Origin of the sequence: Algoriphagus sp. (genome assembly GCF_046296635.1) — a bacterium.
Lineage (GTDB): Bacteria > Bacteroidota > Bacteroidia > Cytophagales > Cyclobacteriaceae > Algoriphagus.
This window is the reverse complement of record NZ_JBKBKZ010000001.1, coordinates 115,343-230,685: the sequence shown is the minus strand read 5'-3', so window position 1 is coordinate 230,685 and position 115,343 is coordinate 115,343. Positions and strand designations below refer to the sequence as shown.

Genomic DNA, 115,343 nt, shown 5'->3' with positions numbered 1-115,343 from the left:
GAACATATCATCGAAGAAGACCTTTCAAATGGATTTCCTCAAGAAAAACTTCGCTTTCGATTTCCTCCAGAACCAAACGGCTACCTACATATCGGACATGCGGCATCGATTTGTCTGAACTTTGGCCTTGGCGAAAAGTACAATGCACCTGTTAATCTGCGATTTGACGATACCAACCCTTCCAAAGAGGAACAGGAATATGTAGATGCAATTAAGCGTGATATCTCATGGTTGGGTTTCAGATGGGCTAACGAATGCTATGCTTCTGATTATTTTCAGCAGCTCCACGATTGGGCAGTTCAGTTGATTAAAGAAAACAAAGCCTATGTCGATCAGCAAACTTCAGAACAAATAGCTGCGCAAAAAGGTACTCCAACCACTGTTGGAACTGCAAGTCCTTATCGGAATCGTCCAATTTCAGAGAGCTTGGATCTTTTTGAGCGAATGAAAAATGGAGAATTTACTGCCGGAAGTTATGTTCTTCGTGCCAAAATCGACATGTCATCTCCTAACATGCACATGCGTGATCCGATTTTGTATCGAATCATTAATGCGCATCACCACCGTACCGGAAATAAGTGGTGCATCTATCCGATGTATGATTGGGCCCACGGCGAATCAGACTATATCGAACAGGTTTCTCATTCACTTTGCACCCTGGAATTTAAAGCGCACCGCGAACTGTACGACTGGTACATTGATCAAATTTATGATCCTAAACTCTTGCGACCGAAGCAGCGGGAATTTGCACGTCGAAATCTCAGCTATACGGTGATGAGTAAGCGAAAACTGCTCGAATTGGTACAGAATAAAGTTGTAGCAGGCTGGGATGATCCTCGAATGCCGACTATTTCAGGATTGCGACGACGCGGCTATACGCCGGATTCAATTCGGAATTTCAGTGATATCGCTGGAATCGCAAAGCGGGACAACGTGACCGATGTTTCTTTACTGGAGTTCTGCGTCCGTGAGGATTTGAATAAAATCGCCACTCGAGTGATGGCAGTTCTTGATCCGGTCAAGCTTATTATAACTAACTATCCTGAAGGCAAAGTAGAAATGCTTTCCGCCGAAAACAACCCTGAGAATCCCGATTCAGGTAGTCATGAGGTGCCTTTTTCGAGGGAACTGTATATCGAGCGGGAAGATTTTAAGGAAGATGGTGGTAAAAATTTCTTTAGGCTATCTCTTGGAGGGGAAGTTCGATTGAAAAGTGCCTACATTATCAAAGCTGAGTCTGTGGTTAAAGATGAAACTGGAAATATCCTTGAAATTCACTGCTCCTATGACCCTGAATCCAGATCAGGAAGTGGTTCTGAAGCAAGTATTCGTAAGGTAAAAGGAACACTTCACTGGGTATCAATAGCTCATGCTATTCAAGGAGAAGTACGGGAATATGATCGACTGTTTGTGGATGAAGCGCCGGATTCTCATGAAGAAAAAAGCTTTATGGATTTTCTTAATCCTGACTCCCTAAGGATCATTAAAAATGCTTATTTGGAGCCGTTTTTAGCAAATGCCACATTTCAAGACAAATACCAATTCCAGAGATTAGGATATTTCAACTTGGATCTTGATTCCAAAGAAGGAAGTCTGGTATTTAATAAAACTGTAGGATTGAAAGACTCTTGGGCAAAGCAAAATCCCGCAACTCCTCCTCAAAATCAACCAAAGCCACAATCTCCTGCCCAACCTCAAGGACAGCGATCGGCTTTGAACGAGATTCAACAAATAAGTAAAAAGCTCACCAACCTCTCCGGAGAAAAGCTGGAAACAGCTATGAACTCGATTAGAGAATTTGCTAAGGAAGTAAGCTATGAGGAAATCGAACCGCTATTCAATACCGCTTCGAAAAAAGTAGGAACTCGAATCGGTGTATTATTGGCTTTGGGTGTTTTGCTGAAAAATGGTCAAGTTAAAAACCAAGAGATTTCAGACTTTATCGAGTCATGCAGAACTGATGAAAATGAGATTTTGAAATCGGAGGCTGAAAAGCTAATCTAATTTTGAGACCTGCCAGGTTTTGAAAACCTAGCAGGTCTTTTTTTTACCATTAAGAGAGTTTAGAAAATTAAGTGATTCACATTTAAGCTTTTCCGATTTTTTACAATGGGAATACCTCAAAAACGATTGAAATCCCAAAACTAAATGCCCTTAATTTCCTTAATGGTTAAAAATAAAAAATGCTGCTTCCGGAGAAGCAGCATAACCACAAACAAATACAAGACCTAACAGATTGTAAAAACCTAACAGGTTATTTTTTTTACCATTAAGAGAGTTTAGAAAATTAAGTGATTCACATTTAAGCTTTTCCGATTTTTTACAATGGGAATACCTCAAAAACGATTGAAATCCCAAAACTAAATGCCCTTAATTTCCTTAATGGTTAAAAATAAAAAATGCTGCTTCCGGAGAAGCAGCATAACCACAAACAAATACAAGACCTAACAGATTGTAAAAACCTAACAGGTTATTTTTTTTACCATTAAGAGAGTTTAGAAAATTAAGTGATTCACATTTAAGCTTTTTCGATTTTTTACAATGGGAATACCTCAAAAACGATTGAAATCCCAAAACTAAATGCCCTTAATTTCCTTAATGGTTAAAAATAAAAAATGCTGCTTCCGGAGAAGCAGCATAACCACAAACAAATACAAGACCTAACAGATTGTAAAAACCTAGCAGGTCTTTTTTTTACCATTAAGAGAGTTTAGAAAATTAAGTGATTCACATTTAAGCTTTTCCGATTTTTTAAAATGGGAATACCTCAAAAACGATTGAAATCCCAAAACTAAATGCCCTTAATTTCCTTAATGGTTAAAAATAAAAAATGCTGCTTCCGGAGAAGCAGCATAACCTTGAATTGAATTCAACTATCAAATATCAAATTTTTAAGCTCTTCGAATCTCCATTTTAATATCAGAGAATTCTTTTTGCTCAATAAATGGTTGACTTCGAAGTCTTCTGCCCGTTGCAGAGAAAATAGCATTCGCAATCGCTCCTCCTGTAGGGGGCAAAGCTGGTTCTCCTAATCCTGTCGGGTCAAATCCCGTGTCTAAGAAATGAGTGTCGATTTCTGGAACTTCCTTCATCCGGATCAAGCGATACGAATCGAAGTTTTTCTGCTTTGGAACTCCATTTTCGAAGGTCAGATTACCATACATCGCATGTCCCATTCCATCCACAATTCCACCGCGAACTTGATGGTTAGCACCAATAGGATTCACTACCATTCCACAATCTGTTACTGCAGTTACTTTCTTAAGTACTGGAGTTCCTCCTTCCATTGCAATATCTGCAACCTGAGCTACATAAGATCTGTGAGAATAGTAAACGCTAAAGCCTTGCTTCACATTTGGATCTTTACCCCAATTGGATTTTTCTGCTGCGGCTTTTATTACTCCAATCATTCGATCAGCATCATATCCCAAATCTCCACCAACTGGTGAAGTTTTGGCTTGGTCTAACAAATCCAAGCGAAACTGAACCGGATCTTTTCCAGCTGCAAGCGCTACTTCATCCAAAAAACTTTGCTCGGCATAAGCTAAGAAATTCGTGATCGGAGCCCTCCAAGCGTTGGTTGTAACACTTGACTTGTGTTCAATACTTTCGATCAATACATTGGCGACAGCTCCGGACGGGAAGTTATTTTCTCTGGTACAGTTACCTGCATTCATTCCAACGCCTCGAAGTTTGTATGCTATCATATTGCCTGATTCATCCAAACCAGCTTCAAATCGATATCGGACCGCCGGTCGATAGGCGCCACCGGTCAATTCATCCTCACGGCTCCAAGTAACTTTTACCGGGGCATTCATAGCTCGGGAAACTTCCACCGCCTCTTCCACAAAGTCTGCGCGAAGTCTCCTTCCAAATCCTCCCCCTAGTCTAGTTAGCTCAACAGTAATATTCTCAAGAGGAATGCCTAAAAGTTGGGCAGTAGCTTGTCTTGCTCTATCAGGTGTCTGTGTTGGACCTATCAGCTCTACTTTATCTCCCTGTACGTGAGCGAAGAAATTTTCAGGCTCCATCGGCGAGTGTGCAATAAAAGGGCACTGATATTCAGCAGTTATCACTTGAGCAGCACCTTTTATTGCAGAAACAAAATCTCCATCTTTTCGCTTGACATCACCTTTGGCATTTGCCATCAAGTCGGCAAAAATACGATCATGATCTGAAGTGCTTTCAACTGGTCCGTCTGGTTCATAGTCGATTCGTAGCAGCTTTTTAGCCTTCAGCAATGGCCATGTAGACTCTCCTACTACTGCCACACTTGTTCCAAATGTCACCACATCTTTAACTCCAGAAACTCCCCTAGCTGCAGAATCATCAACAGATTTGATTTTCATCCCAAAAGGTGCCCGCTGTATCATCGCATGAAGCATACCTTCTCGATAAAAATCCAAACCATACATTGGCTTGCCTGTGTACATTTCTTTGGCGTCCACATTTTTTACTTCGGTTCCAATGATTTTGAAGTCTTTTTTATCTTTCAGGGTCACTTCTTCAGGTGCCGTCATTGCGGCAGCTTCAGTTACAAATTCTCCGAAATGACCACTTTTTCCAGATCCTTTGTGAGAAATGATTCCTTTTTCAACTGTGATTTCTGAGGCATCAACATTCCAAGCTTTTGCGGCAGCTGCTACCAAAACAAACTTGGCGGTCGCTCCTGCTTTTCTCAAGCGCTCCCAGCTATGCGGCATTGCACCGGACCCACCGGTTAACTGACGATCATATTTGGCCGGATCCAGATTGGCTTGCACGACTCGCACTTTTTCCCAATCAGCCTCTAATTCCTCTGCGACCACCATCGGGAAGGAGGTCTTTATGTTTTGTCCCAACTCTGGATTTGGAGAATAAATCACTACATCTCCAGTTGGAGAAATTGACAAATAGCTATTGAATGACTTGGCTTGGGAAAGAATTTCATCTGTACTGAGCACCTCCATTTTTGGAGAATCACAGCTATACCAGCTAAAACCGATAACTAATCCCCCTACTGAGGTTCCTGCAATTTTGAGGAAGTCTCTTCTGCTTGCTTTCGTTAGTGTTGCCATGATTATTTGGTTTTAGCGGCTAGAGCGACAGCCTCGCGAATTTTATGATAGGTACCACATCGACAGATATTTCGGTTCATCGCATTATCAATATCGTCCATGCTAGGACTTGGATTGCTTTTCAATAGTGCAACAGCGGTCATGATTTGACCTGATTGGCAAAAACCGCACTGGGCGACATCTACTTCTGCCCATGCTTTTTGGACAGGATGATCACCTTTCTCAGAAAGCCCCTCAATTGTTAATACCTCAGAGTTGCCGATACTGGAGACAGGTGTCAAACAGGAAAAAGTTGCGTTCCCATTAATATGAACAGTGCAAGCACCGCACTGAGCGATCCCGCAGCTAAATTTAGTACCGACCAATCCCAAGTGATCCCGAAGAACCCACAAAAGTGGAGTATCGTCATCTACATCGACGGAGTGGGACTTTCCATTGATTTTCAGATTAAAGTTTGCCATGAGTTTTGAGTTTATTCAGAGTTTTAAGATATAGAATATTTTCGGCTTATCGAATTGTAATTCAGGTCAGTTGCCTGGTTTTTGGATGAGTTGCAGTACTTAGGGATGAATGAATCAAAAAATCTGATTTTGAGCTCATTTCTAATACTTATTTCGCTTTTTTGAAAAAAACCTATCAAAACTAGGATTTCCACAACCAATCAAACTAAGTACTAGGCTCATCAAAAAGTAATTGAAGGGTAACTCTGCCTCTGAATAGATTTTTCCTGAATGAGCAAAAATCACAGCTATTCCAAGTGTGAAAGCCATGACCCAAGCACCAATTCGGATTCCAATCAAAATCAAGATCGCTGCTAGAAACTCTGTGATTTGGGAGGCATAAGCCATAAATAAAGGATATGGCCAATTTAAAGAATCAAGAAAAACAGCCAGTTCTGGTACTTTTCCTTGAAAAAGATAAGTTCCGCTATGTTTGAGCATGACCGTTCCAAGCCAAAATCGGATTAGGAGTATGGTTATATTTATGTATTCAAATCGGGATGATTTATTCAAGTTTTTCATCTCAAAGCGTATAAAATGTGGCCAAAAAAAGCGTGAGTCGGTAAATCGTAATAACTACGATCAGCGCTGAGACCAGCAAAATTCCTCCAAGAATACTTCTCCACCAAGTGAATTCCATCACTCGACGAATAGAAGGAACGAAAAAGGAAATGGGCTGCATATAGGGTACAGTTATTCCATCTGAGATATCAGCTGTTATTTTTCCTGGATTTAGAGTAAGTGTTTTTAAACTATTGAAAAATTTCCCATCTATAAACGTATAGGCATTAAGAAGATTAAGTAGATAATTTTTAAGTGTTTGATCCTCTTTTTCCAGCACTTTTTCACCGCAGATGTTGCAGAATTTGCCTTGAAAAGACGCCTCGCAGTGCTTACATTTTCTGGTAATTTGAAAATCAAATGCTTGAGTTCTTTTCCTCCAAAAATTCATCTTTTAGTCTTGGTTGAGCTAAAAGTTCAATATTTTTCTGCTTAATTGTTTGATTTCACGGCCTGATTCTTGAAAATTATTTATTTATCTTCGATCCTTCTGTTTTTTAACAAAACCCTAAACCTATGTCCCAAACTATCAAAGCTGCCATTGTAGGCACCGGATTTATCGGTCCTGCTCATCTTGAGGCACTTAGAAGATTACCCTATGTCGAAGTAGTAGCACTTTGCGAAGTTACTCAAGAACTCGCCAATGAAAAGGCAAAACTCCTTGGCATTCCTAGAGCTTATACTTTTGACGAAATGCTAAAGCAGGACGATATTGATGTCGTCCACATCTGCACGCCGAATTTCCTTCACTTTGCGCAAGCAAAAGCTGTCCTAGAATCTGAAAAGCATGTCATCTGTGAAAAACCACTGGCAGTCAAAATAGAAGAAGCAGAAGAATTGGTGAAAATTGCTTCTGCTACAGGCTTAGTCAATGCTGTCCACTTCAATCTGCGCTACTATCCGATGGTTCGGCAGATGAAAACCATGCGCGAAAAAGGCGATTTGGGTGAGGTTTATTCTGTGATGGGCTCATACCTTCAGGATTGGCTTTTCTTTCAAACTGACTACAACTGGAGACTGGAACCGGACAAATCCGGAGATTCAAGAGCGATTGCAGATATCGGTTCTCACTTGCTTGACATCACAGAATATGTGACTGGCTTGAAAATCACCGAAGTGATGGCCGATTTCTCCACAGTTCATAAGACTCGATTGAAGCCTTTGAAAGCTGTTGAAACTTATTCAGACAAAAAACTTCAAGCATCCGATTACGCAGAAGTTCCAATCAATACAGAAGATCATGCAACGGTTTTGCTTCGTTTTGATAACGGTTCCAAAGGCTCGATCACTGTCTCTCAAGTCAGTGCCGGCCGCAAAAACCGTCTGAATATCGAGATCGCGGGTTCCAAGTCTAATATTGAATTCAATTCAGAACGACCAAATGAACTTTGGATTGGAAAGCGGGAAAAAGCAAACGAGCAGCTGATGAAAGATCCTGGTTTGGCTTATCCTGAAGCATCAGCCTTGATTAGTTTTCCGGGAGGTCACAATGAAGGATTCCCGGATACTTCTAAGCAGATGTTTAAAGAGGTCTATGCAGCGATTCTAACGGGCAAGCAGCCCGATAATCCTTCCTACCCGACTTTTGCAAGCGGTTTGAGAGAGTTGATTATTGGAGAGCGGATTGTAGAAAGTCACAAAAAACAGGCTTGGGTAAAAATCTAAAAACCTTTTGTCTATTTTGTCAGTAGGAAGACAAGAACAATTTATCAAAAAACCATTCTTTAAAAATAATTAAACTACATCAAAACCATGAATTTGAAAAAAAGTCTGTTTGCATTTGCGCTAATGGCATTTGTAGCTTTTTCAGCTACTGCACAAGAAAAAGCAAGCCCAGCCAGAACGTCTGAAGGTACTGCTGGAGGATCAAAGATTACTATCAACTATTCTTCTCCAGCTGTCAAGGGTCGTACAATTTGGGGTGATTTGGTCCCTCTAGGTCAAGTTTGGAGAGCCGGTGCTGATGATGCCACTACATTCACCACCGAAAAGGACATTATGGTAGAAGGCAAAAAACTTCCAGCTGGTACGTATAGCTTCTTCATTATTCCTGGAGAGTATGAGTCCACTTTGATCTTCAATAAAGTGGCAAAACAGTGGGGAGCCTATACGTATGATGCAAAAGAAGATGCATTGCGAGTTAGCGTCCCTTCGGCCCAGACTTCTACTATGGAAGAAAGATTGGTTTACGAAGTGAAGTCTGATGGCTTTGAAGTAAGATGGGAATACGGTAAAGCAGCTGCTAAAATCGGTTCTTAATTCTTTAAAAAATCCATTTAGAGACCACCGGGCGAAAGCTTGGTGGTTTTTTGCTTTTGGAAAGCCGAGTTTCTATTCTCCGGTTGAACTTTTCAGTTGCAAATGTTCAAGAGTGATTCCCAAAAGATTTTTCTCCCCAACTGACTCAAATCCCAATTTTTGGTAAAGTCTTTTAGCTCCGGGATTAGTCTTATCAACAAGAAGACCTAGTGTCCGGCCTTTTTTGAAAATTTGTTCACTAATGACATATTGAATTAGTCTAGCGCCAATACCCTTTCCCTGCTGATTTGGCAATACCCCTATTGAATCAATATAAAACTCACCCGCTTGAGTTTCATCTTCCACCAGTAAATGAGGGTCGAAATGCTGATGAATGTAATCCAAAACAGGCTTTCGTAATTCGTGCAATTTTGCTCCATCATATGCTAGTAAAGCTCCTAGAATTTCCCCTTCATCCTCGATCACATAACAGTTCTGGTAGGAGTACTGAGTGTTTTGGCATTTTACAAATTGAAGCAAAAAGCCTTTCGCTTTTTGGGCATTTCGCTCAGCGATAAATCTGTAAATGACCTCTCCTGTAGCTAGCATTAACAATGATGCGATTGTTTCTGAATCTTGAAACAGAGCTTTTCTGATGATCATCTTTTAAAATTATTGCAAAAAGGAAAGGGGTAAAATTCATTTCTCTGATAAATCCGAAACTGTAAAATTAAGACTAAAAACATTCTCTTCTGCCCATTTACCAGATACTTTCCAGACTAGGATTCCCTGCCAACATAAGAATACCTATTTTTGCAGCACATGCTTAAAAATTTTGACGCCAATTCCTTCGACCTTCCGGTAGCAGAGATTATCCCTCAGGTCATAACCCACCTTTCCCAAGAAAATTTCCTAATCATTCAAGCACCTCCTGGGGCAGGAAAGAGTACACTTTTACCCCTTACACTTTTAGACGAAACTTGGCTTGAGGGCAAGAAAATCATCATGCTGGAGCCAAGGAGATTGGCCACCAAAAGCATTGCTCAACGAATGTCAAGTATGCTCGGAGAAGATCTCGGGGATACCATTGGCTATCGAATTCGATTTGAATCAGCTATTTCCGCCAAAACAAAAATCGAGGTAATCACCGAAGGAATCCTCACCCGAATGATGCATTCAGACAATGCGTTGGAAAATGTCGGACTGGTGATCTTTGATGAATTCCATGAGCGAAATCTTCATTCTGAAGTTGCATTGGCACTTTGTCGGGAGATTCAACAAGTGTTACGACCTGATCTTCGGATTTTGCTGATGTCGGCCACAATCGATGCAGAGCAACTTTCGGGTCTTTTGGGTGCCCAAGTCATCCAAAGTAAAGGCAGACAATATCCTGTCGAAGTTAATTACTTGAACGAAGTCGACGAATATGCAATTGGTGAAGATGCAGCAAGACAAATCATCCCTCTTACCAAAATTCACGATGGGGATTTTTTGGTCTTTTTACCTGGTCAGGGAGAAATAAAGAAAGCAGAGGAAATCCTCCGAAGAGCCTTACAGGATACCGTCGTTCTACCACTTTTCGGCCAACTTTCACCTTCCGAGCAGAATCGAGCCATCCTTCCTCACCCTTCAGGAAAGCGAAAAATCGTCCTTTCTACCGACATCGCCGAAACCTCACTGACTATCGAAGGAATCAAAGTAGTGGTCGATTCGGGCTTTGCAAAATCTAATCGATTTGATGCAAGATCAGGGCTTTCACGGTTGGTTCTGCACAGGATCAGCAAGGACTCTGCAGATCAACGTAGTGGAAGAGCGGGCCGGTTAACCGCCGGTCATTCCTATCGCCTTTGGACTAAATCAACCCAAGGGCAACTCGCAGAATATCGAGTTCCTGAACTGATGGAAGCGGATTTGACAGCACTGGTTTTGGATATGAAAGCTTGGGGAAAACAGGAAATCCGATCGATGACTTGGTTGACTCCACCTCCAGCAGGAACCTTAGCTTTGGCAGAAAAAACGCTGGAATCCATCGATGCAATAGTCAATGGCAACCTGACAGAGCACGGAAAAGAAATCCATCAAGTTCCCTGTCATCCCCGCATTGCGCATATGTTGATTTTTGCGAAGCGAATGGATCAACTTGGTTTGGCAACAGACATTGCTGCTGTTTTGGAAGAACGAGATCCACTTCCGCAGGATTCAGGGGTGGATTTGAACTTAAGAATTGAAGCTTTGAGAAGATTCCGAAGCCGAGGGGTTAATATGGCTAGAATCAAGAAAATCGAAAAGGTAGCTTCCCAATATCGGAGAATGTTCGGGATTCAAGCTGAAAATGACCCAATAGATCCATGGCAGACGGGTTTACTTTTAGCTTACGCTTATCCTGAGCGAATCGCAGCAGCCCGACCTGGAAACAATGCGCAATTTCAGCTAGCAAATGGAAAAATAGCTCAAATTGGACACAAGGATGATTTGGCTCATGAATCATGGTTAGCGGTAGCTCATGTAGATGCCAGAGAAGGTTTAGGGAAAATCTGGATGGCGGCACCGCTGAACCCTAAGGATTTGGCTCCGATGCTTAAAACCAAAGAGGTTTTGGAATGGGATCGCAAAAAGGGAGGATTGATTGCACTTTCAGAAATCCGAATCGGTGCGATTATCTTAGGAACGAGACCTCTTCTGAAATTTGATAAAGGATCGGCTAGGGCCGCCATTTTGGAAGCAATTGCAGAGGATGGAGAAATGTTGTTGGATTTCAATGAAAAAGTGGAACAATTGATTTTTCGGGTTCAATCCCTGAAAAGCTGGAATTCCGATCAAAATTGGCCTTTTTGGACTTCTGAATCTTTGTGTTTGAATGCAAAAGATTGGCTTGAGCCTTATCTGGAGAATGTTTCAAAAAATGAGGATTTGAAAAAGTTGGATCTCTTTTCAATTCTTCTTCACAGTCTAACTTTTGATCAGCAGCAATTACTTAACGAATTGGCACAGACGCATTTGAATGTGCCTTCAGGAAGTCAAATCTTAATTGAATACAAGTCAGAAGGTGAAACTCCCCTCCTTTCCGTTCGGCTTCAGGAGCTTTTTGGACTTTTGGAAACACCAAAAGTCAATGCCGGAAAAGTCTCAGTGTTAATCGAATTACTTTCTCCAGGATACAAGCCTGTCCAACTGACTCAAGACTTGAAGAGCTTTTGGGCAAATGGCTATTTCGAAGTGAAGAAAGAGCTGAAAAGACGCTATCCCAAACATGAGTGGCCGGAGGATCCAATAAGTGCCGAGGCAGTTAGAGGAGTTAAGCGAAAGTTTTGATCAAACTTCCAGATGGTCTAAATAGTCTAAAAGCTGAAGAAATGATGCGATAGTAAATGGAGTCATTTCACGTTGCTTGATATTTTCCAAGTATATCTGTCTTAAAATCGGATAATCTGCGGGATTATATAGTTTAGCTAAAGTCACCCCTCTAAATGAGTTATAGACAAAGTTTTGGGTTTTGAAGGCTTTATCTTTTCGTTCAGCAAAAGCACGCTCCAAATTTTCCGGTTGAATCATTTCATCCAGCCAGTAAAATCCATGCATCACAAAAAACTTTTCAGCGGCCATGATTGCTTCGGCCAATTGACTGTCATTTTCGATTACAAATCGTTTAGGGATTATTTTACCGATTTTATCGGGAGTCTGAACTAGAGTGATTGATCGTTCAGAATAATCACTGAGTGATGGCAGGAATCGATTAATGATTTCCTCAACGGCGTGAATTCGAATCCCTAAATTATACTCCAAATAACTTGCATCTGGATATTCAGTGTAGTGTACAAAAATTACTTGCTGACCTTGAGTGAATTTTTTATTGTACAGCAAATTGGATGAGTGAAATTCAAACTCAAAATCGTTAAAAAACTGATGATGTAACTCAATTACTTCCAGCTTCCTCATGCTTTATTAAACTGAGGAAATATGAAAATGTTGTATGGCTTCAGGAAAATAATTCCCTCATTTCCTGCAACATAGGTTCCACTTCTGATTTTTTCACATCCACACTGCCCTCATCTTCAGGGTTGTGAAGATAATGATTCCAGTGCTTTTCAGCTTTTCGAATTGTACGTGGAGTAACGTCAAATTCTACCTCATCCAAGTAAACTTTAGCGAGAGTGGAAGCCTTGTAGTTACCGAAAAGATAAACTTTAAAAACATCAACAAATCGATCGCTCAAATCAAATGCATCCAAGATTTGGACGAAAGCACCTTGTACTGATTTGTTCTTTTTATCGAAAATGGTTTCAAAAATCACATCCAAGGCTTCCTCTTGAAATTTGGTTTTGGATAGTGATCGGCAAGCCAAATATGCAAGCTCCCAATTGTCACCTTTTACCAGCTCAATCAACTTTGATTTTGCCTCTTCATCTGCAACACCACCAAGTTTATCCGCAAAATAGTAAGCATCGGATTCTTTGGGGTCACACATCCGATCAAAAAGCTTTTGAATTTCTTCCTGCATTATTTTTCAATTTCTTTGTGTAAAGATAGCCAATAGTTTTTTCCCTAAAATGAATATTCCACAAGCTCAGATTGTCAGTCAAGAATTTGCTCAACACCTGATTGCTGAATCACTATCTCAAAAATTCAACTTACTTTTTGAAAAAAAGAAACATCAACTCTCAATCGAATCCGGGCATGATTGGCTTGTGAAAATTTATCTTCCTTGGACCCTTGATTGGAAGGAAAGTAACGGTCTAATTCACAATCCAGATTCCCATTTTTCATTGGTATTGATACGCGCTGGTCAGGCTTCTACTGGATATTTTCATCAGGGAACATTGATTGATCATAAAGTCTTTCGGGCTTACATGGTAAGGCAAAAACAAGGAAAGTCTCAAATTAAACACCTCAAAACCAAGGGAAAGTCTCGTGCAGGTTCACGTATCAGATTAGCAGAAACTCTTCAATTTTTCGAAGAAATAAATGAGCGATTAACCACTTATGCAAATCAATTCCCTATTAATTTGTGGGGTATCAGCTGTGCAAAGACGATGTGGCCATTTTATTTTTCATCTGCAATCGCACCACCATTTTCTTCGAAAGCAGAAAACCTGATCGAACTCCCCTATCATATTGCTCAAGGCTCTTTTGAAGAGTTGAAAGCAGCTGGTGAGTTAGTCCAGAAATTTCACCTTATTTTTTCTGAAAAGGGAAAAAAGCTATTGAAAGAATTTCAAAAGGAAGGCCTTGAAACCTCAACAAATGATGATTGGTAAAACATTTTGCATTCGCAAAAAAAAGCCCCGATTTCTCGGAGCTTTGATTGTGTTAAGATTTATAATCAACTGAATGTGCTTCCGCTACCCATATTTGGGAAGTGATTGGAAATCATTGCAAGTGTTTCATGTGCCATTTTCACATTGTATTCATAGGCTAAGCTTTTGTAATTCACTAAATCCACAATGGTACCAATGAAACACAAACCTAGTGTAAGGATATACAATATTCCTAGTCCAATCTGTCCTAAGATAAATCTGTGCAAGCCGGCAAATCCAAAGAACCCAAGCAAGGTCAGAATCAATATCATCTGAGAGTCTTTTCTCCTCGCACGATACACTTGCGCAAAGAGTGACGCTTGGTCATCATCCATGTTTTTCATTAGACCCTGGATGTAGCCCAGTTCCATTCCTTCCAATTCAGGAAGGTGTCTCAATACATTTGCCATAATTGTGTGTTGTTTTTAGGTTTTTTATAAGATTCCAGATTCTGTGAAAGATCACTACATACGCCAACATTCCCAGCGGATGCAAAGACCAAGAAGCTCTAAACTCTCCATGCGCCAGGAGATTCATTGACCTGCCCAATCCGCAACCCGGACACCATTCGAAACCAAGCTGACTGAGTGGACACAAGCTCAGGTGACTTGCTGAGTGAGGCTCAAGCATCAGGATGGCGATTAAGCTTCCGATCCAAAAGACCAACTCCAGCGGGAACCGATTAAGATATGCGGTGAATTGCTTCATGGCACTCAAAGTACGAAAAAGGTGCCATCTGACAAATGTGGCTTAAAAACGCTGATTTCCGCACTCATGTAAATTGACTGCGTGATAAGCGAACAAAAAACTGTTCGATTACGAACGGGAAAGCTCAGGAAGTTGAATAGACATCACTTTTCCGAATTGTTGCAGTTGTTGTTGCTCAAGAGATCTTTTTAAGCTTGAGTAACTTTTCTTGGCTCCAAAATTTCTCCTCCCACTGAGTTTGAAAATCAATCCTAGTAAGTCTCCCTGTATTGCTTTGTTGGACCGAAGATTTAGAGCCTTCGAAGCTTCTTTTCCAAGGAAAAATGAAACGATGCCTTCCACTTGATCCGATAGAATGGGATCAGGAATAGTTTTTCGGTAAAAATTCAATAGTGCATTCGTCAATTTTTGACCTGCTTCAGAGGCTCGCATGTGTCTTCTTCGAATATGCTTATCCAGCTCAAATGCTTCTTTTGATGTCTCGGGCCAAAAACTCACTTCGATTCCCATCAATTCACCAATCCACTTCCAGTAGCCCAAAACAGTATGATGTTCTGCTTCACTTACGGTGATACCTAATTTCAATAATCCTCGCAAAACGATCTGACTAAAAGCGAGATTTGTCCCCAGTATGTCCTCCTGATTGACAGGTTTCCCGAAAGTTGGATTCCAGTCTTTTGCATATTTCAAAATGAAATATCGGCTGAAAGCATGAATTAGTCTCACTTTAGCGCAAACTAGAAAAGCACTTTTTTCAGTAATAAATGCACCAGGTTTGAAGATTTCCATCACGAAGCTCCCTGTCTCGCCAAGTCGCTCTCCAATAGAATCAATAATCCGTTTGGATCTGACCAAAACCTCTGCTCCGTCTGCAAAGGCGTAGCAATACGGAAGCGAGTAGAACCCAAGCATTGCCGTGTACATATCCCCATTTTTTTCAAAAAAAGACTGACCGTGTTTCAGAGTGATAGTATCAATTGAAGTCTCTTTTTGCCTGTAGAAATCAAAATAGTGCTGGAGTTCCAAGGAAAAATCTTCTGGAAGATTAGCAGGAATTTCAGTCCAGGAGTTTATGTTTTTGACCCAATTTGGAAACTGAATCAAAGTTATTATCGCATTGTCAGCAAGTTGGTCCTGTCTTTGTCTAAGCTCGTCAAATAAAGAATCAGTATATAGATGTAATTTCCCCACGCCTTTCTAACATCGATTTTGTAATTTGGTTGGCTTAGAATCTGTTTTGATGAAAAAATTCCTGTTTTCGCTTTCTATTTTCATTGGTTTCACACTTCAAACCACTCTTGCTCAGGGAGGTTTTGATATTTGGGTGATAGACACCAAAGGCAAAGGGAAAAAGTTTAAGGTCCTAACTGAAACGGCCAAAGCCCTCACAAATCGTCCCGAATATGATAATCAACCAAATTTTATTAACGATTATCAATTGGTTTTTTCAGCGGCGGATGAAACTGGCAATCATGACATCATAGTCTATAACTTCACTACTAATAAATTTACTAACCTAAGCAAAACTGAAGACCGTAGTGAGTTTTCTCCTACCCTGACAGATTGCGGACAGTATGTTGCAGCGGTGGTGGTGGAGCCTGATGGAAGACAAAGGCTTTGGTTATATCCCACAAATTATGGTGAGCCGGAATTACTTTATGATGACATAGCACCTGTAGGATACTACGATTGGTATGATAACAAGGCCGCCATGTTTGTACTCGGGGAACCCAATAAACTGGTTTATGCCCGAGGTAAAGGAGACCTTGTAGAGATCGATGACCATATAGGAAGAGCTGTAAAGCGGAGACCAAAAACATCCCAAATCAGTTATTTATCAATGAAATCTCCAAAAGAGACGGGAGATGGCTTAGAATTGCTGATCAGAACCCACGACATTAAAAGTGAAAAAACTGGAGTGCTAGGTTTTGGATTAGCCGGTTCCTTAGACTTCATTTGGCAGGATAATCACTACCTGCTAATGGCTCAAGGAAACAATGTTTTTCAAAAAAAATCCAACCATTCCAAATGGGAATTTCTTGGGGAAATAAAGTCAGACACACATCAAAACATATCCAGAATGGCCTACAGCCCTGATTTGAACAAGCTCGTAGTAGTCATGCAACGTAAATAATCCCGTAACCTATGCTAATTAATTTAAAAAGTACGCTTATCCTATCCGCTTTATTATTAAGCTCACTTTCACTCTTTGCTCAAATCGAAGACAAACGTGGAATTGTAGTTAAAAATGCCGAGTTGGTGAAAGTTCAGGATGGATTTAGCTTTACCGAAGGGCCAGCAGTAAATCGTATGGGCGATGTCTTTTTTACCGATCAACCCAATGATAAAATTTACAAGTGGTACGCAGGAAGTAATAAAGTTGAGCTTTTCAAAGAAGGTGCAGGCCGATCAAACGGGCTTTATTTCCAACTTGATGGGACTTTGATTACCGCGGCAGATTTGAAAAATGAACTTTGGGCAATTGATCAAAATACGGGAAAAGAGACAGTCATCGTGCCTTCTTTCAGAGGAAAAAAACTCAATGGACCTAATGATATCTGGGTAAGACCAAGTGGCGGTTTGTTTTTCACAGATCCACTTTATCCAAGACCCTATTGGGAAGGAATCCGAGGAAAGGAAATGGAGCAGGATGGACAGCATGTGTACTTTCTTTCGGCCGACCGATCCGAACTTTTCAGAGTTGCAGAAGACTTAACTCAACCAAATGGTATTGTTGGAACTCCGGATGGAAAAACGCTTTATATAGCCGATATCGGTGCGAAAAAGACTTGGAAATATGATGTTTTACCTGATGGATATTTGACCAACAAAACCTTATTCTGTGAAATGGGATCCGATGGTATGACCATTGACGATAAAGGGAATGTCTACCTTACCGGAAAAGGTGTCACAGTTTTTGATCGTAATGGAAATCAAGTAGCTCATATTCCGGTACCCGCCAATTGGACTGCAAATGTTGCTTTTGGTGCCTTGGATCGAAGAACCCTTTTCATCACAGCAATGGATGCTGTTTACACCCTACAAATGAAAGCCAGGGGTGTTTGGTAATAAATATTAAGCTCACAGATGACTCGGATGAACACAGATAATTAAACAATCTGTGAAAATCTGAGAAATCTGTGAGCTATATTTTTAAATGCAATTCCCATCAAGGTCACAACTCTCCCCTTCCGCATTACCTGCCATATCTAGAACAGAATTATTCTTAGCGAATTCTGTCCAAGCTTTTTGTAGTGTCTGAACAAAAACTTCATCAGGCTGAGCTCCTGAGATTCCAAACTTTCTATCCAAAACAAAAAATGGAACTCCCTTCACTCCTATTTGTCTTGACTCATAAATATCCTGATCAACAACTTCATCAAACTGATCGGATTCTAGCATCGCTTTAATTTTTTCTTCTTCCAGCCCAATTTCTTTTCCTAAAGAAATCAAAGTAGGAAAGTCATCCACATTTTTTCCTTCGGAGAAATAAGCCTTGAGCAAACGCTCTTTCATTGCATCCCCTTTTCCGGATTCTTTGGCTAGGTGAATCAGGCGATGTGCATTTCTTGTATTGGCGACTACAGCTTTTTCGAAGTCGAACTCTAATCCTTGCGCAGCAGCCATATTCACCACATTTGAAGTGATTTCACGGGTCTGCTCCATGGACCAACCTTTGGATTGGGACAAATGCTCAAGCGTACTGATAGTTGGATCGGTTTTTTGATTAGGATTGAGCTGAAAGCTTTTCCACTCGATCTCTATTTTGTCTTTGAAAGGGAATTTTTCAATTGCCTTCTCTAACTTTCTTTTTCCGATATAACAAAAAGGACAAACTACATCTGACCAAATCTCGATTTTCATAGCTTTTTTTATTTACTTAAATCACAAATCAGATTTTACCCCAAAGAGTTCAAGCCAAAGCTGTGAAAACCAAAGAATGCCCTTCCTGCGCAATGGAAATTGACGACAAAGCGATCATTTGTCCGATCTGCAAATTTGAATTTCCAAAACGATCACCTTGGATTACATGGATGGCCATCTTTTTGGTGATCATCTGGTTACTTTTCTACATCTTCTAAAAAATCATCCCACCTATGAACAAGCGATCCTTTATCAAATCTCTGGCAGCACTTGGAATTGGCAGCTCTTCGTTTTTCCAGGCCAAAGCAAATTCAGTTTCATTGGAAAATCTCGATTTTTCGGCTGATGATGTCTGGGAAAAAATCCGAGCAGGCTATCGACTCAAGCCTGATTACATCAATTTAGAAAATGGCTATTACTGCTTTTTGCCAGAAGAAACGCTGGAGAAATACATCGAACATATCCGTGAAGTAAATTATCAAGGATCTCACTACATGCGAACAGTCAAGGTCGCTGATAAAGCAAAATCCGCTGCCAAAGTAGCAGAATTGGTCGGCGCTGATCCGGAGGAAGTTGTTTTGACAAGAAATACTACTGAATCACTGGATTTGGTGATTTCAGGGTATCCTTGGAAAGCAGGAGATGAAGCAATCTTCAGCAATCAAGACTATGGAAGTATGCAGACCATGTTTGATTTGGCTTCCAAACGCTGGGGAATTAAGACTGTCAAAATCGATATTCCGTTGCATCCGGAAAGTGATGAGGAAATCGTAGAAATCTATCGAAAAGCGATCACAGCCAAGACTCGATTAATGCTAGTACCTCATATTGTGAACATTACAGGCCACATTCTTCCTGTACGGAAAATTGCCGATATGGCACATGAACATGGAGTGGAGATTATGCTAGATGGAGCCCATGCAGTGGGACACTTTACCTTCGATTTACACGAATTGGATTGTGATTACTATGGATCAAGTCTTCATAAATGGTTAAGTGTGCCCCTAGGCTGCGGGATGCTCTATGTGAAAAAAGATAAAATCGGAAAATTGGAACCGCTTTTAGCACCATTTGACTTGAATTTAAAAACGATGGAGTATCTCAATAATACAGGAACTCATCCTGTCGCTACGGATTTGGCTGTATTGAACGCTTTAGAATTTCATGAGAAAATCGGAGCGAAAAGGAAAGAAGATCGACTCCGATTTGTTCAGCGGTATTGGTCCGATGAAGTTCGAGATGTCCCTGGAATCATTGTAAATACCCCAAAGGAACCTACTCGTTCTTGCGGGATCGCAAATGTGGGAGTGTCAAAAATCACACCCGCTGAAATGTCCAAAGTTCTGATGGAAAAATATCAGATTTTCACCGTGGCTATCGATGGAGCAGGAGTAAAAGGCTGTAGAATTACGCCAAACATTTACACATCTACCAACGAGTTAGATAAGTTTGTGTCGGCTTTGAAAGAGATGGCAGGATAGATTTATTTCCCTAATTTAATTTGGTAAAGTGAGGTTTCTGAAAAATTTATTTAGTTGAAAATTTGGAAACGAGGATATTTTTGGACTTTGCCCAAATTTTTGGGCAATTTTCTTGTAATCCATTTTTTGAGGTATAACATTTGCAACCTCAAAAGCATGACAAAGAATAATATCATAGCACCAATTTTACCAATTGCCTCAATGGAGGTACTTGTTTCTATTGCTATGCCATTTTTTGCTCCTACAAGGAGAAATAGGTTTACATATAGGGTTTGACCCTGTAATATTTTCTGTTTTCCTACGTGGAAAACATGCTCCGCATCTTCCTTGAATTTCTAGTTTAATCATCATCCTCCATTTCAACATGGAGAATCTCATGCAGTCCATTATGGAAGACATTTCTTTCAAAATTATTGTAGCCGATCCAAGCCATAAATCCTACTCCAACATCATTGCAGATGAGATGGAGAATTCCGCTAAAGCTCGTGGAACGGGTATTGCTAAGCGAAGCCCTGCTTACCTCGAAACAAAAATGGATGAAGGAAAAGCTGTCATCGCCTTGACTTCTGATGGGACATGGGCAGGATTCTGCTATATCGAAGCTTGGGGTCACGGCAAATTTGTTGCTAACTCAGGCCTGATCGTTTCTCCGGAATTCAGAAAATACGGTTTGGCTCGAAAAATCAAGGCTGAAATATTCAAGCTCAGCCGCAAAAAGTACCCAGAATCAAAGATTTTTGGTTTGACCACCGGTGCTGCAGTGATGAAAATCAACTCAGAACTTGGGTACATTCCCGTATCTTATTCCGATCTTACTGATGATGAAGAATTCTGGAAAGGATGCAGAAGCTGCGTGAATTATGAGATTTTGATGGCAAAAAATCGTCAAAATTGCCTATGCACTGCCATGCTTTATGACCCCAATGCCAAACGCAATCACACAGAAGAATTGGCGCTTCGTGATGATTTCAAAAAAGAAATCAAATTGTTTGACCGCTGGGTCAGACTCAAAAAATATGTTATGCTCAAATTGAATAAGTCAAAAGATTCAATCACGAGCATGCTCTTTTAATTCATTTCCCTAGAGAACAAACCTATTAGAATAAAATGAAAAAAGTTGTTTTAGCCTACAGTGGAGGCTTGGATACCACATTTTGCGCACTTCACCTGACCAAAGATCTTGGCTATGAAGTTCATGCGGTGATTGTAAATACCGGTGGTTTTTCGAAAGAAGAATTAACCGCTGTTGAAGCTAGAGCAAATACGTTGGGCGTTGCTTCATTTCATATTCTGGAAGTGCTTGACACCTATTACGAAGAAGTTATCAAGTATTTGGTTTTTGGGAATGTGTTGAAAAATTCCACTTATCCCCTATCCGTCTCAGCCGAGCGAATCCTGCAGGCTAAATCTCTTGCTGAATATGCTAAATCCATTGGTGCAAAAGCCGTTGCTCATGGTTCAACCGGTGCTGGAAATGATCAGGTTCGTTTTGACATGATTTTCCAGACAATAGTTCCTGATATCGAAATCATCACTCCTATTCGTGATCTGAAACTTTCCCGTCAGGAAGAAATCGAATACCTAAAAAAACATGGAGTTTCAATGAACTTCGAAAAGGCCGCTTATTCCATCAACAAAGGAATCTGGGGAACTTCAGTTGGTGGAAAAGAGACCTTGACTTCTTCAGATTTTTTACCGGAAGAAGCTTGGCCAACTCAGGTCACTGAAACAGAGGCTAAAGAAATCAAATTGACCTTTGTTCAAGGTGAATTGAAAGGCGTGGATGGAGAGACATTTGAAAATCCGGTTAATGCCATTCAGGAAGTTCAAGCCTTAGCAGGACCATACGGAATCGGTCGAGACATTCATGTGGGTGACACAATCATCGGCATAAAAGGACGTGTAGGTTTTGAGGCAGCTGCCCCACTTATCATTATTAAAGGACATCAACTTCTGGAAAAGCATACCTTGACCAAATGGCAGATGTTCTGGAAAAATCAGCTTTCCGAGTTCTATGGCAACCACCTGCACGAAGGACACTACTTGGATCCGGTGATGAGAAACTTGGAAGCCTTTCTCGCAGACACTCAAAAGTTTGTAACTGGTGATGTTCGGGTGATGCTCCAACCCTATCGCTTTACGCTGCTTGGAATCAATTCAAATCATGATTTGATGTCCTCGAAGTTTGGTAGCTATGGAGAAATGAACAAAGGATACACAGGAGAAGATGTGAAAGGCTTTACTCGGATTTTGGGCAATCAGACTGCCATTTTCCACAAAGTAAACAGCGATGACTAAGATCAAAACAGCAGTTATTGGTGCCGCAGGATACACTGGAGGAGAATTACTTCGAATCTTAGTGCATCATCCTTCTTGCGAACTGGTCTGCGTTCATTCTAATTCTCAGAAAGGTAGAAAAGTAGCGGAAGTTCATCCGGATTTGATCGGCGATTGTGACTTGGTATTCACCGATCAAGTGCCAAGTGAAGGAATCGATGCGGTCTTTTTGGGTCTGCCTCATGGCGAAACCAAAGGATTTCTTGAAGCTCTTGCTTTTTCTCCGGAAACAGTCATCATCGATCTTTCCACTGATTTCAGAAATGAATCCGATGGATTCGTCTATGGACTTCCTGAAGTAAATGCTGAGAAAATCAAATCCGCAAAGCGAATTGCTAATCCGGGTTGTTTTGCCACGGGAATTCAATTGGCCTTAGCTCCTGCTATCGCAAAAGGTTGGGTGAAAGATGCGGTGCAGATTTCAGGAATCACGGGAAGTACCGGTGCTGGAAAAAAGCTGGGAGAAACCTCTCACTTCAGTTACCGAACTGGGAATATGTCTGTCTACAAGCTCTTTACGCATCAACACTTGAATGAAATTAAGCAGACGTTTCGGCAGATAAATCCTGACTTTAATTCTGAATTGCTCTTTGTTCCTTACCGTGGGAATTTCTCAAGAGGAATTTGGATCACGGCTCATTTTCCTTTCGCAGGAACTGAAGAAGAAGCTGTAAAAGCGTATCAGGAATACTATCAAAATGCGGCATTCACTCATGTTTCCACTCAGGATATTGACTTGAAGCAAGCGGTGAACACAAATAAATGCATCCTTTTTGTCCAGAAAGAGGCAGGGCAATTGGTCATTTATTCAGCGATTGATAATCTCTTAAAAGGAGCCTCCGGGCAAGCTGTTCAGAATTTCAATTTGGCCTTTGGACTGGACGAAAAGTTGGGTCTGAATCTCAAGTCAATTGCGTTTTAGAAACAAGAAGCAAGACTTTAGACACAAGACTTAAGATTAAAAAGGAACAATACATTGAAATTTCGATACTCAGGATTAGATGTCAAAGTCCAAATTTTGAAAGTGAAGATTGAGGAGCATCATTGCCTCGTAAATCGTATTTCGTAAATCGTACATAAAAAATGAATTTATTCGACGTCTATCCCCTCATTCCCGTCACTTTGGTCAAAGCCGAAGGATGTAAACTTTGGGATGATCAGGGTCAGGAATATTTAGATCTGTATGGTGGTCACGCAGTGATCTCTATCGGACACACGCATCCGCATTATGTGAAGCGCATCAAGGATCAACTGGATCAGATCGCTTTTTATTCCAATTCTATTCAGATACCCATTCAAAAGGAATTTGCCGACAAACTTGGACACCTTTCCTGCTTACATAATTATGAGCTCTTCCTTTGCAATTCGGGTGCTGAAGCAAATGAAAATGCCATAAAAATGGCCTCATTTGCGACGGGAAAATCTGGTTTTATCGCATTCTCAGGTGCATTTCATGGAAGAACTTCCGGGGCGGTTGCTTTGACTGACAATCCAAAAATTGTAGCTCCCTGCAATGCACGAACTGATTTCCACATTCTTCCTTGGGGAGAATTGGAAGCTTTGGAAGATGCATTGAAAACAAATTCGATTGCAGGTATCATCATTGAAGGAATCCAAGGAGTTGGCGGAATTCAAGTCCCCTCAGCCGAATTCTTGATAGGCATTTCTGCTTTGGCCAAAAAGTATGATGCTAAACTCATCTTAGATGAAGTTCAGTCGGGCTATGGAAGAACAGGTCGATTCTTTGCACATCAGTGGGTAGATGGCATTATGCCTGACCTGATTACAATGGCCAAGGGAATGGGAAATGGTTTTCCAATCGGAGGACTTTTAATCGCACCTGAATTTAAAGCCACTTATGGTTTACTTGGAACCACTTTCGGTGGAAACCACTTGGCCTGTGCGGCAGGACTTGCTGTTTTGGAAGTTTTAGAAAAAGAAAACTTACAGAATAAAGCATTGGAACTTGGGGAAAAGTTAATCGAAGAATTAAATCAAATTCCGGGGATTAAAGATGTCAGAGGAAAAGGCCTGATGATTGGAATTGACTTGGATAGAGATGCAGGACCTGTTCGTTCAGAATTGGTAAATAAATACCACATCTTCACAGGTTCAGCTGCTAAAAAGCAAACGATCCGATTGCTTCCACCTTTGTCAGTAGAATGGAATCAGTTAAATTCGTTCTTGATTGCTATCAAGGAAATTCTTAGTAAATAAGTTTTTCACCCCCCTATTTCACCTCAAATGAAGCATTTTACAAAATTCGAATCCAAAGAACTAGGTCAGGAATTGATTGATCTTGCGATCGCCTATAAATCAAATCCTAGCTTGGATCTCGCCAAAGGCAAAGGAAAGCGAGTTGGGTGCATTTTTTTAAATCCTTCGCTAAGAACTCGAGTCAGCACCCAGATCGCTGCTCAAAATCTGGGAATGGAGGCCATTGTCCTTAACATGGATAAAGAAGGTTGGGCTTTGGAAATGAAGGAAGGTGCAGTCATGAATAAAGGCACGGTCGAACATGTCAAAGATGCTGCCGGAGTTTTGGGTTCGTACTTTGACATTCTCGCCATCCGGGCTTTCCCCTCCCTCACCAATCGCGAGGAAGACGTGGATGATTTTGTCTTTGGTCAGTTTGTAAAATACTGTGGTAAGCCTGTGGTAAGTTTAGAATCTGCCATCCGTCATCCCCTTCAAAGTTTGGCGGATCAGGTTACGATGCAGGAATTTTCCGAAGGAAAAAGAAAACCAAAAGTCGTCTTGACATGGGGACCGCATATCAAGGCAATTCCTCATGCTGTAGCAAACAGTTTTGCAGAATGGACACTGGGAATGGATCATGATCTCACGATCACCCATCCGGAAGGATACGAACTAGATGAGAGTTTCACCAAGGGTTCTACCCTAGAATACGATCAAAGTAAGGCCCTTCAGGATGCTGATTTTGTGTATGTTAAAAATTGGTCATCTTTCAATGATTATGGTAAAATTCTATCCACCGATCACTCTTGGATGCTTACTGAAAAGCATTTGAAAAAGGCTAAAAATGCTAAAGTCATGCATTGTCTACCTGTAAGACGAAATCTGGAACTTTCAGATGAAATCCTGGACGGGGCACGTTCTTTGGTTCAGAAGCAAGCTGAAAACAGAATTTATGCTGCACAGGCAGTTTTGAGTAAAATTCTAGGATAAGTCCTTTATTCTTTTGACCAAATGAAAATATCAATCATCAAAATCGGCGGTAATGTCATCGACTTCCCTGAGAAGTTGGATGAATTTTTGACTCTTTTTGCCAAGTTTCCAGGAAACAAGATTCTGATTCATGGTGGAGGTATCATGGCGTCCCGCTTCGGTGAATCTATGGGGGTAATGCCCGAGATGGTCGATGGACGTAGAATTACCGACAAAGACACCCTCGACATCGTGACGATGGTCTATGCGGGATTGATCAATAAAAATATCGTGGCAAAGCTTCAGGCTTTGAAAGTAAATGCCATAGGGATGACGGGGGCTGATGGAAATCTCATCCGATCTATCAAGCGACCTGTAAAAGGAATAGATTATGGGTTTGTTGGCGATATACAGGAAGTAAATACCGACCTGATCAAAACGCTCCTCAGTGCCGGACTGCATCCTGTCGTGAATGCGATCACCCACGACCAAAAAGGCCAATTACTTAATACAAATGCAGATTCCATTGCCTCCGCCTTGGCGACTAACTTAGCAGCGGAGCATCAGGTTAACCTGTATTTCTGCTTCAATAAAAGCGGAGTCTTGATCGATGAAAAAAATGAAAATTCGATCATTCCACTGATCAACGAAGATATCTATGCCGAGCTACGCAAAGAAAGTGTAATTCATTCAGGCATGATTCCCAAATTGGACAATGCTTTCGCAGCTTTGGAAAAAGGAGTAAACCATGTGTGGATAGGTAAAGCTGAAAATCTCCTCCTAGCCGCAAAAGGTAAGCTTTCAGGAACAACTATTGAGCGAAATCGATACGATCTATACTGATGGAAAACCTCAATTTACTTTTTAAAGAAGCGGTTCAATTGCTTAAGGATTTAATTGAAATCCCATCTTTTTCCAAAGAAGAAAATGGTACAGCAGATCGGATTGAAAGCTTTTTATCCCAAAAGGGAGTTGAAGTGGTTCGATCAGGAAACAATGTTTGGGCTTTTGCAAATGATTACAACCCCATTTTGCCAACTGTATGGCTCAATTCACATCATGACACGGTAAAGCCAAATTCGGGCTACAACAAAAATCCTCATCAAGCTATCGTAGAAGATGGAAAACTGTTTGGATTGGGTAGTAATGATGCAGGTGGTCCTCTTGTAAGTTTAATCGCAACTTTTTGCCATTTTCTACAGAAAGATCTCCCATTTAATTTGCTTCTGATTGCCTCCGCCGAGGAGGAAATCTCCGGTCCAAATGGCATTTCTTCCATCATTTCTAAACTCCCGGAAGCTGAACTGGCAATCGTTGGAGAGCCAACGCAAATGAGACTTGCTGTTGCCGAAAAGGGACTTCTGGTGATCGACGCAAAAATTCATGGAAAAGCCGGTCACGCAGCTCGTGAAGAAGGCATCAATGCGATTTACCTTGCAATGGAAGATTTGGATGAAATCAAGACCTTCCAATTCACGAAGTCCAGCCCATTCTTAGGCCGCACCAAAGTCACGGTAACTGTTATTAAAGCCGGTCAACAGCACAATGTAGTTCCTGACCTTTGCGAATATACCTTGGATGTACGGGTGACAGATGTCTATACTTTGCAGGAGGCATTTGAAGAATTGAAGTCCATTTTAAAGGCTGAGTTGACGCCGCGATCCATGAGGTTGCAATCCTCGCATCTTCCTGCGGGTCATCTCTTGAACCTAGTGGCTGAGAAATTGGATCTTGAAAAATACGGAAGCCCTACTCTCTCCGATCAGGCACTAATTCCTTGGCCTTCTGTCAAAATCGGTCCCGGAGATTCTGCAAGATCCCATACAGCTGATGAATTCATTTTTCTGGAAGAAATCAAGCAAGGTATCGAAGGTTATATTTCAATCATCAACAAATACGCTGAACTCAGCTAACCTATAGAACTATGAAACTCTGGCAAAAAGCCACTGGCAGCAAAAAAGAAGTAGAACAATTCACTATCGGACGGGATCCGGAATTTGATAGCGTTCTTGCTCCGTTTGATGTTTTAGGTTCCATGGCTCATGCCAAAATGTTGGCAAAAATTGGACTTTTGACTTTCGAGGAAAATGATATTCTGCAAAAAGGATTAAAAGAAATTTACTTTGAAATCGAGCAGGGGAAATTCAGCATTGATCTTGGGGTGGAAGATGTGCATTCCCAAGTAGAATTTTTGCTCACGGAACGATATGGAGAAGTTGGGAAGAAACTTCATAGCGGCAGAAGTCGGAATGATCAGGTTTTGGTGGACCTCAAATTATACTATCGAGCTGCAATTAGAGAGATTGTAGAGGAAACTCAAGAACTTTTTGACATGCTGATCTCACTTTCGGAAAAACACAAAAAAGATCTAATGCCTGGCTATACGCATACGCAGCTGGCTATGCCTTCTTCATTTGGACTATGGTTTGGTTCATTTGCCGAAGGTTTGACCGAGGATTTGGGCTTACTTAAAGCTGCTTTTGACTTAAGTAATAAAAATCCCCTTGGATCCGCTGCGGGTTATGGATCAAGTTTTCCGTTGGATAGGACTTTGACTACGGAATTGTTAGGATTTGCTGATCTCCACCATAATGTAATCAATGCTCAGAATAGCCGTGGCAAGACCGAGCGGACTTTAGCTTTTGCAATGGCAGGACTCGCTTCGACACTCAATCGGCTAGCGACTGATGTATGTCTTTTTATGAATCAGCATTTTGCTTTTATCACATTTCCGGATGATTTGACAACCGGAAGCAGCATCATGCCTCATAAGAAAAACCCGGATGTATTCGAGTTGATTCGGTCTAAAACGAATCAAATTCAAAGTATACCAAACACCGTTAGTCATATCCTGACCAATATGAGTACCGGTTATCACCGAGATTTACAATTATTAAAAGAGGAGATTTTTCCAGGAATAGAAAAATTAAAGACTTGCCTATGCATGAGCACATTCATGCTGAAGTCGATCAGAGTGCGCGAAAACATCTTAGAAGATCCATTTTATAAGCATCTTTTTTCGGTGGAGGTCGTGAACGAACTAGTTTTAAAAGGAGTGCCTTTTCGGGATGCTTATAAAAAGGTTGGGATAGAAATCGAGGCTAATAATTTTGCGCCGGACCAAAATAAGCTTAGACATACACATGAGGGAAGTATTGGAAATCTTTGTCTAGAAGAGATAAAGCTTAAAATGGATTCGGCGATCAAAAACTTTGATTTTGACCTGATGGATCAGCGAATTCAAAGCTTGTTGAAATGAAATAGTTTCTCCGTTCATTTAATTTTTTGATAGATTCAATTCAATAATTTTACTTTTGATCATAAAGTCTTTTCTTGAATAGAATTTAACCCGATGACCAATTTATGAATGATCTTTTTGGAAGCAACTTAAGATACGACCTTAAATCAAGTATGGTCGTTTTTTTTGTTGCATTACCGCTTTGCCTCGGAATAGCGATCGCAAGTGGTGCACCACCGATGTCTGGGTTAATTGCGGGAATTGTAGGTGGGATTATTGTTGGTTCATTTTCAGGATCTCATGTCAGTGTCAGCGGACCGGCCGCAGGTTTAACTGTAATTGTACTTGACTCAATTAGTACACTTGGTACATTTCCGCTTTTCCTTTCGGCACTTGTAGTTGCGGGACTGATTCAATTGGCAATGGGTTTCTTAAAAGCAGGAATAATAGGCTATTATTTTCCTCATTCAGTAATTAAGGGTATGCTATCAGCGATCGGTTTGATATTGATTTTGAAGCAAATTCCTCATGCCTTGGGTTATGACAAGGATCTAATGGGTGATTTGGCTTTTCAGCAAATTGATAATCAAAACACGTTTTCTGAAATTTGGCGAGCCATTCAATACTTCAGCCCTGGTGCACTACCTATTGTAATTACTGCTATGGTGATTTTGATAGGTTTTGATCATCCTAGAATTAAAAAGAATAAAATGCTGAGTGCTGTTCCACCTGCATTTTGGGCGGTTGTAGCGGGTATTTTGATCAATCAGCTTTATGTTTCTTTTAAACCTTCTTGGGTTTTGGATGATGAACATCTAGTAACTATTCCAATTCTGGGCGGAATTAATGAACTGGGAAATTTATTCACACTGCCTGATTTTGGATTGTTTTCGACCAGCAGCTTTTGGATAGTTGCCGCTACTATAGCTATTATCGGAAGTATTGAAAGTTTATTGAGCTTAGAGGCTGGCGATAAGATGGATCCTCAAAAGCGAATCAGCCCAGCAAGTCGGGAGTTGGTCGCACAAGGGATCGGAAATACAGTCTCAGGCTTGATTGGAGGTTTACCCGTGACTGCGGTAATTGTTCGTACGTCCGCTAATGTCACTTCAGGGGCAAAGACAAAATTATCAGCCATTTTACATGGTATTTTACTTGCAGTTCTGGTCCTAGCAATTCCAAGAATCCTTAATATGATTCCGCTAAGCTGTTTGTCTGCGGTATTGTTTATGGTTGGATTTAAGCTGGCTAAGCCCTCCATTTTTGTCCAAGAGTGGGAAAAAGGTTTGAATCAATTCCTGCCATTTGTTGTCACAATTTTGGCGATTTTATTTACAGACCTCCTTATGGGAATTGGGATTGGTATGGTGGTCGGAATATTTTTTGTCATCAAGACAAACTTCAAACAAGCCATTCTAGTCACTGAAAGAAAAGGGAACTACCTCGTAAAACTTCATAAGGATGTTTCCTTTCTCAATAAAGCACCACTTAAAAAGCAACTCGCTCAAATACCGGATAATAGCTTTGTAATTATTAATGGATACAAAGCGAAATTCATTGATCAAGATATTAGAGATGTGTTAAACGATTTTATTGCATCCGCACACGAAAAAAACATTACATTGACTATAGAAGGATTTGATTATAATTTAAAAGAAAACGCATGAATAAATACGAACGTCTTTTACTACAGAACAAAGCTTGGTCTGAAGAGAAATTAACTTTAGACAAAAGCTATTTCGAACGGCTGGCTTTTCAACAAAAGCCAAATTTCTTATGGATAGGTTGCTCAGACAGCAGGGTACCTGCGGATAGAATTACTGGTACTGATCCAGGAGAAATCTTCGTTCACCGAAATATTGCTAACATGGTGGTGCATACTGACTTAAATATGCTTTCAGTACTTGAGTATGCTGTACATTATCTCAAAGTGGAACACATTATTGTCTGCGGTCACTATGGCTGCGGAGGTGTGGATGCAGCAGTTACCAACAAATCGTTCGGACTGATCAACAAGTGGCTTCGCAATATTAAGGAAGTCTATAAAATGCATCAAGCAGAAGTCGACCAAGAACCTACTCATGCTGGCAAAGTAAATAAATTGGTCGAATTGAATGTGGTCGAACAATGTCAGGATTTGATCAAAACTTCAATTATTCAAAAAGCTTGGAAAGCAAGGAAAGCTCCCGCAATTCATGGTTGGGTCTATGGTCTTTCTAATGGATTAATTAATGAATTAATTACAATTACGCCTGATGTTGAAGCTATTCATCCAATTTTCCGTTACGAAGATTCTGAACTTTAAATAAAATATACCCGGAACCTGCATTTCTATTTTGAATTCTCAGTTTCCGGGTTTTTCTTTGCATATCCTTTCACTTTTTTAGTGTAAGGATTTATACAGAAGAGGCGAGAGACAGGCTCATTGACCCTCTGGCAACCATTCGCCGCGGCGAAAAGGTGCCAATTCCTACCGACTGAGGTATTCTCTTTCGGAACTATAAATTCCTTGCAATATGGACTCTTTATTTACTCTTCCCTTTTTAGTAAATATTCAACTTACACTTACTATTTGTCATTTCGCCATTCTTCGGCATTTCGGGTAATTGTTAACCCGAAACAAATTCTCTTGTCTGATTCCATTGGGATCGTTCCCCTTTTTTCTAACCCTTTAACCTATCAAAACAATGTCAGCAAACTATCGATTTGAAACACTTCAGCTTCACGCTGGACAAGCCCCAGACCCGACAACCAATTCCAGGGCTGTACCCATTTATCAAACCACTTCATATGTTTTCAATAGTGCTGAACATGGCGCTAACCTATTTGGATTAAAAGAATTCGGGAACATCTACACACGGATCATGAATCCTACCACGGATGTTTTTGAAAAAAGAATTGCAGCTCTTGAAGGTGGCGTCGCAGCGGTAGCCACATCATCCGGCCAAGCTGCTCAGTTTTTAGCTTTGAACAACATCATGGAGGCCGGTGACAATTTTGTTTCTACCACATTTCTTTATGGAGGAACCTATAATCAATTCAAAGTAGCATTTAAGAGAATTGGTATTGACGCACGCTTTGCAAAAGGAGATTCCCCTGAAGCATTTGAAGAACTCATTGATTCCAAAACCAAAGCTATTTACCTGGAAACCATCGGCAATCCAGAATTCAACATCCCGGATTTTGAGGCAATAGCAGCATTAGCTAGAAAGCATGATATTCCCTTGGTAGTTGACAATACTTTCGGTGCCGGAGGCTACTTATGCCGTCCAATTGAGCATGGAGCAAATATTGTAACTTCTTCTGCAACCAAATGGATCGGCGGTCATGGTACTTCGATCGGTGGAATTATAGTAGATGCAGGAAACTTCAATTGGGGAAATGGAAAATATCCTCAGTTTTCCGAGCCATCAGAAGGATATCACGGATTGAATTTCTGGCAAGTTTTCGGGGAAAATAATCCACTTGGACTTCCAAATATTGCATTTGCTATTCGTGCTAGAGTTGAAGGATTACGTGATTTTGGACCTGCTATTAGTCCATTCAATTCATTCCTCCTTCTTCAGGGAGTCGAAACACTCTCCCTTCGAGTTCAACGAACCGTAGAAAATGCGCTAGAAATAGCAAAATGGCTGGAGGCTCACCCTCATGTGTCCAAAGTAAATTACCCAGGACTTCCTTCCTCTCCTTATCATGCCTTAGGAAAAAAATACCTAAAGAATGGATTTGGTGGAGTCTTAAGCTTTGAAATAAAAGGTAGCAAAGAGCAAACTTCAGCATTCATTAACAATCTGGAATTGATTTCTCACTTGGCGAATGTCGGAGATGCCAAAACACTGATTATTCAGCCTTCCGCGACGACGCATCAGCAACTTTCGGATGAAGAACAAAAAGCTGCAGGAGTTACTCCTACCCTTCTCCGAATTTCTCTTGGCATCGAACACATCTATGATATCAAGGCTGATTTGCAGCAAGCATTTGAAAAAATCTAATTTCTCCTAATGAATTTGACAAGCCAATACGCTGATCTCACCATGACCCAAGAAGTTTTTCATTCCATCAAACCATTGCCATTGGAGTCGGGCGAAGTTCTAATGAATTTTGACCTAGCCTACTCCACTTATGGTCAATTGAATGCGGAAAAAAACAATGTAATCTGGGTCGTCCATGCGCTTACCGGAGACTCCAATGCCGCCGAATGGTGGAATGGCCTAATTGGCGAAGACAAATTCTATGATCCGGCAGACCATTTCATAATTTGTGCTAATCTTTTGGGTAGCTGTTATGGGTCAACCCATCCTTTCAGCGAAAATCCCGAAACTGGATCACCCTATTATTACGATTTTCCTCAATTGACCCCACGAGACTTAGCCCAGAGTTTGGAAAGACTAAGATCCCATCTCAAAATCGAAAAAATCCACACCTTAATTGGCGGGTCTCTTGGAGGTCAGGTCGCTTTGGAATGGGCTTTGACTTTAAGTCAAAAACTGGAAAATGCGGTAATTTTGGCTTCCACTGTCAAAACTTCCCCTTGGGTCATAGGATTTAATGAAACTCAAAGAATGGCAATTGAGTCAGATTGTACGTGGGGAGAATGCCATGAATCGGCTGGTGCCAAAGGCCTGGAAACAGCCCGTGCGATCGCCATGCTTACTTATCGACATCCTGATGATCTCTTGATCAAACAGAGCGAAAAGGAAGAAAAAATGGATGGATTTAGAGCGTCTTCTTATTTGAGATATCAAGGAAAAAAACTTGCCAAAAGATTTAATGCACTCTCTTATTGGACCCTATCCAAGGCTATGGATAGTCAAGATTTAGGAAGAGGCAGAGGAGGTCTGGAAGCAGCTTTAGGAAAAATCGAAGCAAAAGTCTTGGCAATCGGGGTAAATTCAGATCTGCTTTTTCTTCCAAGCGAATCTCAATTTATCAGTCAAAAAGCAAAAAGAGGAACCTATAAGGAAATTAAATCAACTGCCGGACATGATGCATTTTTGATTGAATTTGAGCAATTGGCCTATATTCTTAAATCATTCTATTTGGAGCAGAGATAAAAAAGCGGGTTTGAAGCCCGCTTTTTTATTTACTTAACTCTTGTCCATTCTACGGTTCGACCTACGAATGAAAACCCGATGTATCCTCTTACCTCTAATATTGAATCTGATTTAAGTTTAATTTCGCAGGAATAAGTTTTACCGTTTTTAGGATCGTAGATCTCCCCACCTTTCCACACTCCACCTGAATATTTCAAGCCTTTCAGTAAGGACAATCCCATCAGCGGTCTCTGCTTTAATTTTGGATCTGGATTTTCTTTATCTGTAGCAGGCTTTCCGTCGGGATTAGGATTTTCGAGCCAAACGATTTTACCAATGAATTCAGATCCACTTTTGGTTATTTCAACTTGAGCGGTTTTTTCAGTGTTATACCAAAGTCCCAGAACTTTATTTTCGGACTGAGCTTTAGACTGTAGTGCTAATCCAAAGACCAATAGGATAATAAATGAAGTAAATTGTCTCGATTTCATAAATATTAAGTTTTGATCTAGGTAAATACGGATAAATTTGGAATTGTTATGCAAGAGGTAAAAAATTCCACCAATAACCACACCAACGTTACCCATATTTTCGAGGGAGTTACTTTGACTTTATTAAAGGAAAAAGCAATATGGATTGATGAATTGAAGACCTTATTAATTGCAGATCTTCATTTTGGAAAAGCTGCACACTTTAGGAAATCCGGAATACCCATCCCGGAACCTGTTCACGACGCGGACCTAGTTCAATTAAAAAAACTCCAAACCCATTTTAGTCCAATTCACACCTATTTCCTTGGAGACCTCTTTCATTCAGACTGGAATAGTCAATGGGAATACTTCCAAGAGTTTTTGGAGCAGTTTCCAAAAACAGAATTTCATTTGGTAAAAGGTAATCATGATATTCTGTCCCCTTTGGCCTATAAGCAATCCGTATTAAAAATTCATAATGAGCCTTTGATCTTGGGAAATCTAATGCTCTCTCATGAACCACTTGAGAACATCCCAACGGGATTTTTAAACATTTGCGGTCACATTCATCCAGGGGTTCGATTGGTAGGGAAAGCCCGTCAATCTGTACGGATTCCTTGCTACTTTCTATCCCAGTCCAGGCTCATCCTTCCAGCATTTGGAAACTTCACCGGCTTGGCTTTGGTCAAACCTAAACCAGGTGACAAACTTTGGGGAATCACCCATGAAAAAATCATCCCGGTCCTTTCTGGCACATCGATTGGTTAAATCCGCTTGGCTTTCCTATTTTTGAATCGAATATTCCAACTATGGCTAACGCAGCACGCACGAAAAAAACACTTGGTCATTTTAAGTTTGGTAGTGTCCTTTTCAGCACTACACTTTCACTTTTCATTGTAGGCCTTTTTGGGGTCATTTTGATTCAAGCCAGATCCTTGACCAAAATGATCCGGGAAAACATTGAAATCCAAGTATTTCTCGAAAAAGGCTTACCTGAGGAACAACTCGCCGAAATCCGAAAAAATATTTCTGGCAGACCTTATATCTTAAATTCTTCGGATACCGTTGGCTTACGATTTATTTCTGATCAAGAAGCTGCAGCAGCTTTTATTGAAAGTACCGGTGAAGACTTCACCAAGTTTCTGGAAGATAATCCGCTGAGAGATAGCTACGTGTTAACTGTAGCTGAGGAGTTCCAGACCTCGGAGCAACTTGAAACTATTGCCAAGGACCTCGAAGAGATTCCTGGTGTATTTGAAGTTTCTTACATGACCGACTTAATCGAATCGATCAATAAAAACTTACTCAAAGTGAGTTTAGTAATGGGTGGATTCATCTTGATTCTAATCATCACAGTGGTGATGTTGATTAATAATACAATCCGGCTTGCACTGTTTTCTCAACGATTCTTGATACGGTCTATGCAGTTGGTTGGAGCGACGAGGGGATTCATCCGAAAACCGTTCTTAATGCGCGCACTACTTTTCGGAATGATTGCCGGTGCTGTTGCCTCAGTTATACTTTTTGGGTTGGTTCAATATACTAAAGCCAACATTGAAGGCTTTGCAATGCTTCAAAATCAGGAAATGCTAATCCTCCTATTCTTGGTGTTAATCGTGGTAGGCGGAATTCTCAGTGTATTTAGTACCCTGCGCGCTGTAAATAAATACTTAAACATGTCTTTGGACGAACTTTATTAATCATGAGCAATACACATTTTCCATTTTCAAAGAAAAATTATCGTCTCATGCTAATTGGACTTGGACTGATAGTCTTGGGTTTTATTATCATGGGCTTGGATGGACAGCCTCACGGTAATGGCGTTTTAGGCTTGACTATAGGCCCACTTGTGGTTATGTCAGGCTTTATTTTTGAGTTTTATGCCATTTTCGCAAAAACTGAAAAAAGCCAAAATTAAAAACCAACAGTTCCCGATTGGTGAACTGATTAAAATCAAAACATGCAGCAAGAAGCTTACGGAGAAGTATTTCTGATTGACAAGCCCTTCGAATGGACTTCATTCGATGTGGTGAAAAAAGTAAGGAATGCCCTTCGTATCAAAAAAGTCGGCCATGCCGGAACGCTGGATCCTTTAGCCACAGGTCTATTAATCGTATGTGCAGGTAAGCAAACCAAACAGATCGAAACCTACATGGGCCAAGAAAAGGAGTACACAGGATCATTTGTAATTGGAGCTACAACAGAATCCTTTGATCTGGAAAAACCAATAATACCGGTTGCTGACCCCAGCCATATCACATTGTCCCAAGTTAAGGCGGTAGCAGCACAATTAACGGGAGACATTCTTCAGATTCCTCCCATGCATTCTGCGATAAAGGTTGACGGCAAGCGAGTCTATGAATCAGCTCGCAAGGGAATTGAAGTCAAGATGGATCCGAGACCTGTTCAGGTGAGAGAGTTTGAAATCACAAGCTTTGAAGGAAATGAAGTTGGTTTCAGGATTTCCTGTTCTAAAGGAACCTATATCAGAAGCCTTGCTCGAGACTTTGGTGAAATTTTAGGAGTTGGAGCTTATATGAAGTCACTGTGCCGTACTCGGATCGGAGATTTTTTACTTTCCGATGCACATCATCTGCCCGAATTAGTTGAGCAAATCAAAGCCCGGTCCAATGAAGATTTATGAAGGACTAGCTGGATTTACTCCTGTCAAAAATGCAGTCGTAACCTCAGGCACATTTGATGGGGTACATTTAGGCCATCAAAAAATCCTGCATCGAATCCGTGAAATAGCCAGAACTATTCAGGGTGAGACAGTACTGATTACCTTTTGGCCTCATCCCCGATTGGTGCTATATCCTGAAGAGCACAACCTGCGGTTGTTAAGTACTTTTGAAGAAAAGGCAAAACTCTTGCGACAGCTTGGAATCGATCACTTGATCACTATTCCTTTTACTCAGGAATTTTCTCAGCTTAGTTCAGAAGAGTTTATCAGAAAAGTCCTCATTGACTCAATAAAGACAAAAAAACTGGTCATCGGATACGATCATCGCTTTGGCAAAAATCGGGAAGGAAGCTTTGAATATTTGAAAGCTAACAGTTCCACATTTGGTTTTGAACTGGAAGAAATTTCCCGTCAGGATGTAGACGAAATTGGCGTTTCCAGTACCAAAATCCGGAAAGCACTCGAGTCCGGCGATGTGAAAACTGCTTTGATTTGGTTGGGAAGACCCTATGAATTGAATGGAATCGTGATCAAGGGACAGCAAATCGGTCGCTCGATTGGATTTCCAACTGCTAACATTCACATTCCAAACGACTACAAACTTATCCCCAAAGACGGCGTTTATGCGGTAGAGGCCTCGGTGGACGGAACCATGTATAAATCAATGCTCAATATTGGAAACAGGCCCACTGTTGATGGTACCAAAAAAACTGTTGAAGCAAACCTGTTTGATTTTCAAGGAGATCTTTATGACAAGCAAATCACGATTTACTTCAGAGAATTCTTAAGGGAAGAACAGAAGTTTGAAAACTTGGAAGCTTTAAAGGATCAGCTCGTCCAAGATCAACGAAATGCAAGAACTTTACTATAAACCCAAATTCCCATGATTAATAAAACTGTAAAAAATGCAGCGGAGGCAGTTGCAGACATCCCCAGCAATTGCATGCTGATGATGGGAGGTTTCGGACTCAGCGGTATACCCGAGAATTGTATTCAAGCTCTTTTAAAAAGAAATATTTCCGGGCTGACTATCGTCTCCAATAATGCCGGAGTAGATGATTTCGGAATCGGCCTTTTGCTAAAAAAGCGAATGGTCAAAAAGATGATTTCAAGTTATGTAGGTGAGAATGCAGAATTTGAAAGGCAATTATTGAGCGGTGAACTTGAGGTGGATTTGATTCCGCAAGGAACCTTGGCTGAACGAGTCAGAGCGGGCGGAGCTGGAATTCCGGCATTTTTTACGCCGGCCGGGGTAGGAACTGAGGTTGCTGAAGGAAAAGAAATTCGAGAATTTAATGGTAAACTTTATTTGATGGAAAGCTGGTTGAAAGCTGATTTCTCAATTGTAAAAGCCTGGAAAGGTGATACCTCCGGCAACCTTATCTTCAAAGGTACTGCAAGGAATTTCAATCCTATGATGGCCGCAGCTGGGAAAATTTGCATCGCTGAGGTTGAAGAATTGGTTGAGGCAGGTGGATTGGACCCCAATCAGATCCACACTCCGGGAATCTATGTACAGCGGATTTTTAAAGGTGAGAATTACGAAAAGAGAATTGAGCAAAGAACCGTAACCCAATAAGCCATGCTGACTAAAGAACAAATCGCCAAGCGAATAGCCAAAGAGGTAAAAAATGGGCAATACATCAATCTTGGAATCGGTATTCCTACTTTGGTTGCAAACTATATCCCAGAAAATTTAGACGTTGTCCTGCAATCTGAAAACGGTCTTTTGGGCATTGGCCCCTTCCCTTCTGAAGATAAAGTGGATCCAGATTTAATCAATGCCGGAAAGCAAACGATCACCATGGTACCAGGATCAGTGCTTTTCAATTCGTCAGAATCTTTTGCTATGATCAGAGGTGGACATGTTCATCTGACGATCTTAGGTGCAATGGAAGTATCTGAAAACGGAGACATCGCCAACTGGAAAATCCCCGGCAAAATGGTTAAAGGCATGGGTGGTGCCATGGATTTGGTAGCTTCTGCTGAAAACATCATTGTAGCCATGCAGCATTGCTCCAAAGATGGTCAATCCAAGCTACTTCCTGAGTGCTCACTTCCACTGACCGGGCGGAAATGCGTGAAGAAAATCGTGTCAGATCTTGCTGTTTTGGAAGTTTCACCTGATGGAGGTTTTATTTTAAAAGAAAGAGCACCGGGAGTTTCGATAGAAGAAATCCAAGCCAAGACTGCCGGAAAACTGATCATTGAAGGAGAAATTCCAGAAATGACATTTGAATAAAACCCTAATGGGAACTTGAAATAGCTAATGCAGGTTTCCCGATAAATTTTGAGAGATTGAAATCGAGTAAATAGCATCGACTCACAAAGTGTGTAACAAAAACGTGAGATTCCACCTGCCTGCTGTCGGGTGTGGCCTAAAAGAATAAATTATATAGACGTGAAAAAATCAGAAATCAAATTCCAGATCGAACTGGACGAACAGAATCTTCCTAAAAATATCCAGTGGGACGCTTCAGACAAAGAAGCAGAGGGATTGGAGTCCACCAAAAGCATCAGTGTCAATGTTTGGGATAATCTTAACCATGCTACACTTAGAATCGATCTATGGACAGAGGAGATGTCTGTCGTAGAAATGAAACGATTCTATATTGATATCCTTGGAGGAATGGCTCAAACGATCTTGAATAGTACAGGAGACGAATACATGTCTGAGGAAATAAAAGAAATGTGTGATCGATTGGTTAGACACGTGAACGAAGAGAACAAAAAAAGCTCTTGACCTAGATCAAAAAACTAAAGAAAGACTTGGTGAAAATCTGGTCTTTTTTTTTGCCCAAAAAATCATAATTCACTTATCTAAATTTTGGATTTTATAATAAAATGAAAGATTAGGTTAAGTATTTACAATAAAAGTTCTGAAAAATTCCCAATTCTCTTTAAATACTTGCTCAGTTTCCAGTTGGAGCAATTTAATATTAATGTAAAAGCTATTTTTTTTTATTTCTGAAAAATTGAAAATTCAGTTTTTACTATAAATTTCGAAGAATTGAAGGACTAATCACCTTAGTTGTCATTAACCAAAATAAATACACAAAATAGCCTATGAAAAATTTTACAAGAAAAATCTGGGGAGGAGTGTTTTCACTCATGCTGCTGGTTTCCTTGGGAACCGGAGTCGCACTCGCTCAGACCACCATCTCTGGTACGGTGACTGATGCAGGCACCAAAGAGACTTTGGTTGGGGTTAACATCCTGGTGAAAGGTAAAGTGATTGGAACAATCACAGATCTTTCAGGGAAATTTACACTCAACGTAGCTCAGCAACCACCATTTACGCTAGTGTTTTCTATGGTGGGATTCACTACTCAAGAAGTAGAGGTCACAGGAGGTATCAGCAACTTGACTGTTTCACTTGCCGAGTCCTCAATTATGGGTCAAGAGGTGGTCATCTCCGCTTCAAGGGTTGAGGAAAGCATTATGCAGTCTCCGGTATCTATTGAAAAAATGGATATCATCGCGATTCGTGAAGTTCCTCAAGCTAGTTTCTACGATGCGTTGAACAACCTGAAAGGTGTCGAAATGAGTACTCAATCACTCACTTTCAAGTCTTTCAATACAAGAGGCTTTAATGCGAATGGTAACGTCAGAACGGTTCAGATGATTGACGGGATGGACAACCAAGCTCCGGGCTTGAACTTTTCTGTCGGAAACATTGCCGGGATTTCAGAATTGGATTTGGAAAGTGTAGAACTTCTTCCTGGTGCTTCTTCTGCATTGTACGGACCTAATGCTATCAACGGAATTCTATTGATGAATTCCAAAAATCCATTTCAGTATCAAGGCTTTTCTGCGAATGTTAAAACGGGTATCATGAATGAGTCCAGCAGGCCAACTGCTTCCACTGGGTTCTATGATTTCAGTGCCAGATATGCCAAAGCTTTTAACAATAAAGTTGCTTTTAAAGTCAACATGGCCTATTTATCAGCTGATGATTGGCAAGCAAATGATTTCAGAGATCAGTCGTTGTTGAATGGTTCAACTATCGAAAATGGATCACGAACCAATAATCCAGGTTACAATGGAGTAAATACCTATGGAGATGAAAGCACTCAGAATATGTTGACTGTGGCAAATTCATTGGTCAGTGCTGGACTATTACCTCAGGCTGCTTTGGGGTTAATTCCTACCTCTACACTAGTCTCAAGAACTGGATATGCTGAAAGAGACCTTGCAGATTATGGCACAAAGTCCCTTAAACTGAATGCTGCATTGCATTACAGGTTAAATGACCGAGTAGAAGCAATTCTCCAAGGTAATTATGGCTTTGGAACCACTGTATATACTGGAGCTGACCGATATTCTATTGCCAACTTTAACATCGGACAATACAAAGCAGAACTAAAGGGTGCTAACTGGTATGTTCGTGCTTATACCACTCAAGAACGTTCTGGTGATGCATTTGCTGTTGGTATCGCTGCAAACGCAATCAATGAGGCTTGGAAGCCATCTGAGACTTGGTTTGGTCAATACGTAGGTGCATTTGCTCAATCAAAATTAACAGGAGCTAATGATCAGGCGGCCCATGGATTTGCTAGAGGTGTTGCAGATCAAGGACGATTTGTACCGGGTTCGGCTGAATTTAATCAGGCTAGAGATAGAACCACTTCTACTCCGATTCCAGGCCAATTTAGAACTCCTCCTAGAAATATCGGCTCTCAATTCGTAGATAAAACAAATCTTTACCACCTAGAAGGTTCCTATCAGTTTAAGGACATCAAATTCGCGGATTTTGTTGTTGGTGCAAACTACAGAAGTTACCAACTGAATTCCGAAGGAACGCTCTTCGCACTTGATGAGGCTGGTTCTGAATTCAACATCGCCGAATATGGTGGGTATGCACAAGGATCTAAAAAGCTGTTTAATGACAAATTCAAATTGACAGCATCTGTTCGTTACGATAAGAATGAAAATTTTGAAGGTCAATTTTCGCCAAGAGTTTCAGGTGTCTACACAACAGGGAATCACAATTTCAGAGCATCTTATCAATCAGGGTTTAGAATTCCTACCACTCAAGATCAATATATCGATTTGGTAACTCCTCAGGCACGTTTGATCGGTGGTTTACCACTGTTCAGAGACCGTTACAACTTTAATGGAAATCCTGTGTACACCATTGGTACAGTAACCCAATTTGGTGCAGGTGTCCAAGCAGCAACTCAACCAAATTCCCCAATTTATCAGCAAAGTATTCAACAGGCGACTCAACTAGCGATTCAGCAGGCAACCGCAATAATAACACAACAGGTACAGCAAGGACTTATTCCTCCCGCTCAAGCTCCTGCTGCGATCGCTGCTTTAGTACCAACTCTTGTGCCTGGCATTGCAGCACAACTTATTCCAGTAAATGCTTCCCAAGCCAATTTGGATAAGTTGACTCCTTTTGAACCAACTGATTTCAAACCTGAAATAGTGAAATCATATGAAATTGGCTATAAAGGCTTATTCAATAATAGATTATTGATTGATACTTATGCATACTTCAACCGATTTGAAAACTTTATCGGTGGACAGGTATTGATACAGGATGGTAACCCTGCTACCGGTGCACAAGGAGCTAATGCAATCACCGGATTAAACTTGATCGGTGCAGGTCCTGGTGGAAGATCTATCTTCTCCATGCCTGTAAACAGAACTGAAATTATCAGATCTTGGGGTTGGGCATTTGGTGCGGATTATAAGCTTCCAAAGAATTATTCACTGGGAGGCAACGTTTCTTACAACACCCTTTCTAACATGAAAGAGTTGTTAGAATCAGGTTTCCAGCCTTCTTTCAATACTCCTGAATATCGCTATGTGATCAACTTTGCAAACCGTGAATTTGTCAAGAACACTGGTTTCTCGTTTTCTTACAGATGGCAGGGTGAGTTTGTGTGGCAATCTTCATTTGTAGGTCCTGCAGTTTCCGCTGGTCAGCTCTCAACGATGCCTGCATTTGGAACATTTGATGCACAATTTAGCCGTAAGCTGAAGAGTTTGAAATCAATCTTGAAAGTAGGCGGAAGCAACTTGTTCAACTCAAACGGATACCGTCAGGCTTGGGGTAACCCAACTGTCGGAACGATGTACTACATCAGCATTACATTTGATGAATTCTTGAATTAATAAGAATACATAAAGTAAATTTAAAAGCCATCTGATCATTTCAGATGGTTTTTTTATGCTTTCTATTTGAGTTTGGGGTCATTTGGATGTTCATCTTCTCCGTGGAAAACTTTTCCTAATAATGCGAGACTTTCCTGAATCGAGCTTAATTGAGACACACCCATGGAATGATAATAATCACACCGAAACCTCAAACCAGCAACTGGTAACCTTAAAATTTTAACTTAAATAGCCATAGTTCCGCTGATATCCATCTGTGCATCTGTGGCGAATTTTCCATTTAAGTTGCTATCGTTTTAAAAACCTTCAATAGGTATTGGAATTAATTTCATGGAATTAACCCGGATTATGCAATAGCAATTCTATTGCGGCCAGTAATTGCTTCAAAATCAGTCACTAAGCTGCTGTTTTCGACTTCACCATAGCGGTGCTATGCCTCAGTCTCCAAACAGCCTGATTTTATTGCAATTACTGCCCTCATAACGAAACCTATTGCAAAATCCGGGTTTAAGGAGCCTTTGGACATAAAAAAACCTGCATTCAAGCAGGTTCTTTATATTAAGTTGGTGAAAGAACGTTAATGCACCTTCCCCATCATTTTTCTCAACATTGGGGTCAAAAGGAACAACAACAGTGCAGAACCCATCACGGTATAAACAATCATCAAAAACTGATCAGGCATAGCAGCTATCCCCTCTTCTGTTCCCCCACTTGCCTCACCTGCAATGAGTCCTGCAAAAAGATTTCCTAAGGCTACAGAAAGGAACCAAATTCCCATCATTTGTCCTCCATAGCTCTTTGGTGCCAGTTTGGTTACCAAAGAGAGGCCTACAGGAGACAAACTTAATTCGCCAAAGGTATGGAGCAAGTAGGTAATGATTAGCCAGCTAGGGGCCGCTAAATCACCTGATGCAGCAATTTTGGTAGCGAAGTACATCACAAAGAACCCTATTCCTAGAAGTAGCAAACCAAATGTAAATTTCAAGGGCGAACTAGGTTCAAGATTTTTCCTTCCAAGCCACACCCACAAAGCCGCGAAAAAAGGTGCGAAAATGATGATGAATAAGGAATTGATCGACTGGAAATAGCCGGTTGGAATTTCCCATCCAAGAATCGTTCGATCTGTGAAGCGCTCTGCGAAAAGATTCAAAGTAGATCCCGCTTGCTCAAAACCAGACCAAAACATCGCAGAGAATAAAAATAGAATGGCAATCACACCAACTTTATTTCGATCGGGTTTCTCCAGACCTCCGAAGAAAATTACATAGCCCAAATACCCAAAGGCCACAACAGCAATCACCGTACCTGAGGCACCTGCAATGGCAGCTGCATTTATAGGTATGACTCCGGTCAATAAAATAGCGATAATAACGGACCCAACCAATCCAATAATCGAGGTGATAGATCTGAGTTTTTTCCGAGCTGCTATTTCCTCCGTGGTCTTGACAATCGGAACATCTCCATATCCGTCCAGAGTACTTCCTGTGAGCTTGTATTGAATCAACCCAAAAACCATCCCTAATCCTGCAAGACCAAAGCCCATATGCATATCATATTCGGCAACAGTACTACAGGCGATTGGGGCGATAAATCCACCCAAATTGATTCCCATGTAGAAAATCGAAAATCCAGCATCACGCTTCGAGCTTCCATCAGGATAAAGCTGACCTACGATCGAACTTATATTGGGCTTGAGCAATCCCGTGCCTAAAACAATTAAAATCAAACCCAGAAAAAACGATGTGGTGTCTAGGGTGCTAAGTGAATCTTTAGGTCCGGAAACACCATTAATCCAGCTTTCCACACCGGGTAGAGCCATCATAAAATGCCCAAGAGCAATAATTATCCCCCCATACCACACAGATTTCTTCAATCCGAAAAGTCGATCAGCCAACCAACCACCCGGCAGGGCCAAAAGATAAACCCCCATTGTATAAAGGCCATAAACGGCTCCGGCTGTTTTATCATCAAACCCCAAACCTCCATCGATTATCGCTTTGGTCATAAAAAGGATAAGCAAGGCTCGCATTCCATAATAACTAAAACGCTCCCACATTTCTGTGAAAAATAGTGTCATCAACCCTTTCGGGTGACCAAAGGCTGTTGGGCCTTCAAATTCTGGGTACAGGTGTTTTTCCAATTGTATTTAAGTTTTGGGTGTTTTTTAAGGTACAATGATAAACTTTTTTGCTTCTTTTTTCCAAAAAGTTTTACCTCACCGACTTTCAGAAACTCAAATTTCCCGAGTAAAAATCCACATTAAAAATTTGGCTTAAACTAGAAAGGCTGCCTAAATCAAATAAAATTCTGTTTTTTCTTCGAAATCGATTGAAAAGCGAAAAAATGAGGTTTTTTTGACTCTGAATTGAAAATACTTTTCTAATTTTGTACAGAAAATTTTCAGTTTCTAAACCCAAATATTTATGCAGGACCTTGTTCTGATTCCTACTCTTTCTTCCTATCCACAGCCCGATGTGGACACCAAAGGAAAAGTTTTCACCAATCTTACTCCAGCTGAATTGGTGGAACATGCGCTAAGTCGTAAAGAAGCCTTCCTTACTTCTACTGGTGCGCTGATGGCTGACACCGGAAAATTCACCGGTAGATCTCCTCAGGACAGGTTTATTGTTTTAGATGAAAAAACCAAAGATACCGTTTGGTGGGGAGATATCAATATTCCTTTTGATGAGGAGAAGTTTGACAATCTTTTGGAAAAAGTAAAAAATCACCTGGCTACCAAGGATTTATTTGTCCGTAATGCTAAAGTGGGTGCAGATGCTGATTACCAATTAAATCTGAAAGTGATTAATACGCTTGCATGGCATAATCTCTTTTGTTACAACATGTTCCTAAGACCAATCAAGCAGGAGCTCAAGAACTTTCAATCAGATTTCACCATCATTTGTGCACCGGAGTTTGAAGCAAATCCCGAAGTGGATGGAACCAGAAATCCCAACTTCGCAATTCTAAACTTGAGCAAAAGAATGATTTTAATCGGCGGCACAGCCTACGCCGGTGAAATGAAAAAGGGAATTTTTTCTGTATTAAATTTCATTCTTCCCCATGAGAAAAATGTCCTTTCAATGCACTGCTCCGCCAACCTCGGGCATGATGGAGATACGGCCATATTTTTTGGACTTTCCGGTACTGGCAAAACTACATTATCTGCAGATCCAAAGCGACAGCTTATTGGCGACGATGAGCATGGTTGGACAGAAAAATCAGTATTTAATTTCGAAGGTGGTTGCTACGCAAAAGTCATTGATCTAACCAGAGAAAAAGAGCCCGAAATCTATGATGCGATCAAGTTTGGGGCAATAGTGGAAAATACCCGCTTCAAACCCGGCACTCGAGAAGTGGATTACGGAAATAAATCCATCACAGAAAATACACGGACTGCCTACCCAATCGATTTTATTGCAAATGCCTTGAATCCTTCAATAGCTGGAATTCCGAAAAATATTTTCTTCCTCACTGCAGATGCATTTGGAGTTATTCCTCCTATCTCAAAATTGGACAGCAGTCAGGCAATGTATCATTTTATCTCCGGCTACACTGCCAAAGTAGCTGGTACTGAAATGGGTGTTACAGAGCCGAAGTTAACCTTCTCCGCATGTTTTGGAGCCGCATTTCTTCCCTTACATCCAACGGCTTATGCAAAACTCTTCGGTGAAAAAATAGAAAAGCATAAGGTTAACGTATGGTTGATTAATACAGGTTGGACAGGCGGACCGTATGGAATTGGATCAAGAATGAAACTAACACATACCCGAGCGATGATTACCGCTGCCTTGGAAGGCAATTTAGAATTTGCGCCATTCAGGAAAGATCCCATTTTCGGATTCATGGTTCCGGAACTCTGCCCTAATGTCCCATTTGAAGTATTAAACCCAAGAAATACTTGGGAGAATACCGAAGAATATGACGAAAAAGCCAACTATCTAGCAAATGCCTTCATTAAGAATTTTGAGAAGTTTAAAGATTATGCAGACGAGAGCCTCTTAAAAGGAGCACCACTTGTATAAGATTAAAAAAGGGAGTGATTTTCACTCCCTTTTCTTTTTTTGTTGCAAAATAACCAAGTCAAAATCCTATTTTTGCCAACATTTTATCTTTTGACCAATTCGTCACAAAACCTGAAATTTTAGCTATATGCAAACAGCAGAAATCATCACTGAAAAAGGAACAATGAAAGTGGAGTTCTATGAAAAAGACGCTCCTATCGCTGTTCAAAATTTTATTGACCTTTCAAAAAAGGGATTTTACGATGGTCTAACTTTTCACAGAGTTATTCCAAATTTTGTAATTCAAGGAGGTTGTCCCAAAGGAACTGGAGCTGGTGGACCGGGTTACCATATCAAGTGTGAATTGGATGGTGAAAACCAATATCATGACCGAGGAGTACTTTCTATGGCCCACGCAGGAAGAAATACTGGTGGATCACAGTTTTTTATCTGCCACAGTCGAACCAATACAGCTCATTTGGACAGAAACCACACCTGCTTCGGTAAAGTGGTGGAAGGACTTGATGTGATCGATACTATCAAAGCAGGAGATAAAATCGAGAAAATCATTATTTCAGAAGCATAATCAAGAGGCTGTCTCATAAGTGCTGTATGTCACATTGAGCGAAGTCGAAATGCGGTTGAATTCGCTGTAAATGGCCTTCGACTCCGCTCAGGCTGACACCATCGGTCCTTTTGAGACAGCCTCTTTTGTTTTCATTTAGTCCAGCTCTTTGAGAATTTTTAAAATCTCTGAATGAATTTTCGGGGCAGTTTCCGGTCCTAGCGAATTGATTTCACCATAAGGCCTGCTTTTGTAATCATAGGTAAATGGAGGCTCAGCATCCCACTGACTTTTAGGAACGATATAGCCAATCATGTCATTGGATAATCCTCCGAGAAACTTAAACCTTCCTGGTATCTGAGTTTGCAAAGCAGGAACTTCCACCGGTTCTATCCCAAAGTCAGCACCCGATGGCGATTCTACCCCACCATGAAGAATTTCAGGATATAACTCACCTGGCACATGCACGAAAGTGGCTGGTCCTAAAGTCCAAGCAGAAACTTCTGATCGAATATATTTCCAAGAAGTAAATCCTCGATCAAAAACCCCTAGAAATGCTGCAAGGTGAAATAGCCCATTATCCATCTTCAATTCAATGGATTTTGCACGAACAGAAAGATTGACCTCAGCCTCAGGCTTCCAGGTCGTATCATTCAGAGTTTCCAAAGTGATTTTTGCTAATTCTTTTCCTTGCGCTCGCATCTTTTCAGGGCTTTGCCTTTCAAATGCTTGTCCCGAATAGGGATCCGATACAGACATTTCTGGATGAGTAGTCATCAATCCGCCTATTGCACCATTTAGAAAAATAGCCACACCCCCTACTCCTTCTATTACCATTGAATCACCATCGGAAATTCCGTTTTCAACCATATTTCTCCAAGGATCCGGAAAATCAGAACTAATCTGAATATTGTCTGACCAGAGCGTTTCGGGATGATTTCCCCAATTCATCAATGTCCCGAGAGTTACACCTGTTTCCGCATCCAATACTTGCATTAACCTCAATGATGCATCAAATACCATCGGTGGACGTGTGTCGCCGACGAGCGGTTTAAGTTTTTCCGGTTCTTCTGCAAAACGAAATACAGCCGGGCGAAGTGATTTCGATGCTTCATTTACAGCGTATCGAATTCCTTCTTGAACTTGATTCAAGTAATCTAGATTAACACCCCGAGCATAATCAGATGGCCCCCACTGTCCGATTAAATCCGGTGAAGAATGAACATGGGTGCTGGCGATGATCACGTAATCCAGCTCAGGATTTTTCTCTGTAATTAGTTTTCGAGTGGCTATAACCTCATCATTTCCAAAACCAATCATATCAATCACACAAAGGGCGATTTTCACGTCTCCGGCATCAAATACCACAGCTCTTGCCCACAGTGGATCCAATACTCCCTGTGCAGGTCTGGAATTATGGAAGCCCGCCAACCAAATTGCATCAAACTTTCCATTGCCGTTTGCATCGACATAGGTATCCCCATCCTCAGGATTGTACCTAGAATCACCATTGGCATCGGTCCAAGTTTCAAAGCCTTGTGGTGTGATGTCCACTTTGGCAAATCCTGCAAGAATGACATTCTGAGATGATTTCAAATTAATATCAATGACATAACCTGGATGACGGTCTCGGAATTGGTGGAGGGAATAGAGCCATGTCCCAAGGATTAGAGCTGCTAGTACAATCAAAATTCCAAACAATAACTTTTTCATAAACAGGTCTTTGATGTGGTTTTCTTCTCGATACAAAATCCTTGATTTATTTAAAAAAAACTAATCCAATCCCCATTTTGATAAAATTCAATTCTGGAACAGATATTGACTATCAGGTATATAAATCAACTAGTTTATGTTGCAGCCTCAGAAATTATATTTATTGATCTTATTCATATTTATTTCAATCACTTCCTCACTGGCACAACGCTACGGAACTGCTGCAGGAATTCGATTTGGAAATTCTGAGTTTAATAGAACTATTGGATTAAGCCTTCAGCAGCGAGTTCTTGAAAGAGTAACATTGGAAGCAATTTTACAATCTGACTTTAGTAGGAATACAAATTTCTCACTTTTGGCGGAGCGGCACCGTCCGATTATTTCCAAGCGGTTTAATTACTATTATGGAGGGGGTATCAATTTCGGACGTGAGGAAAGCTTTAAAAAAAATGAGGATACCAGACAAATTGATCACACTTTTGGAAATTCCACAGTTGGAGTGGACTTGATTGGAGGACTTGAGTTTACTGTGGCCAATACCGTACTTTCAATAGATTACAAGCCAAATATCAATCTGGCTGGAAGATCCGAGTTCTATCGTGGTCAAGTTGGCATTTCAGCCCGGACAGTTTTGGTAAAAAGTAAAGAACAAAAGAAAAAACAAAGACAACGACAGAAAGCCAAAAAATCATCACAAAAGCAGCCCGTAAAACCATTTTCTGAACTATTTAAGAAGAGGTAATTGATGTTATTGAGGACGATTTTTTAAAAATACTTTTTCATGTATGTCTGAATTCTTGACTATTGCGCGATACCATTTCATCCGAAGTAAGTTTTTTTCAGATTCAGAAAGATAAAAATTAGGCAAGTTCAAGCGTTCCGCTTTCTCCACCAAATCGTAGAGAAAAATGGAAGCAGCAACTGAAATATTGAAGCTGTCAGTAAACCCCAGCATTGGAATATAAACCAAGCCATCCGATTTTCTCTTTACTTCTTTAGAAATCCCTTCGTGCTCATTTCCAAAGACCAAAGCTAATTTTTCTGTGGGTTGAAGATCATAAATGGAAATAGAAGTAGGTGCAGGACTAGTTCCATAAATTTTGTACCCTTTTTCCCGAAGGGAAGCAAAACAAGTATCAACTGAATTGGTACCATGTGAATAATACTTGTGCAAGTCCACCCACTGCGAAGCTCCTCTAGTCACAAAGGGATTCACCTTGTATTGATCAGTTTTCTCAATAATGTGAATATCCTGAAGCCCAAAACAATCACAAGTCCGGATGACCGCACTAGCATTATGCGGCTTGAAAATATCTTCTAAAACAACAGTCAAATGCCTCGTTCGCTTGGATAGCGCCTTTTCTATTGCTGCCTTCTTGTGACCGGTAATAAATTGACCTAAGTATTCCCGAAGATCCTGATCAAATTCTATATCGTTAATCGATCCTTGCATTTTTTAATAAATGGAGCCCTTAGAATAGATCAAGTTGATCGTCATCTTCTTTTTTTGGTGTCAGGTCTATTGTACTTCCGATTTCCAATTCCTGAGATGAATCAGAAACTTCATCTTCGACAACTTCTCCATCTTCTGCAGATTCGGCATCAGGTTTTTCAGTGTGAATAAGTGTTATTTCTTTTACTAAATAGGTGCTGAGCTTATTTCCGATTGCCTTCCAGCCCTTTACATCGATCAACATATCCAAGTCGTACTCCATGATTTCTTCTTCTTTGCCCTTAGTCAAAGTAACCGAAACTTGAGGTTGACTCGAAGTCGAAACCACCTTGAGGTAAGATTGCTTATGGTCTGTGATAAAGTTGAATCGCTTGTTGATGGTTGTAGTTTCGATCAGGAATCTTTTGACAAAAAAGGTCTTGGTTCCCCCATCGAAGTAAATAGCGGAGATCACTTTTTTGATGTCAAACTTCTCAATTAGGATCACATCCTTAGGCTCATATCGATTGGTCAACTCAAAGCTTGTGAGTTCGTAATCACCATTTCTATAGCATACAAGGATTTTATCATCGCCCAAGAAATTGCCGATTAACTTCCCTCTTTGGTCGGTATTCAATCTTCCGACTACCGCGTCGTAGAAAATATTGATTCCTCCCAAAGTGGACTTTCCTTCCATTTTGAGTTGAATTTTTCGAATAGGATATCTAGTCAAAATATTACCGCCAGCTCCTCTGCCTTTGATTTCGATCTCCGCAAAGTCAAAGTCAAATACTTTCACTCTAGCTTTGGCGCCTTGAGTTAGGTAAACCGTCACGAGCTCAGCCTCTCCATTGGGATTGGCAGTAAGGTACAGGACTTTCGTGCCTTTGGTACCTTTGGTAAGATCGTACTCTTTATCACGCGTGATGCCTCCGATTTGAAAACGCTTGATCATCGCTCGACCGGAACCTCCATCGAGGTAGATTAAATTGTAGGTCATGCGATCATCATTCTTTCGGAAAACGCCCACGTACAGAATGTCCTTGCCCATGAAGCCCTTCTCTTGGATTTTTGACACCATGAATTTTCCATCTCGACGAAGTACAATCACATCATCCAAATCAGAACAGTCGCAAATGAATTCGTCCTTTTTGAGCCCGTATCCGACAAAACCGTCAACTCTATTGACATAAAGTTTGGCATTGTTGGCAGCTACGACTGTGGCTTCGATTGTATCCAAAGCTCGAATTTCAGTTTTTCGCTCACGCCCTTTTCCATATTTATCCAGGAGATTCTGGTAATACTTAATGGAGTATTCTGTCAGATGCTTTAGGTTGTAATTGACCTCCTTCAGCTCTTCCTGCAGGCGTTTCATCAATTCATCCGCCTTGAATGCATCGAATTTTGAGATTCGCTTGATTTTTATTTCTGTTAGACGGACGAGATCATCCTGCGTGATTTCTCTGTAAAAGTCCGGTTTGTAAGGATCCAAACCTTTATCAATAGCAACTAAAACAGCATCCCAAGTAGTACATTCCTCAATGTCTCGATAGATTCTGTTTTCGATGAATATCTTTTCCAAGGAAGAGAATAGCAATCGCTCCATCAATTCGGCACGACGAATTTCCAATTCCCGCTTGAGAAGTTCTTTCGTTTGCTGAGTATTATATTCCAAGATTTGGTTGACTGTCAGGAAAACAGGCTTATCAGCAATGATGACACAAGCGTTGGGAGAAATTGAAATCTCACAATCTGTGAAAGCATAAAGCGCATCAATCGTCACATCCGGAGAAACGCCAGGTGCCAATTGAATCTGAATCTCAACGTCTTTAGCTGTGTTGTCTACGACTTTCTTAATCTTGATTTTGCCTTTGTCATTGGCTTTCAAAATCGATTCAATCAAAGAATCAGTGGTGGTTCCGTAGGGAATTTCTTTGATTAATAGTGTTTTACTGTCCTCCTCTTCGATTCGAGCACGAACCTTAACTTTTCCTCCTCGGTGACCCTCATTGTATTCTGAGAAATCTGCCAAACCTCCCGTTAAGAAATCAGGAAGCACATTGGATCTGTTCCCTTTCAATATTTCAATTGAGGCCTCAATCAGTTCAATGAAATTATGAGGAAGAATTTTGGTGGAAAGTCCAACAGCAATACCTTCTACACCCTGAGCCAGAAGCAATGGAAACTTGACAGGAAGGGTAGTTGGTTCCCGTTTTCTTCCATCATAAGAAAGCTGCCATTCTGTAGTCTGTGGATTAAATACTACATCGAGTGCAAACTTGGAAAGTCTCGCCTCTATGTATCGTGCTGCAGCAGCACCGTCACCTGTACGGATATCTCCCCAGTTACCTTGAGTTTCGATCAGCAGATCTTTTTGTCCGAGGTTTACCATTGCATCACCGATGGATTGATCTCCATGTGGGTGATATTGCATGGATTGACCGATGATATTGGCGACCTTGTTGAATCGACCATCATCCATCTCCTTCATGGCATGCAGAATTCTCCGCTGCACAGGTTTCAAACCATCCTCAATCGCAGGAACTGCCCGCTCAAGGATTACATAGGAAGCATAATCCAGAAACCATTCCTTGTACATGCCGGTGATTGGCACGGAAGTGTGCAGACTTTCATCTCCACCTTCAGCTGTAATATTTTCGTCACTCATTTATACTATCCAATTTTGATAAATGTAAGTAGTCACTAGGACCATACTTACCGAAATCATATTTCCGATCAGGAAATAATCATTTGAAACTTTATTGTCCTCCGCTTTAATTCTAGTTCCGATTTTCAATGCTCCGAATAAGGTCAAGCCATGATATACTTGGGTCAAAATGCAGAGGTAAAGAAATACTCTCTCGATGATCCCATTCCACATCGGACGAGTTGATCCATATTCTCCCAAATAATGCTTTCTCACGCTTCGAAACACAAAATATGCTATCAATTCTGAACCCAAATAGAATAAAGAATACTAATCGATATCGGCATAAATTAATCTAGTCAGTTTTTTACGTTTTCGGTAAGATTCAAATCCTAATGACCTGAACCTACGCCAAATCAGCGAAACATCCTTATTTAAAACTTCTGCAACTTTTTTATAATCACGATAGTGAAAATAGCCACTGATTATCTGTCGATCCTTCCACTTCCACTCTTCCTGCATTTCAAGAAAGATATTCATCGCGAGAGCCATCTGTGATTTCTTTTCTATGATTCCTGAAATCATCATTCTGTCCACTTCTTGCTTCATTTCTACCAGCGCTTCTCTCACTTCTGAAAGTCCCGGTCCAAGCATGCCATAGGCTATTTTGGGATTTATTGGAGTGGAAATCTCCCCTAAACCGAGGCTGTAGCGTATCAGAATCTCAACATCCAGCTCCCAACGATACTCTTCCAAAGCGATCACCACCTCGGCGGCTTCTTTGGCCGACGTGACTACCCCCTGAAATTCATCCCCGAGTGTGATCGTCAAAGGCGATTCAAAGCTGGTAGAATAATCCTTATTGACTTTTTCAATCAACTTGGCAAAATTCTGCTGGAGCAAAGTCTGATCTCCTTCTCTGCTACCAATGATATCACCCATTAATATCCAACTAGCCATAGCTCTAATTTTTGCATATTTTATACAAATATATCATTTTTTGTAAATATTATGCAAATAATAGATTTTTTGCATTATTTATGCAAATTTAAGCAACCTCAACTTCTTCCACTTCGGATTTACTTGGATCGTCCAATGCCAGATCTTTTTCGATTTTCAGATTATCAATAATGAAAATTTGCCGATCGGGAGTATTCTTACCCATGTAGAAAGTGAGCAAGTCTACAATCTTGGTTTCTTTATTCAAAATAATCGGATCCAAGCGAATATTCTCACCAATGAATGTCCCGAATTCCTCAGGAGAAATCTCTCCTAAACCCTTGAATCGAGTGATTTCAGGCTTACTTCCCAGTTTATGAATCGCCCGCTGCCGCTCCTCATCTGAGTAGCAATAGATCGTTTCTTTCTTATTTCGCACTCTGAAAAGTGGTGTGTCCAGAATAAACAAATGCCCATTTTTCACCAAATCAGGAAAAAACTGTAAGAAATAAGTCATGATCAGCAATCGAATATGCATCCCATCCACATCGGCATCAGTAGCAATGACGATCTTTCGATAGCGAAGATTTTCGATCCCATCTTCAATATTCAGTGCGTGCTGAAGCAAATTGAATTCTTCATTTTCATACACCACTTTTTTGGTCATCCCAAAGCAGTTCAGAGGTTTACCTCTGAGGGAAAACACCGCCTGAGTTTGTACATCACGGGATTTGGTAATGGATCCTGAGGCTGAATCACCCTCTGTGATAAACAGCATCGAGTTGTTTTTCACATCCTCATTTGCCTTGGGATCATCGTAGTGGACTCGGCAATCTCTCAGCTTCTTGTTATGAAGATTGGCTTTTTTGGCGCGTTCGTTTGCCAGTTTTTTGATTCCGGAGATTTCCTTGCGCTCACGCTCGGATTGCAAAATTCGCTTCAGAAGTGCGTCTGCTACACTAGGATTTTTGTGCAGGTAATTGTCAAGTTCCGTTTTGATGAAGTCATTGACAAATGTCCGAAGAGTCGGTCCATCAGGACCGATACTCTGCGAACCTAGTTTGGTCTTAGTCTGAGATTCAAAAACAGGTTCCTGAACACGAACTGCAATCGCCGCAACGACAGATTGTCTTATGTCTGAAGAATCGTAATCTTTCTTATAAAATTCCCGAATAGTCTTGACAATCGCTTCGCGAAAAGCAGCCAAGTGTGTGCCTCCTTGCGTGGTATATTGCCCATTGACGAAAGAATAATATTCTTCTCCGTAAGACCCCGAGTGAGTAATCGCAACCTCGATATCATTCCCTTTGAGATGAATAATTGGATATCGAATGCTTTCTTCGTCTACTTTATTGGAAAGTAAATCATAAAGTCCTCGATCGGAAAAAAACTTTTTCCCGTTGAAATTAATCGTTAGGCCCGCATTCAGATAGGCATAATTCCATATTTGATTTTCAAGGTACTCCGGGATGAAGTGGTAATTCTTGAAAATTGAAGCATCCGGAGAGAAAATAACTTTGGTGCCATTTCTATCATTAGAAGGACCAATCGGAGGATCATTGACCAGAATTCCTCTTTCAAACTCAGCCATCTTAGTCTGTCCATCTCGGAAAGACTGAACTCGGAAAAAATCTGCGAGCGCATTAACCGCTTTGGTACCTACCCCATTTAAGCCTACAGATTTCTGAAAAGCCCCAGAATCGTATTTTCCACCTGTGTTGATCTTAGAAACACAATCGATTACTTTTCCCAAAGGAATCCCACGACCATAATCCCTTATTTCAACTTTATGTTCGGAAATTTTCACATCAATGGTTCTCCCATTTCCCATCATATGCTCATCGATGGAGTTATCGAGGATTTCCTTTACCAACACATATATCCCATCATCCTGAGCACTTCCATCTCCCAATTTGCCGATATACATCCCGGGACGGAGACGAATGTGTTCCCGCCAATCCAAGGATTTGATACTGTCTTCTGTATATTTTACTGGTTCTGCCATAATTCCTAATTATACACCTTTTTGAACCTGCTTGAATTTTCCAATGAGCAGCACAAATAATCCAATCACCCAAACTACCAAAAATGCAGGCATCAGGTAAAAGAAAAAAGTAAATTGACTGGTTGCGATTTCTTCTTGATTGTTAATAGAGTGAACAAAGAACACCAAAAGGGCTAAACTCATATTGAGGACACCTCCAAAAGAATAAAACCAGGTTAGAAAATAGTCTCTGAAAGGATCACCGATAGGGAAAATCCGGTGAAGTTTTTTATTTGATTTTGTTTCCAAAGACTTGGGCGGATAAAGGATTACCGCATTGAAAATTACAAATGCAGCGACCATACTATAGAAGAAGGTCCCTTTTTCCCAATTTCTATTTATTGAACCACTTTCATCGATACTTAATCCAACTCGCTCAGGTAGTGCTGAATAGAAGTACAATAAAAAGAACAAAAAAAGCATTATACTGAGAAAGTAGAAAGCTTTTCCAAATCTGTAATACATAAGTTTGAGTGATTGAATGCGCTAATATAACCGATTTGGGTAAACCGTATGGGCTTAAAATGTGTTCAAAATTCGTTAATTCCGACAAATAGGTTCAGGGATTTTCCAATGTAGTGTAATTCAATGATCTGTCGAAAAAATGATGTTTGTTTGTCCGAACCGACACCCGTGGCAAACTTTCATTTTGGTTACACCCGACTTCCCTCTATGGCAGAAAAGCTGCTCAGTGTCCGTTAGATTTGTTTTTAAGGGAGGGAATGAAAATCCGGTGGCCGAGCTAAGTCGAGGTCATTTTTATCAACTGGAAAGAAAGCGGATATATGAATTTCCAAAAATAATTTCCACCAGATCTTTTACAAAAGCTTCGATATTTGCCACCATCTTTACATCACAATTCCACATACAATGCAAAAACTGACTTTCCTGTCCGCAATTCTACTTTCGTTAACAATATTCTCATGCAGCGGTCCTTTGGATGCAGGAAATGTGAATCTAGAAAACTGGAAATCTGACAGGTACGGTTGCAAAGGGCTCAGGATGCAAGAGCTTGAGGCGTTTCAAGCGGTAAAAAACACATTTTTAGGAGCTGATAATCAAGCCTTGATCAAGACCTTTGGCAGGCCGGATCGTGTGGAGTTGGTCGATAAAAGCCAAAGTTTTTTCTTCTACTTCATCGAGCCAAGCGGAAATTGCGAAGGTGTAGAAAAAGAAAAAGAACCCTTGAGAGTTCTTTTTCGAATGAATGCAATTAGCAAAGTATCTGAGGTAAATGTTACAACCCTGAACCCATAAAACAAAGGGCAGCTGCTCCAAGGGTGCCCGCGTTATTTTCAAGCGTAGCCTTTTTAAGCTTCAGATCTTTCACATAATAGGGAGTCAAAAACTTTCTGGTGTTGTATTCGATAGTGGGCATCATAAATTCCAATCCAGCTGATATTCCACCGCCGAAATAAACATCAGTGACATCCAGAATTCTCACCGTAGAGACAATAGATTCACTTAGAATTTGCGCCACCTCTTTGAATACCATCAGCGAAACTTCATTTCCGGTTATGGCAGTGTCTACAAGTAAGTGTGTACCCAGCTCTTTTCCTATTAGTTCTCCAGCTTTCTCAGGATAAGCTGCGATAAGATTATCCATAATGCGAAGAATTCCGTTTCTGCCTACCAAAGTTTCTAAACCGGCATTTCCTCTGGAGAGCATGTGACCCATTTCGAGTGCATTTCCTCTGGACCCTTTGAATACCTGACCCTCTAAAACCAAAGCACTTCCTATGCCCGTACCCATGGTGATAAAAAGGAAATTCTCAGCCACATCGCCTTTGCCATAGTAAAATTCACCTATAGCTGCTGCAGCAGCATCATTTTCCATGTAAAAATCATGCTTTGGATATTTCTTCAGCAATCCAGCTTTCAATGGAAACCCATTCAAATCCGGAATTGCCGGAATCTCAAGTGGTGTGGTTCTGTCTTTTGAAATCATGCCTGGCAGGCCGATTCCCACTTTTTCTACTTCAGGGTATTTTTTTAAATATTTTCCCAAACCATCTATGAAGCACTTTCCAAAGCCATCAGGATGATCTCTATAAGGAGTTGTATCCTCTTTTTGGAATTCAATCATATTGCCTTCCTTGTCTACCAATCCGATTTTCAGGTGGGTGCCTCCGACATCTACACCAAGAAAAAGAGAATCATGCTTGCTCATAGTTTATTTATAGGTTTGATTGTTAAAAAAGCAAAAGAAACGGTTTACTTCCTATAATCTTTACTGATCTCATAAAAAATTTTACAAATAATTGAATTTCAATTGATTGTATTTTTCACTATCTTATTGCAAGCTTAAACCCAAAAAACTATGAAACTTCATCCATCGGAACTTTATTTCTATCACAGTTCTTCGCAAACTGTGGATAAGCAAACTAAGGCTTACGCAAAATCCTTGGCCAAATTCGTTAATGAGATTGATGTGATGAAAGAGAAAATCACATCTACTCAGTGGGATCAAATTCTCAATCTGCTCCGCTTGAGACCAAAGGATATTTTAAACCGTGCCCATCCAGACTATCAACATCATATTGCTGGCAAAGACTGGGATGAGGAAGGTTGGCTAAATATTTTATCCAATTTTCCACACCTGATCAAAGCCCCAATTGCTATTTACAAAAACAAGGCAATTCTGTGCAATACGCCAAGTGATATTCTCAAGTTGGATTAATCCCGATTGACTGAGATACCTTCCGGGCTGATGACGATTTGCCTGGCTTTAAACAACTGTCCGATGCATTGCTTGAAATGCTTTTTGGACATACCGAGTATTGATTGAATTTCCTCAGGGTCAGATTTGTCATGTAAGGGCAAGAATCCTTTCTCTTCCAATATGGCGAGGATTTTTTCTGATCCCTCATCGTATTTCACTCGTCCAACAGGCAATACCTGAAGGTCCAACTTCCCGTCATCACGACGTTTTTTTACCCAAAGTTTCCTTCTTGAACCAATCTCCAAAGGCTGAAAAACTTCATTTGCGAAGATTAATCCCTCGTAGCGGTCTTCCAATAAGACTTTATACCCAAGATCTGTCTTTTCAAAAATCAATCCCTCGACTTCCGTTCCCGGTTGGTAGTCAGCCGGTGCTGGAGAAATAAAATCCCGGTATTTACTCACTCCAATCAAGCGAGTACTTTTGAAATCAACACAAACTCGAATCAGGTATTTCTGACCGACCTCCATGTTTTTGGCTATTTCCGAGTTGGGAACAAAAAGATCCTTGGGCAATCCCCAATCCATAAAAGCTCCAAATTTAGTGACTTCCTTAGCCTCCAATACGGCAAAATCATCTAGAATTGCAAGTGGCTTTTGAGTCACAGCCACCGGTCTGTCCTCACTGTCCGTATAAACGAATACTTCCACTGCATCCCCTTCTTTCTCCTCACCTTTGAGGTATCCCTTAGGAAGAAGCACTTCTCCCCCATCACTCAAAGCTAAATAAGCCCCAAAGTCAGTGAATCGATTAATTGACAGTTTGCTGATTAGACCAAGTTCCTTCATTTTTCAAAGTTAGGGATTAATCCTGTCGACACATCGCTTTTCTCCGACAAACAAAGTCGGGAAAGGACAGGTTTGAATTGGAAATGGGATGGCTTAGACTTAGTTTTGGGCTGTTCAAAAATGGCTTTTCTGCCAATAAAAACCCAAATCATAACGTTTTACTCTCGAAATCAAAGTTTTATGAAATCTATCTCAGTCATCGGTTCCGGAACCATGGGAAATGGAATTGCTCACGTCTTTGCCCAGCATGGATATCAAGTTTCACTTGTGGATATCAAGTCAGAATTTTTGGAAAAGGCCTTAGCCACGATTTCAAAGAATATGGATCGGCAGGTGACTAAAGGAATGATTTCCCAGGAAGAAAAAGATGCGTCACTAGCTCGGATTTCTACTTTTACCAGTTTGGAAGAAGGGGTGAAAAATGCAGATTTGGTAGTTGAGGCAGCCACCGAAAATATGGCATTGAAGCTGGATATTTTTCGTCAACTTGACCAATTTGCACCAACGAAAGCTATCCTTTCTTCAAATACTTCTTCAATTTCCATCACCAAAATTGCAGCCGCCACCCAACGCCCTTCTCAAGTGATCGGAATGCACTTTATGAATCCTGTGCCTGTTATGAAATTGGTCGAGGTGATTCGAGGTTATGCCACTTCGGATGAAGTAACCAAAACCGTAATGACACTCTCCCGAGACCTTTCCAAAGATCCCGTAGAAGTCAACGACTATCCTGGATTTGTAGCCAACAGGATTTTGATGCCGATGATCAACGAAGCGATTTATACCCTTTTTGAAGGAGTTGCGGGAGTTTCAGAAATCGACACAGTGATGAAACTTGGGATGGCACATCCAATGGGCCCACTTCAACTGGCGGATTTTATCGGATTGGACGTTTGCTTATCCATTTTAAGAGTCCTTCATGAGGGATTTGGAAATCCGAAATATGCGCCTTGCCCACTTTTGGTAAATATGGTCGAAGCCGGCTACAAAGGAGTTAAGACCGGAGAAGGTTTTTATCAATATACTCCCGGCAGTAAAGAATTAGTAGTAGCTCCGAGATTTTCTTAATTAAGTATTTCAAAAATAATCATGCATTTAGCAGTATCAGGAAATATCGGGAGCGGTAAAACTACGCTTACTGAAAAGCTCGCCAAACATTACGGCTGGAGGGCTGAATTTGAAGCGGTGGATCAAAATCCCTACTTACCGGATTTTTATGAGGACATGAAGCGGTGGGCATTTCATCTTCAAGTCTATTTTCTGAATTCGAGATACAATCAAATCCGAAAAATTCAAGAAAGTCCTATCTCCACAATTCAGGATCGGACAATTTATGAGGACGCCTACATTTTTGCAGCCAATTTGTATAAAAGCAAACTCATGACAGAGCGGGATTATTACAATTACAGGAGTTTATTTGATTCCATGATTACTCATGTAAAAGCTCCTGATCTACTGATCTACCTCAAAGCAGATATTCCCAAATTGGTCGGTCAAATCGAAAAGCGAGGACGCAGTTATGAAACAGCCATGCGGATCGATTATCTCAAAAATCTGAATTCTCACTACGAGGATTGGATTGGCGGATACAAAGAAGGAAAACTTCTCATCGTAGATGTCAATGATCTGGATTTTGTCGAGCGTCCGGAGGATTTCTCCTTTATAGTTGAAAAAATCGAACGTGAAATGTTCGGGCTGTTTGCCTGATTTCTCTGCATTCTTTCTAGCCTGGCTTGTTCTCCTCTGACTTCTTGAATCTCGCCTCTTGCTTCAAGCCTTGATACTTATGTCTAATATCTTGATACTATCCTTCAACCCACTTTCCGCATTAACCAATTATATAGCATTGTTCGCTGTTCTTCTTTTGGATTCACTAGCAGTTGATCCAATCGCTTCAAAGAACCGCCCGTCATGATTGTTTCGTAGGGGGAAAGACGGATCAATTTGTAGCCATGAAGACGGGTTTGAAGGTCATACTGCGCATCGTTATATGCTACCAATTTCCAACCTGAAGACCCGTTTCCGCTGAAATCACCTGAATCCTCAGCTTGCCCGAAGACGTTTTTAGCAACTGGAGGGCCATTCCAGATCCGCTGTTGGAGGCCTGCTTTCAAACACTCTTTTTCAAAAGTCCGAGAAAGTCTTCGATGGCTTTCAGAAAAAGGAAATGTCCACTCGGTGTACATTTCAGACCTAAATGTCGTAAGACGATAGCGGTTGAAATGCAACTCATCGTCCCATAGGATTAAGTGTCTGCCGATTTTGAAATCAAACTTTAACTTTTCCAACAAAGGAAAAGATCTCATACCACCCAGATCTTCAAAAATTTCTTTCAGCCAGATTTTTCCCTTTGCATCAAGAAATTTTGGGTTTACCTCCAACTCAAATTGCCAATCATAATCAGCACCGCCTTCTTTCAATATTAAATCAAGTTGGCGTGTCATCAGATGATCCATGGCTTAGCTATTTTCTCGGAGAATGTCCCATGTGTGGTCAGCAAGCAGTTTTACCTCTGCGATAAAGGTTGCCCAATCCTTTTTTCTTCCCCACTCCTCCGGAGCGATCATACTCATGAAGTCTGTTCCATCACCTTTTTGATACAAAAAATAACGATGATTGATCAAAGGTTCAAAAGCGATGGAAGCTTGATAAATACGCTCTGAAACCTCAATTCTGGATTGAATTTTCTTTGCCTGATCAGCCAACAGCCGCATCTGATCATAAATTTGCGCCATTTGCATGTCAGTCTGACTGTGCATCGCTGCTACAGCTCGGCCTGTAATTTTACCTTTATCTTCCGGTTTGATGATTGCACTGCCGGAGTGATGGGCATAAGGCAGCATTCCCGGGTTATCGGTAGTTTTTTCTTTCATCCGGTCCAGATCGATCCGGTCAACATCTATTTTTTTACCTGTCATTTTTTTTCTGTTTCTACCTCGGTCGAGATTCGCTCCTTCAGGTTTCCCTTGGAGCCCGGAAAAGTTGTTCGCTGTGAAATGTCATAACCAATCCATAGCATAATCAGCATGAATATTACAGCCAAAACAAGGAAGATTTTTTTATTCCTACTCATCGATTTTACAAAGCTCTAAAACGAAGACAAAATTAAGACTCAGATGTTTTAAACAGTCCAAAATTAAAACTGATTAAAAGGAAATAAGGCTTTTTGAAAAATGTTTTTAAATTTAAGGACCAAGTCGCTAAATAAGTTTTTTATCAGTTCACACCCTTTTTCACCCGCATATGTACCAAATCATCAGTGAGCAGTCCATTTATCAGTATTTTGGGGATGATGACCCGGATATGCTTCGAGAAATGATCCAAATAATTTTGGATACTAATATCAAAGATTTAAAGGAATTGAGTTCGTTTTATATTGATGGGGATTTTAGTACCATCAAAAAAAGATGTCACAAAGCCAAACCAAGTATGAGTTACATTGGTGCAATCAAAACCAGAAAAACACTGGAGGAAATTGAGGCTAATTTGGAGAATTCTTCTTCCCTTAATGATTCCCTTCAGGAGCAACTTCGGCTCATCGAGTCCGAATTGAAGATTTTCGTTTCGGCAATTAATTAACGTTCAAATTTTATTTACCCGCCCCATTATGCAGAGAAAACTCTTTCTCCTGGCCTTTCTTTTCTTATATCTAACCGAATCATTTGCACAGAGTACCCTCTCAGTAGATTACATCATGCGGGATCCAAAATGGTTGGGCACCTTTCCTTCTTCCCCCTTTTGGAGTGAGGATGGTAATCAGCTGTACTTCAAATACAATCTGGAAAAAGATCCCGCAGACTCACTCTATAAAATCGATTTGAACAGGCCTACCCAAATCTCTAAGGTGCATTGGCCTGAAGAAAAAGCTCTGAGTAAACCCGTGTCGGTTTTCAACTCAGATCAGCGCTTGAGAATCTACCGAAAGGACAATTCTATAATCCTTGAAGAACAAAAAAAGAAGACATCATCAACTCTGCTGGAATGGACAGAGCCCATTTCCAACCTTCAATTTCTTGCTAACGAGAATAGAATTTCTTTCAATTCCGGAGGGAATATCTACGTCTATGATCGCTCCACAAAAGCTGTAACCAAAATCACAAGTATATCAAATGGATCAAAACCCGCTGCACCGGCGGCAACTACAGGAGAAAGTGCAGAATCAAAACGGGGATTTTTAGAAGCCGAAAACCTTGAATTGCTAAACGTAGTGCGGGAGCGAAAAGAAGCACAGGAAAAATCCAGAGCTTACCGCACGGCTATTAGGGAGGCATCAATCAGCAAATTCGTCTATTATACCCAAGGCAAAAACCTATCAAACCTTCAACTTTCACCGGATGAAAAGTTTGCAACCTTTTCGATTTTCACGCCAGCTGCTAACAAAAATACCGCAGTTCCCAACTATGTCGATGCTTCAGGATACACTGAGAATCTGAGTTCCAGATCAAAAGTTGGGACGAAACCCGCTAAAGTTGAAATCGGAATTTATGATCTGACTAGGGATACGGTTTATTTCGTGACTACATCCAGTTTACCTGGAATCAAAGATCTACCTGATTTTACCAGCGATTATCCTGAAAAAAAATGGGAAGAAAAAGAGCGAGACATCACCCTTTCAGGACCGGTGTTTTCTCCGGATGGAAAAAGAGCAATCATCCAAGTCCGCGCTTTTGATAACAAGGATCGCTGGATCACTGAAGTAAATCTGACGACAGGCGAACTCAAAATTTTGGATCGGCAGCGGGATGAGGCTTGGATCGGAGGCCCTGGTGTTGGTGGTGGTTTTGGTGGTGGAGTTTTGGGTTGGCTACCGGATAATCAGCACATCTATTTTCAATCCGAAGAAAGCGGCTATTCTCATATGTACCTTCTTAATGTTCCATCAGGAGCAAAAAAAGCCCTTACCAGTGGTAAATTCGAGGTCTTTGACCCCTTTCTATCAAAGGATAAAAAATATTGGTATCTGACTACTTCCGAAGTAGATCCAGGAGAAAGACATTTCTATCGGATGCCTGTAATGGGCGGAAAAATTGAAAAACTTACCACCATGATGGGTAATAATAGTGTCGTTCTTTCCCCGGATGAAAAGAAGCTGGCAATTATTTATTCCTACAGCAATATACCTGCTGAGCTTTATGTTCAGGATAATAAGGTCGGGTCAAAACCTCAAAAACTGACCTCCGGTCAAAGCGAAGAATTCAAGGCGTACAATTGGAGAGATCCTCAGATTGTTCGCTTTGCAGCACAGGACGGAGCGCAGGTACCGGCTAGGCTTTATTTGCCGGAAGCATCAAAGAAAAATGGTGCAGCAGTGATATTTGTCCATGGTGCCGGCTACCTGCAAAATGCCCACAAATGGTGGAGCACCTATTTCCGAGAGTATATGTTTCATAACCTGCTGACGGACTTGGGTTATACAGTTTTAGATATGGATTATCGGGCTTCCGCGGGATATGGTCGGGATTGGAGAACAGGAATTTACCGACACATGGGTGGAAAAGACCTGTCTGACCACGTAGATGGTGTAAAATATCTGGTAGAGCATCACGGCGTGAATTCCCAAAGTATCGGTATTTATGGCGGAAGCTATGGAGGGTTTATCACTTTGATGGCGCTTTTCAATCATCCTGATGTGTTCAAATCCGGTGCAGCCCTACGATCTGTGACAGATTGGGCGCATTATAATCACGGCTACACAGCCAATATCCTGAATACCCCTGAAGAAGATCCTATCGCCTACCGCCGCTCCTCCCCGATCTATTTTGCCGAAGGCCTGCAAGGAAATCTCCTGATCGCACATGGCATGGTCGATACCAATGTTCATTTTCAGGATGTAGTTAGATTATCTCAGCGCTTGATAGAACTTGGCAAAGATAATTGGGAAATGGCCCTTTATCCGGTGGAAGATCACGGATTCATTGAGCCTAGCTCTTGGGCTGATGAATACAAGAGAATATTGAAGTTATTCAACACAACCCTATTAGAAAGTAAATAATGCGGAGCATCACGACTTTCATCATTTTAATCTGTTTCCTTCTGTTTTTTTCCTGCGGAAAAAAGGAAAATGAAGCTTTCCGAAAACAAGGCTTGATCGCTGATAAAGCGATGGTGGTCACAGCACGGGAAGAAGCTTCAAAGATAGGTTTGGAAATTCTCCTAAAAGGAGGAAATGCCTTTGATGCTATGATGGCCACAGAGATGGCTTTGGCCGTAACTTTCCCTTTTGCAGGCAATCTTGGAGGCGGTGGTTTTATGGTTTATCGAATGGCAGACGGTTCAGTTGGATCGATTGACTATCGCGAAAAAGCTCCATTGGCTGCATCTAAAGACATGTTTTTGGATGAAAATGGAGAGTTTCTATCCAATCTAAGCACTCAAGGAGCTTTGGCTTCGGGAGTTCCCGGAACCATCGCAGGAATCTTTGAAGCGCAGGCGAAATTTGGGAAACTCGATCCATCTGATATCCTTCAGCCTGTAATTGATTTGGCTAAAAACGGGTTTGTTATTACGCCAAGACAAGCAGAAAGACTTCAGCGAGCGCGACAGGTTTTCATCGAAGTCAATGGAACCGACACCTTTTTTGGTCAAAAAATCAATGCAGGAGATACTTTAAGAATTCCAGTTTTGGCGACAACTCTAGAACGGATCGCCAAGAATGGTCGTGATGAATTCTACAAAGGAGAAACTGCGAAAATTCTAGCCAAACATATCCAAGATAAAGGCGGGATAATATCGGGGGAGGATCTTGCTTCTTATGAAGCAAAGTGGAGAGATCCCTTGGTGTTCCCTTATCGTGATTTGAAAATAATTTCCATGGCTCCACCAAGTTCTGGAGGAGTGACTCTGGCCCAGATTTTTGGAATGATTGAGCCGCATGATTTAAAAAATTTCGGACATCATTCACCAGAATACATTCAGGTTTTGGTGGAAGCCGAGCGAAGAGCTTATGCTGACCGTAATTACTATTTGGGCGATCCTGATTTTTCAGAAATACCTGTTTATCAATTAATTGATTCAGATTACCTCAAGTCAAGAATGGAGTCTTTCAGCTTTGCGCAAGCAACAAAATCTGAAGATATCGCTAGGGGTGAAATTGCATTTTCAGAAAGTATGGAGACCACTCATTATTCCATAGTGGATGCAGAAGGGAATGCGGTTTCAGTGACTACTACCTTGAATGGCGGCTATGGCTCTAAGGTTTACATTGATGAATTAGGCTTTTTCATGAACAATGAAATGGACGATTTCAGTGCAAAAGTTGGAGTGCCTAATATGTTTGGGCTGATCGGTGCCGAGGCAAATAGCATAGCTCCCGGCAAGCGAATGCTCAGTTCCATGACTCCTACCATTGTAGAAAAAGACGGCAAGCTTTGGATGGTGGTAGGAACTCCAGGTGGATCGACCATCATTACCTCGGTCCTTCAGACGATTCTCCATGTCGCTGAATTTGGAATGGGAATGCAAGAAGCTGTAGAATATCCCCGTTTTCATCACCAATGGCTACCTGATTTGGTAAATTTTGAGCCTGATTCATTTGACTCGGTTTTGATCGCAATCCTCAAATCTCGAGGATACATCATCAATGAAAATAACAGCCCCATCATTGGAAAAGTAGATGCAATCTTGATTTTACCAAATGGCAAACTCGAAGGGGGCGCCGATCCGAGAGGAGATGATAAAGCTGTGGGGTATTGAGAAGTTTGTGAATTAAGAAGTAAAAGGAAAATTGTAAGTGGTAAATAGTGAGAAGTAAGTGGTCAGTAGGCAGTCGCAGTTGGCAGCGAGTCAAAGTCTTATTTTTGAGTTTTGGCCCTATTTAAGCCTAATATTCATAAAGAATTCCTTTCTCAAAATTTTTAAAGTTTAACCAAACTTTGTTGGTTGACACGCCGCGCAAGGCCGAGATATCAAAAGCCAGTTCTTTGGTTATATATGCCTCGCATTCTTCATTGTTTTCAAGTGATAAAACCAAATACCGCTGAGGAGGAAAAGAATATGCCAAAGCTCCAGAATCAATCAGCTTTACTTTCCAACTCTCTCCGCTACATCCACTTGCACTGAATTTAATAATCAAAAAATCTCCGTTTATTTTTATGGATTGAATGACATAATTGTCTGAAAGCGCCGAATTATAGGCTTCAGAGTCGATTAAAACAGCTAAATCCACCAAAGGAAGATTGTCATCTTCAGCACAAGACAATAACTGAAAGCAGATCAAAAAGAGCACCAGATAAAATAGTCTTGTCTTCATAAAATCGTTTTCAAATAAAACGAAACGAAAGTACCTTTCGCTACAAAATCTCGAATTTAAAAAATGTTAGGATTTTGTAGTAAAAAGTGAATAGTTTTAAGACCACTTACCACTGACCACTTACTTCTTACAAGACTAAACCCCCGTGATCTCCCGAAACTTCGCACTCTGTCGCTGACTCAAGTCAATTTTATGTCCAGATTTCATTACAATCAGCAATGTGCTGTTGAAGTAGGGTTCGATTTTGTCAATAAAGTCCAAGTTGAACATATACTGCCTGTTAGCTCTAAAAAATAATTCCTCCGGAAGTTTTTGCTCCAGATAGGTCAAAGATTTGTGCAATAGTGGCTGCTGATTTTCATAGAAGACACGAACATAATTCCCCACACTTTCCAGGAGGAAAATTTTGGAAACAGGCACAAAATGACACTTTTCTCCGTCTTTGATGAAAATCTTCTTATCAGCGCTGAGTCGTTCTTCGGTCAGATTTTCTGAAGATTGGCTTTTAGCTCGAAATCTCTGGATTGCTTCAGCCAATCTTTTAGGATTTAAGGGCTTGAGCAAATAATCCAAGGCATTTACTTCAAAGGCTTTAATCGCAAACTGATCGTAGGCAGTAACGAAAATGACTTCCCGGACTTCTTCCAAACTTTCCAGAAACTCAAACCCATCTTTTCCAGGCATGTTAATATCCAAGAAAATCAGATCAGGTTTAAGTGAATTGCAATCATCGATCGCCTGCTCCACTCGATCCGAAAAACCGACGATCTCCAAATCTTCAAATGGCAAAAGCAGCACTTTCAATTCCTCCAGAGCGAGTAGTTCATCATCGATTAAATAGACACGTTTCTTCATTTTATTCTATAGGATAAGAGATTCTTGCGACAACTTTAGCATCCGGCAAAGCATCTAAGTAAAATGATGCTTTGCCAGAGAACAGGCTTTGAAGTCGCACCTGTAGGTTTTGTAAGCCTATTCCAAGATTAAATGTAGACTTCAATTGGCCCGAATTAATGATTTCCAGCGTCAGAAGATTACCTCGAACTTTGCTGTGAATCCAAATCCCCCCACCTTCTGGAAGTTGCGTAATTCCGTGTTTGATGGCATTTTCCGCTAAAGTTAATACCATCGCTGGTGGAACCTTAAGGTCCAAGGTCTCTTCTTCAAGGGAAATGTGAACATCAAGTCGCTTTCCAAACCGAATCTGTTCAAGTTCCAAATATTTGATCACCTCATTGATTTCTTCATTGAGAGCAATCAACGGTGCTTTTTCATAGTTGAGCGTGAAGCGCAACAATTCAGATAGTTTGATGATGGCATCTCTTGCCTTTTCTTGATCAATCAAAACCAATGCTTTGATACTATTTAATGCATTGAAGAGGAAATGTGGATTCAATTGGTTCTTCAGCAATTCAAGTTCAGCGGATTTGGCCACATTTTCAATAAGAAGCTTCTGCTCGGTAATCTCAGAATTTTGCTTTAGGAGGTGATAGAGGTAATAGATAATGATCCAAACAATGGCATATCTACCCAGATTCATGATTTGTCCAAAGAAAGTAATCCAAAATTCACTTTTCATTAGGGTACTCAAATCATAAATAACATAGGGTAGATATAGAAAAACCACCATTATGGTAGTAATGATCATCACATCAAAAAAAGCCCTAATCCATATTTTGGAAAGGGTTTTTTCGAAGACTTCTTGTTTAATAAAGAGTGTCTTGTAAAAATGTGAAACAATCAAACCCACTGAAGCATACAAGAGGAATTGTCGGAGAAATTCCCACTTGAATTCGCCAGTGATGAAAAACGTGTAATTGATAGTCTCAATGAAAATAATGGAGCTCCAGCCAATAACCTGGAGCAACCAATAGATTTTTGATTTGTTAGGAAAAGTGGGTTTATTCTTAGTCATCCGTTGAAAGGCTTAATTTGCTGCCTTTAGTCTATTTGATTGGTTCTACTGTGTATCCCTCATTCTTTAGAAGTTGTATTACACCTAATTCACCACCTAAATGACCTGCGCCTACAGCTACAAAAACTGATTTGGATTTCATAGCTTCTTCTATAGTTGGAACCCAGGCCTTATTCCGTCCATCCAGCAAAGTGGAGCGATATTCTGACATCATTCCGCTGGAAGTCATTACATTGTCCAGAGCAATGACATCCTCGGCTAAGTAGGCAGAAATCATCGTCTGAAACTCACTTTGGGAGTATTCCTCCGAAAGCATTTTTCCTAGTTCCTGAAATTGTAATTCTTGAGGAATCTCGTCAAATATACCAACCTGGAATTCCACGGTTTCAAGACCAACGATAGGCTTTTTTAAGTCTGTTGCTTTTTCTGTGAAATACGCCTCGTAACTTTCTACTTCCGGACATGGGAGCGCTTTAATCAATACCATTGAACTCAATACAAAAGGCTTCAAAATTCCAAGCTGTTCCAATCCTACACCATAGTTTTTCAAAAGAAATTCATCAAGTGAGGTTGCCAAAGGTGCATCCATTTCATCTTTAATGTTTTTCATTCCGGGATTCATCGATACTTGCTGCATCTTTAGTTGAAGCTGAGGATCACTCATATCAAGCTCCATAATTAAATCCTCAGAGTTTTCAAATGCAGTATTGATGCGCTGATCCATCACAAAGTCAGATTTGCAGATGATATGAATGGTTCCAAAAAGATAAGACTCCTTTTCAAGTCCATTTCCACTTACTTTCCAAAGGAGTGAGCTATCCTGCCCCTGAACACTCCCTACCATCCACATGAAGATCCCAAGGATCAAACTGATTTTTCTGAATAAGTTAGTTTTCATTTTTACGTTGGTTAATTGATGATTTAAAGTAAAAACCAAAAAAATCAAGTTTCGCCTCAAAATCCATCAGTGCAGGAATTTATCGATAAATGAAGATGAAGCCTACAACCCGCATGTCATAATTACTCAAATTAAATTTCTACCAAATAAAGCTTAGAATATCGGCTCGTTTCAAATTCAGGCAGAAATCCAATTAAAAGTCATATTTTGATAAACGACTCAATCAAACCCAATTGAACCATGAAAAACAGAAGAGAATTTCTACAAAAATCAGCTCTTGGTATTGCAGGTCTTGCAGTAGCACCATCCTGGTTACAAGGTGCCCCGGCATTTATCAAATCCCTTAATAAACCAAATTCCGAAATAAATGGAGTTAAGATCGGATGCATCACTTATTCATTTCGATCCATGCCCGATCAAAGTGCTGAGGCCACATTGATGTATGTGGTGGAAAGTGGATTGAGTTCCATCGAGTTGATGGGAGATCCCGCAGAAAGTTTTGCAGGTATGCCCGTTTCTCCGGTCAATCGGGCAAAAATGTTTCAGCTAGGGGGTAAACAACGCCGAGGTGAAGCCTTGACTGAGGACGAAACCAAAGAACTGGCAGATATGCAGGCTCAGGCTCAAGATTACAATAAGACAGTATCAGAATGGAGAGCAAAGGCTGATATGAAAAAGTTCGAGCAGGTTCGCAAAATGTATAAAGATGCAGGTGTGACAATCTATGCCTTCAAACCCAATGCATTTGGACAAAACAATACAGATGCTGACATCGCCTATGGAATGAATGCTGCCAAGGCTTTGGGTGCAAGTCATGTAACGCTGGAGCATCCTTCAGATGACGCACATACTTTAAGACTTGGCAACTTAGGCGAGCAGCATAAAATGGGGGTAGGCTATCACGGACACGAGCAGGAAACATTCACCTTCTGGGATACTGCCCTGACTCAGAGTAAAATGAATGGGTTGAATCTTGATGCAGGACATTATATAGCAGCAGGACATTCTGATTTGATTCCTTTGATCGAAAAACATCACGCCAGAATCTTCAGCATGCACACCAAAGATCGTCAGACTCCAGCCAATGGTAAAGGAAATCTAGTCTGGGGATCCGGCGACACGCCAATTGGAGATATGTTGAATTTGATGCGGAAAAATAAATACAAATTCCCCGCTACCATTGAATTGGAATACCAGATTCCAGAAGGTTCTGATGCTGTCAAAGAAGTGCAGAAATGTGTAGAATTCTGTAGAAAAGCTTTGGCCTAGAAATTCAATAATTCGTTGAAACAGTAATTCTGAAACCAATCAAACTGTTTTACCTATTTTTCAAAAATCTGTTTGCTAGCTTGTTGACAGATTTTTCCTATTTTTTTGTTGAAATTTTTTTCTTTGAGCGGATTGCAACTATCAAGCGATTTTCTTTTGAAGGAATAGGGCAGGTAGCAAAAGCAGGAAATTCACAAGGTGTATTATTTGAAATATTTCGAACCCTTTCCATCTCTCAAAATAAACGCTTTCTTGACCATTGCCGGAGGTTAGGTAATTAAGAATTTTAGTTGGTGTTTGGGTTTTTTCTTTTCATCTAGATTCCATTGAAAAAAAAAGCAAAAAAAAACCGAAGAATATCTTCGGTTCTTTTTACTTTATCACCCTTTTATTAATATTTTGAAAACATATAGAATATCCAACGGCTTTTTTCCAACTCTTTATTAAAGTCTTTGAGCATTGAACCTGACAAGTAATTTTCATTTTTCATGGCCTCTGATCCTTCTTGTGTAGTCGATAAAATCAGACTATCCAAACTTTCAACAACCTCAGAAATACAATTTAATTCTGTAACCTCTTTTAGCTTAGACTCACTAGTTGAATAATTAAGTATACTGCTAAAAAAAGGTAAATATGGAACGCCAAAATAAGAATTAGCGTGGCTTTCCATTTTGACAATGATAGAATCCAGCAAATATTGAAGTTCTGACAATCTTTGAAAAAAGTCAAAGTAATCATCCCCTACATAATTTGTAATAAATATATTTAACTCTTTCCTAAACACTCTGAATTCAGTAAGTAAGGTGGAAAAGGTTGGAATATCTTGATCCTTTCGATGTGCTATCAAATTGGAAGCATGCACCTGTGGATGAAAAGTAGAAATATCTATCATAATAAATCAAATTAGATTTACAGGATATTTCCAAAACCCATGCCGAGGATCATTATTTCAAATCGAATCTCTTTAAGATGAAGAATATTGGCAAATAAGGCTATTATTAACATTTTTCTATTGGTGAACTGCAATATTTTAACTTTTAGAAATTATTAATTTTAATGTTTTTGGGGAAAAATATCCCGATTAGAGTAAATTCAGACTAAGAATCTTCTTAATTAGGATTATAGATCATACTGTTTCATTTTATTGAAAAGTGTTTTACGATCTATACCTAATTGTTGCGCAGCTTTGGTCCGGTTATATTTAACATCTTCCAGAACTTTTCGAAGAATTGCGGCTTCCGCTCCGGCAGCAGCGCTTTTCAAACTTGAAATCGAATTTCCTTTAGGAGCAACTTCATGATGTTCCCCCTCCTCTTCTTCCGAATCTTTAAAATTAAATTTCTTCGCATAAACGACCTCAGGAGGTAAGCCGGATAGACTGATGTTTTTCCCATTTGACAAAAGAATAGCCCGTCTAATGACATTTCTCATTTCTCTCAGATTCCCCGGCCAGTCATAATTCAAAAAAACTTCTATCACCTCAGGATCAAAACCTGTAATATCCTTGTTCAACTCCTCGTTGGCCAATTCCAAGAAATGCATCGAAAAAGCCTCAATATCGTCTTTTCTGTCTCGAAGCGGAGGTACTGTGATACTAAATTCATTAAACCTAAAGAATAGGTCTTCTCTGAATTTACCTTCCTGAACTGATTTGCGCAGGTCTTCATTTGAAGCGACTAAAATTCGCACATCGATAGATTTATCTTTGCCCCCTCCTATTCTTCTGAGTTTTCTTTCTTGAACCAATCGAAGAAGTCCCACTTGAATCTCATAGGAAAGATTTGAAATCTCATCCAAAAAGATAGTTCCTCCATCTGCCAATTCAAACTGTCCTACCTTATCTGAGAAAGCTCCCGTAAAAGATCCTTTCTCATGACCCCAGAGTTCACTACCGGCTAATTCTTTTGTCAAAGCACCACAATCGATCGCTACAAATGGTTTTCCGGCTCTGGCGCTTTGCTCGTGAATTATTTTTGCAATATTTTCTTTTCCAGCTCCACTTTCTCCATAGATTACCACACTCAGATTAGTCGGGGCGACTAATTGAATTTCTTTGTACAGTTTTTTCGATTCTTTACCTACCCCCCTGAGATACTTCTCATTTGAACCATTATTAGAAGTAATTTTGGATTCAGAATTATTTTTCTGCGCTACAAAGTTTACCGAATAGGTATGATCCTTTTTCTTTAAAATCATACAGCGGTCTATAAGCAACAAGATCTCATCTGGAATTAATGGTTTAGTGATGTAATCAAATGCCCCATTTTTAATCACCTCGACGGCAATTTTCACATCACCATATCCGGTGATGATGACTACTTGAGTACTTGGAGAGATTTCCTTCACCTTAGTGAGGATTTCTCTTCCATCCATTTCTCTCAATTTGAAATCGCAGAAAATCAAATCGAAATATGTTTTTTTCACATATTCTAATCCAGTTTTACCCGATATCGTCGTTTGGACGTCGTGTCCTTTTTTAGTAAGAAAACGATCCAACAGCTGGCAAATGTCCAAATTGTCATCAATTATTAGAATGTTAGCCATGGTCTTCTTTGGTTTTATTTGAAGAATTAAATCGAGAATCTATTACCTGATTTAGTTTATGAAGACTAAAGGGTTTACTCAGGAAATCTATTGCACCCGATGCGATAGCTTCTTTACGCTCTTTTAAATGGTCAAATGCACTCATCATGATAACCTTGCAGTCTTCACAGTAAGGTTTTAATTTTCTCAAAGCATCTAGGCCGTTTCCATCTGGAAGATGAATATCCAAAAAAATTAGATCTGGAATTAAAACATCCATAATCTTCTCCTCTTCCTCAATCGATCCAGCCAAATGAACTATAAATCCTTTCTTTCCTAAGTGTCGAAAAAATAAATTCCGAATCTCAACCTCATCATCTACTACTAGGATCACACGCTTTTTCATCTTGGAAATTTGTGGATGCGTTTTAATTTTATCAACACAATCCTATGTTAGATCATCCCCGTTTTGAGAACAAAAGTTTTAAGAAAAAGGTGTAACCTAAGATCACACCTTTTTAAATTACCCAAACCACTTACTTTATTTACTTGTATTCATTATTAATTAGATTACTAAAAAAGACATCCCAAATCCAACAATAGCTATATATGAGATTTAAAATCATAAAATCATCATTAAATGCATGCGTTAGAATTTCAGGATAACATTTTTAAAAATGCCTAAATTTAGAAATGCATTTACGATATCCGAAATGGAGCCTTTTGAGTTTTCGCTTCTTCCTATATTGTAAAGGCGGTTTAGCTTTCAAATTAAGGTTTGGAAAAAGCCGATAATTCAATAGTCTATAAAGATCTTCCTCCGATTACCTTAAATAATATTGCAATTATTGCAATGACCAATAATACGTGGATAATACCTGTAGCACTGTAGGCAAATACACCGATCAACCAGCCAATAACTAGAATCACAGCAATGATGTACAAAAGATTGTTCATTTTTTTTAGATTAAGTAGATAGATTATTTAGCTCTCAGTACCCAATCTTTGTGCCTCATTATCCAAAATCCTATTTCTAGGTCTCTACACTGTTTTGACAAAAAATTACACCATTTAAGCCAATTTTTCCTCAAATTGGAATGAAAAACAGGGAAAAAAAATGCCCAAATCGGGATAATTGCAATTTTAAATTATTACTGCCACCTTACAGCACTATTCCATATTTTATCATTGACTGATTAGTAACGAATTTTATGGATTATACACATTCAAGTTTTTCCTAAAATTTTAATTATACTTTAGTCATGGTTGAAAAAGAAGTCATTAGAATACTATATGTAGACGATGATCAAGAGGAACAGAAGCTGGTAACTTCTATATTAAAGACTGCCCGAAAAAACAAATACGTACTTGAGACGGCTGAGACCATTGATGATGCACTTCTCAAATTAAAGGACTCCTATACGGTCTTTCTTGTAGGCTATAATCCGGGAAAAGACGAACAGCTCAATTTGATTAAGGAAATCAAAGCGTTGAGAAAACATGCCCCATTGATCATGCTCTCGGGGATAGATGCCGAATTTTTAGATACAGATGCATTGCAGCTCGGTGTTGCGGATTTTTTGATTCGTGGTCAGTATGATGGGACCACACTGGAAAGGAGACTTCAATATGCCATAAGAGATTCCAAACTCATGGAAACTTTGGAGCAGACCAGTAAAAAATTTCGGTTAATCTTCGAAAAAGCCGCTGATCCTTTTATTCTTATGGATAGTCAAAGTAAGATTTTAGAAGCCAATCCCATGTTTATTTCCAAGTTTGGTTTAAATCCATACACACAGCCAAAAGGGAAAGATCTTCTATTCTTTGATATGCTTTTGGATATTGAATCCAAAGAGAAACTTGTTAATGATTTAGCAAAAAAGATCGAATCCTTCGAATTTGAATCCAGTTGCAATATTGAAGAAGGAACTATAATCAGTACACAAGTCAGTATAATCTTGCAGGAAGAAAATCAGTACCAAGTACTAATTAAAGATGTAAGTTCCCTGAAGGCACGGGAGGAGGAGGAGTTGAATTTGAAAAAATTCTCTTCTACTGGCAGGATCGCAAGACTTCTGGCCCATGAAGTCAAAAACCCACTTACAACAATAGTTCTTTCTGCAGATCAATTAAATTTAGAGCTTTCGAAGGAAATCTTAATGGCAAGTGGAGATCTGATAGAGGTGATCAAAAGGAATTGTGATAGAATCAATCACCTCGTTTCACAACTTTTGGAAAGTACCAGATTTTCGGATTTACAACTTAAAAATATCTCAATCGAAAAGATTTTGGACAGTTCCTTAGAGGAAGTCAATGATCGTTTGGAATTACAGGGAATCAAAATAACTAAAAAGTACAAAAAGGAACGTGCTAAACTACCCCTGGATGCCGAAAAGATAAAAATTGCTTTTGTGAATTTGTTTGTAAATGCAATAGAAGCTATGAAAGAGAAAGGCGGAGAACTTACCTTAAAAACAATTTTGAGAGGCAATCAATGTCAAATTGAAATTTGTGACAATGGAATTGGCATCGAAAAAGAAAATCTGGAACGGATATTTGAACCCTTTTTTACTCAAAAGGCCGGAGGTTCAGGGCTTGGGTTGACAAATACCCAAAATATCATTTTTAGCCATGGAGGTACCATCCGAGCTAAATCTGAGGTTGGCAAAGGAACCTGTTTCATGGTTAGACTTAACCTGGTTGATGAGGAAACCTCAAAGAACTAATGACAGGTTTTTCAATCTTTCAAGGGCTTCCAGTAATACTTGATCTTCTTTAGCAAAGCAAAATCGAATAATCTTATCATCCTTCTTATCTGAATAAAAAACAGAAATTGGGATACAGGCAACTTTAAGTTTTTTGGTCATCTCCTTAGCAAGTTCTTGATCTGAGATCTGAGAGAGATGGGAATAGGAAGCCATCTGGAAAAAACTTCCTTGACTTGGAATTATGTTCAAACCTGTTTCGGCGAGTCCCCTTGCAAAAAGATCTCGCTTTCTTTGATAAAAAGCCGAAATCGAAAGGTATCGATCCGGCACTTGGAGGTAGTCTGCCAAGGCAAATTGAATTGGGGTCACTGTGCTGAATGTGACATATTGGTGGATCTTTCGAAATTCATCCGTTAGGTTTTTCGGGGCGATGCAATACCCTATTTTCCAGCCTGTCACATGAAAGGTTTTACCAAATGATCCGCAAACGAATGTTTTAGCGCGCAATTCCAAATGAGCTCCAAGCGAAAAGTGTTTTTCTCCATCAAACGTAATATGCTCATATACCTCATCACTGATTACATAGATTTCCCGATCTCGAATTAAATTTGCTAGGGCTTCCAGATCACTTTCCTTCCAAACAAAACCACTTGGGTTATGAGGGGAATTGACCATAATCGCGCGCGTTTTGGATGTTATAGCGGCTTGTACTCTCTCCCAGTCAACAGAAAAATCAATCGAATTAAGTGGCAAATAGATCGGAACGCCCCCATTTAAGGTGATTGCAGGTTCATAACTATCATAAGCAGGTTCTAATACAATTACTTCATCACCTTGTCGGACAACAGCGGAAACAGCAGAAAAAATAGCCTCAGTAGCACCGGAGACAATCGTCACCTCATCTGCTAAATCCGGCAAATATCCTTGAGTCAATCTTGTTTTTTCAGCAAGAGCCTGTCTCAGTTCAGGAATTCCCGACATGGGTGCATACTGATTGTAACCCTCCCGTGCATACTTTCCAACTAATTCCAACAAAACTGGATCTGCCCCAAATCCCGGGAAACCTTGGGACAAATTGAGTGCTCCTTCTTCAGAAGCCAGTTGGGACATAATCGTGAAGATTGTTGTCCCGATATGAGGCAATTTAGAGTAGAAAGTCATGATGAAATATAGAGTTGAGTTCTTTCAAAAAACCAGCTTTCAAGAAAACAATTTTTGACCAAATACCCGAAAAAACAAAAAAGCCGCAAATCTCATTGCGGCTTTTTCAATAATCGTGGAATTGAAATTAATTCAACTCGGGAGTTGATTTAGCAAGAGTCTTTTTACCCTTCTCAATTCCTTCAATTCCTACTTCCTTCAATTTTTTACCAATCTGCTCGCTGGTTTTCTGAAGGTCGCTTAATACTTTCATCATTTTGTCCTTTTGAGGACCTAGTTTTTCTCTGTTTTGATAAATATAGTATCCTGCAAAAACTCCGGAAACTAATCCTCCTATCCAAAGGGCCATTGATAATTTTGAATTTTTCATTGTTGTAGTGTTTAGTGGTTAACTAAATGAATAAAATATGAAATTTATTATTCCCCTGCATTTTATATTCACAAGAGAAAAAGCTTTCGTCCGATTTGATTCACGTATCCCAATCGTTTTTGTTTTCTTTTTCCAAGATTTTATTGGACTAATAAACCGATTTGAGAATTTCAAAAGAATTCTGATTTCAAGCTAAAGTGTATTCTTTCAAAGCTTGTGCCTACTGAATGAAAACCGAAAAAAAGTGTTTTAATTACCCTCAAATAGGCTTTCTTTTTTAATCTTGAGGTATATAAAATTTCAATACTGTTGAATTATGTACCAATGAATCCCCAAAATGAGTATTTCTTTTGAACACATTCATTTTTTGAAGAAATCTTGGCTTCATTTACTTTGACTGAGGATTTCAACTTTAATTTAAATTTACAATTTCTGAGGTGAAAAATTTATGGAGTTTTTAGGCAAATTGGACAAATTCGATTTCAACCATTGGCATTTTCATATACCGGTTCCTTTGGAAATCGCAGATCAAATGATGGATGAGCGACATCGAAGGGTACTGATTTGGATCAAGGATTCAGGACCATATCACATGGCTTTGATGAAATCCAAAGAGTATTGGTATGTCTTGGTTAATCAGGAGTTGAGGAAAAAACTGGAACTTGATGAGGAGAATCAATTTCCAGTCAAAATATCCAGAGATCAAAGTGAATTTGGTCATGATGTACCTGAGGAGTTACAAGTGCTATTGGATCAGGATGAAGAGGGAAACTACCATTTTCGTAAGTTGACACCAGGTAAACAAAGAAGTCTAATCTACCTAGTCACCACCGTGAAAAATCCTGAATCAAGAATGAAAAAATCTCTGGCAATCATTCATCACCTTAAACTTGCAAAGGGAAAGTTAGACTTCAAACAGCTGAATGAATGGATTAAGTATTACAATAATCTTTAAGGCCTTCTCTTGGTTTCTTTTGATCTTACCCAGTCCCAAAAGTTAGAATTTGCAAAGGAGGAATAACCAATATACAACACTACATTCCAAAGAAGCAATCTGATTACTATTCTATTCATCAGCTTTGTAATACTTCAGCAATCTTTTCAAAGAAGCATCTCAGGTATCAGCTTACCATCCCCCCAGATTCGTCAGAGGCATCCCTCGGTGATAAGGAAAACTTAAGCAAGTTGAAAGTGGAAGGATTTGAGAAAAGAATTAAATTCGAACATTCTCATTACAAAAAACTCAATAATCAAATCGGAATTGGAAACAACAATCTCCCAAATCACGTCCTTTGTGGTAAACTGATTAAATCATGAAATCGAGCATGACCCAAAGCGACGCACAGAGGTATGGTTATAATTCATGCGAAGATTCCATGTGGCCTTTAAAAATCAAATTATAACCACATGAAAAGAATCTATTCTCTATCTATTCTCATAGTATTGTCGGTGATCACATATGCTTGTAGCATTTCAGACAATAGCGACCCACTCGATGTCTATCGAGAAATTGCCTATAATGCCTTATCCTCTAATGTCAAAGCCACAGTAGTCGGTGACTGGAGAAGAGCGGAAGTCACCGCTTGGGTTGATGGAAATTACTTAGTTATTTTTGAAACTAGTGACCAGATTTTGGGACCGGTCAGAGTAGTTGTTGATCCAGACAGAGGTATTTGGCTTGAAATCCTGCCGCGGCCGTAATTGTACAAAGTATTTTTAGGCTTAAAATATTCGATGCCAAAAACCCATTATACCATCAATTGTGATCTGGGGGAAGGAATATCCGGTGAGGAGTTTATTCTCCCATTTATTGATGTAGCAAGTGTCGCATGTGGTGGACATTTTGGAAATCAAGAATCAATAAGAAATACCTTGGCTTTAGTCAAAAAATTTAGAAAGAAAGCAGGAGCTCACCCTTCCTACCCCGACCAAGAAAATTTTGGAAGGAAATCTTTACCAATTGAGCCACAGAAATTAATTGAAAGTCTTGAAGATCAGATAAAGCTTTTTCTCAAGGTTTCTGAAGAGGAAAAATTTCCGATTGATCATATCAAATTTCATGGTGCATTATATAATGATGCAGCAGAAAATGTGATGATAGCTTCACTTCTGGTAAATTTCTTAAAATTAGAATTTGGAAAGATTCCACTTTTTGTTCCTCCCCATTCTGAAATTGAAAAAGCAGCGATCAAAGTGGGGCTTCCCATCAGGCTGGAAATATTTGGTGATCGAGCCTACACTGAAAATTATAAATTAGTCAGCCGATCTGTCGAAAATTCGCTTTTCAATCAAAAAAATCAGGTAATTTCTCATTTGGAATCTATAATGAATCAAGGGAACATAAAGTTAATTAGCGGTGAATTCATTCCGATTCATGCCGAGACGATTTGTTTTCATGGGGACAACCCGGGAATAGTGGAAATTTTACCTTTTGTCCGAGACCGATTTTGGAACTAAGGGCGGAATATATGGTCATTAGTCCTGTCTTGGGAGAAATTAAATGGGAGAGTGTTCCGGATGACTTTTTATTAGCAATACAACTGGGATGGCTTGATTTTCTCGAAAAGGAATGGAAAGAACATTTCTTCGAAGCTAGGCAAGGATTTACTGCTTTGAGTATTTCTTGGAAATCTGCACAATCGCAAGCATCATTTCAGAAGCAATTCCAAAAAATCAAGATTAAACCTAAAAATCTTTCCTCCCAAATCTGGGAAATCCCCGTTTGCTATGATCCGGATTATGGGTACGATCTTGGCGCAGTTGCACTTGCACATAGGATTACAGTAAATGAACTGATAAACCTCCATTCTTCAGTGACCTATAGACTTCACTTCTTTGGGTTTCTTCCCGGATTTCCATATTTGAACGGTCTCCCCGAAAGACTACATACTCCTCGCAAATCAGTTCCAGATAGGACGGTAGATGCCGGATCGGTGGCCATTGGAGGGAGACAAACAGGGATTTACACCCAAGAAAGTCCCGGGGGCTGGCATGTGATAGGTAGAAGCCCTATCGTGCTGTTTGATGTGAATAAGAATCCGCCGGTATTTGCATCGCCTGGAGATCGCTTGAAATTTGAGCCCATAAATATCTATGAAATGGAAAAAATGCTGATTTCCCCTCCTTTTCCCAGAAAGCGATGAGTAAGGAAATGGCAATCGCAACTGTTTTGAAAACAAGTCCAGGTTCATCTATTCAGGATTTGGGAAGATCAGGGCAAGCTAAATTTGGTATTCCAGTCTCGGGAGCAATGGATCTGAAATCATTCGCTTGGGTCAACCATATCCTTCAAAATGACTTAAATAATGCCGTTTTGGAGATTTCGCAACCTGGATTTCATCTTCAATTTGATTTACCTACCAGTATTGCAATAGCAGGTGCTCAAGCTCTCATTCGATTGAATGGTGAGGAACTAGAAGGAACAAACTTCATCTCCATCAAACCTCAGGATGTATTAGAGATTGGAGCTTTTCTCACTGGATCGAGACTTTACATGGGAGTCCGATATGGATTTAAAACTCCAAAAATTCTTAACTCCAGAAGTTTTTACCAAGGTCTGACTCAAGAGTCACATCTTTCGAAAGGTGAGAAAATCCAGTATTTCACCGATTCGCAAGCTGCCCCAATTCTAAATGCAAAAGCTAAATGGTCCTCGGATTGGTACCAAGGTGAAGAAATCCAAGCTTATCCTGGCCCTGATTTTTATTTACTTAAAGAACAGCAAAGAGAAAGACTTTTTTCTGAATCCTTTCAAATTTCTCAGCTTTCAAATAGAATGGGGCTACAGCTCTTGGAATTATTGGACAATAAACTTCCAGAACTTCCGACCAATCCTGTTTTTCCCGGCACAGTTCAAATCACCTCAGGAGGAAAAATTTTAATTCTTTTAAAAGATGCTCAAGTCACAGGAGGCTATCCAAGAATCCTGCAGCTCGACGAGGAAAGTCAAAGTATTTTAGCGCAAAAAAGACCGGGGAATAAAATTCGGTTAAAGCTCAAAAAGCCCTGAAATTAAACTTTTTTGAATATTTTGAAAATCTTGGAAAATTCAAAAACTCGTAACGAATCACTAAATCAAAAGGCTAAAAAATTGAAAAATTGTGGTTTTTAAATCCCCTTCCAATTTTATTCAATTTTTTTAATAAAAATGCCCAGTTGAATTTGAGCAAAGCGAAGAAGCCTGCTATCTTACATTTACAACTTTTATAACCCCAAAAATCATGGATAAAGGCCTCAAAAGTAAAATATTGGCCCAGGGCATGAACCCTGACACCGTCGATCAGCAAATTGGAAACTTTAAGAATGGATTTCCCTTTCTGAAAATCACCGCTCCAGCAACTCCGGGTGACGGAATCATAGTGCTCACAGAAAAAGAATTAGCACATTTCACTAAAACGTACCCAGAAAAAGCTTCCAAAATTGATGTAGTGAAGTTTGTCCCGGCTTCCGGAGCCGCTTCCCGAATGTTCAAAGATTTATTCTCATTTCTGGAAGGCGACGGAGATATCTCAAAAAGTGGATTTGTCCAGAAATTTATTTCTAATCTCACCAAATTCGCCTTCAACGCAGATTTGGATGAATCGCTAAAATCAAAAGGAACAAGCATTCAAGCTTGTCTGGATTCTGGAGATGCTAAGAAAATCGTAAACGAACTACTCTCAGAGGATGGACTGGGTTATGGAAGTCTGCCAAAAGGTCTTTTAAGATTCCATGCCTATTCTTCAGAAAACAGAACTCCAGCTAAGGAACATCTAGTAGAAGGTGTGCAGTATGGAATTGGAAAAGGGAATACGGTTAAAATCCATTTTACCGTGTCACCCGAGCACGAGGAAAAATTCAAAGCTGAAATCAATAAAGTTCTTCCTGACCTAAAGTCAACCAGTGGTCTTGAGTTTGAGGTGACTTACTCGACGCAGAAAAAAGCCACTGACACAATTGCTGTCACAATGGAAAATGATCCATTCGAAGAAGAAGACGAAAGTCTTTTATTCCGACCTGCTGGCCATGGCGCATTGCTGGAAAATCTAAACGACATCAAGGCGGATCTGATTTTCATCAAGAATATCGACAATGTCGTACCGGATCGACTCAAAGAACCGACCAAAAAATACAAAATGGCGATCGCAGGATTGCTTTTGGAAGTTCAGGAAAAAGTATTTGAAGCCTTGAAAGGTTTGGATTCCGCCATCGACAAAGACAGTGTCGCATTTGCTGCCGAAGTGTATTCCAATTCTCTGGGAGGTAAAATCCCGGCTACAGTTGCCACAGCCCCAGTTCAAGAACTTGGCGGCTTTTTGAAAGCAAAACTCAACCGTCCTATCCGAGTTTGTGGTATGGTAAGAAATACCGGCGAACCAGGAGGTGGGCCTTTTTGGATTGAGGAAAAGGATGGATCTCTATCGCTTCAAATCCTCGAAACAGCTCAGATTGATTTGTCTGACCCGAATTCAAAAACTCATTTCAGTGCTTCTACACACTTCAATCCTGTGGATCTAGTCTGCGGTACCAAAGATTACAGGGGTAATTCCTTTGACCTTTTGAAATTTCGAGACATGCAAACTGGTTTCATCACTGAGAAGTCCAAGAATGGACGCGATCTAAAAGCGCTGGAACTTCCCGGACTTTGGAATGGGGCTATGGCAGGCTGGAATACGCTGTTTGTAGAAGTTCCTTTGATCACTTTCAATCCGGTGAAGACTGTGAATGATCTGCTCAGAGACGAGCATCAGGGATAGATCCTAGATACAAGATACAAGAATCAAGACAATCTTTATTCTTGTATCTTGATTCTTTTCCCTAGAATTTGGAATATTTACTTAATACACTTGGTGGAAATTAATCGTAAAAAGAGTATGGAATTGACCACGCTAAAAATGAAGATTATTGAGGAAATCAACTCTTCAAAAAATATGGATCTTCTTACTGAAGTATTGAATTTACTTCAAGTTGATTCTGATGAAACATTAATTTCTTTTTCCGAGATAGGAAAAGAATTTATAAATGAGGGTTTGAATGACTTAAAGGAAGGAAAAACTCATACGTACGAACAAGCCAATCGGATATTTCAGGAATGGAAAAAGAAATAATCTGGACAGACAAGGCGCTTGAGGACAGATTTGAGATTTATACTTATTGGGCTAATCACAACAAGTCCTATACTTTTAGCGAAAAGCTTGATCAAAAAATTCAGAGCTCAATTCAACTTTTGTGCAAATTCCCAACACTTGGAAAGAAAAGTGATTTTTTTGGGGTAAGAATGAAGGTTCTCACTCATGTTTCTATTTTTTATAATGATCGAGAAAATCAAATCATAGTTCTTAGAATTTGGGATAATAGAAAAAACCCAGATAAACTTTTACTTTTCTAGATATCAAAAAATCTTGTTTCTTGCTTCTAGCATCTTGCTTCTAACTCACTTTTCAAAAAACTCCCTTCGCCATCTGCTCCTTCAAATACGCCTTCATCTCCTCACCCGCCTCGAGCTTCACTTCACCGGGAAGACTTAAAATGAACCGCGCCAAACCTGGTAATTGAGCAACTTCGCCAGTGAAATAATATTGGTTTCGGTTCTTTATTGACATATAGGGACGTGCATTGGGATACTCCTCCCCCATCAAATGGAAGGCTTTTTTACTCAACTTCAGTTTAACAGGAAACTTCTTTTTACCTGAATAACCAAATAAGGCCTGCTCAGGAAGTTCGTGTTTGGATTCATATTTCCAGCTTCCTGAACCGATTACAACCTCGCCAATGCGCTCAACTTTAAATACTTTCATACTCTTACTTTCGAGTTCGAAAGCATGAATAGTTTCATAATCTGTGGAGAAACCAACAGGTTCGACCAATCGATCAGATACCGTATCACTACTGAGTGAATAGTAATCTTTAAGCCAGATTTGCTTTTTCCCAGAAATGCCCTGACCAATCAGATCTACGAATCGGCCCATATTGGCCTTGAAAAGCTGCTCTGTACCTTGCTTTACTTCAGATTTCAATTGGAGTTTTTGGAGCAATGAATCACGTAATAAGTTCGACTTACCCTGACTTTCGATAAGGCTCTTTAGCCATAGATTCTCTTCCTGCGAAAAGCTCCCAAAAGTCGAAGTGGAAGGTAAATATTCAGGCCGCTCATTGATTTTGTATTTGTTAAACTCCTTGATTACCACGAAACCCAATGCTTCCAAAAGCTTGAAATAACGGTAAATCGTGCGTTCATCTGTTTCCAAAAGTTCGGCAAGTCGGTGAACGGGCTTTCCGATATTTCCCTGTAAAAGGTTGATCAATTTGAAAACGCGAAGGATTTTCTGCTGTTCGATTTGTCCTGATTGGGCCATAGCTTTTGACGATTAGTGTCTAAATGTAAGTAAATACACTAGAATTTAACCAACCTCTGACGCATATTGTCAGTAAATTTTCTAATTAACAGGGCTTGAAATACGATGGAAATATGATTGAAATACAGTTGAAATACAATTGAAATACAGTTGAAATAAACCCTCCTTCGTCGGGTGAAATACAAGCTTGGTTCAAGACAAGGTTGGTTCAAAACTTCAGTCTTGGACCAGAAATAATGCAGTCTCTTAGCTGATTTAGTTTTAATTTTTGATTAAACAGCAGTCTGAAGACTGCATTTAGCTAAGCACAAGTCTGAAGACCTTGCGCTATTTGCGCTTTTGTCCACAATATTTCACAAGTGTTTTTCGCGAAGCATTTTTCAATTTGTATTTCGCATAGCTTATTTCTATTGTATCCCCTTTTCTTCTCTATTTTTACAAAATGTCCGTCAGAGAATATTTTAAGGTTCATCCGAAGAGAGCAGCATCATTTTTTGGGATCACTTTCCTTTCCCTCTATTGGCTCTTCGCATTTGATGGAATCACCTTCTCGGATGATGTTTATTACCTGCTTGCTGGCAAAAAATTCTGGGAAGGGTCAATGGAATTTAACGACTACCACTTTTCCACCCGTTGGGGTGCTTATGTTCCATCAGGTTTGGTTGGCTTTCTTTTTGGGTTTGACCCACATCGGATTTCACTGATTTCATTGATCAGTTATATCGGGACTTTGGGCATGCTTTTAAAGGTTTTACCCAAAGAATTCAATCCTTGGGTGTTAGTCATTTGGTTTTCTATTCAAGTCTATTTCCTGCACTTTTTGACCAAAGTTTATCCTGATTCTCTGCTAGTCTTCTGGACGGTTTTGGTTCCGTTCTCGGCTATCTACCGAAGTCAAAAACCCTATCTCGCAGCTTTGGGGGTGATTTCAGGTTTGTTTTTTGGATTTATCACCAAGGAAACCATCATCTTTCTCGCACCACTTCCCATCCTACTTTTTGTTTTTGATTGGAAAAAAGGAAACCGGAATCTCGCATTCTATTACACCTTGGTTGGTTTGGGCCTAGCCTTTGGTGCAATTTATCTGGGGTATTTCTGGATCAAATTCGGAAGTCCTTTTTACCGATTTGAATCGATTCAGGATGGACATTACATCTCCGAATTTACCTATGCAGACAAGAGTGCATGGGTGATGCTGCAGCGATTGACCGTTCTTCCAATCATCACCTTTGTGGAGCGTTCCTACTGGCTTTGGATTGTGTTTGCAATTCCTGGTTTGCACAGAATCTGGCGCAAAACCTCCAGTCCTGGAATCGAGTTTGGCTTGGCCTTTTTGAGTATGCTTGGTCTATTTTGGTTTATGAGCACCAATTTTCGCTTTTACAATCCGCTGTATCTTAATCCTCGTCACCTAATTATTATGGTGCCGATTTTGGCCTTTTTAATTGCCACAGGTTGGGAAGAATGGAGGGGAGATCTGAAATTAAAACTCACAATAATTGGCCTAATTCTACTTGGAGTCGCAATTAGTTTGATCCAACAAGACTGGAAAATTGCTGCTTTTCAGGCTTTCGCAATTGTCATCATCTATGTGTTTCATGGCGAAAAATTAGTTTGGACTATTGGCATTTATCTCTTGATTCCAGCACTAATAGCCATTAGTTATCAGCAAAAAATAAAGGGATACAATCTTTTAATTCAAACTTTATCCCAAGAAACTTCAAACGCCGATAATCAATCACTTATACTTACAAATAACTTCATTGATTTCAGCAAAGAAGTACTTTTTTCAGAGAATCAATCTGCCCGAGATTTGCTTTTTCCAATCGAAAAACTTGATTCTCTTAAGCTAAATCCCCCGCAAAATTTCAGGGTATTGATTTATGATTATTACAAGCACAGCTATCCAAAAGAACAAGTGGATGTCGATGCGCTTGAGCTTTGGCTCAAGGATCAAAAACTCCTCATTGAAAATCGTGAGGGTCTGATTTGGATTCGAAATTTCGAGTTCGAAAAAAATAAGTAATGCAGACCTCAGTTAATTATTTATATGTATATCGGCAATTCTGCCAGTAGCAAAATTTTATAAAGTTACACCTCGACTTCGCTTGGTGTCCGTTGATTTTGTTTTTAGCGGAGGGGAGGAATAAGCGGCTGCGCCGCGTATTACACCCCACCCCTTTCAAACAGAAAAACCGTGGCCGAGCCGAGTAGAGGGCCATTTGTTAGACAAGCAAAAAAGCGGATAATCACAATTATTTATATGGATTTCCGCTTTTTTACCATTAGCCCTCTTACATATTGTTTGAAGTTCATAAGAACGTGCTGTGATTTGACGACCGTCGTCTCCACCACGGCGGACAAGTGTGGACGATTAGCCGCAACTTCTAAAGTATATATCTTACTGACTTGCAAGTTTGCGGATAATCAGAATAATTCAAATCCATTGGCTGGAAAGTAAGCGGTCCTGATAGTGCTACTTTCATCAATTACCTCTGTCCATGCAAAGTACACTCGATCGCCTAACACCTCCATTTGAGGAAAGCCACTTTTGCGACTGGGATCTATTGAAGAAATCTTTACTGTAGTTCCCATTTTACCATCAGCATTGATTTTGGCTGCCAGAATAAAAGTACCCTCTTCCAGCGTCTCCATCCAGGATACAATACCTGTTTTGGAATCAAGCAAAGCCACATCTACTCGACCGATTACTTTTCCTTCCACTGTCACAGGAGCTTTGAAACTCTCTCCTGAGTTATCCGAAAAAGCGAATTGCACCTGAGGCGAATCTCCTGAAGCGGTAAACCAGCCTACTAGAACTGTTGAATTTATCGCAGCTGCCCTAGGCCCATTTACCGGACAGCCGGCAATCTTCCAGCCATCTGCATGGATAATTTTTGGCTCGGTCCATTTGCCGTTAACCTGACGGGTGATGGCAATGTCTCGGATTTCCTCATCCGATCGGTTACGATACAGGATCACCGGACCTTGGTCCGTTAGTGCAGAAGTTGTCTGGCAGCAGTCACAGGTTTTATCGTCCAATTCCACATCACTGATCACTTTGCCTTTTAGGTTCACTTCAGCTACACGAAGGCTCATCGCGCCCGCGTGCCCGGAATGGTCATGACCCCCACCGCCTTTATTTCTTCCATCGAGCCACGTCACCGAATAAGTGGAATCTGAAAGCGGAATGGCCGATAAAAATCCATGCTCTGTAAACGTGGAATCTGTATGCAAAGGAAGTCCTGTTTCCCATTCTCCCCCTCCTTTGACCAGGGTATTGAGCTTGACATCGTAGGAGAATTTTCCTCCCGATGACTTCTGGAGGATGTAACTGAGGAGATTTCCTTTGTTTTGTACAATAGCGGGATAGTCCGCCCAATTGACAAACCAATCCGATCCTTTTATAATGGAGGTTGGTTCGGACCATCTTTCTCCATTTTCCAAAAAAGCATAAGAAAACTGCACCGTATTGTCATCAAGCATGCTTACCCAAGAGAAGATTAGGCTGGAATCGTCGGAGGACAGCACTGGTAATGATGATTTTGTCAAGCCTGGAAATGGAATCTCCTTTAACTCATAAGATTCTGGCTCAGAAGGTCTGCAGGAGCCCAAACTCAATCCACCTAGTACTAAACAAAGAATTAAAACCCGATTCATGGTTTGTCGGCTATTAGGTCTTGGATCGAGGAGAAAGAATTCCAATATATCATTCCTGCTTTTCGGTAAACTTCCTTTCCTTGATTATCCAGAATAATTGTGGTCGGTAAGGCATAAAGCTCGAAATCTGCCATCGAACCTTTCGTCATTCGAATTAAATCCAGGCCGGTTTTATGCTTTTCTTGATAGGATTTAATTCGATCCAAATCCTCATCAGAAGCAATTAAGAATTGGGTGCTGTCGTTTTCCAGTTTCGGTAATGCCTTTCTTAATTCCGGAAACTCTTCCAAACAAGGCTTGCACCAAGTGGCCCAAAAATGAATGACAGTTATCTTTTTATCACTAGGCTGAAACAAAAATTCATCACCTGTAAGGTCTTGAAAAGTAAAGGTTTTTGATAATTCATATGAATCTTCAATTGAGGATTCAATTGCTTGATTGTTTTCTCCAGTTTTGCTTTGGCAGCTGAGCAATATCGCAAAAACCAAACTGAGAATAAGTCCCAATCGGAAAAGCAAATATTTTGAAATTCGAAAGGAAAGCGGAATTCTGGGGTGCTGGGTCATGCTAGATAATTGACCTAAAAATAACAAAATCAAGCAAGACTATGAATTAGGTTTCGTTATAGCCTGTCCCGACGAATGTCGGGAAGGCATTTAATTGCAAAAAAATCAGGCTGTTTGGAGACGGAAGCATAGCAAAGCTGTGCTGATCCCAATAGCTATCGGGAGAAAATAGCAACTTAGTGTCTGGTTTTGAATTAATTAAATGCCGAAATAGAATTGCCAATGCATATTTTGGGTTAAACACGCTAACCTAAAAAAATTTGATAGAAAACCAGAGTTGATATCTGTAAGGAAATCGACTAAGATATAAATAGGTTAGATCCCTAAGTTTTAGGCCTTAGTTCACAGCTTTTCTTTTTTTCTGACCTAAAGCAAAAATCCGATTGACATTGAATCCCAAGCGGAACTCCTCTCCCGGAACACCATTTCCACCAGCCAACAAATACTGCTCGTTTAGCGCCTGCGATGTGACAAAGTACATTTGGAACACGTGACCACCTGCTTCTACATCCCAACCGATTCCAAAATTGCTTCTTAGATCTGAATTGAGGTTAGGGATATACTGTAATGTTAGTGAAGAGCGATCAGTGACTTTATACTTTCCACTAAAACCAAGCGCCAAATAAAGATTTTGATTGCCTTCAATCTGATAAATTTGTCTGGGATTGACAAAATAAGCCATCATAGGACTGACTTGCATGCTGACTTTATTTGAAAATTTCCGTGCAAACATCACTTGCCCAAAATAGGCCAACCGATCTGCAAAATCTGGTCGCTCAGTTGAGGGTAAAAAATTATATGGATTACTAATTATCCCTGCTCCACCTGCAAGACTGATAGAGAGTGGAATGTTGTTATTTTGAGTTTGCTCTAACAATAAATATCGACCATAAATATTATAGAATTTGTCTCTGCTTGACCTAGAAGCCCCAAGAGAAAGCTTATCACTCAAGCCAAATTCAAAGCTAAATTGGATATTGGCACCGTTGTCCAGCCCAAAAAGATTCTCAATGCCCCCATCCAAAGTACCGAATGTATGCATGATCGCAAAGTGCATGGTCTTTCGTTCAAGCGGTTCGACGGTCAGCAAGTTGATATGCCTTGGTGCGTGAAAAATTAGATCTACAGGCTGATTCTCATTTTCAAGTTTCCGCTCCAATTGAGCATTTGTATGGATAATTGAAATAAAAAACACGATTACCGATAGGACTGTCTTTCTCATTTTTTCTGGGTTAAGATTGCATTAATCGTCACTTTTTGTTCTTGGGCCAATTCATAGAAAACCAATTTAGGCAGAGGTATCTTATAATCTGACAGTAGAATTTCAAAAGTTGCATCTAATTCCACTTTTCCATTTTGAGCGAGGGTCAAAAATCCTGCAACTTCAATTTCTCGCTCAACTCCATGAATTTTGAATTTACCGATTGCTTTAACTGGAGTTTTATTACCCATTATCAAGGTAGGAAGTTGAACTAATTTCCCTGTGAACTCAGCGAAGGGAAATTTTTCGGTTTCCAGGTAATTTTCACGCATGTGGCTATCCCGCAGACCAATGCCAGTTTTAAGGGTATTGAGATCTACAAAAAAATCCAACAAATTGGATTCAAGATTTACCAATCCATTCAAAGAGCTTGATTTTCCTTCAAATTCATTCAGAGGTGCTTTTGACAAAAAAGTCACCTGCCCTTTTGTAGTCAAATACTCCTGCCCAAATGCTTGGTAACTAAAAAAGAGGAGAAAGGGGATAAGTAACCACTTCATCGTGTAACCACCAGAGTAGTACCTGTCACCTGCGTGGAAAATTGAGTTAAAGGAGCTGTAGCAGGTCCTTGTAGGACTCTACCAGTTGGATCAAATACTGACCCATGACAAGTGCAAGTAAATCTGTTCGTTGCGAAAGTCCAATTCCTATCGCACCCACTATGGGTACATACGGAAGTTAAAGCTATAAATGAACCATCAATGTTTGCAACGAGCGTTCTTGCATTTTCAATTAGCAACCAGTTACCGGATGTATTTAAGCCTGTTTGTAAAGTCAGATTAATTGAAATTGTATTCCCAGCGATAGTGATTCCGTTGGAAGAATTCCCTGGAGGTGTTGGTGGGACTGCTGGATCTGCATCGTCAGTTGAAGAGCAGGATGTGAAAAATGCAGCTCCAAAAGTAGCCAGAACGATAGAAGCACCTGTTCGCTCAAGAAATTTCCTTCTTGATTCGGTCAAACTTCCAGATTTGGTAACGAGTGATTGGTCCATGGTTAGATTGTTTTTTCGAGATTAAATACGAACTATAAATCTTTTCTGGATTAAAAAGTTTAGAATTTTACAAAGTCAAAAATATTTTGGTTTCAAAATCTCACTCACAACAATTGCATCCCTCAGACTTTTAGGATTCTTAAGTAGCTGTGCGTAAGGATTTGATTTTTTCGGCTTCAACGAATCATAATCCATCTTGATTGATGGTATCAGACCGGCTGAAGGAATTGCTTCCTTAAAATTCTGATATGGAATCTTCTTTGTCGCAGCATAAGATCCTTCATAATACCTTGTTTCTTCATCCTCTTCTTCAACAACCACTGGTTTTCGGGAAACTTGTTTTGGCTGCTGAGGAATATGAGAAGGGATTGACTTAGTTCTGTAGGGATCAGGCCTTTGAGGTTCTTGGATTACAGGTTTCTGCCGAACAGGCTCAGGCTTTTCAACTGGTGTAGGATTTTGCGCCTGACGAATTTCCTTCATCAAATCCTCGAAAGTCATCCCTTTTTGAGGGGCCTCAGGGGATCTTTCATTCGAATCAGTCATTTCTTCCTGACCCTTTTTCTTTCGAGTAGCTTGATAAACGAAATAGGCTAATACAGCAACGATGTAAACAATGTTTCCCAAATCCATGGCCTCAAGTTAATTCAAAAATTCGAAGTTTAGAAAGTCAACGAATGCAAGGGGGGAAAGTTTGGAGGTTTGTTAGTAGTCGGTGGTGAAGTGTAAGTGGTCAGTCTCAGTCGCAGTAGGCAGTCTCAGTAGGCAGTAATCGCAGTTGGCAGTTTTGGAAGTAGGAAGTTGGAGGTTTGGAAGTTGGGAAGTTAGGAGGTTGGAAAGGCTTTACTCAATTCTATGTTTCTTAAAATCAGCTGGAATCAGCGAATTATATCAGCGAGGATCAGCGGGAACAAAAAATCGGAATTCGATATCCAAATCCCAAATCAGCGGTAATCAGCGATAAGAATCTGCGGACATCTGCGGGAAACCAAATTCCAAATCCCAAATCTTTGCTGAGCTTGTCGAAGCATCAAATCCCCCTACCCCCTTTGATAAACTGACTCGTCAAGATTGATTATTCGAATAAAGGGGGAGTTGCGTCAATATGAAATCCAAACTGAAAATTACCAAGTTAAAATTCCAGAGAACTAATATCCCAATTTCAAATCAGCGTTAATCAGCGATAAGGATCTGCGTTGATCAGCGGGAACAAAAATCAGAAATCCCCAATCCGAAATCCGAAATCATAATTCCCCTTCTTGCTACTTGATACCAGATACTTGCTACTTAAAATTTGCCATTTCCCTGCTTTGGACTTATTTTGTTTCTTTTACAAGGAGAAAAAAAATCGAATGCTGCTCAGTAAACTGGAGATCAAGGGCTTTAAGAGTTTTGGGGATAAAATGGTCATCCACTTCGACAAGGGAATCACAGGTGTCGTCGGTCCAAACGGTTGCGGAAAGTCAAATGTCGTCGATGCCATCCGATGGGTGCTCGGCGAGCAAAAGTCCCGAATGCTCCGCTCCGACAAGATGGAAAACGTCATCTTCAACGGTACCAAAAACCGCAAGCCAACCAATATGGCGGAGGTTTCCCTGACTTTTGAAAACACCAAAAACCTCCTCCCAACCGAATATACCCACGTCACCATCACCCGTCGCTACTACCGTACCGGTGAAAGCGAATACCAAATCAATGGTGTCACCTGCCGCCTAAAGGATATCTCCAACCTCTTCATGGATACGGGGATCAACTCCAATTCCTACGCGATCATCGAACTCAAGATGATCGACGAATTGCTGAATGATAAAAACAACTCCCGTCGCGAACTTTTCGAAGAAGCTGCCGGGATCTCCAAGTTCAAAAACCGAAAGCGGGAAACTCTCCGCAAACTCGAAGACACAGACGCAGATCTTGCCCGAGTGGAAGACTTACTTTTTGAGATTGACAAAAACCTGAAAAGTCTGGAAAAGCAGGCGAAGCAGGCTGCAAGATATTTTGAGATCAAAGCGGATTATCGCGTTGCCAGCATCAATTTGGCGAAGAAATCCATCGAGAAATACGCTACTAATCTGATTGAAGCAAATTCTAAAATCCAATCTGAATCTGATCGCAAACTTCAAATCCAAACTCAGATTGCAGATCAGGAAGCCCTTTTGGCGCAACTGAAAGCCGATCTGATCCAAAAGGAAAAACTCCTCTCCTCTCGACAGAAAACACTCAACGAGCACGTGAATAAAATTCGGTCTTTTGAGTCGGAGAAGAAAATCAAAAACGAGCGGATGCGCTTCCTCGAGGATCGCTCCCAAGCTTTGCGCGAGCAAATCGATACTGACCGAAAGTCAAATGACCGCGCAGGCTTCTCCATCCGATCCCTACATCAGGAGAAAGAATCCGCGGAGAAAATCCTTGCGGAAAAGGACCATATCGTCTCCGAACTTCGAGAGCAATACGATGCGCAGAAGCTGATTACTTCCGAAAAGCAACAGAGCCAAAAAGAACAAAGCCTAAAGTTCGAAAGCCTCAAAGAGCGAGTCTATCAACTCAGCAAAGATGTCGAAATTAAGCAAATTCAGCTTTCGACGCTGAAGCAGGAACTTGAGCGAACTTCCTCCGACGACTCTTCACAGGAAGCCAGCTTGGTGGAGTTTGAGGATAAGATGGTGGAACTGAAGGCTGAGCTTGATGAGGCAACAGGGGCTTACTCCCAACTCAAGGCCAAGCAGGAAGATCAGGATCAGAAGATCGAGGAAACCAATCGCGTGATCGAAATGATCCGTGAAGAACTCACGCTTTCTTCCCGTAAACTTGACTCAAAAACCAACGAATTCAACCTCACCAAGTCTTTGGTCGAAAACCTCGAAGGCTTCCCCGAGGCGATCAAATTCCTTAAGAAAAACGCTTCTTGGGGCAAGGATATTCCCCTACTTTCCGATCTGCTCACCACCGATGAAAAGTATCGCGTGACGATCGAAAATTACCTCGAAAGCTACATGAACTATTATGTAGTGGAGACCGAGGATCAGGCGATCGCCGCCATCCAATTACTCAGCGATGCAGCACGTGGCAAAGCCAATTTCTTTGTTCTGGAGCATTTTGAGCGGTTTAAGGCAGGGCAAAGTAAGCTTTTCGCCAATGCAATCGCTGCGACAGAGATCATCGAATTCGACGTCAAATACAGCCGACTGATCAATTTCATCCTGGACAATGTCTACATCGTGCAGGGAGATTACAAGGACTTCCCTGTGGATACCGATTGCGTTTTCCTCTCGGAAAGCGGCAAATACACCAAACGTAAATTCTCCCTTTCCGGTGGTTCGGTAGGACTTTTCGAAGGAAAGCGGATCGGCCGGGCCAAGAATCTGGAGAAACTGGATCGGGAGATCAAAGACCTGAGCAAAAAGGTCAGCTCGACACGCTCCAACTTGGATCAAAAGCTCAGCGACTTGATGAAGCTGAAGGAAGTGAGCCACAAAAAGACCTTGGAAGAAAGCCAAAACCGCATCAACGAACTCAATTCAGGCTACGTTTCCATCCGCACCAAAAAGGAACAGCTTGCCGAACTCCTATCTTCCAACAGTCACAAGCGGGAAGATATTCTCGACCGAATTGCAAGTTTGGAGGAAAGTCTGACTGAGATACTTCCACAGCTGACCGAGGAAAAAGCCCGTTTTGCGGAGCTTACAGAAGAATTGGCTTTGGTCAATGAAGAAGTCGAAGCAGAAAACAAGACCCTCGCTGAGAAGTCACAAACCTTCAATCAGGAGAATATCACCTTTATTCAGCAAGTTAATAGAGTAAGCAGCCTGGAACAGGAAATCGAATTCAAGCAGAATGCCTTCGACAGTTCCAAAGAGCGAATCGAAAAGTCACAAGCCGAACTCGCCACCTTGGATTCGGAGATCAAAAGCCTGCTGGACAACAATGAAGTCAAAGACGATGAACTGATCGAGCTGTATTCCGAAAAGGAAAGCATCGAGCAAGGCGTAACCGAAGCAGAAAAAGACTACTACGGCGCCCGAGGTTTGATCGATGAGACGGACACCAAAATACGATCTCTCCAAAAGTCCAAGGAAGGTTTTGATGTATTACTACAGGAACTCCAAAACGCCATCAACGAGATTAAACTCAAGATGAGCGGAATGAAGGAACGCTTGAGTGTGGAATTTGAATTGGATCTGGATGCGCTGATGGAAGAAAACTCTGCACTGGATCCGGAATTCATGGATTTTGCAGAGGAAGAACTCCGAGAACTGGTGCGAAAGCAAAAAGAGCGACTGGAGAAAATCGGCCCGATCAACCCGATGGCCATGGAAGCCTACGACGAGATCAAAGTGCGATATGACTTCATCACTGGGCAGAAGAATGACCTGATCCAGGCCAAGGAAAGTCTCCTCAATACCATCAAAGAGATCGATTTGGTAGCAAGAGAAACCTTTTTGGATGCCTTTGGTAAGATCAAGGAAAACTTCATCAAGGTCTTCCGCTCACTCTTTACCGAGCAGGATGACTGCGATCTGACCCTTGTCGATCCGGACAATCCTCTGGAGTCCGCCATCGAGATCATCGCCAAGCCCAAAGGCAAGCGTCCTCTCACCATCAATCAACTCAGTGGTGGGGAAAAGACCTTGACGGCCACTTCCCTACTCTTCTCGATCTACCTACTGAAGCCTGCGCCCTTCTGTATTTTTGACGAAGTAGACGCCCCGCTAGACGATGCCAACATTGATAAGTTCAATCAGATCATCCAGAAGTTCAGCACCGAAAGCCAGTTTATCATCGTGACGCACAACAAGCGCACCATGGCCAGCACGGATATTATTTATGGCATTACCATGATCGAAGCGGGCGTGTCGCGAGTAGTGCCTGTGGATTTGAGGGAGTTGGCTTGATTTGACAGAATTTGGGCTAAAGCCCATGAGGTAAATTTGGATTCTTATTGCCTCCAGCTGAAGCAGGAGGCAATTCAATCGGGATTCCATTAAATAGGAATGCGGCTACAGCCCATTCAATCAGGTGGTGATACAATTGTTTTCCTTTAGCCAAAATTCATCAAGCCGAAGCAGGAGGCAATTCATTCAGGATTCCATTGAATAGGAATGCGGCTTTAGCCCATTCAATCAGGTTGTGATACAATTGTTTTCCAGGCTTTAGCCAAAATTCATAAAGCTAAAGCAGGAGAAAATTCAATCGGGATTCCATTGAATAGGAATGTGCCTTTAGGCCATTCCTCAAGTCAATTATACCAGTAATCGTTTTTTTCGGAAAAAAGTAATTGAATAGGAATGTGGCTTTAGCCCATTCCAACTAAATTAGGATAATAGTCAATGGGCTTTAGCCCAATTCTTTTTCTCTTAAATTTTTCAATTATGCCATTTGTAAAAGTTCACATCCACCTCGTCTGGAGCACCAAAAACAGGGTACCACATTTAAATTCGAAAGAACTCAGATTAAAAGTTTGGAATCATATCCGTGAGAACGCACAAAAAAAAGAGATCTTCGTCGATTTCATCAATGGATATTCCGACCACTGCCATTGTTTGATTTCTCTTGGTGTCGATCAAACCATCCAGAACATTCTCCAACTTTTAAAAGGAGAATCATCCTTTTGGATCAATAAAAACAAATTAACAAAAGAGAAATTCGAATGGCAAGATGAATATTTTGCAGTTTCAGTTTCTAAATCTATGGTGGATAAAACTCGGGATTACATCAAAAATCAAGAGGAGCATCATCTGAAAAAGACTTTTCAAGATGAATATGAGGAGTTTATTTCAAAATATGGTTTTGAAAAATTTAAGGGTTAATTGGGCTAAAGCCCGTAAGATAAATTTGGATTCTTTTTGCCTCCAGCCCCGAGAGATCGGGACAGGAGGCAATTCAGGATTTGGAATTCATTTAATAAATCATCATTCGATGTTTACAATTCGATATTCATTATTTGAAATTGAACATGAGATATCAAAGCCAATCTTTGAAAAAATTAAACCAAATTTTTTACGGCAAAGGGAAAGAAAATAACGGTTAAGGGAACAGAGATTACCATAATCCAAATCCTCAGTTCTGATTTCATAAGCCTTACCGATATGACTATAGGCTTCAAAGAAGGAAGTGGTTTAATTGGAAAATGGATCACAAACAAAAACACTCTGGAATATCTTGGAATTTGGGAAAAAATAAATAATCCCAATTTCAATTACCCCGAATTCGGGGTAATTGAACAAGAATCTGGGGTTAACCGATTTATCATGTCTGCTGGTCAAATATGGAAAGCACCAATGCACTTTTAATCCATCAGGGTTTGACACAATCCGAACGCTTGCTTCAACTCAATCAGATAGCAATTTCCCAGATTAAGTCCCTGATTCAGCATCGGAAGAGTTTGGATCAATTGAAAGCTTAAAAGTCCAAAAACTCAACTATCTTAGTCTTCAGATAAGTTGGATAAGAATTGATTTTGTCAAAAAAACATAAAATGAATTATAAGGAAGAGTTCAAAAAATGGGTTTCAAACAATTTGACTAAAGATTCTGGAGCTGGCCCCGCTTATATCACGTCGTTAAATTGGTTGTCTGACAGATTCTTTGAAAATGGAAGAATTATAAAAAATCCATTTTTGAAATTGAGGATTTGAATCTAATTTCTGAATTACATACTGAAGTTAAAAAAATTCAAAAAGACAAATCCTCTTATATTTATAATAAAGATGCTCCTTCTTACGGTGAGAGATATTTTTATTCTGCAAGTTTAGCTAAATACAAGGAGTTTTTAGAATACAATTTGAAAGCTTCCATTTTGGTTAAAGAAAAAGATTTTAAAGTTTTTTATTTCCAAAATGCTTTAAGGAACTCGGCTCTACTATATGATTGGGTTTTAAACATTCGTTTTACAGCCTCCCTCTTAGCCAAACCTTTTCTAATACTTACTGGCCTTTCAGGATCAGGGAAAACAAAAATAGCACAGGCATTTACTTCTTGGATTAGTCAGGTTGATACCCAATATATAATTATTCCAGTAGGAGCAGATTGGACTAATCGAGAACCCTTATTAGGCTATCCCAATGCCTTAAATCCCGAGGAATATATAAAACCTGAAAATGGAGCTTTGGATCTTTTGATTGAAGCAAATGAAAATCCGGATCTCCCTCATTTTTTGATTTTGGATGAGATGAACCTAAGTCATGTGGAGCGGTATTTTGCGGACTTCCTCAGTGCCATGGAATCCGATGAGGAGATTTTCCTGCACAGCGGCGGAGAATCCATAAGCGGCGTTCCGCCTAAAATCAGAATCCCTAAAAACCTGTTTATAATCGGTACGGTCAATTTCGATGAGACCACCCACATGTTTAGCCCCAAGGTTCTGGATCGAGCGAATACTATCGAATTCCGGATAACCCCTGATGAAATGACATCCTTCCTGAATCAAGTCGGGGAAATCCAAATGGAAAATCTGAAATCTAAAGGTGCGGGAATGGCAAAAAGCTTTTTGGATATGGCCTTGGATACGTCAGTTCCTTCTGAGGGAATGGAAAGTATCAAAACTGAGTTGGGAAAATTCTTTGTCGAACTGAAAAAAGCCGGAGCAGAATTTGGTTACAGATCAGCCACGGAAATACTAAAACTAATCGACCGCTTGGGAAAAATTGACCCAAGTCTAGATGAAGATGCCAAACTGGATATTGCCATTATCCAAAAACTTCTGCCAAAACTTCACGGTTCAAGAAGAAAATTGGTCCCAATTCTTTCCACCCTCGGTCAGCTCTGTTTGGCAAAAAAAATGGAAATTGAGAAAGACGTTTTTAATGATAATGATTTTAAGTTTGAAAAAAATAGTGACGTTAAATATCCTCTTTCGCTCGAAAAGCTTTCCAGAATGCATCGAGGAGCAATAGAAAATGGATTTGCCAGCTTTGCTGAAGCATAGAAATGCCTTTATCTACAAACATATCAATTGATCTTTCCTTCGTTCAGAAGAACCTTGTTCTTGAAATCCTTGAAAAGCAATTAGGGACTCTATTTGACGAAGAAACTGACGCTTTAAATCACAATGAGGCGAGGTATCAGTTGGTTGAGGGATGTTTTTATGATTATGCGCTAAATGATCAAGATTACTTTTTGGAAAGTATTGAAGGAAATATTGTCCAGCCTCATAGAAAACTTGGGCATATAGGTAGCATTGCACCTAATATTTATGTTGGAACCCTTTCTATACCTCTTTTTAAAATTGGGAATACAGAACCTGTTTTTAAAATCTCTCTGGAAGTCCGATCAAGAAAATCTAACTATCGTGATGATTATCGTGATATGCTCGAGTATATCACAGAAAAATGTACAGATCTTCTTCTTCAAATCAATTCACCGGTATATCAGAATTTTGAACCTAATTTTTCTAAGGAGATTTCACCTGATGTACTCTATCAGCGGTTTATTTTCCTGAAATCAATCATTGGAACAACAGAATTTTCGGAGGCAGTACACCGTATTGTATCTTATCCAGTCACTACCTGGAAGGATGAAATAGAATTTCGGGATGTACGAAATGTCCGAAGATTTTGTAGGAGTGCTGTTTCAGAATTAGTTAAAGGAAATAACAGATCACCCCTGCCCACCAACCATCAATTACGAAATTATGGTCTCGACTCAGTCCCATTAAGGATCCAGTCTAATAGAAAGGTTGACTCATTGGACACACCTGAAAACCGGTTTATCAAATATGCACTCGAGACATTTTTGAAGTTTTGTGTAGAAATCCACACTAAAGCAAAGAAACTCAATAAAGGAAATCTTCTGGTTAAGGAATCTGCATCATTGATTTATGAATTGGAAAATCAGCTACATCACAGCGTTTTCAGTGAGATTTCGAAACCTTATTCTTTAAAACTCAACAGTCCTGTTTTACAACGAAAAGAGGGGTATCGGGAAGTGTTGCGCGTTTGGCTGATGTTTGATTTGGCCGCTAAACTCATCTGGAAAGGTGGTGAAGATGTCTATCAGGGAGGTAAAAAGGACATCGCTACGCTCTACGAGTATTGGTTGTTTTTCAAATTATTGGAGCTATTTCAATCCATGTTTGATATTGAAGCAGAGGATATTGAAAAACTGATCAGCCGTAAGGATAACGGACTGAATGTGAATTTAAGACAGGGGAAATTCACTCCAATGAAGGGAGTTTATAATTCTGGGTCAAGAAAATTTCATATTCAGTTTAACTACAATCGCTCATTCAAAGGGAAAAATGAATATCCTTCCTCAGGTAGTTGGACGACTACCCTTAGACCCGATTATACGCTATCTGTTTGGCCTTTTGGAATTACTGATGCTCAGGCTGAAGAGGAAGAACTAATTGTCCACGTTCATTTTGACGCCAAATACAAGGTTGATAATATTATTATTATTACTGATCAGGATGACGAAAGTGTATTGAATGAAGAAAAATCCCAAAATAGAAAGGGATTTTACAAAAATGCTGATTTGATGAAAATGCATGCCTACAAGGATGCAATTCGACGAACAGGAGGCGCTTATGTTTTATATCCAGGAACAGAAAAAATTGACAGGAAAGGGTTTCATGAAATTATTCCGGGCTTAGGTGCTTTTCCAGTTAAACCATCTAAAACTTCAGATGGAACTAACGATCTTAAAAACTTTATAAAAGAAGTAATAGACCATTTCATCAATCGCGCCTCCCAAAGGGAAAAAATCGCTTTCAAATCCTATGAAGTTTATCAAAATCGGCCCAAAGACGAAGATAGAGTCAGTGAATACCTACCGGAAACATATGGACTTAACAGACATTTGATTCCCGATGAAACTTATGTTTTGGTAGGCTACTATAAATCACCAGAACATTTGGAATGGATTGAAAAAGAAAACAAATATAATTTCAGAACTGGGACTTGAACAGGATCATTAAATCTCGATTTAGAAACTGTCGCTGCAAAGTATCTATTGCTTCATGGTAGAGGTGACATAAATTCCAATCGCCTGTGGAAAATAGTAGGAAAAGGCCCAAAAGTTTACTCCCTTAATGATTTGGACGGGAAAAAAGCTAGATATCCCAAAGAAGAAATAAAGTCTGAGGTAGAGGAAAAATTCTATTTAGTAATTGAAATTGAACCACTAAGTGAAAAGGAATTTTTGGGAGTAAGTTGGGATTTTAAAGCTCTCAAAAATTTCAAAACAAGAAACCTTTCTGGCAGGCCTTTTACAGCCTCACTTTCAGAATTGGCTAAAGTGAAAATCTAAAGGGATTTAAAAATTAACTTCAAACTTGATAATTCGAATCAAATAATTGAAATGCGCCTACACCGTGCTAGGATGCCGTCAAACTCTTTGAAAAATATTTGCAAATTCGGATCAATCCAACGCACAAGATCATAAAGGTGAGACCTAATCTGTAATGCTGGAGAGCAATCAATAGTGCTTGCAGAAAAACACAAAGGCTCGCAATGGTTTACTCTATTCCTAAAGTTCTTAATTTCCTCTAATTTAGAATGTATTGATGCTCTGTTTTCAGTGGCTGGCTTAAAGGGGAAAGAATGTATTGGGCTACCCGAAACCAAACTATAATGGTGCGGAAGAAAAAAAGCTACCCAGAATCCCATTGATTGATCAGAGATTATTTTTCCTGAAGTCACAGGGATACCTTTTGATGTTAGCTGTCTCTCTGTTTTACTGACGCAGTTTCGAAGAAAGAAATGTGATTGATTTAGGCTTGAATCTGACATAAATCCAGACTTTTGGTTTATAATCCATTCAGCATCACAAAAATTTGAGATTAAAACTTCATTTAAAGAATTTCTTAATACAACCTCAAATTGGCTAAGCAACGGATGAAAAGCCTGCGCTAGTCTCATGTTTGCAAGGTAAAGTCGTTTTGCCTTGGTCAAATTATGAGCAGTTGCTCTTAAATACCGATTGTATCTCGATCTTGAAAGATATTTATACCTAAGTGAAGCTTTCATTCAACAATCTATAAGGAAATCCGTATATTTGTACTGTTAGATCTGATCAAGCCTCTTTCGGAAACGAAACGTAATCAGATAAAAGAACTGGCCTGCATTTGGATGCGGGCCTTTTTTTATTTAAACAATCTACAACTATAAGTGAAAACAATATTTTTGGTTACCGTCTGTTGAAGTTACCGAATACCTAATCTATATAATTTCATTGAAAAAAATTTTTGACCTTAAGCTATTCAACCTCTCTGCGGAACTGCTTCAAGAAATTTTTTACTAACAATACCCCATCTGTAAATGATTTAACACCGTTTTTAAACAAGCTCCCAACTTCACCTCAAAATCCCAAAATCTTAAAACCGTCTAGCCTTTGGATCGGTAGAATTGATTGACTTCCTCATCGCGCTCCATATTCCGTTCGATTTTGGAGATCCAAAATTCACGGTTGGACTTGATGTCATGTTTCTGATTTCCCCAGTTGAATCCATGCCAGAAAGCACCGTCTACAAAGATGACCAACTAAAATCTCTCCCAAGTTCTTCGATCAAGGCTTGATACAGAAGGTTCCACTTACATTCACAAATTGATTATTAAGGCTCGGATATCCATCACCAGATGCCTGAAAGCTGTATTCCCCTGTGATTTCGGGAGTCACAGTAAGGATCTTGAGTGTTCCCATTGGCTTGTTTTTACCGAAGTCTCTGTTGGTCCGCCAATCGTCATTTACCGTTCCGTTAAATGCAATCAGCCGCCCCACTGCCCCGGTGTTAGTAAGGCCAGTTCCAGCACCGGCATTCCGAAATTCAAGGGTTTTGTTGGCTACTAAATTGGAACCCGTCAACATGATTTGAACCATATAGCGCGTCCCTGCTGTGGTCGCCTCTATGACTAAGGCAACGTCTGTGGATTTGTAATCGGCGAAAATGGTATTTCCAGCGACTTTTCTGCCTGTTCCGCTTGCACTACCTGGCTTAATTTGTGACCAATAACTCACCAAGTTTTTTGCATCAATAAAATTGACGCAGGAGGCAGTCCCTGATCCTCCGGTCGCCCCACCTGTAGTGCCACCTGTACTGCCCCCGGGATTGCTTGGTGTAGATGCTATAGGATCATTCCTATTGTCAAAACTCACTGTCAGATCAAAGCCTATAGAACGATCAATGGATCGGGGATCACTCCCCCCAAAGACCCCATCTCCCTTTAACTTAAATGAAATTTTACCTCGAGTTCCATCTAAGATATCCGCTTTGTGGCTGCTGACAGTCGCAGTGCCTGATTTCCCAAAGAATGAATACCCTTCTGCGTAAATCTCAATCCCTTCTTCATTAAATGGGACATCTTCTTTTATCGTATAAGTACCATCTTTGGCAGGAATGGAAAAGGTCAGTCTCACCAAATTAGGGCTAGCTAAAGTAAAAGTAATCTGTGATTCACTTGCAGTGATTTTCGTTACACTGAGATTACTGGCTGGAGCTCCGTTATCAGTAAAGGAACCGCTGACCTCAGGATTACTCAATGACTCAAAACTGGAGATGAAATAGGATACGTCTTCATTTTTTTTAAGGCTCTCCAGCAGGTCACAACCTGGAATAATGATTGTCAAAAAAATTAGAAAAAATAACTGGATCAATTTTCTATTCAAGTTCATATATCTAATTATGGCGTGCTGTATAAATCGGGTTTAAGGATTTGGATCAAGTCCATAAAATCACATCACAAAAATTGAAGTTATCTACACTCCTTCCAATACCAAGAAGTTGGTATTTTTTTGAGTTGTACTCTTTTTAAAATCCAATCAATCTCTATCTTAGTTGCATTATCACCCTATTTTAATAACACTGGCTTTCTTGGGAATTTGTGTCACATATTGGGTAAGCCCAACTTTGCGAGATGCTTCATTGATCTTGCATAGGTCTTCGATATTGATTTTGATTTTCTTTTGGCTGATTTCATGCAGGCAAAAAACTGATTCCAGTCCCCTATTCAGCATCTTCCCTGACGAAAATTATACTCCTCAAGAGGCATGGGCGATTGCGGACACCCTCATTCAAAATAAAAACCAATTCAATTCAGGAATTACCCGCAATCAATGGTGGCTAGGGATGACGTTCACAAATCCTTCCGATTCGACGCGTCAATTCCTCTTCGTACCAAACAATCCGCATATCAACCGGATAAGTGTTTTTGAAAACGATGCTTTCACTGCTTCCATGGAGTTGGGGGATTATTTGCCTTTTGGACTGCGGCCCTTTTTGGACAGGGACTTGGTGATCCCGGTGGTAGTCCCTCCTGCCGGCAACCTGCGATTTCTTTTGCTCTTGGACAAAGTCGGCGAAACTTTCCATATCGAACCAGAGGTGCTTGACTTCCAGACATTCTATCAGCGCAAGTCCAATGACACCTTGGCCATGGGATGGATTCTTGGCTGGATGAGCATCATTTTCATTTTTGCTGTTTTTTTTGCCATCGAATTAAAAGCCTGGATTGGAGCCATCTACGCCGCTTATGTGCTGTCCATTTCCCTATGGCTATCCACGCATTGGGGATTGACATTTCAGTTTATTTGGCCCTATCAAATCGATTGGGTAGGCATTGCCCGGCCATTTTTCAATCTACTGACCAATGTGCTGATTCTTCTTTTGGTGGTAAAATTCTTTCCACCCACTACCACCGGCAAATCAACAGCAAAAGGAATCTGGGCAATCATTATCCTTCAATCGATCATGCTGGCATCCATCCTGCTTCCCTTGGGAATCTTAGAATCCATTCCCTCCAAGATCCTTTTTCTACAAACCACGGGGGTCGTTTCCCTGATCACCAGTATTTTGCTTTTGCTTTATTCATTTCTCCAATGGCGGGCAAAAGTCCCCTTGGCAGGCTATTACCTCCTTGGTATTGCCTTCCTTGCGCTCTTTGGAATCGTGATCCAGCTGAATCAAAAATTAGTACCAATGGGGATTCCTCATAATTTGCTGGATTTTGGAAGCGCTTTTGGACTGATGGGCGAAACAGGATTGATCACGGCAGCATTTGCGAGGCGGGCCTCATTATTCAAAAGAGAAAAAGAAGGACTTGTCATTGAAATTCTGGAAAAGGAGAAAAAGGTAGCAGAGCAACTTATCCAAGTTCAGGAGGACGAAAGACAACGCCTAGGAAGAGACCTCCACGACAGTATTGGAGGAATGTTGGCAAGTCTTTATATCAAAACAGAAATGCTATCGGAGAGTTACCCATCAGAACCACTCTCCGATCTGAAACAGATGATCGAACAAAGTATTCAGGAAGCTCGATCACTAAGTCATAACCTTACACCGCATTATTTAGAAGAAAACGGTTTGGAAAAAGTACTGAAACTCCAAATAGATCTTCTCAACCAGAAATATCCCATAGAAATTAATTTCTATTACCAAGTGATGTCTCCGATCAAAAAATCCCAGCAATTGATTCTTTACCGGATCTGCAATGAATTGCTTCAAAATATTGTCAAGCATGCCGAGGCCCGGGAAGCTTTGCTGAGTCTAGTGGAGCAAGAGGGGAAAATCGAGCTGATTGCAGAAGATAATGGCAAGGGTATGGATATTTCCTCTTCCACTACAGGAATTGGTTTGAAAAATATTCAGGAACGGATCATTTATCTCAGAGGATCTTTTGATATGGAATCAAATCATACAGGAACTTCGCTTACAATTTTAATCCCGCTGTATGCTTAACTTCACCGAAATCAAGGTACTACACCTCGATGATCACTTGCTTTTTGCTCAAGGCATACATTCGCTTCTGGGAAATGAGACGTTCATCAGGGAATTGGTCCATACACAATCTTTAAGTGAAGGCATGCAACTGGCAGAGAAACTTCAGCCGGAATTGATCCTCCTAGATTATTTTCTTCCTGACTCCAATGGTATCGAATCACTCCGGATTTTAAAAAAAAATTACCCCTTGACTAAGGTGATTGTATTGACTATGGAGTCGAATCCGGAAGTAATGGAAAATTGCAAGAAAGCAGGAGCAGTTGGCTTTTTGGAGAAAACAATCAGTAAAAAGACGCTTTTGGAAGCCTTAAACAATGCTTTGCAAAACATACCCTCCTTTCCTGCCTCACTGCTTTCGCAAACTAAACCATTTAATCCTCAATCACTTTTAAAAATTTTGAGTAAAAGAGAGAAACAGATTGCCAACCTGGTGTCAGAGGGATTCACCTCAGCAGAAATTGCGGAGAAACTATTTTTAAGTGAACTGACAGTCAATACCCATCGAAGAAACATCATGCAGAAATTGGAGTTAAAAAACTCAGCTCAATTGGTTGCCTTTATAGAAAAAATAAAGTTTTTGGACTTCAATTAAATTCGGGAAATTGATAAAAAAAGACCTCTTAGCAATTTTTGAAATACTGAGCCTTTTTCCCCTCAATGAATTTAGTATCTGGGAATAAGCTTAGTGGATTTTGAAGACGCAAACCACTGCAAGAAAACTATTGGATCTGTCTCTAATTGAGCTCTTTATTAAATTTTTTATCAATAATTTCTTTCCAGGATACATAAAAAAAATTAAATATTTTTTAAATTTTCAAAAGAGTTCCAATCGATTTTTTTCCATGCTGAAAAAGAGAAACATCAGGATAATCTCAGCTATAACTTTGATTTTCTATCCTTATGTGGTGTTAGTAGTTCTCAATGCAAAGGGATTTGAGATTACTCCTTTTTCCCTCATTATTTCATTTGCTCTCACCTTGTTGACTGTCATAATTTTATGGTTAATCGGAAAATCATTACAAGGTCTGGGGCGGAAAATATGGAAGCAGGAAAAAGAGGAAGAGCAACCAGAACCCAGAAATCTGAAAGAATATGGTAGGGAGATTTTGGTTGAGTTGATAGGGCTACCTGTCGTCGGCGATTGGATCAGCTTAATGATCACCTTACTCCCTTTAGGACTGATACTTTTAGTGAATGAAAAATATGAATTGTTTGCCTACAGCATTCATGAAGAAATAGTCTTATATGGAATGATCATTTTGATTTGGGTGGAAACTTTGGAGAAAGAAGTACAAATCCGAATGTGCATTCCAACCATACCTATTCCGATCAAATACGTGTGTTATATTGCCATAGCAGTAAATTCATTTCTAATTGTTATTCAATGGCTTGGTCTTTATAATTATGAATAACCTATGATTTTTCTATTTTTATTCAAATGTGCTCAAGTCATCAACAGCAAAAATAAGCACCTAGCCCTTCCCATTTAAAAACTGAGTTTGCCCTACTTTGAAAAATCAGAAAGAAAAGAGGCAAAGTTCCTAATCCTGCAAAATCAAAAGCTCAAATAAATTTTAATTTTTTTTGTTCACTTTTTTAATCTGGCACCGATAGATGATAAAACTCAAAATTATTTATCATGAAAAGACTTTCAACAATTCTTTTTGCCAATTTCATCACCCTGGCAGCATTTGGTCAACTATCCCAAAGTTCACCTACCGACCAAATAATCAATCCGGTCCATGCGATAGAAGGAACCAATGCAATCCAAGCTGTCTCATATTATTATCCGCCGGGTTATTTTGGATTATTAAATAATGCTTTGACAAGTAGCAGAGCCCAGGGTATGGGTTTTACTACGCTGACTAAAAGTGGAATTGAACATTCCTTTTATAACCCTGCCTCAATTGCAGCAATAGAGGAGCCCTTTCAAGTATATGCCAACTATGCAAATGGCCACACTTATAGACCAAAATCTCGGTATTATTTTTTAGGATCAGCATACCGAATCACCGAAAAAATCTCCGTTGGAGCCTCTTTATTCACCTATCGGGATAATAACCCAGTATGGACCAGCATTATAGGTTCCAAGCCATTTAGCACAGATAATTTTAACCAAACTGGAATATCCTTAGTAGCATCATATAGAATAATGGAAGGATTAGACCTTGGATTAGCAGGAAATTTTATAACAGAAAATGCGATCAACGGAGAAAAGACCAACAGCGATTTCATTCCTACTATTGGGGTCAATTACCGAAAAAGCCTTGATATTTTTTCTTCAGAAAAAATACAGAATCAATCCATTAGTGTTTCAGGAAGCTTATTCAATTTCCTGTTTAACAATAAGACTGAGCAGACTTACGAAGACTTAATTAGTTATAATTACCTTCCAATAATCCTTAGACTTGGTGCTGCCTATGGCATGAGCATTCCCATGGAATCTGGCTTTGCAGAAGGAAAAAAATTCTTTGAGGGAACAGAAAAATCCTTGGATCTATCCTTAGAACTTCAATTTCAGGACTACCTTCCTGGAAAAGATCCACGTAGTGAAGATCACTTATACAATAGTGCTTTCGGTATAGGTGCCGAAGCTTGGTTTTGGAAAAGAATATCGCTTCGATTGGGATTTTACAACGAAAAGGGACCCTCTGGTATACAAGATGATGGAGATATCTGGGTTACTGGAAACCGAAAAGGATTTACCTGGGGCTATGGATCAAAAATCCCAACCCACGAGCTAACGCAAAAGAAATTACCATTTGATGTAGAGGTTAACTTCGTGACATCATCCCTTGTAAGCGCACTGGACAATGAAATTTACACACATCCAAGGTTATTCACCGACAATAATTTCCAATTCTGTTTTGGATTAAATCTTTTATGGAGATGAGATTTTCAGTTGAGATGTTGATTCTTGGCAGAATGGGGTAAAGTCGCATTCCAATTGATGGCAGCCTCTTCACAATGAAAGCCAAAATCGATTGGCAGCTTTTCAATTCCCATATCGCAATGGTCTATGTCCTTACAGACCACTTTGGATATATTCTACATGTTAAGCAGGTAGTTTAAATGCACTACCTGTTCTTTTCCTGATTGAGGAAGTAATTCACTCCAAAACTTACCTGCCCCAAGTTAACTTGAACACGAGTCAGATTGACCACATTGGACCTGTCTTGTATAGACAATTCACCCACCCTAGCTAGAAAAGCCCATTTCGGTACTGGCTGGAAGATAAACATCGGCGTGAACGCAAATTGGTAATTGAAGACTGATTCGGATTCACTCGAACTTGAATTTCGCCCCACTCCTGCAGCAATAGATCCCTCCATAGCTAAGAAAAACTTCTCACTGAGCTCAAAATACTTTCGTACAAACATTCCACCGAGGTAGGAATTGGAATTTGATTTTTCAAACAGGTTTGTTACCGGATTGATGCTTTGTCTCCACTGTGACTCCAGCGATACGATTGGACCTATGGCCACAGTATTGCTGATGAACTTCCCGTTGTAAAGTTCAAGGTTCAGGTAGTGTGTCGCAGGCTGGTTTTCATAATCATACTTGAACATAGTGTAGACTATGTTCCCTCCCAAAAACTTGGAATCTTTTCCCACCTGACCTTGGGCAAAAAGTGGGACAGTAATAAGAGCAATACTTTTTTCATAAAACTAACTTAATTATTTTATTCTGAAAAGATAATATACCAGATGAATTTACTAGTTATTTTTTTCTGAGGCAAAATTGTTCAGTTTTTGGGCTGCAATCGAGTTTAGTCGATTGGGAAAACCATATTTTGAAATCATTCCTATTTATCTAAAGTCCAATTATTCTCATTTTCAGAGAATTAAAAATTCATTAACTTTCGTTAGTACTGATTTTTAGTGCTTTACATATTTTTGTTTGACGCTAATGCAGCTATTTAAAATATTTTCCCAAAGGGAAATCCTATTCAATCAAATGGATTCTGACCAAACCAGCAACCTAGAAATGAATCAAATCTATTCTATAAGAAAAGCAAAAATCTCCATTTCATCGATCCAATCCATCCTTTTATCTAAATCATTTTACTATGAGCTACTTCTTTGATTCTCACCTGCACTTGACATTGAAAAATCAGTTTTCCAAAAATGGGAACTCCACCAGCCCATGGAAGGCCATCACCAAAGTCGATCTGAAGGATGGCTTGTCCAAGCTGATTGAACTCTTTGCCTTGGGGACGCTCGACAAAATGTTTGGTTCCCAATCCTCCCCGGATATGCTGATCGAATCCGGCTACAAGGTCGTGGTGATGCCGCTTTTTGCTCCGGACATTGACTTGGTCAAAGCCCTAAGCAGCAAAAAAACCTTTATGAACCTTCTGGAAAAATTCCAGCACACCCGTTTTGGGGAGGTGTTGAGTCATGAGCGCTACCAAGAGCTATTGATAGAAAATAACGCTTTTTCCATTGTGGAAAATGACTTGGATCTCTTGCCTGTGGATGATCCCTTTCAGGCAGGACGAAAAATCGTATTCCTTACCGCCAAAAGCCAATGGAACGAGGCTACCTTGAATACACTTTTTGTCGTCTGTTCCGTCGAAGGAATCCACTCTTTGCGCAGCAATTTAAATGAGGAAGATCCCTCGGTGATTTTGGAAGATATCTGCAAAAATCTCAAAAAACTCCAAAGTCGAAACATCAAAGTTCTGATGGCCAACCTCACCCACATCGACCGAATGAATGGGGCATTTTGCAATCAGGCCTATGCGATGGATGGCATGCGGGTAAGTAATTTTGATGAAAAGGACCTTCGTCCTATTCACCAAGGAATTTCAGAATATGGAAAAAAGCTAGTCACATTGCTTGAAGAGGAGGAAATCTGCACAGATATCAAGCACATGAGTCTTCCTGCCAGATTTCAACTTTACGAGTATCGCAAAAATCAAGAAATTAACAGTCCACTTGTCTCTTCCCATTCAGGGATCTGCGGAATTAGATTCCAATCTGATACCGAAAGCTTCAATGATTACATCTATTCATCCAGAAAAGAAGGGGATTGTTACCGGGTGAAATTGGGAAAACCTGCCAAATACAAGTTCAATAATTTTCCCTCTCCGGGCTTCAATGCCTCCACGATCAACCTGTTTGATGAGGATATCAAAGCGATCTATGATTCCGATGGGCTTTTGGGGATTTCTTTGGACGAGCGCGTGATCGGATATACTAAGGCAAGGAGATTAAATCAGGATTCCTTTTCCGATAATGTTGGAAGAATCAGCATTCGGCAGCGGGGAAATAAATTTATTTTGACCGATACGGATTTTATTTCTGGTCAAGAATATCAGGAGTTAGGTTTGTTCAATTCCACCAAAGGAAAGCTCCTTTATCAAAGCGCAGATGCTGAAGAATTGACAGATTTGATCAAACGAAACTCAACGGATATCGCTCCGCATCAATTCCATCATTTCCTCAATCAAATTCTGCACTGTGTGAAGTTGGGGATAGACTGGGACGGAGTGGCTGGAGTAGAAAAGATGCTGTGCAAAATCCTGTGTATTGGTTCCGATTTTGATGGATTGATCGAAGCCATTGACTGGTGTACGAGTTGCCGGGAGATTGATTTTCTGAGGAAAAAGTTTATTCGGGATTTCGAAAAAGCCATTATCGCAAATGGTTTGTTTCTTCCTCAGAACTGGCCTATTGATCGGATTGCAGATCGGATATTCTATGAAAACGGAAGGGATTTCGTGTTGAGTAGGTTGAAATAAAGGATGGAATTTTGGGAGTGGTTCAAGTTTTCAAACTTGGACAAACTTGGGCCTAGTATAATGCAGTCTTCAGACTTCACTTTGCGAACCTTGGTGTTCTTTGTGGCTAAAAAAATTCTTCTTTTTGCACCTGCTAAGCTAAGGGCTGTGTCTTCATATACCTTTATCCTGTACATTCCATTGCGCTGGCATTGATCATTCCATTCCAAAATAAGGATTCTGCGCCAGCGCTGGATTTTTTTTGTATTGTATGTTTTACCCACCCATAGCCCCGCTGGGGCTGGGCATGGTTGATTTTTTTTACCACAGAGAAAAAGAGAGAGATTGGCTTTTCTCCGTGTTCATTAAAAGGCAGACAAGGAAACTACACCTGAGGTTCTTAGAAAAATTATGCCCCACTAACTCTCCTTTTCTCTGAGTACTCTGTGGTGAAAAACTTTTTAGTTACTTCGGTTCCTTTATGATAAAAAACTCCCCCAATCAATTTTTCCTCACCATCTCGATATGCTCAATACCGTCTTCATCATAGGTTTCTCCTTCTGCCACGAAACCCAAAGAAGAGTAAAAGCCAAGCGCATAAGTTTGAGCTCCGATCCGAATATCACCAGGACCGAGTAGTTTTCGACAATATTCAATAGACAATTCCATCAGCACTTTTCCCAGTCCCTTTCCTCTCACAGAAGCAGCGGTAATGACTCTACCTATCGCCATTTCCACATAGGAAACACCGGCAGGAACTAGCCTACTATACCCTACTAGCTCTTCATCTGAATAGAGCATCACATGGTGACATTTTTGATCCTTATCATCCATGTCCTGAAACACGCAGTTCTGCTCCACCACGAATACTTCGGATCTAAGCTTTAATAATTCATAAAGCTCGTTTACAGTAAGTTCTTGAAAGGCTTTGACTCGGTGAGTTATATTCATGGAAGGGGTAATAAAATATTGGTGATTTTGAATCCAAAAATAGTAGGTATTTTCAACGACAACACTATTTCAAAACAACTCGGAATTCCTGATGATTTTCACCGGAATTTTCAGAGGATGTTCGGGCGAATTTTTCAGACTAAAAAGGAAAGATCATCAAGATTTAAGTTTTTATGGACTGATTTCCTTTGAAATTCTTAATGATACAAGGGCGATTGACCCCAAAATCAAGGTTTTTTGAATTTTTTTTCAACTTTTTCAAATAAAAATCCTTGAAAATCAATTTTTTACTTTTAATACAGTTAGTTTTGAATCGGCAAAGTAGCCACATCAACATATTAAATTTTCCAAATGAATACCGGAACAGTAAAATTCTTCAACGAAACCAAGGGATTTGGCTTCATCGTTGACAATGCCTCAGGAGAGGAAATTTTTGTACACGTAAGTGGTCTTGTAGACACCATCCGCGAAGGCGACAAGGTTACCTTTGACACAGAGCGAGGCAAAAAAGGAATGAATGCAATAAATGTGAAAGTCGCTTAAGCGATTTAGTTTTTTTGTATCATCTAATTCCCGTTCGGATTTAATTTGAACGGGAATTTCTTTTTTCGGCTATGTTACTTTTCGAAAAAGTGGAAAACAATTCTCCAAGTCGTAAAAAGAGAGATCAACAATTCCTATTATTTCCATTCTCCCGAACAATTGACGTTTTGGGAAATCCTTCTTTTTTTTAAAAAAAGATCCTTAACTTTCATATGATTATAATTGTTTTTTCAATGGCCATATGGAATCTTCGCAAGGATAATAAACATCCCTCTGTGTGTCGCTTTGGGTCATGCCTGTCTGCCTCAGGCAGGCTCGATTTCATGTGTTTTAAATTTGATTTTAAACGGTCACATGGAATGCCCTAGATAATCTTTACCCTTTATGAGAAACCTAACTCAAGGGCATTTCAAAAAGTATTTTCTGAAAAGATCACCCTAAATCCCAACCACAGCTCTATGAAAACCAACTATGCTATCTTCGCCCTTTTGCTAGCAGTAATTCTTCAATCTTGCACGGCAAATTTCAACAGCAAATCGGAAAATCAAGTCATTGACGAACAGGCTGTAGATGGAGCAACTAAACTAAAGATGAGCGGTATTTTCAACCTCTTTCTTTCTCAGGGAGATCAGCCAAACTTACGCCTAGAAGGTGATGAGGCATTGATTAAAAAGCTTAAAGTTACCCGCGATGGGGAATGGCTAACACTTGATTTTGAAAAGGTAAATGAAAACTTCTTTAAAATAAACTCAAAGCTTGATGTCTACCTAACACTATCTGATTTGAAAATTTTTGAGTTTGAAGGTGTGGGGAATATAAAAACTGAAGGACCCTTTGAGGTTACCGATATAAAAGTAAAAGGTGAAGGTCTGGGTAATTTAAAGCTTGAACTGATT

Annotated in this window: 113 protein-coding genes and 1 riboswitch (2 of these 114 running past the window's edge); of the genes, 64 read left to right on the top strand and 49 right to left on the bottom strand. The window is 40.2% G+C overall.

Translation table 11 applies throughout. The features are described 5' to 3' along the window. Positions 1-2,004: the 3' portion of a glutamine--tRNA ligase/YqeY domain fusion protein gene (locus ACK4HU_RS01050; RefSeq protein WP_409802969.1), read on the top strand. It extends 24 nt beyond the left edge of the window; 2,004 of the gene's 2,028 nt are visible here — the last part of the coding sequence; its start codon lies beyond the left edge, outside the window; the stop codon is at positions 2,002-2,004. An 887-nt stretch (positions 2,005-2,891) separates the two neighbouring features. On the opposite strand, the gene ACK4HU_RS01045 is transcribed toward ACK4HU_RS01050, so the two are convergent. The 4 genes from ACK4HU_RS01045 to ACK4HU_RS01030 form a co-directional block, all read right to left on the bottom strand. Next, positions 2,892-5,057, bottom strand: a complete 2,166-nt coding sequence (locus ACK4HU_RS01045) for a molybdopterin cofactor-binding domain-containing protein (RefSeq protein ID WP_409802968.1) — start codon at positions 5,055-5,057, stop codon at positions 2,892-2,894. Positions 5,058-5,059: 2 nt separating this feature from the next. After that, positions 5,060-5,518 (bottom strand): (2Fe-2S)-binding protein, encoded by a 459-nt coding sequence (locus ACK4HU_RS01040; RefSeq protein ID WP_409802966.1) that lies wholly within the window; start codon positions 5,516-5,518, stop codon positions 5,060-5,062. Between the two features lie 141 nt (positions 5,519-5,659). After that, a complete protein-coding gene (locus ACK4HU_RS01035) occupies positions 5,660-6,070 on the bottom strand; it encodes a DoxX family protein (RefSeq protein ID WP_409802964.1) in 411 nt (136 codons plus the stop codon). A 10-nt stretch (positions 6,071-6,080) separates the two neighbouring features. Then, on the bottom strand, positions 6,081-6,509 hold the full coding sequence (locus tag ACK4HU_RS01030; protein WP_409802963.1) for a DUF3667 domain-containing protein: 429 nt from the start codon (positions 6,507-6,509) through the stop codon (positions 6,081-6,083). Positions 6,510-6,634: 125 nt separating this feature from the next. Between ACK4HU_RS01030 and ACK4HU_RS01025 the strand changes: the two genes are divergently transcribed. Both ACK4HU_RS01025 and ACK4HU_RS01020 read left to right on the top strand, forming a co-directional pair. Next, the gene (locus ACK4HU_RS01025; protein ID WP_409802961.1) at positions 6,635-7,783 is read left to right on the top strand and encodes a Gfo/Idh/MocA family protein; all 1,149 of its coding nucleotides are present in this window, start codon (positions 6,635-6,637) and stop codon (positions 7,781-7,783) included. Positions 7,784-7,870: 87 nt separating this feature from the next. Then, entirely contained in the window at positions 7,871-8,377 is a 507-nt protein-coding gene (locus ACK4HU_RS01020; RefSeq protein WP_409802960.1) for a DUF2911 domain-containing protein, read from the top strand. 72 nt (positions 8,378-8,449) lie between these two features. Here the strand turns inward: ACK4HU_RS01020 and ACK4HU_RS01015 are convergent, their stop codons facing one another. Then, positions 8,450-9,019 carry a GNAT family N-acetyltransferase gene (locus tag ACK4HU_RS01015; protein WP_409802958.1) on the bottom strand — a complete coding sequence of 190 codons (570 nt, stop codon included), beginning with the start codon at positions 9,017-9,019 and terminating at the stop codon, positions 8,450-8,452. Positions 9,020-9,178: 159 nt separating this feature from the next. Between ACK4HU_RS01015 and hrpB the strand changes: the two genes are divergently transcribed. Beyond that, positions 9,179-11,668, top strand: a complete 2,490-nt coding sequence (gene hrpB, locus ACK4HU_RS01010; RefSeq protein ID WP_409802956.1) for an ATP-dependent helicase HrpB — start codon at positions 9,179-9,181, stop codon at positions 11,666-11,668. On the opposite strand, the gene ACK4HU_RS01005 is transcribed toward hrpB, so the two are convergent. Beyond that, positions 11,669-12,292: a hypothetical protein gene (locus tag ACK4HU_RS01005; protein ID WP_409802955.1), complete on the bottom strand. Its 624-nt coding sequence runs from the start codon at positions 12,290-12,292 to the stop codon at positions 11,669-11,671. It abuts the gene before it with no gap. A 40-nt stretch (positions 12,293-12,332) separates the two neighbouring features. Next, complete coding sequence (locus tag ACK4HU_RS01000; RefSeq protein WP_409802953.1) at positions 12,333-12,854, bottom strand: HEAT repeat domain-containing protein; 522 nt, start codon at positions 12,852-12,854, stop codon at positions 12,333-12,335. A gap of 49 nt (positions 12,855-12,903) precedes the next feature. Here ACK4HU_RS01000 and ACK4HU_RS00995 point away from each other — a divergent pair, with 49 nt between their 5' ends. Beyond that, positions 12,904-13,611 (top strand): hypothetical protein, encoded by a 708-nt coding sequence (locus tag ACK4HU_RS00995; RefSeq protein WP_409802952.1) that lies wholly within the window; start codon positions 12,904-12,906, stop codon positions 13,609-13,611. 65 nt (positions 13,612-13,676) lie between these two features. On the opposite strand, the gene ACK4HU_RS00990 is transcribed toward ACK4HU_RS00995, so the two are convergent. From ACK4HU_RS00990 to ACK4HU_RS00980, 3 genes are all read right to left on the bottom strand, one after another. Next, positions 13,677-14,060 carry a TM2 domain-containing protein gene (locus ACK4HU_RS00990; protein WP_409802950.1) on the bottom strand — a complete coding sequence of 128 codons (384 nt, stop codon included), beginning with the start codon at positions 14,058-14,060 and terminating at the stop codon, positions 13,677-13,679. Next, positions 14,032-14,358 (bottom strand): DUF2752 domain-containing protein, encoded by a 327-nt coding sequence (locus ACK4HU_RS00985; protein WP_409802949.1) that lies wholly within the window; start codon positions 14,356-14,358, stop codon positions 14,032-14,034. Before ACK4HU_RS00985 ends, ACK4HU_RS00990 begins: the two co-directional genes overlap by 29 nt. Before the next feature lie 108 nt (positions 14,359-14,466). Beyond that, positions 14,467-15,549, bottom strand: coding sequence for an oxygenase MpaB family protein (locus tag ACK4HU_RS00980; protein ID WP_409802947.1), 1,083 nt, complete (start codon positions 15,547-15,549; stop codon positions 14,467-14,469). Positions 15,550-15,598: 49 nt separating this feature from the next. Between ACK4HU_RS00980 and ACK4HU_RS00975 the strand changes: the two genes are divergently transcribed. Next, positions 15,599-16,492: a TolB family protein gene (locus tag ACK4HU_RS00975; RefSeq protein WP_409802945.1), complete on the top strand. Its 894-nt coding sequence runs from the start codon at positions 15,599-15,601 to the stop codon at positions 16,490-16,492. Positions 16,493-16,503: 11 nt separating this feature from the next. Next, a complete protein-coding gene (locus ACK4HU_RS00970; protein WP_409802943.1) occupies positions 16,504-17,427 on the top strand; it encodes an SMP-30/gluconolactonase/LRE family protein in 924 nt (307 codons plus the stop codon). An 84-nt stretch (positions 17,428-17,511) separates the two neighbouring features. Here ACK4HU_RS00970 and ACK4HU_RS00965 read toward each other — a convergent pair whose 3' ends face one another. Both ACK4HU_RS00965 and ACK4HU_RS00960 read right to left on the bottom strand, forming a co-directional pair. Beyond that, positions 17,512-18,222, bottom strand: coding sequence for a DsbA family protein (locus tag ACK4HU_RS00965; RefSeq protein WP_409802942.1), 711 nt, complete (start codon positions 18,220-18,222; stop codon positions 17,512-17,514). A 49-nt stretch (positions 18,223-18,271) separates the two neighbouring features. Next, complete coding sequence (locus ACK4HU_RS00960) at positions 18,272-18,415, bottom strand: hypothetical protein (RefSeq protein ID WP_409802940.1); 144 nt, start codon at positions 18,413-18,415, stop codon at positions 18,272-18,274. A 40-nt stretch (positions 18,416-18,455) separates the two neighbouring features. Between ACK4HU_RS00960 and ACK4HU_RS00955 the strand changes: the two genes are divergently transcribed. The 13 genes from ACK4HU_RS00955 (at position 18,456) to metX (ending at position 33,500) form a co-directional block, all read left to right on the top strand. Further along, entirely contained in the window at positions 18,456-19,703 is a 1,248-nt protein-coding gene (locus ACK4HU_RS00955) for an aminotransferase class V-fold PLP-dependent enzyme (protein WP_409802938.1), read from the top strand. Between the two features lie 388 nt (positions 19,704-20,091). Further along, positions 20,092-20,775 carry a GNAT family N-acetyltransferase gene (locus ACK4HU_RS00950; protein WP_409803197.1) on the top strand — a complete coding sequence of 228 codons (684 nt, stop codon included), beginning with the start codon at positions 20,092-20,094 and terminating at the stop codon, positions 20,773-20,775. 35 nt (positions 20,776-20,810) lie between these two features. Further along, on the top strand, positions 20,811-22,001 hold the full coding sequence (locus ACK4HU_RS00945) for an argininosuccinate synthase (RefSeq protein WP_409802936.1): 1,191 nt from the start codon (positions 20,811-20,813) through the stop codon (positions 21,999-22,001). Continuing rightward, positions 21,994-22,962 carry an N-acetyl-gamma-glutamyl-phosphate reductase gene (argC, locus tag ACK4HU_RS00940; RefSeq protein ID WP_409802934.1) on the top strand — a complete coding sequence of 323 codons (969 nt, stop codon included), beginning with the start codon at positions 21,994-21,996 and terminating at the stop codon, positions 22,960-22,962. Before ACK4HU_RS00945 ends, argC begins: the two co-directional genes overlap by 8 nt. Positions 22,963-23,123: 161 nt before the next feature. Next, the gene (locus ACK4HU_RS00935; protein ID WP_409802932.1) at positions 23,124-24,257 is read left to right on the top strand and encodes an aspartate aminotransferase family protein; all 1,134 of its coding nucleotides are present in this window, start codon (positions 23,124-23,126) and stop codon (positions 24,255-24,257) included. A gap of 27 nt (positions 24,258-24,284) precedes the next feature. Continuing rightward, on the top strand, positions 24,285-25,229 hold the full coding sequence (locus tag ACK4HU_RS00930; protein ID WP_409802930.1) for an acetylornithine carbamoyltransferase: 945 nt from the start codon (positions 24,285-24,287) through the stop codon (positions 25,227-25,229). A 21-nt stretch (positions 25,230-25,250) separates the two neighbouring features. After that, entirely contained in the window at positions 25,251-26,051 is an 801-nt protein-coding gene (argB, locus tag ACK4HU_RS00925) for an acetylglutamate kinase (RefSeq protein ID WP_409802929.1), read from the top strand. After that, positions 26,051-27,121: a M20 family metallo-hydrolase gene (locus tag ACK4HU_RS00920; RefSeq protein ID WP_409802928.1), complete on the top strand. Its 1,071-nt coding sequence runs from the start codon at positions 26,051-26,053 to the stop codon at positions 27,119-27,121. Before argB ends, ACK4HU_RS00920 begins: the two co-directional genes overlap by 1 nt. A gap of 11 nt (positions 27,122-27,132) precedes the next feature. Continuing rightward, entirely contained in the window at positions 27,133-28,467 is a 1,335-nt protein-coding gene (gene argH / locus ACK4HU_RS00915; protein ID WP_409802926.1) for an argininosuccinate lyase, read from the top strand. A gap of 104 nt (positions 28,468-28,571) precedes the next feature. Then, entirely contained in the window at positions 28,572-30,113 is a 1,542-nt protein-coding gene (locus ACK4HU_RS00910) for a SulP family inorganic anion transporter (RefSeq protein WP_409802925.1), read from the top strand. Then, the gene (gene can / locus ACK4HU_RS00905; protein WP_409802924.1) at positions 30,110-30,751 is read left to right on the top strand and encodes a carbonate dehydratase; all 642 of its coding nucleotides are present in this window, start codon (positions 30,110-30,112) and stop codon (positions 30,749-30,751) included. The genes ACK4HU_RS00910 and can overlap by 4 nt, the downstream gene beginning before the upstream one ends. An 88-nt stretch (positions 30,752-30,839) precedes the next feature. Continuing rightward, positions 30,840-30,953, top strand: a riboswitch (SAM riboswitch). Positions 30,954-31,133: 180 nt separating this feature from the next. Next, complete coding sequence (locus ACK4HU_RS00900; protein ID WP_409802922.1) at positions 31,134-32,438, top strand: O-acetylhomoserine aminocarboxypropyltransferase/cysteine synthase family protein; 1,305 nt, start codon at positions 31,134-31,136, stop codon at positions 32,436-32,438. 9 nt (positions 32,439-32,447) lie between these two features. After that, complete coding sequence (metX, locus tag ACK4HU_RS00895; protein ID WP_409802921.1) at positions 32,448-33,500, top strand: homoserine O-acetyltransferase; 1,053 nt, start codon at positions 32,448-32,450, stop codon at positions 33,498-33,500. A gap of 29 nt (positions 33,501-33,529) precedes the next feature. On the opposite strand, the gene ACK4HU_RS00890 is transcribed toward metX, so the two are convergent. After that, complete coding sequence (locus ACK4HU_RS00890) at positions 33,530-33,970, bottom strand: DUF2147 domain-containing protein (RefSeq protein WP_409802920.1); 441 nt, start codon at positions 33,968-33,970, stop codon at positions 33,530-33,532. Positions 33,971-34,018: 48 nt separating this feature from the next. On the opposite strand from ACK4HU_RS00890, the gene pdeM reads away from it, so the two are divergent. The 9 genes from pdeM (at position 34,019) to ACK4HU_RS00845 (ending at position 42,758) form a co-directional block, all read left to right on the top strand. Next, positions 34,019-34,717 (top strand): ligase-associated DNA damage response endonuclease PdeM, encoded by a 699-nt coding sequence (gene pdeM, locus ACK4HU_RS00885; RefSeq protein WP_409802918.1) that lies wholly within the window; start codon positions 34,019-34,021, stop codon positions 34,715-34,717. 41 nt (positions 34,718-34,758) lie between these two features. Continuing rightward, positions 34,759-35,649 (top strand): cell division protein FtsX, encoded by an 891-nt coding sequence (locus ACK4HU_RS00880; protein WP_409802916.1) that lies wholly within the window; start codon positions 34,759-34,761, stop codon positions 35,647-35,649. Positions 35,650-35,651: 2 nt separating this feature from the next. After that, complete coding sequence (locus tag ACK4HU_RS00875; protein WP_409802915.1) at positions 35,652-35,867, top strand: DUF3098 domain-containing protein; 216 nt, start codon at positions 35,652-35,654, stop codon at positions 35,865-35,867. Positions 35,868-35,909: 42 nt separating this feature from the next. After that, positions 35,910-36,593 carry a tRNA pseudouridine(55) synthase TruB gene (gene truB / locus ACK4HU_RS00870; RefSeq protein ID WP_409802913.1) on the top strand — a complete coding sequence of 228 codons (684 nt, stop codon included), beginning with the start codon at positions 35,910-35,912 and terminating at the stop codon, positions 36,591-36,593. Further along, a complete protein-coding gene (locus tag ACK4HU_RS00865; protein WP_409802912.1) occupies positions 36,580-37,503 on the top strand; it encodes a bifunctional riboflavin kinase/FAD synthetase in 924 nt (307 codons plus the stop codon). Before truB ends, ACK4HU_RS00865 begins: the two co-directional genes overlap by 14 nt. Positions 37,504-37,515: 12 nt before the next feature. Continuing rightward, complete coding sequence (locus ACK4HU_RS00860; RefSeq protein ID WP_409802910.1) at positions 37,516-38,211, top strand: CoA transferase subunit A; 696 nt, start codon at positions 37,516-37,518, stop codon at positions 38,209-38,211. A 3-nt stretch (positions 38,212-38,214) separates the two neighbouring features. Further along, positions 38,215-38,874: a CoA transferase subunit B gene (locus ACK4HU_RS00855; RefSeq protein ID WP_409802908.1), complete on the top strand. Its 660-nt coding sequence runs from the start codon at positions 38,215-38,217 to the stop codon at positions 38,872-38,874. Positions 38,875-39,033: 159 nt separating this feature from the next. Further along, complete coding sequence (gldC, locus tag ACK4HU_RS00850; protein ID WP_409802906.1) at positions 39,034-39,375, top strand: gliding motility protein GldC; 342 nt, start codon at positions 39,034-39,036, stop codon at positions 39,373-39,375. Between the two features lie 323 nt (positions 39,376-39,698). After that, on the top strand, positions 39,699-42,758 hold the full coding sequence (locus ACK4HU_RS00845; protein ID WP_409802904.1) for a TonB-dependent receptor domain-containing protein: 3,060 nt from the start codon (positions 39,699-39,701) through the stop codon (positions 42,756-42,758). 577 nt (positions 42,759-43,335) lie between these two features. On the opposite strand, the gene ACK4HU_RS00840 is transcribed toward ACK4HU_RS00845, so the two are convergent. After that, the gene (locus ACK4HU_RS00840; protein WP_409803196.1) at positions 43,336-44,835 is read right to left on the bottom strand and encodes a peptide MFS transporter; all 1,500 of its coding nucleotides are present in this window, start codon (positions 44,833-44,835) and stop codon (positions 43,336-43,338) included. A gap of 346 nt (positions 44,836-45,181) precedes the next feature. On the opposite strand from ACK4HU_RS00840, the gene pckA reads away from it, so the two are divergent. Further along, positions 45,182-46,783, top strand: coding sequence for a phosphoenolpyruvate carboxykinase (ATP) (gene pckA / locus ACK4HU_RS00835; protein ID WP_409802902.1), 1,602 nt, complete (start codon positions 45,182-45,184; stop codon positions 46,781-46,783). A gap of 127 nt (positions 46,784-46,910) precedes the next feature. Further along, positions 46,911-47,348 (top strand): peptidylprolyl isomerase, encoded by a 438-nt coding sequence (locus ACK4HU_RS00830; protein ID WP_409802900.1) that lies wholly within the window; start codon positions 46,911-46,913, stop codon positions 47,346-47,348. Positions 47,349-47,483: 135 nt separating this feature from the next. On the opposite strand, the gene ACK4HU_RS00825 is transcribed toward ACK4HU_RS00830, so the two are convergent. Next, entirely contained in the window at positions 47,484-49,040 is a 1,557-nt protein-coding gene (locus tag ACK4HU_RS00825; RefSeq protein ID WP_409802899.1) for a hypothetical protein, read from the bottom strand. A 136-nt stretch (positions 49,041-49,176) separates the two neighbouring features. Between ACK4HU_RS00825 and ACK4HU_RS00820 the strand changes: the two genes are divergently transcribed. Beyond that, positions 49,177-49,782 (top strand): hypothetical protein, encoded by a 606-nt coding sequence (locus ACK4HU_RS00820; protein ID WP_409802898.1) that lies wholly within the window; start codon positions 49,177-49,179, stop codon positions 49,780-49,782. 6 nt (positions 49,783-49,788) lie between these two features. Here ACK4HU_RS00820 and ACK4HU_RS00815 read toward each other — a convergent pair whose 3' ends face one another. The 6 genes from ACK4HU_RS00815 to ACK4HU_RS00790 form a co-directional block, all read right to left on the bottom strand. Next, the gene (locus ACK4HU_RS00815; protein WP_409802896.1) at positions 49,789-50,493 is read right to left on the bottom strand and encodes a TrmH family RNA methyltransferase; all 705 of its coding nucleotides are present in this window, start codon (positions 50,491-50,493) and stop codon (positions 49,789-49,791) included. Between the two features lie 19 nt (positions 50,494-50,512). Then, positions 50,513-53,140 (bottom strand): DNA gyrase/topoisomerase IV subunit A, encoded by a 2,628-nt coding sequence (locus tag ACK4HU_RS00810; protein ID WP_409802895.1) that lies wholly within the window; start codon positions 53,138-53,140, stop codon positions 50,513-50,515. Next, positions 53,141-53,395: a hypothetical protein gene (locus tag ACK4HU_RS00805; RefSeq protein ID WP_409802893.1), complete on the bottom strand. Its 255-nt coding sequence runs from the start codon at positions 53,393-53,395 to the stop codon at positions 53,141-53,143. Between the two features lie 54 nt (positions 53,396-53,449). Next, complete coding sequence (locus ACK4HU_RS00800; protein WP_409802891.1) at positions 53,450-54,079, bottom strand: SatD family protein; 630 nt, start codon at positions 54,077-54,079, stop codon at positions 53,450-53,452. 88 nt (positions 54,080-54,167) lie between these two features. After that, positions 54,168-56,063 carry a DNA topoisomerase IV subunit B gene (locus ACK4HU_RS00795; protein ID WP_409802890.1) on the bottom strand — a complete coding sequence of 632 codons (1,896 nt, stop codon included), beginning with the start codon at positions 56,061-56,063 and terminating at the stop codon, positions 54,168-54,170. A gap of 9 nt (positions 56,064-56,072) precedes the next feature. Beyond that, positions 56,073-56,567, bottom strand: a complete 495-nt coding sequence (locus ACK4HU_RS00790; RefSeq protein WP_409802888.1) for a DNA topoisomerase IV — start codon at positions 56,565-56,567, stop codon at positions 56,073-56,075. A 405-nt stretch (positions 56,568-56,972) separates the two neighbouring features. Between ACK4HU_RS00790 and ACK4HU_RS00785 the strand changes: the two genes are divergently transcribed. Next, positions 56,973-57,359 carry a hypothetical protein gene (locus ACK4HU_RS00785; RefSeq protein ID WP_409802886.1) on the top strand — a complete coding sequence of 129 codons (387 nt, stop codon included), beginning with the start codon at positions 56,973-56,975 and terminating at the stop codon, positions 57,357-57,359. Here ACK4HU_RS00785 and ACK4HU_RS00780 read toward each other — a convergent pair. Beyond that, a complete protein-coding gene (locus ACK4HU_RS00780; RefSeq protein ID WP_409802885.1) occupies positions 57,340-58,272 on the bottom strand; it encodes an ROK family protein in 933 nt (310 codons plus the stop codon). The genes ACK4HU_RS00785 and ACK4HU_RS00780 overlap by 20 nt on opposite strands. Before the next feature lie 150 nt (positions 58,273-58,422). On the opposite strand from ACK4HU_RS00780, the gene ACK4HU_RS00775 reads away from it, so the two are divergent. Continuing rightward, entirely contained in the window at positions 58,423-58,782 is a 360-nt protein-coding gene (locus ACK4HU_RS00775; RefSeq protein WP_409802883.1) for an arsenate reductase family protein, read from the top strand. Here the strand turns inward: ACK4HU_RS00775 and ACK4HU_RS00770 are convergent. Continuing rightward, positions 58,779-59,612 (bottom strand): S1 RNA-binding domain-containing protein, encoded by an 834-nt coding sequence (locus ACK4HU_RS00770; RefSeq protein WP_409802882.1) that lies wholly within the window; start codon positions 59,610-59,612, stop codon positions 58,779-58,781. The two genes, ACK4HU_RS00775 and ACK4HU_RS00770, sit on opposite strands and share 4 nt — an antisense overlap. 180 nt (positions 59,613-59,792) lie before the next feature. Between ACK4HU_RS00770 and ACK4HU_RS00765 the strand changes: the two genes are divergently transcribed. Continuing rightward, entirely contained in the window at positions 59,793-60,680 is an 888-nt protein-coding gene (locus tag ACK4HU_RS00765; RefSeq protein ID WP_409802880.1) for a 3-hydroxybutyryl-CoA dehydrogenase, read from the top strand. Between the two features lie 21 nt (positions 60,681-60,701). Then, the gene (locus ACK4HU_RS00760; protein WP_409802879.1) at positions 60,702-61,319 is read left to right on the top strand and encodes a deoxynucleoside kinase; all 618 of its coding nucleotides are present in this window, start codon (positions 60,702-60,704) and stop codon (positions 61,317-61,319) included. 104 nt (positions 61,320-61,423) lie between these two features. Here the strand turns inward: ACK4HU_RS00760 and ACK4HU_RS00755 are convergent, their stop codons facing one another. From ACK4HU_RS00755 to ACK4HU_RS00745, 3 genes are read right to left on the bottom strand one after another with little or no spacing between them, the layout of a single operon-like run. Beyond that, positions 61,424-62,068 carry a hypothetical protein gene (locus ACK4HU_RS00755; RefSeq protein ID WP_409802878.1) on the bottom strand — a complete coding sequence of 215 codons (645 nt, stop codon included), beginning with the start codon at positions 62,066-62,068 and terminating at the stop codon, positions 61,424-61,426. A gap of 3 nt (positions 62,069-62,071) precedes the next feature. Then, positions 62,072-62,530, bottom strand: coding sequence for a DUF2452 domain-containing protein (locus tag ACK4HU_RS00750; RefSeq protein ID WP_409802876.1), 459 nt, complete (start codon positions 62,528-62,530; stop codon positions 62,072-62,074). Further along, the gene (locus tag ACK4HU_RS00745; RefSeq protein ID WP_409802875.1) at positions 62,527-62,685 is read right to left on the bottom strand and encodes a hypothetical protein; all 159 of its coding nucleotides are present in this window, start codon (positions 62,683-62,685) and stop codon (positions 62,527-62,529) included. The genes ACK4HU_RS00750 and ACK4HU_RS00745 overlap by 4 nt, the downstream gene beginning before the upstream one ends. 170 nt (positions 62,686-62,855) lie before the next feature. On the opposite strand from ACK4HU_RS00745, the gene ACK4HU_RS00740 reads away from it, so the two are divergent. From ACK4HU_RS00740 to ggt, 3 genes are read left to right on the top strand one after another with little or no spacing between them, the layout of a single operon-like run. Next, positions 62,856-63,191: an Hpt domain-containing protein gene (locus ACK4HU_RS00740; protein ID WP_409802873.1), complete on the top strand. Its 336-nt coding sequence runs from the start codon at positions 62,856-62,858 to the stop codon at positions 63,189-63,191. Positions 63,192-63,219: 28 nt separating this feature from the next. Next, on the top strand, positions 63,220-65,604 hold the full coding sequence (locus ACK4HU_RS00735) for a prolyl oligopeptidase family serine peptidase (RefSeq protein WP_409802872.1): 2,385 nt from the start codon (positions 63,220-63,222) through the stop codon (positions 65,602-65,604). Next, the gene (ggt, locus tag ACK4HU_RS00730) at positions 65,604-67,304 is read left to right on the top strand and encodes a gamma-glutamyltransferase (protein WP_409802870.1); all 1,701 of its coding nucleotides are present in this window, start codon (positions 65,604-65,606) and stop codon (positions 67,302-67,304) included. Before ACK4HU_RS00735 ends, ggt begins: the two co-directional genes overlap by 1 nt. A 127-nt stretch (positions 67,305-67,431) precedes the next feature. On the opposite strand, the gene ACK4HU_RS00725 is transcribed toward ggt, so the two are convergent. From ACK4HU_RS00725 to ACK4HU_RS00710, 4 genes are all read right to left on the bottom strand, one after another. Continuing rightward, entirely contained in the window at positions 67,432-67,860 is a 429-nt protein-coding gene (locus tag ACK4HU_RS00725) for a hypothetical protein (protein ID WP_409802869.1), read from the bottom strand. Between the two features lie 135 nt (positions 67,861-67,995). Beyond that, complete coding sequence (locus ACK4HU_RS00720; RefSeq protein ID WP_409802867.1) at positions 67,996-68,715, bottom strand: LytR/AlgR family response regulator transcription factor; 720 nt, start codon at positions 68,713-68,715, stop codon at positions 67,996-67,998. Position 68,716: 1 nt separating this feature from the next. Then, entirely contained in the window at positions 68,717-69,775 is a 1,059-nt protein-coding gene (locus ACK4HU_RS00715) for a sensor histidine kinase (RefSeq protein WP_409802866.1), read from the bottom strand. 31 nt (positions 69,776-69,806) lie between these two features. Then, positions 69,807-70,673 carry a TraB/GumN family protein gene (locus ACK4HU_RS00710; RefSeq protein ID WP_409802864.1) on the bottom strand — a complete coding sequence of 289 codons (867 nt, stop codon included), beginning with the start codon at positions 70,671-70,673 and terminating at the stop codon, positions 69,807-69,809. 240 nt (positions 70,674-70,913) lie between these two features. Here ACK4HU_RS00710 and ACK4HU_RS00705 point away from each other — a divergent pair, with 240 nt between their 5' ends. Further along, positions 70,914-71,942, top strand: a complete 1,029-nt coding sequence (locus tag ACK4HU_RS00705; RefSeq protein ID WP_409802863.1) for a sugar phosphate isomerase/epimerase family protein — start codon at positions 70,914-70,916, stop codon at positions 71,940-71,942. Between the two features lie 97 nt (positions 71,943-72,039). Here ACK4HU_RS00705 and ACK4HU_RS00700 read toward each other — a convergent pair whose 3' ends face one another. The 5 genes from ACK4HU_RS00700 to ACK4HU_RS00680 all read right to left on the bottom strand — a co-directional run bounded on the left by ACK4HU_RS00700 (position 72,040) and on the right by ACK4HU_RS00680 (position 75,422). Further along, positions 72,040-72,174 (bottom strand): DUF1684 domain-containing protein, encoded by a 135-nt coding sequence (locus tag ACK4HU_RS00700; protein WP_409802861.1) that lies wholly within the window; start codon positions 72,172-72,174, stop codon positions 72,040-72,042. 159 nt (positions 72,175-72,333) lie between these two features. After that, positions 72,334-72,834 (bottom strand): hypothetical protein, encoded by a 501-nt coding sequence (locus ACK4HU_RS00695; protein WP_409802860.1) that lies wholly within the window; start codon positions 72,832-72,834, stop codon positions 72,334-72,336. A 227-nt stretch (positions 72,835-73,061) separates the two neighbouring features. Next, positions 73,062-74,486, bottom strand: a complete 1,425-nt coding sequence (locus ACK4HU_RS00690) for a sigma-54-dependent transcriptional regulator (RefSeq protein WP_409802858.1) — start codon at positions 74,484-74,486, stop codon at positions 73,062-73,064. Next, complete coding sequence (locus ACK4HU_RS00685) at positions 74,479-74,871, bottom strand: response regulator (protein ID WP_409802856.1); 393 nt, start codon at positions 74,869-74,871, stop codon at positions 74,479-74,481. Before ACK4HU_RS00685 ends, ACK4HU_RS00690 begins: the two co-directional genes overlap by 8 nt. A 398-nt stretch (positions 74,872-75,269) precedes the next feature. Continuing rightward, positions 75,270-75,422: a lmo0937 family membrane protein gene (locus ACK4HU_RS00680; RefSeq protein ID WP_409802855.1), complete on the bottom strand. Its 153-nt coding sequence runs from the start codon at positions 75,420-75,422 to the stop codon at positions 75,270-75,272. Positions 75,423-75,727: 305 nt separating this feature from the next. Between ACK4HU_RS00680 and ACK4HU_RS00675 the strand changes: the two genes are divergently transcribed. Continuing rightward, positions 75,728-77,191, top strand: a complete 1,464-nt coding sequence (locus ACK4HU_RS00675) for an ATP-binding protein (RefSeq protein WP_409802854.1) — start codon at positions 75,728-75,730, stop codon at positions 77,189-77,191. Here the strand turns inward: ACK4HU_RS00675 and ACK4HU_RS00670 are convergent. Together ACK4HU_RS00670 and ACK4HU_RS00665 are read right to left on the bottom strand one after the other, a co-directional pair. Then, a complete protein-coding gene (locus ACK4HU_RS00670) occupies positions 77,180-78,334 on the bottom strand; it encodes a methionine aminotransferase (protein WP_409802852.1) in 1,155 nt (384 codons plus the stop codon). The two genes, ACK4HU_RS00675 and ACK4HU_RS00670, sit on opposite strands and share 12 nt — an antisense overlap. 127 nt (positions 78,335-78,461) lie before the next feature. After that, positions 78,462-78,704 (bottom strand): hypothetical protein, encoded by a 243-nt coding sequence (locus ACK4HU_RS00665; RefSeq protein ID WP_409802851.1) that lies wholly within the window; start codon positions 78,702-78,704, stop codon positions 78,462-78,464. A gap of 448 nt (positions 78,705-79,152) precedes the next feature. Here ACK4HU_RS00665 and ACK4HU_RS00660 point away from each other — a divergent pair, with 448 nt between their 5' ends. The 8 genes from ACK4HU_RS00660 (at position 79,153) to ACK4HU_RS00625 (ending at position 85,071) form a co-directional block, all read left to right on the top strand. Then, a complete protein-coding gene (locus ACK4HU_RS00660) occupies positions 79,153-79,659 on the top strand; it encodes a YdeI/OmpD-associated family protein (protein ID WP_409802849.1) in 507 nt (168 codons plus the stop codon). A gap of 452 nt (positions 79,660-80,111) precedes the next feature. Beyond that, on the top strand, positions 80,112-80,405 hold the full coding sequence (locus ACK4HU_RS00655; RefSeq protein WP_409802848.1) for a hypothetical protein: 294 nt from the start codon (positions 80,112-80,114) through the stop codon (positions 80,403-80,405). Between the two features lie 33 nt (positions 80,406-80,438). Then, entirely contained in the window at positions 80,439-81,161 is a 723-nt protein-coding gene (locus ACK4HU_RS00650) for a LamB/YcsF family protein (RefSeq protein WP_409802847.1), read from the top strand. An 11-nt stretch (positions 81,162-81,172) separates the two neighbouring features. Then, positions 81,173-81,847, top strand: coding sequence for a 5-oxoprolinase subunit PxpB (gene pxpB, locus ACK4HU_RS00645; protein ID WP_409802845.1), 675 nt, complete (start codon positions 81,173-81,175; stop codon positions 81,845-81,847). After that, a complete protein-coding gene (locus ACK4HU_RS00640; RefSeq protein ID WP_409802843.1) occupies positions 81,844-82,713 on the top strand; it encodes a biotin-dependent carboxyltransferase family protein in 870 nt (289 codons plus the stop codon). The genes pxpB and ACK4HU_RS00640 overlap by 4 nt, the downstream gene beginning before the upstream one ends. A 211-nt stretch (positions 82,714-82,924) precedes the next feature. After that, complete coding sequence (locus tag ACK4HU_RS00635; protein ID WP_409802842.1) at positions 82,925-84,439, top strand: DUF4301 family protein; 1,515 nt, start codon at positions 82,925-82,927, stop codon at positions 84,437-84,439. A gap of 117 nt (positions 84,440-84,556) precedes the next feature. Next, on the top strand, positions 84,557-84,790 hold the full coding sequence (locus ACK4HU_RS00630; protein WP_409802840.1) for a hypothetical protein: 234 nt from the start codon (positions 84,557-84,559) through the stop codon (positions 84,788-84,790). Next, positions 84,775-85,071 (top strand): type II toxin-antitoxin system RelE/ParE family toxin, encoded by a 297-nt coding sequence (locus ACK4HU_RS00625; protein ID WP_409802839.1) that lies wholly within the window; start codon positions 84,775-84,777, stop codon positions 85,069-85,071. The genes ACK4HU_RS00630 and ACK4HU_RS00625 overlap by 16 nt, the downstream gene beginning before the upstream one ends. A 52-nt stretch (positions 85,072-85,123) precedes the next feature. Here the strand turns inward: ACK4HU_RS00625 and ACK4HU_RS00620 are convergent, their stop codons facing one another. After that, positions 85,124-86,038, bottom strand: coding sequence for a helix-turn-helix transcriptional regulator (locus ACK4HU_RS00620; protein WP_409802837.1), 915 nt, complete (start codon positions 86,036-86,038; stop codon positions 85,124-85,126). A gap of 442 nt (positions 86,039-86,480) precedes the next feature. Here ACK4HU_RS00620 and ACK4HU_RS00615 point away from each other — a divergent pair, with 442 nt between their 5' ends. Continuing rightward, positions 86,481-88,064 carry a hypothetical protein gene (locus tag ACK4HU_RS00615; protein WP_409802836.1) on the top strand — a complete coding sequence of 528 codons (1,584 nt, stop codon included), beginning with the start codon at positions 86,481-86,483 and terminating at the stop codon, positions 88,062-88,064. A gap of 401 nt (positions 88,065-88,465) precedes the next feature. Here ACK4HU_RS00615 and ACK4HU_RS00610 read toward each other — a convergent pair whose 3' ends face one another. The 6 genes from ACK4HU_RS00610 to ACK4HU_RS00585 all read right to left on the bottom strand — a co-directional run bounded on the left by ACK4HU_RS00610 (position 88,466) and on the right by ACK4HU_RS00585 (position 93,152). Further along, positions 88,466-89,698 carry a hypothetical protein gene (locus ACK4HU_RS00610; RefSeq protein ID WP_409802835.1) on the bottom strand — a complete coding sequence of 411 codons (1,233 nt, stop codon included), beginning with the start codon at positions 89,696-89,698 and terminating at the stop codon, positions 88,466-88,468. Then, entirely contained in the window at positions 89,695-90,264 is a 570-nt protein-coding gene (locus tag ACK4HU_RS00605) for a TlpA family protein disulfide reductase (RefSeq protein ID WP_409802833.1), read from the bottom strand. Before ACK4HU_RS00605 ends, ACK4HU_RS00610 begins: the two co-directional genes overlap by 4 nt. Before the next feature lie 337 nt (positions 90,265-90,601). Then, positions 90,602-91,486, bottom strand: a complete 885-nt coding sequence (locus ACK4HU_RS00600; protein ID WP_409802832.1) for a DUF5777 family beta-barrel protein — start codon at positions 91,484-91,486, stop codon at positions 90,602-90,604. Beyond that, a complete protein-coding gene (locus tag ACK4HU_RS00595; RefSeq protein ID WP_409802830.1) occupies positions 91,483-92,025 on the bottom strand; it encodes a YceI family protein in 543 nt (180 codons plus the stop codon). Before ACK4HU_RS00595 ends, ACK4HU_RS00600 begins: the two co-directional genes overlap by 4 nt. After that, entirely contained in the window at positions 92,022-92,519 is a 498-nt protein-coding gene (locus tag ACK4HU_RS00590) for a ubiquinol-cytochrome c reductase iron-sulfur subunit (protein ID WP_409802829.1), read from the bottom strand. The genes ACK4HU_RS00595 and ACK4HU_RS00590 overlap by 4 nt, the downstream gene beginning before the upstream one ends. 75 nt (positions 92,520-92,594) lie before the next feature. After that, positions 92,595-93,152 carry a hypothetical protein gene (locus tag ACK4HU_RS00585; protein ID WP_409802828.1) on the bottom strand — a complete coding sequence of 186 codons (558 nt, stop codon included), beginning with the start codon at positions 93,150-93,152 and terminating at the stop codon, positions 92,595-92,597. Positions 93,153-93,871: 719 nt separating this feature from the next. Between ACK4HU_RS00585 and smc the strand changes: the two genes are divergently transcribed. The 7 genes from smc to ACK4HU_RS00550 all read left to right on the top strand — a co-directional run bounded on the left by smc (position 93,872) and on the right by ACK4HU_RS00550 (position 102,763). Next, the gene (gene smc / locus ACK4HU_RS00580) at positions 93,872-97,411 is read left to right on the top strand and encodes a chromosome segregation protein SMC (RefSeq protein WP_409802826.1); all 3,540 of its coding nucleotides are present in this window, start codon (positions 93,872-93,874) and stop codon (positions 97,409-97,411) included. Positions 97,412-97,888: 477 nt separating this feature from the next. Next, entirely contained in the window at positions 97,889-98,326 is a 438-nt protein-coding gene (tnpA, locus tag ACK4HU_RS00575) for an IS200/IS605 family transposase (protein ID WP_409802824.1), read from the top strand. 210 nt (positions 98,327-98,536) lie between these two features. Continuing rightward, positions 98,537-98,809, top strand: a complete 273-nt coding sequence (locus ACK4HU_RS00570; protein WP_409803195.1) for a KilA-N domain-containing protein — start codon at positions 98,537-98,539, stop codon at positions 98,807-98,809. Next, positions 98,785-98,922, top strand: a complete 138-nt coding sequence (locus ACK4HU_RS00565; RefSeq protein WP_409802823.1) for a hypothetical protein — start codon at positions 98,785-98,787, stop codon at positions 98,920-98,922. The genes ACK4HU_RS00570 and ACK4HU_RS00565 overlap by 25 nt, the downstream gene beginning before the upstream one ends. 227 nt (positions 98,923-99,149) lie before the next feature. Next, positions 99,150-100,442 carry an McrB family protein gene (locus ACK4HU_RS00560; RefSeq protein WP_409802821.1) on the top strand — a complete coding sequence of 431 codons (1,293 nt, stop codon included), beginning with the start codon at positions 99,150-99,152 and terminating at the stop codon, positions 100,440-100,442. A gap of 2 nt (positions 100,443-100,444) precedes the next feature. Next, entirely contained in the window at positions 100,445-102,418 is a 1,974-nt protein-coding gene (locus ACK4HU_RS00555) for a DUF2357 domain-containing protein (protein ID WP_409802820.1), read from the top strand. Between the two features lie 48 nt (positions 102,419-102,466). Then, on the top strand, positions 102,467-102,763 hold the full coding sequence (locus ACK4HU_RS00550) for a hypothetical protein (RefSeq protein WP_409802819.1): 297 nt from the start codon (positions 102,467-102,469) through the stop codon (positions 102,761-102,763). A 38-nt stretch (positions 102,764-102,801) separates the two neighbouring features. Here ACK4HU_RS00550 and ACK4HU_RS00545 read toward each other — a convergent pair whose 3' ends face one another. The 3 genes from ACK4HU_RS00545 to ACK4HU_RS00535 form a co-directional block, all read right to left on the bottom strand. Beyond that, complete coding sequence (locus ACK4HU_RS00545) at positions 102,802-103,374, bottom strand: hypothetical protein (RefSeq protein WP_409802817.1); 573 nt, start codon at positions 103,372-103,374, stop codon at positions 102,802-102,804. 465 nt (positions 103,375-103,839) lie between these two features. Further along, positions 103,840-103,995, bottom strand: coding sequence for a hypothetical protein (locus tag ACK4HU_RS00540; protein ID WP_409802816.1), 156 nt, complete (start codon positions 103,993-103,995; stop codon positions 103,840-103,842). Positions 103,996-104,020: 25 nt separating this feature from the next. Then, positions 104,021-105,124 (bottom strand): hypothetical protein, encoded by a 1,104-nt coding sequence (locus ACK4HU_RS00535; RefSeq protein ID WP_409802815.1) that lies wholly within the window; start codon positions 105,122-105,124, stop codon positions 104,021-104,023. Positions 105,125-105,359: 235 nt separating this feature from the next. On the opposite strand from ACK4HU_RS00535, the gene ACK4HU_RS00530 reads away from it, so the two are divergent. The 4 genes from ACK4HU_RS00530 to ACK4HU_RS00515 all read left to right on the top strand — a co-directional run bounded on the left by ACK4HU_RS00530 (position 105,360) and on the right by ACK4HU_RS00515 (position 110,121). Continuing rightward, the gene (locus ACK4HU_RS00530) at positions 105,360-107,186 is read left to right on the top strand and encodes a 7TM diverse intracellular signaling domain-containing protein (RefSeq protein ID WP_409802813.1); all 1,827 of its coding nucleotides are present in this window, start codon (positions 105,360-105,362) and stop codon (positions 107,184-107,186) included. After that, positions 107,179-107,820 carry a response regulator gene (locus ACK4HU_RS00525; protein WP_409802812.1) on the top strand — a complete coding sequence of 214 codons (642 nt, stop codon included), beginning with the start codon at positions 107,179-107,181 and terminating at the stop codon, positions 107,818-107,820. The genes ACK4HU_RS00530 and ACK4HU_RS00525 overlap by 8 nt, the downstream gene beginning before the upstream one ends. 250 nt (positions 107,821-108,070) lie before the next feature. Next, positions 108,071-108,640: a hypothetical protein gene (locus ACK4HU_RS00520; protein ID WP_409802810.1), complete on the top strand. Its 570-nt coding sequence runs from the start codon at positions 108,071-108,073 to the stop codon at positions 108,638-108,640. A gap of 227 nt (positions 108,641-108,867) precedes the next feature. After that, positions 108,868-110,121, top strand: coding sequence for a hypothetical protein (locus ACK4HU_RS00515; RefSeq protein WP_409802809.1), 1,254 nt, complete (start codon positions 108,868-108,870; stop codon positions 110,119-110,121). 184 nt (positions 110,122-110,305) lie between these two features. Here the strand turns inward: ACK4HU_RS00515 and ACK4HU_RS00510 are convergent, their stop codons facing one another. Then, positions 110,306-110,797 carry a hypothetical protein gene (locus ACK4HU_RS00510; protein WP_409802808.1) on the bottom strand — a complete coding sequence of 164 codons (492 nt, stop codon included), beginning with the start codon at positions 110,795-110,797 and terminating at the stop codon, positions 110,306-110,308. Positions 110,798-111,297: 500 nt separating this feature from the next. Here ACK4HU_RS00510 and ACK4HU_RS00505 point away from each other — a divergent pair, with 500 nt between their 5' ends. After that, on the top strand, positions 111,298-112,974 hold the full coding sequence (locus ACK4HU_RS00505; RefSeq protein WP_409802806.1) for a hypothetical protein: 1,677 nt from the start codon (positions 111,298-111,300) through the stop codon (positions 112,972-112,974). Between the two features lie 480 nt (positions 112,975-113,454). On the opposite strand, the gene ACK4HU_RS00500 is transcribed toward ACK4HU_RS00505, so the two are convergent. Beyond that, a complete protein-coding gene (locus ACK4HU_RS00500; RefSeq protein WP_409802805.1) occupies positions 113,455-113,904 on the bottom strand; it encodes a GNAT family N-acetyltransferase in 450 nt (149 codons plus the stop codon). A 351-nt stretch (positions 113,905-114,255) separates the two neighbouring features. On the opposite strand from ACK4HU_RS00500, the gene ACK4HU_RS00495 reads away from it, so the two are divergent. Further along, entirely contained in the window at positions 114,256-114,447 is a 192-nt protein-coding gene (locus ACK4HU_RS00495) for a cold-shock protein (RefSeq protein ID WP_103923601.1), read from the top strand. Positions 114,448-114,905: 458 nt separating this feature from the next. Next, positions 114,906-115,343, top strand: partial view of a head GIN domain-containing protein gene (locus ACK4HU_RS00490; RefSeq protein WP_409802803.1) — the 5' portion only. 282 nt of this gene lie beyond the right edge of the window; only the first 438 of its 720 coding nucleotides appear in the window; it begins with the start codon at positions 114,906-114,908; its stop codon lies off the right edge, out of view.

Coding starts and splice junctions, on each gene's coding strand:
- ACK4HU_RS00600 (WP_409802832.1), bottom strand. CDS start 91,486: ATGAGAAAGACAGTCCTATCGGTAATCGTGTTTTTTATTTCAATTATC.
- ACK4HU_RS00880 (WP_409802916.1), top strand. CDS start 34,759: ATGGCTAACGCAGCACGCACGAAAAAAACACTTGGTCATTTTAAGTTT.
- ACK4HU_RS00590 (WP_409802829.1), bottom strand. CDS start 92,519: ATGGACCAATCACTCGTTACCAAATCTGGAAGTTTGACCGAATCAAGA.
- argC (WP_409802934.1), top strand. CDS start 21,994: ATGACTAAGATCAAAACAGCAGTTATTGGTGCCGCAGGATACACTGGA.
- ACK4HU_RS00815 (WP_409802896.1), bottom strand. CDS start 50,493: ATGCAAGGATCGATTAACGATATAGAATTTGATCAGGATCTTCGGGAA.
- ACK4HU_RS00610 (WP_409802835.1), bottom strand. CDS start 89,698: ATGAATCGGGTTTTAATTCTTTGTTTAGTACTAGGTGGATTGAGTTTG.
- ACK4HU_RS00595 (WP_409802830.1), bottom strand. CDS start 92,025: ATGAAGTGGTTACTTATCCCCTTTCTCCTCTTTTTTAGTTACCAAGCA.
- ACK4HU_RS00665 (WP_409802851.1), bottom strand. CDS start 78,704: ATGAAAAATTCAAAATTATCAATGGCCCTTTGGATAGGAGGATTAGTT.
- ACK4HU_RS00695 (WP_409802860.1), bottom strand. CDS start 72,834: ATGATAGATATTTCTACTTTTCATCCACAGGTGCATGCTTCCAATTTG.
- ACK4HU_RS00760 (WP_409802879.1), top strand. CDS start 60,702: ATGCATTTAGCAGTATCAGGAAATATCGGGAGCGGTAAAACTACGCTT.
- ACK4HU_RS00620 (WP_409802837.1), bottom strand. CDS start 86,038: ATGGCCCAATCAGGACAAATCGAACAGCAGAAAATCCTTCGCGTTTTC.
- ACK4HU_RS00750 (WP_409802876.1), bottom strand. CDS start 62,530: ATGACAGGTAAAAAAATAGATGTTGACCGGATCGATCTGGACCGGATG.
- ggt (WP_409802870.1), top strand. CDS start 65,604: ATGCGGAGCATCACGACTTTCATCATTTTAATCTGTTTCCTTCTGTTT.
- ACK4HU_RS00670 (WP_409802852.1), bottom strand. CDS start 78,334: ATGACTTTCTACTCTAAATTGCCTCATATCGGGACAACAATCTTCACG.
- ACK4HU_RS00545 (WP_409802817.1), bottom strand. CDS start 103,374: ATGAGACTAGCGCAGGCTTTTCATCCGTTGCTTAGCCAATTTGAGGTT.
- ACK4HU_RS00955 (WP_409802938.1), top strand. CDS start 18,456: ATGAACAAGCGATCCTTTATCAAATCTCTGGCAGCACTTGGAATTGGC.
- ACK4HU_RS01030 (WP_409802963.1), bottom strand. CDS start 6,509: ATGAATTTTTGGAGGAAAAGAACTCAAGCATTTGATTTTCAAATTACC.
- ACK4HU_RS00965 (WP_409802942.1), bottom strand. CDS start 18,222: ATGAAAATCGAGATTTGGTCAGATGTAGTTTGTCCTTTTTGTTATATC.
- ACK4HU_RS00520 (WP_409802810.1), top strand. CDS start 108,071: ATGCTGAAAAAGAGAAACATCAGGATAATCTCAGCTATAACTTTGATT.
- ACK4HU_RS00675 (WP_409802854.1), top strand. CDS start 75,728: ATGGTTGAAAAAGAAGTCATTAGAATACTATATGTAGACGATGATCAA.
- ACK4HU_RS00755 (WP_409802878.1), bottom strand. CDS start 62,068: ATGGATCATCTGATGACACGCCAACTTGATTTAATATTGAAAGAAGGC.
- ACK4HU_RS00615 (WP_409802836.1), top strand. CDS start 86,481: ATGTCCGTCAGAGAATATTTTAAGGTTCATCCGAAGAGAGCAGCATCA.
- ACK4HU_RS00810 (WP_409802895.1), bottom strand. CDS start 53,140: ATGAGTGACGAAAATATTACAGCTGAAGGTGGAGATGAAAGTCTGCAC.
- ACK4HU_RS00830 (WP_409802900.1), top strand. CDS start 46,911: ATGCAAACAGCAGAAATCATCACTGAAAAAGGAACAATGAAAGTGGAG.
- ACK4HU_RS00930 (WP_409802930.1), top strand. CDS start 24,285: ATGAAGCATTTTACAAAATTCGAATCCAAAGAACTAGGTCAGGAATTG.
- pxpB (WP_409802845.1), top strand. CDS start 81,173: ATGGTCATTAGTCCTGTCTTGGGAGAAATTAAATGGGAGAGTGTTCCG.
- can (WP_409802924.1), top strand. CDS start 30,110: ATGAATAAATACGAACGTCTTTTACTACAGAACAAAGCTTGGTCTGAA.
- ACK4HU_RS00950 (WP_409803197.1), top strand. CDS start 20,092: ATGGAAGACATTTCTTTCAAAATTATTGTAGCCGATCCAAGCCATAAA.
- ACK4HU_RS00720 (WP_409802867.1), bottom strand. CDS start 68,715: ATGAAGAAACGTGTCTATTTAATCGATGATGAACTACTCGCTCTGGAG.
- ACK4HU_RS00795 (WP_409802890.1), bottom strand. CDS start 56,063: ATGGCAGAACCAGTAAAATATACAGAAGACAGTATCAAATCCTTGGAT.
- ACK4HU_RS00975 (WP_409802945.1), top strand. CDS start 15,599: ATGAAAAAATTCCTGTTTTCGCTTTCTATTTTCATTGGTTTCACACTT.
- ACK4HU_RS00640 (WP_409802843.1), top strand. CDS start 81,844: ATGAGTAAGGAAATGGCAATCGCAACTGTTTTGAAAACAAGTCCAGGT.
- smc (WP_409802826.1), top strand. CDS start 93,872: ATGCTGCTCAGTAAACTGGAGATCAAGGGCTTTAAGAGTTTTGGGGAT.
- ACK4HU_RS00945 (WP_409802936.1), top strand. CDS start 20,811: ATGAAAAAAGTTGTTTTAGCCTACAGTGGAGGCTTGGATACCACATTT.
- ACK4HU_RS00860 (WP_409802910.1), top strand. CDS start 37,516: ATGATTAATAAAACTGTAAAAAATGCAGCGGAGGCAGTTGCAGACATC.
- ACK4HU_RS00710 (WP_409802864.1), bottom strand. CDS start 70,673: ATGAAAACTAACTTATTCAGAAAAATCAGTTTGATCCTTGGGATCTTC.
- ACK4HU_RS00510 (WP_409802808.1), bottom strand. CDS start 110,797: ATGTTCAAGTATGATTATGAAAACCAGCCTGCGACACACTACCTGAAC.
- ACK4HU_RS01005 (WP_409802955.1), bottom strand. CDS start 12,292: ATGAGGAAGCTGGAAGTAATTGAGTTACATCATCAGTTTTTTAACGAT.
- ACK4HU_RS00700 (WP_409802861.1), bottom strand. CDS start 72,174: ATGGAAAGGGTTCGAAATATTTCAAATAATACACCTTGTGAATTTCCT.
- ACK4HU_RS00910 (WP_409802925.1), top strand. CDS start 28,572: ATGAATGATCTTTTTGGAAGCAACTTAAGATACGACCTTAAATCAAGT.
- ACK4HU_RS00990 (WP_409802950.1), bottom strand. CDS start 14,060: ATGGCAAATGTATTGAGACACCTTCCTGAATTGGAAGGAATGGAACTG.
- ACK4HU_RS00745 (WP_409802875.1), bottom strand. CDS start 62,685: ATGAGTAGGAATAAAAAAATCTTCCTTGTTTTGGCTGTAATATTCATG.
- ACK4HU_RS00535 (WP_409802815.1), bottom strand. CDS start 105,124: ATGAACTTGAATAGAAAATTGATCCAGTTATTTTTTCTAATTTTTTTG.
- ACK4HU_RS00725 (WP_409802869.1), bottom strand. CDS start 67,860: ATGAAGACAAGACTATTTTATCTGGTGCTCTTTTTGATCTGCTTTCAG.
- ACK4HU_RS01025 (WP_409802961.1), top strand. CDS start 6,635: ATGTCCCAAACTATCAAAGCTGCCATTGTAGGCACCGGATTTATCGGT.
- ACK4HU_RS00705 (WP_409802863.1), top strand. CDS start 70,914: ATGAAAAACAGAAGAGAATTTCTACAAAAATCAGCTCTTGGTATTGCA.
- ACK4HU_RS00790 (WP_409802888.1), bottom strand. CDS start 56,567: ATGTATTACAGATTTGGAAAAGCTTTCTACTTTCTCAGTATAATGCTT.
- ACK4HU_RS00655 (WP_409802848.1), top strand. CDS start 80,112: ATGAAAAGAATCTATTCTCTATCTATTCTCATAGTATTGTCGGTGATC.
- ACK4HU_RS00825 (WP_409802899.1), bottom strand. CDS start 49,040: ATGAAAAAGTTATTGTTTGGAATTTTGATTGTACTAGCAGCTCTAATC.
- ACK4HU_RS00660 (WP_409802849.1), top strand. CDS start 79,153: ATGGAGTTTTTAGGCAAATTGGACAAATTCGATTTCAACCATTGGCAT.
- ACK4HU_RS00555 (WP_409802820.1), top strand. CDS start 100,445: ATGCCTTTATCTACAAACATATCAATTGATCTTTCCTTCGTTCAGAAG.
- argH (WP_409802926.1), top strand. CDS start 27,133: ATGAAACTCTGGCAAAAAGCCACTGGCAGCAAAAAAGAAGTAGAACAA.
- ACK4HU_RS00500 (WP_409802805.1), bottom strand. CDS start 113,904: ATGAATATAACTCACCGAGTCAAAGCCTTTCAAGAACTTACTGTAAAC.
- ACK4HU_RS00775 (WP_409802883.1), top strand. CDS start 58,423: ATGAAACTTCATCCATCGGAACTTTATTTCTATCACAGTTCTTCGCAA.
- ACK4HU_RS00865 (WP_409802912.1), top strand. CDS start 36,580: ATGAAGATTTATGAAGGACTAGCTGGATTTACTCCTGTCAAAAATGCA.
- metX (WP_409802921.1), top strand. CDS start 32,448: ATGAATTTGACAAGCCAATACGCTGATCTCACCATGACCCAAGAAGTT.
- ACK4HU_RS00565 (WP_409802823.1), top strand. CDS start 98,785: ATGGAAAGCACCAATGCACTTTTAATCCATCAGGGTTTGACACAATCC.
- ACK4HU_RS01020 (WP_409802960.1), top strand. CDS start 7,871: ATGAATTTGAAAAAAAGTCTGTTTGCATTTGCGCTAATGGCATTTGTA.
- ACK4HU_RS00855 (WP_409802908.1), top strand. CDS start 38,215: ATGCTGACTAAAGAACAAATCGCCAAGCGAATAGCCAAAGAGGTAAAA.
- ACK4HU_RS00935 (WP_409802932.1), top strand. CDS start 23,124: ATGAATTTATTCGACGTCTATCCCCTCATTCCCGTCACTTTGGTCAAA.
- ACK4HU_RS00630 (WP_409802840.1), top strand. CDS start 84,557: ATGGAATTGACCACGCTAAAAATGAAGATTATTGAGGAAATCAACTCT.
- ACK4HU_RS00820 (WP_409802898.1), top strand. CDS start 49,177: ATGTTGCAGCCTCAGAAATTATATTTATTGATCTTATTCATATTTATT.
- ACK4HU_RS00735 (WP_409802872.1), top strand. CDS start 63,220: ATGCAGAGAAAACTCTTTCTCCTGGCCTTTCTTTTCTTATATCTAACC.
- ACK4HU_RS00505 (WP_409802806.1), top strand. CDS start 111,298: ATGAGCTACTTCTTTGATTCTCACCTGCACTTGACATTGAAAAATCAG.
- ACK4HU_RS00495 (WP_103923601.1), top strand. CDS start 114,256: ATGAATACCGGAACAGTAAAATTCTTCAACGAAACCAAGGGATTTGGC.
- ACK4HU_RS00635 (WP_409802842.1), top strand. CDS start 82,925: ATGGATAAAGGCCTCAAAAGTAAAATATTGGCCCAGGGCATGAACCCT.
- truB (WP_409802913.1), top strand. CDS start 35,910: ATGCAGCAAGAAGCTTACGGAGAAGTATTTCTGATTGACAAGCCCTTC.
- pdeM (WP_409802918.1), top strand. CDS start 34,019: ATGCAAGAGGTAAAAAATTCCACCAATAACCACACCAACGTTACCCAT.
- ACK4HU_RS00875 (WP_409802915.1), top strand. CDS start 35,652: ATGAGCAATACACATTTTCCATTTTCAAAGAAAAATTATCGTCTCATG.
- ACK4HU_RS00960 (WP_409802940.1), bottom strand. CDS start 18,415: ATGATCACCAAAAAGATGGCCATCCATGTAATCCAAGGTGATCGTTTT.
- ACK4HU_RS01040 (WP_409802966.1), bottom strand. CDS start 5,518: ATGGCAAACTTTAATCTGAAAATCAATGGAAAGTCCCACTCCGTCGAT.
- ACK4HU_RS00765 (WP_409802880.1), top strand. CDS start 59,793: ATGAAATCTATCTCAGTCATCGGTTCCGGAACCATGGGAAATGGAATT.
- ACK4HU_RS00970 (WP_409802943.1), top strand. CDS start 16,504: ATGCTAATTAATTTAAAAAGTACGCTTATCCTATCCGCTTTATTATTA.
- ACK4HU_RS00900 (WP_409802922.1), top strand. CDS start 31,134: ATGTCAGCAAACTATCGATTTGAAACACTTCAGCTTCACGCTGGACAA.
- ACK4HU_RS00715 (WP_409802866.1), bottom strand. CDS start 69,775: ATGACTAAGAATAAACCCACTTTTCCTAACAAATCAAAAATCTATTGG.
- ACK4HU_RS01015 (WP_409802958.1), bottom strand. CDS start 9,019: ATGATCATCAGAAAAGCTCTGTTTCAAGATTCAGAAACAATCGCATCA.
- ACK4HU_RS01045 (WP_409802968.1), bottom strand. CDS start 5,057: ATGGCAACACTAACGAAAGCAAGCAGAAGAGACTTCCTCAAAATTGCA.
- ACK4HU_RS00985 (WP_409802949.1), bottom strand. CDS start 14,358: ATGAAGCAATTCACCGCATATCTTAATCGGTTCCCGCTGGAGTTGGTC.
- pckA (WP_409802902.1), top strand. CDS start 45,182: ATGCAGGACCTTGTTCTGATTCCTACTCTTTCTTCCTATCCACAGCCC.
- ACK4HU_RS00840 (WP_409803196.1), bottom strand. CDS start 44,835: ATGACACTATTTTTCACAGAAATGTGGGAGCGTTTTAGTTATTATGGA.
- ACK4HU_RS00890 (WP_409802920.1), bottom strand. CDS start 33,970: ATGAAATCGAGACAATTTACTTCATTTATTATCCTATTGGTCTTTGGA.
- ACK4HU_RS01000 (WP_409802953.1), bottom strand. CDS start 12,854: ATGCAGGAAGAAATTCAAAAGCTTTTTGATCGGATGTGTGACCCCAAA.
- hrpB (WP_409802956.1), top strand. CDS start 9,179: ATGCTTAAAAATTTTGACGCCAATTCCTTCGACCTTCCGGTAGCAGAG.
- ACK4HU_RS00740 (WP_409802873.1), top strand. CDS start 62,856: ATGTACCAAATCATCAGTGAGCAGTCCATTTATCAGTATTTTGGGGAT.
- ACK4HU_RS00525 (WP_409802812.1), top strand. CDS start 107,179: ATGCTTAACTTCACCGAAATCAAGGTACTACACCTCGATGATCACTTG.
- ACK4HU_RS00685 (WP_409802856.1), bottom strand. CDS start 74,871: ATGAAAAAGCGTGTGATCCTAGTAGTAGATGATGAGGTTGAGATTCGG.
- ACK4HU_RS00650 (WP_409802847.1), top strand. CDS start 80,439: ATGCCAAAAACCCATTATACCATCAATTGTGATCTGGGGGAAGGAATA.
- ACK4HU_RS00920 (WP_409802928.1), top strand. CDS start 26,051: ATGGAAAACCTCAATTTACTTTTTAAAGAAGCGGTTCAATTGCTTAAG.
- ACK4HU_RS00680 (WP_409802855.1), bottom strand. CDS start 75,422: ATGAACAATCTTTTGTACATCATTGCTGTGATTCTAGTTATTGGCTGG.
- ACK4HU_RS00515 (WP_409802809.1), top strand. CDS start 108,868: ATGAAAAGACTTTCAACAATTCTTTTTGCCAATTTCATCACCCTGGCA.
- tnpA (WP_409802824.1), top strand. CDS start 97,889: ATGCCATTTGTAAAAGTTCACATCCACCTCGTCTGGAGCACCAAAAAC.
- ACK4HU_RS00995 (WP_409802952.1), top strand. CDS start 12,904: ATGAATATTCCACAAGCTCAGATTGTCAGTCAAGAATTTGCTCAACAC.
- ACK4HU_RS00625 (WP_409802839.1), top strand. CDS start 84,775: ATGGAAAAAGAAATAATCTGGACAGACAAGGCGCTTGAGGACAGATTT.
- ACK4HU_RS00780 (WP_409802885.1), bottom strand. CDS start 58,272: ATGAGCAAGCATGATTCTCTTTTTCTTGGTGTAGATGTCGGAGGCACC.
- ACK4HU_RS00690 (WP_409802858.1), bottom strand. CDS start 74,486: ATGGCTAACATTCTAATAATTGATGACAATTTGGACATTTGCCAGCTG.
- argB (WP_409802929.1), top strand. CDS start 25,251: ATGAAAATATCAATCATCAAAATCGGCGGTAATGTCATCGACTTCCCT.
- ACK4HU_RS00800 (WP_409802891.1), bottom strand. CDS start 54,079: ATGGCTAGTTGGATATTAATGGGTGATATCATTGGTAGCAGAGAAGGA.
- ACK4HU_RS00845 (WP_409802904.1), top strand. CDS start 39,699: ATGAAAAATTTTACAAGAAAAATCTGGGGAGGAGTGTTTTCACTCATG.
- ACK4HU_RS00785 (WP_409802886.1), top strand. CDS start 56,973: ATGCAAAAACTGACTTTCCTGTCCGCAATTCTACTTTCGTTAACAATA.
- ACK4HU_RS00585 (WP_409802828.1), bottom strand. CDS start 93,152: ATGGATTTGGGAAACATTGTTTACATCGTTGCTGTATTAGCCTATTTC.
- ACK4HU_RS00605 (WP_409802833.1), bottom strand. CDS start 90,264: ATGACCCAGCACCCCAGAATTCCGCTTTCCTTTCGAATTTCAAAATAT.
- ACK4HU_RS00770 (WP_409802882.1), bottom strand. CDS start 59,612: ATGAAGGAACTTGGTCTAATCAGCAAACTGTCAATTAATCGATTCACT.